At 56.5% G+C, this 112,204-nt stretch carries 120 protein-coding genes (1 of these 120 cut by a window edge); 75 read left to right on the forward strand and 45 right to left on the reverse strand.

What is annotated here, in order from left to right:
• Positions 1-387 precede the first annotated feature (387 nt).
• Genes ACR0AU_RS19150 through ACR0AU_RS19170 form a run of 5 tightly spaced genes read right to left on the reverse strand, consistent with a single transcriptional unit; the run spans position 388 to position 3,270 of the window.
• A complete protein-coding gene (locus ACR0AU_RS19150; protein WP_170734183.1) occupies positions 388-1,443 on the reverse strand; it encodes a TonB family protein in 1,056 nt (351 codons plus the stop codon).
• Positions 1,440-1,817: an ExbD/TolR family protein gene (locus ACR0AU_RS19155; RefSeq protein ID WP_170597127.1), complete on the reverse strand. Its 378-nt coding sequence runs from the start codon at positions 1,815-1,817 to the stop codon at positions 1,440-1,442. Before ACR0AU_RS19155 ends, ACR0AU_RS19150 begins: the two co-directional genes overlap by 4 nt.
• A gap of 4 nt (positions 1,818-1,821) precedes the next feature.
• Positions 1,822-2,148 (reverse strand): biopolymer transporter ExbD, encoded by a 327-nt coding sequence (locus ACR0AU_RS19160; RefSeq protein WP_170613597.1) that lies wholly within the window; start codon positions 2,146-2,148, stop codon positions 1,822-1,824.
• Positions 2,149-2,179: 31 nt separating this feature from the next.
• On the reverse strand, positions 2,180-2,842 hold the full coding sequence (locus ACR0AU_RS19165; protein ID WP_170734182.1) for a MotA/TolQ/ExbB proton channel family protein: 663 nt from the start codon (positions 2,840-2,842) through the stop codon (positions 2,180-2,182).
• Positions 2,839-3,270 (reverse strand): hypothetical protein, encoded by a 432-nt coding sequence (locus tag ACR0AU_RS19170; RefSeq protein WP_170395121.1) that lies wholly within the window; start codon positions 3,268-3,270, stop codon positions 2,839-2,841. The genes ACR0AU_RS19165 and ACR0AU_RS19170 overlap by 4 nt, the downstream gene beginning before the upstream one ends.
• Positions 3,271-3,542: 272 nt before the next feature.
• On the opposite strand from ACR0AU_RS19170, the gene ACR0AU_RS19175 reads away from it, so the two are divergent.
• Complete coding sequence (locus ACR0AU_RS19175) at positions 3,543-4,649, forward strand: saccharopine dehydrogenase NADP-binding domain-containing protein (RefSeq protein WP_170647328.1); 1,107 nt, start codon at positions 3,543-3,545, stop codon at positions 4,647-4,649.
• A 3-nt stretch (positions 4,650-4,652) separates the two neighbouring features.
• On the forward strand, positions 4,653-6,164 hold the full coding sequence (amaB, locus tag ACR0AU_RS19180) for an L-piperidine-6-carboxylate dehydrogenase (RefSeq protein ID WP_480796101.1): 1,512 nt from the start codon (positions 4,653-4,655) through the stop codon (positions 6,162-6,164).
• Positions 6,165-6,202: 38 nt separating this feature from the next.
• On the opposite strand, the gene ACR0AU_RS19185 is transcribed toward amaB, so the two are convergent.
• Positions 6,203-7,780 (reverse strand): DUF5928 domain-containing protein, encoded by a 1,578-nt coding sequence (locus tag ACR0AU_RS19185; protein WP_480796102.1) that lies wholly within the window; start codon positions 7,778-7,780, stop codon positions 6,203-6,205.
• Positions 7,781-7,920: 140 nt separating this feature from the next.
• Here ACR0AU_RS19185 and ACR0AU_RS19190 point away from each other — a divergent pair, with 140 nt between their 5' ends.
• A complete protein-coding gene (locus ACR0AU_RS19190) occupies positions 7,921-8,739 on the forward strand; it encodes a sulfotransferase family protein (protein ID WP_480796103.1) in 819 nt (272 codons plus the stop codon).
• Positions 8,740-8,909: 170 nt separating this feature from the next.
• On the opposite strand, the gene ilvD is transcribed toward ACR0AU_RS19190, so the two are convergent.
• On the reverse strand, positions 8,910-10,742 hold the full coding sequence (gene ilvD, locus ACR0AU_RS19195) for a dihydroxy-acid dehydratase (RefSeq protein WP_170408716.1): 1,833 nt from the start codon (positions 10,740-10,742) through the stop codon (positions 8,910-8,912).
• A 104-nt stretch (positions 10,743-10,846) separates the two neighbouring features.
• Here ilvD and ACR0AU_RS19200 point away from each other — a divergent pair, with 104 nt between their 5' ends.
• The 4 genes from ACR0AU_RS19200 (at position 10,847) to ACR0AU_RS19215 (ending at position 13,820) form a co-directional block, all read left to right on the forward strand.
• Positions 10,847-11,404, forward strand: coding sequence for an XRE family transcriptional regulator (locus tag ACR0AU_RS19200; RefSeq protein ID WP_170395136.1), 558 nt, complete (start codon positions 10,847-10,849; stop codon positions 11,402-11,404).
• Between the two features lie 14 nt (positions 11,405-11,418).
• Positions 11,419-11,688: a CBU_0592 family membrane protein gene (locus ACR0AU_RS19205; protein WP_170395139.1), complete on the forward strand. Its 270-nt coding sequence runs from the start codon at positions 11,419-11,421 to the stop codon at positions 11,686-11,688.
• A gap of 93 nt (positions 11,689-11,781) precedes the next feature.
• Positions 11,782-12,636: a 3-mercaptopyruvate sulfurtransferase gene (sseA, locus tag ACR0AU_RS19210; RefSeq protein ID WP_170734178.1), complete on the forward strand. Its 855-nt coding sequence runs from the start codon at positions 11,782-11,784 to the stop codon at positions 12,634-12,636.
• Positions 12,636-13,820, forward strand: coding sequence for an amino acid aminotransferase (locus ACR0AU_RS19215; protein ID WP_170408714.1), 1,185 nt, complete (start codon positions 12,636-12,638; stop codon positions 13,818-13,820). Before sseA ends, ACR0AU_RS19215 begins: the two co-directional genes overlap by 1 nt.
• Before the next feature lie 70 nt (positions 13,821-13,890).
• Here ACR0AU_RS19215 and ACR0AU_RS19220 read toward each other — a convergent pair whose 3' ends face one another.
• Together ACR0AU_RS19220 and ACR0AU_RS19225 are read right to left on the reverse strand one after the other, a co-directional pair.
• Positions 13,891-15,213 (reverse strand): ammonium transporter, encoded by a 1,323-nt coding sequence (locus ACR0AU_RS19220; RefSeq protein WP_170395150.1) that lies wholly within the window; start codon positions 15,211-15,213, stop codon positions 13,891-13,893.
• 33 nt (positions 15,214-15,246) lie between these two features.
• Complete coding sequence (locus ACR0AU_RS19225) at positions 15,247-15,585, reverse strand: P-II family nitrogen regulator (RefSeq protein ID WP_039541190.1); 339 nt, start codon at positions 15,583-15,585, stop codon at positions 15,247-15,249.
• Positions 15,586-15,842: 257 nt separating this feature from the next.
• Here ACR0AU_RS19225 and ACR0AU_RS19230 point away from each other — a divergent pair, with 257 nt between their 5' ends.
• Entirely contained in the window at positions 15,843-18,029 is a 2,187-nt protein-coding gene (locus ACR0AU_RS19230) for a PBP1A family penicillin-binding protein (RefSeq protein WP_170776368.1), read from the forward strand.
• Positions 18,030-18,087: 58 nt separating this feature from the next.
• Here the strand turns inward: ACR0AU_RS19230 and leuB are convergent, their stop codons facing one another.
• Positions 18,088-19,191, reverse strand: a complete 1,104-nt coding sequence (leuB, locus tag ACR0AU_RS19235; RefSeq protein WP_480796104.1) for a 3-isopropylmalate dehydrogenase — start codon at positions 19,189-19,191, stop codon at positions 18,088-18,090.
• A 91-nt stretch (positions 19,192-19,282) separates the two neighbouring features.
• Between leuB and ACR0AU_RS19240 the strand changes: the two genes are divergently transcribed.
• Positions 19,283-19,810 carry a redoxin domain-containing protein gene (locus ACR0AU_RS19240; protein WP_170515492.1) on the forward strand — a complete coding sequence of 176 codons (528 nt, stop codon included), beginning with the start codon at positions 19,283-19,285 and terminating at the stop codon, positions 19,808-19,810.
• 6 nt (positions 19,811-19,816) lie between these two features.
• Here ACR0AU_RS19240 and ACR0AU_RS19245 read toward each other — a convergent pair whose 3' ends face one another.
• Positions 19,817-20,710, reverse strand: a complete 894-nt coding sequence (locus tag ACR0AU_RS19245; protein ID WP_170395159.1) for a LysR family transcriptional regulator — start codon at positions 20,708-20,710, stop codon at positions 19,817-19,819.
• 83 nt (positions 20,711-20,793) lie between these two features.
• On the opposite strand from ACR0AU_RS19245, the gene ACR0AU_RS19250 reads away from it, so the two are divergent.
• Positions 20,794-21,699, forward strand: coding sequence for a sugar nucleotide-binding protein (locus ACR0AU_RS19250; RefSeq protein WP_170734176.1), 906 nt, complete (start codon positions 20,794-20,796; stop codon positions 21,697-21,699).
• A 7-nt stretch (positions 21,700-21,706) separates the two neighbouring features.
• On the opposite strand, the gene ACR0AU_RS19255 is transcribed toward ACR0AU_RS19250, so the two are convergent.
• The 6 genes from ACR0AU_RS19255 to ACR0AU_RS19280 all read right to left on the reverse strand — a co-directional run bounded on the left by ACR0AU_RS19255 (position 21,707) and on the right by ACR0AU_RS19280 (position 26,671).
• A complete protein-coding gene (locus tag ACR0AU_RS19255) occupies positions 21,707-22,729 on the reverse strand; it encodes an endonuclease/exonuclease/phosphatase family protein (protein WP_170734175.1) in 1,023 nt (340 codons plus the stop codon).
• A complete protein-coding gene (locus ACR0AU_RS19260) occupies positions 22,726-23,556 on the reverse strand; it encodes a hypothetical protein (protein WP_170395166.1) in 831 nt (276 codons plus the stop codon). Before ACR0AU_RS19260 ends, ACR0AU_RS19255 begins: the two co-directional genes overlap by 4 nt.
• Before the next feature lie 331 nt (positions 23,557-23,887).
• Positions 23,888-24,493 (reverse strand): 3-isopropylmalate dehydratase small subunit, encoded by a 606-nt coding sequence (leuD, locus tag ACR0AU_RS19265; protein WP_480796105.1) that lies wholly within the window; start codon positions 24,491-24,493, stop codon positions 23,888-23,890.
• Positions 24,494-24,535: 42 nt separating this feature from the next.
• Positions 24,536-25,090 (reverse strand): DUF308 domain-containing protein, encoded by a 555-nt coding sequence (locus ACR0AU_RS19270; RefSeq protein WP_170734174.1) that lies wholly within the window; start codon positions 25,088-25,090, stop codon positions 24,536-24,538.
• A 38-nt stretch (positions 25,091-25,128) separates the two neighbouring features.
• Positions 25,129-26,532 (reverse strand): 3-isopropylmalate dehydratase large subunit, encoded by a 1,404-nt coding sequence (gene leuC / locus ACR0AU_RS19275; RefSeq protein ID WP_170395174.1) that lies wholly within the window; start codon positions 26,530-26,532, stop codon positions 25,129-25,131.
• Positions 26,533-26,575: 43 nt separating this feature from the next.
• Positions 26,576-26,671 (reverse strand): isopropylmalate isomerase, encoded by a 96-nt coding sequence (locus ACR0AU_RS19280; protein ID WP_260023663.1) that lies wholly within the window; start codon positions 26,669-26,671, stop codon positions 26,576-26,578.
• Positions 26,672-26,794: 123 nt separating this feature from the next.
• On the opposite strand from ACR0AU_RS19280, the gene ACR0AU_RS19285 reads away from it, so the two are divergent.
• The 4 genes from ACR0AU_RS19285 to ACR0AU_RS19300 all read left to right on the forward strand — a co-directional run bounded on the left by ACR0AU_RS19285 (position 26,795) and on the right by ACR0AU_RS19300 (position 29,682).
• Positions 26,795-28,156 carry a mechanosensitive ion channel family protein gene (locus ACR0AU_RS19285; RefSeq protein ID WP_480796106.1) on the forward strand — a complete coding sequence of 454 codons (1,362 nt, stop codon included), beginning with the start codon at positions 26,795-26,797 and terminating at the stop codon, positions 28,154-28,156.
• 164 nt (positions 28,157-28,320) lie between these two features.
• Entirely contained in the window at positions 28,321-28,680 is a 360-nt protein-coding gene (gene rsfS, locus ACR0AU_RS19290) for a ribosome silencing factor (RefSeq protein ID WP_039541351.1), read from the forward strand.
• Between the two features lie 44 nt (positions 28,681-28,724).
• Complete coding sequence (gene rlmH, locus ACR0AU_RS19295) at positions 28,725-29,195, forward strand: 23S rRNA (pseudouridine(1915)-N(3))-methyltransferase RlmH (RefSeq protein WP_480796107.1); 471 nt, start codon at positions 28,725-28,727, stop codon at positions 29,193-29,195.
• 1 nt (position 29,196) lies between these two features.
• On the forward strand, positions 29,197-29,682 hold the full coding sequence (locus ACR0AU_RS19300; RefSeq protein ID WP_170423281.1) for an NAD(P)H-dependent oxidoreductase: 486 nt from the start codon (positions 29,197-29,199) through the stop codon (positions 29,680-29,682).
• Between the two features lie 3 nt (positions 29,683-29,685).
• Here ACR0AU_RS19300 and ACR0AU_RS19305 read toward each other — a convergent pair whose 3' ends face one another.
• On the reverse strand, positions 29,686-30,033 hold the full coding sequence (locus ACR0AU_RS19305; protein WP_170395187.1) for a hypothetical protein: 348 nt from the start codon (positions 30,031-30,033) through the stop codon (positions 29,686-29,688).
• Positions 30,034-30,068: 35 nt separating this feature from the next.
• On the reverse strand, positions 30,069-30,779 hold the full coding sequence (locus ACR0AU_RS19310; RefSeq protein WP_170395190.1) for a DUF599 domain-containing protein: 711 nt from the start codon (positions 30,777-30,779) through the stop codon (positions 30,069-30,071).
• A gap of 80 nt (positions 30,780-30,859) precedes the next feature.
• Between ACR0AU_RS19310 and ACR0AU_RS19315 the strand changes: the two genes are divergently transcribed.
• The 15 genes from ACR0AU_RS19315 (at position 30,860) to ACR0AU_RS19385 (ending at position 45,155) form a co-directional block, all read left to right on the forward strand.
• Positions 30,860-32,299, forward strand: coding sequence for an FAD-linked oxidase C-terminal domain-containing protein (locus tag ACR0AU_RS19315; RefSeq protein ID WP_170423285.1), 1,440 nt, complete (start codon positions 30,860-30,862; stop codon positions 32,297-32,299).
• 50 nt (positions 32,300-32,349) lie between these two features.
• Positions 32,350-33,444 carry an FAD-binding protein gene (locus ACR0AU_RS19320; protein WP_480796108.1) on the forward strand — a complete coding sequence of 365 codons (1,095 nt, stop codon included), beginning with the start codon at positions 32,350-32,352 and terminating at the stop codon, positions 33,442-33,444.
• Positions 33,445-33,447: 3 nt separating this feature from the next.
• Complete coding sequence (gene glcF, locus ACR0AU_RS19325) at positions 33,448-34,761, forward strand: glycolate oxidase subunit GlcF (protein ID WP_480796109.1); 1,314 nt, start codon at positions 33,448-33,450, stop codon at positions 34,759-34,761.
• A gap of 117 nt (positions 34,762-34,878) precedes the next feature.
• Positions 34,879-35,664, forward strand: a complete 786-nt coding sequence (locus ACR0AU_RS19330; protein ID WP_170395202.1) for a trypsin-like serine protease — start codon at positions 34,879-34,881, stop codon at positions 35,662-35,664.
• Positions 35,661-36,479 carry a trypsin-like serine peptidase gene (locus tag ACR0AU_RS19335; protein ID WP_480796110.1) on the forward strand — a complete coding sequence of 273 codons (819 nt, stop codon included), beginning with the start codon at positions 35,661-35,663 and terminating at the stop codon, positions 36,477-36,479. Before ACR0AU_RS19330 ends, ACR0AU_RS19335 begins: the two co-directional genes overlap by 4 nt.
• Positions 36,480-36,601: 122 nt before the next feature.
• On the forward strand, positions 36,602-37,069 hold the full coding sequence (locus ACR0AU_RS19340) for an Hsp20 family protein (RefSeq protein ID WP_170395206.1): 468 nt from the start codon (positions 36,602-36,604) through the stop codon (positions 37,067-37,069).
• Positions 37,070-37,292: 223 nt separating this feature from the next.
• Positions 37,293-37,724, forward strand: a complete 432-nt coding sequence (locus ACR0AU_RS19345; RefSeq protein WP_170395209.1) for a hypothetical protein — start codon at positions 37,293-37,295, stop codon at positions 37,722-37,724.
• A gap of 210 nt (positions 37,725-37,934) precedes the next feature.
• Entirely contained in the window at positions 37,935-39,014 is a 1,080-nt protein-coding gene (locus tag ACR0AU_RS19350; protein WP_170423295.1) for a coiled-coil domain-containing protein, read from the forward strand.
• A gap of 9 nt (positions 39,015-39,023) precedes the next feature.
• Positions 39,024-39,299: a hypothetical protein gene (locus ACR0AU_RS19355; protein WP_170734168.1), complete on the forward strand. Its 276-nt coding sequence runs from the start codon at positions 39,024-39,026 to the stop codon at positions 39,297-39,299.
• Complete coding sequence (locus ACR0AU_RS19360; RefSeq protein ID WP_170734167.1) at positions 39,292-40,410, forward strand: hypothetical protein; 1,119 nt, start codon at positions 39,292-39,294, stop codon at positions 40,408-40,410. The genes ACR0AU_RS19355 and ACR0AU_RS19360 overlap by 8 nt, the downstream gene beginning before the upstream one ends.
• Before the next feature lie 75 nt (positions 40,411-40,485).
• Positions 40,486-42,417 (forward strand): AAA family ATPase, encoded by a 1,932-nt coding sequence (locus tag ACR0AU_RS19365; protein ID WP_480796111.1) that lies wholly within the window; start codon positions 40,486-40,488, stop codon positions 42,415-42,417.
• On the forward strand, positions 42,414-42,746 hold the full coding sequence (locus ACR0AU_RS19370) for a hypothetical protein (protein ID WP_170408696.1): 333 nt from the start codon (positions 42,414-42,416) through the stop codon (positions 42,744-42,746). The genes ACR0AU_RS19365 and ACR0AU_RS19370 overlap by 4 nt, the downstream gene beginning before the upstream one ends.
• A gap of 148 nt (positions 42,747-42,894) precedes the next feature.
• Positions 42,895-44,232: a DUF6638 family protein gene (locus ACR0AU_RS19375; RefSeq protein WP_480796112.1), complete on the forward strand. Its 1,338-nt coding sequence runs from the start codon at positions 42,895-42,897 to the stop codon at positions 44,230-44,232.
• A 1-nt stretch (position 44,233) separates the two neighbouring features.
• A complete protein-coding gene (locus ACR0AU_RS19380; protein WP_170395242.1) occupies positions 44,234-44,500 on the forward strand; it encodes a hypothetical protein in 267 nt (88 codons plus the stop codon).
• 10 nt (positions 44,501-44,510) lie between these two features.
• Positions 44,511-45,155, forward strand: a complete 645-nt coding sequence (locus tag ACR0AU_RS19385; protein WP_170567482.1) for a DUF1523 family protein — start codon at positions 44,511-44,513, stop codon at positions 45,153-45,155.
• 38 nt (positions 45,156-45,193) lie between these two features.
• On the opposite strand, the gene ACR0AU_RS19390 is transcribed toward ACR0AU_RS19385, so the two are convergent.
• The 6 genes from ACR0AU_RS19390 to ACR0AU_RS19415 form a co-directional block, all read right to left on the reverse strand.
• The gene (locus ACR0AU_RS19390; RefSeq protein WP_480796113.1) at positions 45,194-46,288 is read right to left on the reverse strand and encodes a flagellar basal body P-ring protein FlgI; all 1,095 of its coding nucleotides are present in this window, start codon (positions 46,286-46,288) and stop codon (positions 45,194-45,196) included.
• Positions 46,285-47,292 (reverse strand): flagellin, encoded by a 1,008-nt coding sequence (locus tag ACR0AU_RS19395; protein WP_170734162.1) that lies wholly within the window; start codon positions 47,290-47,292, stop codon positions 46,285-46,287. The genes ACR0AU_RS19390 and ACR0AU_RS19395 overlap by 4 nt, the downstream gene beginning before the upstream one ends.
• 2 nt (positions 47,293-47,294) lie before the next feature.
• A complete protein-coding gene (gene flgK, locus ACR0AU_RS19400) occupies positions 47,295-48,746 on the reverse strand; it encodes a flagellar hook-associated protein FlgK (protein ID WP_170734161.1) in 1,452 nt (483 codons plus the stop codon).
• A gap of 33 nt (positions 48,747-48,779) precedes the next feature.
• Complete coding sequence (locus tag ACR0AU_RS19405; RefSeq protein WP_255611994.1) at positions 48,780-50,075, reverse strand: flagellar hook protein FlgE; 1,296 nt, start codon at positions 50,073-50,075, stop codon at positions 48,780-48,782.
• 98 nt (positions 50,076-50,173) lie between these two features.
• On the reverse strand, positions 50,174-51,013 hold the full coding sequence (locus ACR0AU_RS19410) for a flagellar motor protein MotB (RefSeq protein WP_170567488.1): 840 nt from the start codon (positions 51,011-51,013) through the stop codon (positions 50,174-50,176).
• An 83-nt stretch (positions 51,014-51,096) separates the two neighbouring features.
• Positions 51,097-52,422 carry a FliI/YscN family ATPase gene (locus tag ACR0AU_RS19415; RefSeq protein ID WP_480439526.1) on the reverse strand — a complete coding sequence of 442 codons (1,326 nt, stop codon included), beginning with the start codon at positions 52,420-52,422 and terminating at the stop codon, positions 51,097-51,099.
• Between the two features lie 107 nt (positions 52,423-52,529).
• Here ACR0AU_RS19415 and ACR0AU_RS19420 point away from each other — a divergent pair, with 107 nt between their 5' ends.
• The 9 genes from ACR0AU_RS19420 to ACR0AU_RS19460 are packed head-to-tail and all read left to right on the forward strand — an operon-like array spanning position 52,530 to position 57,060.
• Positions 52,530-52,916, forward strand: coding sequence for a FlgB family protein (locus ACR0AU_RS19420; RefSeq protein ID WP_170734159.1), 387 nt, complete (start codon positions 52,530-52,532; stop codon positions 52,914-52,916).
• Between the two features lie 11 nt (positions 52,917-52,927).
• Entirely contained in the window at positions 52,928-53,314 is a 387-nt protein-coding gene (gene flgC / locus ACR0AU_RS19425) for a flagellar basal body rod protein FlgC (RefSeq protein WP_170395265.1), read from the forward strand.
• Between the two features lie 12 nt (positions 53,315-53,326).
• Positions 53,327-53,617, forward strand: a complete 291-nt coding sequence (gene fliE, locus ACR0AU_RS19430) for a flagellar hook-basal body complex protein FliE (protein WP_170734158.1) — start codon at positions 53,327-53,329, stop codon at positions 53,615-53,617.
• Between the two features lie 3 nt (positions 53,618-53,620).
• On the forward strand, positions 53,621-53,893 hold the full coding sequence (locus ACR0AU_RS19435) for a flagellar biosynthetic protein FliQ (protein WP_170395271.1): 273 nt from the start codon (positions 53,621-53,623) through the stop codon (positions 53,891-53,893).
• Positions 53,893-54,603: a flagellar hook-basal body complex protein gene (locus ACR0AU_RS19440; RefSeq protein WP_170734157.1), complete on the forward strand. Its 711-nt coding sequence runs from the start codon at positions 53,893-53,895 to the stop codon at positions 54,601-54,603. The genes ACR0AU_RS19435 and ACR0AU_RS19440 overlap by 1 nt, the downstream gene beginning before the upstream one ends.
• 21 nt (positions 54,604-54,624) lie before the next feature.
• A complete protein-coding gene (flgG, locus tag ACR0AU_RS19445) occupies positions 54,625-55,410 on the forward strand; it encodes a flagellar basal-body rod protein FlgG (protein ID WP_480796114.1) in 786 nt (261 codons plus the stop codon).
• Positions 55,410-55,823, forward strand: coding sequence for a flagellar basal body P-ring formation chaperone FlgA (gene flgA, locus ACR0AU_RS19450; protein WP_170734156.1), 414 nt, complete (start codon positions 55,410-55,412; stop codon positions 55,821-55,823). The genes flgG and flgA overlap by 1 nt, the downstream gene beginning before the upstream one ends.
• On the forward strand, positions 55,823-56,554 hold the full coding sequence (flgH, locus tag ACR0AU_RS19455; protein WP_170395282.1) for a flagellar basal body L-ring protein FlgH: 732 nt from the start codon (positions 55,823-55,825) through the stop codon (positions 56,552-56,554). Before flgA ends, flgH begins: the two co-directional genes overlap by 1 nt.
• Before the next feature lie 11 nt (positions 56,555-56,565).
• Positions 56,566-57,060: a flagellar basal body-associated FliL family protein gene (locus tag ACR0AU_RS19460; protein ID WP_170408681.1), complete on the forward strand. Its 495-nt coding sequence runs from the start codon at positions 56,566-56,568 to the stop codon at positions 57,058-57,060.
• A gap of 11 nt (positions 57,061-57,071) precedes the next feature.
• On the opposite strand, the gene ACR0AU_RS19465 is transcribed toward ACR0AU_RS19460, so the two are convergent.
• The 7 genes from ACR0AU_RS19465 to ACR0AU_RS19495 all read right to left on the reverse strand — a co-directional run bounded on the left by ACR0AU_RS19465 (position 57,072) and on the right by ACR0AU_RS19495 (position 63,958).
• The gene (locus tag ACR0AU_RS19465; RefSeq protein WP_480796115.1) at positions 57,072-57,431 is read right to left on the reverse strand and encodes a hypothetical protein; all 360 of its coding nucleotides are present in this window, start codon (positions 57,429-57,431) and stop codon (positions 57,072-57,074) included.
• A gap of 23 nt (positions 57,432-57,454) precedes the next feature.
• A complete protein-coding gene (gene flhB, locus ACR0AU_RS19470) occupies positions 57,455-58,540 on the reverse strand; it encodes a flagellar type III secretion system protein FlhB (protein ID WP_170734153.1) in 1,086 nt (361 codons plus the stop codon).
• Positions 58,537-59,310: a flagellar biosynthetic protein FliR gene (locus tag ACR0AU_RS19475; protein ID WP_170734152.1), complete on the reverse strand. Its 774-nt coding sequence runs from the start codon at positions 59,308-59,310 to the stop codon at positions 58,537-58,539. The genes flhB and ACR0AU_RS19475 overlap by 4 nt, the downstream gene beginning before the upstream one ends.
• On the reverse strand, positions 59,307-61,394 hold the full coding sequence (gene flhA, locus ACR0AU_RS19480; RefSeq protein ID WP_480796116.1) for a flagellar biosynthesis protein FlhA: 2,088 nt from the start codon (positions 61,392-61,394) through the stop codon (positions 59,307-59,309). Before flhA ends, ACR0AU_RS19475 begins: the two co-directional genes overlap by 4 nt.
• Before the next feature lie 9 nt (positions 61,395-61,403).
• Complete coding sequence (locus tag ACR0AU_RS19485) at positions 61,404-62,081, reverse strand: lytic transglycosylase domain-containing protein (protein ID WP_480571235.1); 678 nt, start codon at positions 62,079-62,081, stop codon at positions 61,404-61,406.
• A 72-nt stretch (positions 62,082-62,153) separates the two neighbouring features.
• Positions 62,154-62,582: an Lrp/AsnC family transcriptional regulator gene (locus ACR0AU_RS19490; RefSeq protein WP_480571238.1), complete on the reverse strand. Its 429-nt coding sequence runs from the start codon at positions 62,580-62,582 to the stop codon at positions 62,154-62,156.
• Positions 62,583-62,638: 56 nt separating this feature from the next.
• On the reverse strand, positions 62,639-63,958 hold the full coding sequence (locus ACR0AU_RS19495) for an MFS transporter (RefSeq protein ID WP_170734149.1): 1,320 nt from the start codon (positions 63,956-63,958) through the stop codon (positions 62,639-62,641).
• 144 nt (positions 63,959-64,102) lie between these two features.
• Here ACR0AU_RS19495 and ACR0AU_RS19500 point away from each other — a divergent pair, with 144 nt between their 5' ends.
• The 7 genes from ACR0AU_RS19500 to ACR0AU_RS19530 all read left to right on the forward strand — a co-directional run bounded on the left by ACR0AU_RS19500 (position 64,103) and on the right by ACR0AU_RS19530 (position 68,882).
• Positions 64,103-64,717, forward strand: coding sequence for a ribonuclease D (locus ACR0AU_RS19500; RefSeq protein ID WP_170734148.1), 615 nt, complete (start codon positions 64,103-64,105; stop codon positions 64,715-64,717).
• Positions 64,714-65,676 carry a KpsF/GutQ family sugar-phosphate isomerase gene (locus tag ACR0AU_RS19505; RefSeq protein WP_170515699.1) on the forward strand — a complete coding sequence of 321 codons (963 nt, stop codon included), beginning with the start codon at positions 64,714-64,716 and terminating at the stop codon, positions 65,674-65,676. The genes ACR0AU_RS19500 and ACR0AU_RS19505 overlap by 4 nt, the downstream gene beginning before the upstream one ends.
• A gap of 4 nt (positions 65,677-65,680) precedes the next feature.
• On the forward strand, positions 65,681-66,289 hold the full coding sequence (locus tag ACR0AU_RS19510) for an LptA/OstA family protein (RefSeq protein ID WP_170734147.1): 609 nt from the start codon (positions 65,681-65,683) through the stop codon (positions 66,287-66,289).
• A gap of 3 nt (positions 66,290-66,292) precedes the next feature.
• Positions 66,293-66,784, forward strand: a complete 492-nt coding sequence (locus tag ACR0AU_RS19515; RefSeq protein ID WP_480796117.1) for an LptA/OstA family protein — start codon at positions 66,293-66,295, stop codon at positions 66,782-66,784.
• Positions 66,784-67,542 carry an LPS export ABC transporter ATP-binding protein gene (lptB, locus tag ACR0AU_RS19520; protein WP_170395315.1) on the forward strand — a complete coding sequence of 253 codons (759 nt, stop codon included), beginning with the start codon at positions 66,784-66,786 and terminating at the stop codon, positions 67,540-67,542. Before ACR0AU_RS19515 ends, lptB begins: the two co-directional genes overlap by 1 nt.
• 252 nt (positions 67,543-67,794) lie before the next feature.
• The gene (gene hpf / locus ACR0AU_RS19525) at positions 67,795-68,358 is read left to right on the forward strand and encodes a ribosome hibernation-promoting factor, HPF/YfiA family (protein ID WP_039541074.1); all 564 of its coding nucleotides are present in this window, start codon (positions 67,795-67,797) and stop codon (positions 68,356-68,358) included.
• 59 nt (positions 68,359-68,417) lie between these two features.
• Positions 68,418-68,882 carry a PTS sugar transporter subunit IIA gene (locus tag ACR0AU_RS19530; RefSeq protein ID WP_170395318.1) on the forward strand — a complete coding sequence of 155 codons (465 nt, stop codon included), beginning with the start codon at positions 68,418-68,420 and terminating at the stop codon, positions 68,880-68,882.
• Between the two features lie 71 nt (positions 68,883-68,953).
• Here ACR0AU_RS19530 and dalA read toward each other — a convergent pair whose 3' ends face one another.
• Positions 68,954-69,469 carry a divisome-associated lipoprotein DalA gene (gene dalA, locus ACR0AU_RS19535; RefSeq protein ID WP_255611997.1) on the reverse strand — a complete coding sequence of 172 codons (516 nt, stop codon included), beginning with the start codon at positions 69,467-69,469 and terminating at the stop codon, positions 68,954-68,956.
• Between the two features lie 169 nt (positions 69,470-69,638).
• On the opposite strand from dalA, the gene ACR0AU_RS19540 reads away from it, so the two are divergent.
• Entirely contained in the window at positions 69,639-70,238 is a 600-nt protein-coding gene (locus ACR0AU_RS19540; protein WP_170395325.1) for a L,D-transpeptidase, read from the forward strand.
• Between the two features lie 139 nt (positions 70,239-70,377).
• Positions 70,378-70,560 (forward strand): hypothetical protein, encoded by a 183-nt coding sequence (locus tag ACR0AU_RS19545; protein ID WP_010442520.1) that lies wholly within the window; start codon positions 70,378-70,380, stop codon positions 70,558-70,560.
• 76 nt (positions 70,561-70,636) lie between these two features.
• Here the strand turns inward: ACR0AU_RS19545 and hemH are convergent, their stop codons facing one another.
• Positions 70,637-71,686, reverse strand: coding sequence for a ferrochelatase (gene hemH / locus ACR0AU_RS19550; RefSeq protein WP_170395328.1), 1,050 nt, complete (start codon positions 71,684-71,686; stop codon positions 70,637-70,639).
• Between the two features lie 55 nt (positions 71,687-71,741).
• Positions 71,742-72,572 (reverse strand): methyltransferase domain-containing protein, encoded by an 831-nt coding sequence (locus ACR0AU_RS19555; RefSeq protein WP_170647258.1) that lies wholly within the window; start codon positions 72,570-72,572, stop codon positions 71,742-71,744.
• On the opposite strand from ACR0AU_RS19555, the gene ACR0AU_RS19560 reads away from it, so the two are divergent.
• Genes ACR0AU_RS19560 through ACR0AU_RS19580 form a run of 5 tightly spaced genes read left to right on the forward strand, consistent with a single transcriptional unit; the run spans position 72,553 to position 75,623 of the window.
• Positions 72,553-73,317 (forward strand): double zinc ribbon domain-containing protein, encoded by a 765-nt coding sequence (locus ACR0AU_RS19560; RefSeq protein WP_480796118.1) that lies wholly within the window; start codon positions 72,553-72,555, stop codon positions 73,315-73,317. The two genes, ACR0AU_RS19555 and ACR0AU_RS19560, sit on opposite strands and share 20 nt — an antisense overlap.
• A 37-nt stretch (positions 73,318-73,354) precedes the next feature.
• Complete coding sequence (gene grxC / locus ACR0AU_RS19565; protein WP_170395334.1) at positions 73,355-73,612, forward strand: glutaredoxin 3; 258 nt, start codon at positions 73,355-73,357, stop codon at positions 73,610-73,612.
• A complete protein-coding gene (locus ACR0AU_RS19570) occupies positions 73,612-74,442 on the forward strand; it encodes a carbon-nitrogen hydrolase family protein (protein ID WP_480796119.1) in 831 nt (276 codons plus the stop codon). The genes grxC and ACR0AU_RS19570 overlap by 1 nt, the downstream gene beginning before the upstream one ends.
• Before the next feature lie 14 nt (positions 74,443-74,456).
• Positions 74,457-74,897, forward strand: coding sequence for a MarR family winged helix-turn-helix transcriptional regulator (locus tag ACR0AU_RS19575; protein ID WP_170395340.1), 441 nt, complete (start codon positions 74,457-74,459; stop codon positions 74,895-74,897).
• A gap of 36 nt (positions 74,898-74,933) precedes the next feature.
• Positions 74,934-75,623, forward strand: coding sequence for a hypothetical protein (locus ACR0AU_RS19580; RefSeq protein ID WP_480796120.1), 690 nt, complete (start codon positions 74,934-74,936; stop codon positions 75,621-75,623).
• Positions 75,624-75,694: 71 nt separating this feature from the next.
• Here the strand turns inward: ACR0AU_RS19580 and ubiG are convergent, their stop codons facing one another.
• On the reverse strand, positions 75,695-76,441 hold the full coding sequence (gene ubiG, locus ACR0AU_RS19585) for a bifunctional 2-polyprenyl-6-hydroxyphenol methylase/3-demethylubiquinol 3-O-methyltransferase UbiG (protein WP_480796121.1): 747 nt from the start codon (positions 76,439-76,441) through the stop codon (positions 75,695-75,697).
• Between the two features lie 48 nt (positions 76,442-76,489).
• Here ubiG and pip point away from each other — a divergent pair, with 48 nt between their 5' ends.
• The 6 genes from pip (at position 76,490) to infB (ending at position 83,769) form a co-directional block, all read left to right on the forward strand.
• The gene (gene pip / locus ACR0AU_RS19590; protein WP_480796122.1) at positions 76,490-77,467 is read left to right on the forward strand and encodes a prolyl aminopeptidase; all 978 of its coding nucleotides are present in this window, start codon (positions 76,490-76,492) and stop codon (positions 77,465-77,467) included.
• Positions 77,464-78,276, forward strand: a complete 813-nt coding sequence (locus tag ACR0AU_RS19595) for an ABC transporter substrate-binding protein (RefSeq protein WP_170734142.1) — start codon at positions 77,464-77,466, stop codon at positions 78,274-78,276. Before pip ends, ACR0AU_RS19595 begins: the two co-directional genes overlap by 4 nt.
• Before the next feature lie 160 nt (positions 78,277-78,436).
• The gene (gene rimP / locus ACR0AU_RS19600; protein ID WP_480763281.1) at positions 78,437-79,027 is read left to right on the forward strand and encodes a ribosome maturation factor RimP; all 591 of its coding nucleotides are present in this window, start codon (positions 78,437-78,439) and stop codon (positions 79,025-79,027) included.
• The gene (gene nusA, locus ACR0AU_RS19605; protein WP_170423355.1) at positions 79,027-80,640 is read left to right on the forward strand and encodes a transcription termination factor NusA; all 1,614 of its coding nucleotides are present in this window, start codon (positions 79,027-79,029) and stop codon (positions 80,638-80,640) included. The genes rimP and nusA overlap by 1 nt, the downstream gene beginning before the upstream one ends.
• Before the next feature lie 22 nt (positions 80,641-80,662).
• On the forward strand, positions 80,663-81,286 hold the full coding sequence (locus ACR0AU_RS19610; RefSeq protein ID WP_170395356.1) for an RNA-binding protein: 624 nt from the start codon (positions 80,663-80,665) through the stop codon (positions 81,284-81,286).
• An 8-nt stretch (positions 81,287-81,294) separates the two neighbouring features.
• Positions 81,295-83,769, forward strand: a complete 2,475-nt coding sequence (gene infB / locus ACR0AU_RS19615; RefSeq protein ID WP_170395359.1) for a translation initiation factor IF-2 — start codon at positions 81,295-81,297, stop codon at positions 83,767-83,769.
• A 59-nt stretch (positions 83,770-83,828) separates the two neighbouring features.
• Here infB and ACR0AU_RS19620 read toward each other — a convergent pair whose 3' ends face one another.
• The 5 genes from ACR0AU_RS19620 to ACR0AU_RS19640 all read right to left on the reverse strand — a co-directional run bounded on the left by ACR0AU_RS19620 (position 83,829) and on the right by ACR0AU_RS19640 (position 88,502).
• Positions 83,829-84,659: an alpha/beta hydrolase gene (locus tag ACR0AU_RS19620; RefSeq protein WP_170423357.1), complete on the reverse strand. Its 831-nt coding sequence runs from the start codon at positions 84,657-84,659 to the stop codon at positions 83,829-83,831.
• 3 nt (positions 84,660-84,662) lie between these two features.
• Positions 84,663-85,538 (reverse strand): tryptophan 2,3-dioxygenase, encoded by an 876-nt coding sequence (locus ACR0AU_RS19625; RefSeq protein ID WP_170515354.1) that lies wholly within the window; start codon positions 85,536-85,538, stop codon positions 84,663-84,665.
• A gap of 63 nt (positions 85,539-85,601) precedes the next feature.
• Positions 85,602-86,630 carry an L-threonine 3-dehydrogenase gene (tdh, locus tag ACR0AU_RS19630; RefSeq protein WP_170818669.1) on the reverse strand — a complete coding sequence of 343 codons (1,029 nt, stop codon included), beginning with the start codon at positions 86,628-86,630 and terminating at the stop codon, positions 85,602-85,604.
• Positions 86,631-86,644: 14 nt separating this feature from the next.
• A complete protein-coding gene (locus ACR0AU_RS19635; RefSeq protein ID WP_170515670.1) occupies positions 86,645-87,829 on the reverse strand; it encodes a glycine C-acetyltransferase in 1,185 nt (394 codons plus the stop codon).
• A gap of 109 nt (positions 87,830-87,938) precedes the next feature.
• Complete coding sequence (locus ACR0AU_RS19640) at positions 87,939-88,502, reverse strand: helix-turn-helix domain-containing protein (RefSeq protein ID WP_170395365.1); 564 nt, start codon at positions 88,500-88,502, stop codon at positions 87,939-87,941.
• Between the two features lie 112 nt (positions 88,503-88,614).
• On the opposite strand from ACR0AU_RS19640, the gene ACR0AU_RS19645 reads away from it, so the two are divergent.
• Positions 88,615-89,790 carry an acetyl-CoA C-acyltransferase family protein gene (locus ACR0AU_RS19645; protein ID WP_480796123.1) on the forward strand — a complete coding sequence of 392 codons (1,176 nt, stop codon included), beginning with the start codon at positions 88,615-88,617 and terminating at the stop codon, positions 89,788-89,790.
• A gap of 95 nt (positions 89,791-89,885) precedes the next feature.
• Here ACR0AU_RS19645 and ubiB read toward each other — a convergent pair whose 3' ends face one another.
• A complete protein-coding gene (gene ubiB, locus ACR0AU_RS19650) occupies positions 89,886-91,415 on the reverse strand; it encodes a 2-polyprenylphenol 6-hydroxylase (RefSeq protein WP_170515664.1) in 1,530 nt (509 codons plus the stop codon).
• Entirely contained in the window at positions 91,416-92,168 is a 753-nt protein-coding gene (gene ubiE, locus ACR0AU_RS19655) for a bifunctional demethylmenaquinone methyltransferase/2-methoxy-6-polyprenyl-1,4-benzoquinol methylase UbiE (RefSeq protein ID WP_480796124.1), read from the reverse strand.
• Positions 92,169-92,254: 86 nt separating this feature from the next.
• On the opposite strand from ubiE, the gene mutM reads away from it, so the two are divergent.
• The 6 genes from mutM (at position 92,255) to recF (ending at position 98,850) form a co-directional block, all read left to right on the forward strand.
• Positions 92,255-93,106, forward strand: a complete 852-nt coding sequence (mutM, locus tag ACR0AU_RS19660; protein WP_170736802.1) for a bifunctional DNA-formamidopyrimidine glycosylase/DNA-(apurinic or apyrimidinic site) lyase — start codon at positions 92,255-92,257, stop codon at positions 93,104-93,106.
• A 66-nt stretch (positions 93,107-93,172) separates the two neighbouring features.
• Positions 93,173-93,949 carry an enoyl-CoA hydratase gene (locus ACR0AU_RS19665; protein WP_170395375.1) on the forward strand — a complete coding sequence of 259 codons (777 nt, stop codon included), beginning with the start codon at positions 93,173-93,175 and terminating at the stop codon, positions 93,947-93,949.
• A gap of 227 nt (positions 93,950-94,176) precedes the next feature.
• The gene (gene rpsT / locus ACR0AU_RS19670) at positions 94,177-94,440 is read left to right on the forward strand and encodes a 30S ribosomal protein S20 (protein WP_010442545.1); all 264 of its coding nucleotides are present in this window, start codon (positions 94,177-94,179) and stop codon (positions 94,438-94,440) included.
• Between the two features lie 543 nt (positions 94,441-94,983).
• Positions 94,984-96,366 (forward strand): chromosomal replication initiator protein DnaA, encoded by a 1,383-nt coding sequence (gene dnaA, locus ACR0AU_RS19675; RefSeq protein WP_170395377.1) that lies wholly within the window; start codon positions 94,984-94,986, stop codon positions 96,364-96,366.
• 225 nt (positions 96,367-96,591) lie between these two features.
• The gene (gene dnaN / locus ACR0AU_RS19680) at positions 96,592-97,713 is read left to right on the forward strand and encodes a DNA polymerase III subunit beta (RefSeq protein WP_480796125.1); all 1,122 of its coding nucleotides are present in this window, start codon (positions 96,592-96,594) and stop codon (positions 97,711-97,713) included.
• A 39-nt stretch (positions 97,714-97,752) separates the two neighbouring features.
• Entirely contained in the window at positions 97,753-98,850 is a 1,098-nt protein-coding gene (gene recF, locus ACR0AU_RS19685; protein WP_170515653.1) for a DNA replication/repair protein RecF, read from the forward strand.
• On the opposite strand, the gene ACR0AU_RS19690 is transcribed toward recF, so the two are convergent.
• Positions 98,847-99,413 carry a carboxymuconolactone decarboxylase family protein gene (locus tag ACR0AU_RS19690; RefSeq protein WP_170423365.1) on the reverse strand — a complete coding sequence of 189 codons (567 nt, stop codon included), beginning with the start codon at positions 99,411-99,413 and terminating at the stop codon, positions 98,847-98,849. The two genes, recF and ACR0AU_RS19690, sit on opposite strands and share 4 nt — an antisense overlap.
• A gap of 99 nt (positions 99,414-99,512) precedes the next feature.
• Here ACR0AU_RS19690 and ACR0AU_RS19695 point away from each other — a divergent pair, with 99 nt between their 5' ends.
• Both ACR0AU_RS19695 and gyrB read left to right on the forward strand, forming a co-directional pair.
• Complete coding sequence (locus ACR0AU_RS19695; RefSeq protein WP_170647231.1) at positions 99,513-100,085, forward strand: TetR/AcrR family transcriptional regulator; 573 nt, start codon at positions 99,513-99,515, stop codon at positions 100,083-100,085.
• A 102-nt stretch (positions 100,086-100,187) separates the two neighbouring features.
• The gene (gene gyrB, locus ACR0AU_RS19700; protein ID WP_480796126.1) at positions 100,188-102,605 is read left to right on the forward strand and encodes a DNA topoisomerase (ATP-hydrolyzing) subunit B; all 2,418 of its coding nucleotides are present in this window, start codon (positions 100,188-100,190) and stop codon (positions 102,603-102,605) included.
• 347 nt (positions 102,606-102,952) lie between these two features.
• Here gyrB and ACR0AU_RS19705 read toward each other — a convergent pair whose 3' ends face one another.
• Positions 102,953-103,783 (reverse strand): hypothetical protein, encoded by an 831-nt coding sequence (locus ACR0AU_RS19705; RefSeq protein ID WP_480796127.1) that lies wholly within the window; start codon positions 103,781-103,783, stop codon positions 102,953-102,955.
• Positions 103,784-103,854: 71 nt separating this feature from the next.
• Between ACR0AU_RS19705 and ACR0AU_RS19710 the strand changes: the two genes are divergently transcribed.
• The 8 genes from ACR0AU_RS19710 to ACR0AU_RS19745 form a co-directional block, all read left to right on the forward strand.
• The gene (locus ACR0AU_RS19710; protein ID WP_480796128.1) at positions 103,855-104,565 is read left to right on the forward strand and encodes a hypothetical protein; all 711 of its coding nucleotides are present in this window, start codon (positions 103,855-103,857) and stop codon (positions 104,563-104,565) included.
• Complete coding sequence (locus tag ACR0AU_RS19715) at positions 104,562-106,514, forward strand: Mu transposase C-terminal domain-containing protein (protein WP_480796129.1); 1,953 nt, start codon at positions 104,562-104,564, stop codon at positions 106,512-106,514. The genes ACR0AU_RS19710 and ACR0AU_RS19715 overlap by 4 nt, the downstream gene beginning before the upstream one ends.
• 47 nt (positions 106,515-106,561) lie before the next feature.
• Entirely contained in the window at positions 106,562-107,485 is a 924-nt protein-coding gene (locus ACR0AU_RS19720; protein WP_480796130.1) for a TniB family NTP-binding protein, read from the forward strand.
• Complete coding sequence (locus ACR0AU_RS19725) at positions 107,485-109,365, forward strand: TniQ family protein (protein ID WP_480796131.1); 1,881 nt, start codon at positions 107,485-107,487, stop codon at positions 109,363-109,365. The genes ACR0AU_RS19720 and ACR0AU_RS19725 overlap by 1 nt, the downstream gene beginning before the upstream one ends.
• A 25-nt stretch (positions 109,366-109,390) precedes the next feature.
• Positions 109,391-109,876, forward strand: coding sequence for a hypothetical protein (locus ACR0AU_RS19730; RefSeq protein WP_170667974.1), 486 nt, complete (start codon positions 109,391-109,393; stop codon positions 109,874-109,876).
• Positions 109,877-110,267: 391 nt separating this feature from the next.
• Positions 110,268-111,281, forward strand: coding sequence for a ParB N-terminal domain-containing protein (locus ACR0AU_RS19735; RefSeq protein ID WP_480796132.1), 1,014 nt, complete (start codon positions 110,268-110,270; stop codon positions 111,279-111,281).
• 28 nt (positions 111,282-111,309) lie between these two features.
• A complete protein-coding gene (locus ACR0AU_RS19740; RefSeq protein ID WP_480796133.1) occupies positions 111,310-111,696 on the forward strand; it encodes a hypothetical protein in 387 nt (128 codons plus the stop codon).
• Between the two features lie 2 nt (positions 111,697-111,698).
• Positions 111,699-112,204, forward strand: partial view of a DEAD/DEAH box helicase gene (locus ACR0AU_RS19745; protein WP_480796134.1) — the start only. Its footprint extends 970 nt past the window's final position; 506 of the gene's 1,476 nt are visible here — the first part of the coding sequence; the start codon lies at positions 111,699-111,701; the stop codon falls past the right edge of the window.

Raw genomic sequence — 112,204 nt, forward strand, 5'->3', positions numbered from 1 at the left:
TTAGAAAATCCCAGAGCAGCCCGTGCAGACTAAAAACAGCCCACCGGACTGTTCGATTAACGATCAAAATTCGTCAGGCTCATAACCTAAAACTCAGATGGTTCAAATCCTACTCTCGAAAACAAAAACACTGTGCAAAAACAAATGTTTACGCGCCGTCTCAGGGCGGTGTTCTTATTTGCGCCAACACTTCTGGAAGCACTGTGGAAGCAACGAGAGGAAACTTCTTTTCGTAACTAGCCACTCACCCCCTCAGCTCTTTTTTGCCAACTTCTGTGCTTCGCCCACGGTGACCTTGCCGTGACGACCGATGGAAATCCTCTCCTTAGAGCGTGTTGAAGCATTCAGGGAACGAACAACTGGTTCGGCGAACTGCTGTCTTTGGTATCAACTATTTTGGTAATAAAACGATAGCCTGCGGCTTGACCCGCTTGGTGGACGGGGAAATGGAGCGGCGCGGATGACTTGATCTCTGGCGGCGCGTTCGATTTCAGGTGAGCCAGAGCTATCGACGATATCAACCCAAGCCAGTGATCCATCAGGATTAATTTCGAAGAATACCTGCGCAAACCCGCGGACAGGGACATAGACGACGGGCGTTTGATTGAGGTGGACCAGGACTTGTCCGGCATAGTTAGTGGTATCGGAGTTTCCAACGCCGCGACCCGAGGTTTGATTTCGGCCACTGCTGGCTCGGAACGGGTCAGCCCCTTCCTTTTGATAAAGGCTAAGCGGCGACTCCAATGTCTGCGTAGGGTTGCGCAAGTTATCGAAGTTACTGAACCCATCAAGTGATTTTGGCGTATCCGTTGCGGGCCTTCTGTCCGGGAGGCGGGGGCGTTTGGAAACAGATACGGCCTGATCGGAAGGCGCGGCTTGTTCTTCTGGTGGCTCGTTTGTTGGCTCATCGACCGAACTTGGGATTTCTGGTTCGACTGCAGTACTCTCGAGTGGAGGGACCGGCGCTGTTGAGCCGTCTGTGGGCGGTAACGCTGCCAAGCGCTCGGGTTTCGGGTCGACCGCTGACGTTACGGAGGTATCTGCGTCTGTGGCTGGTTCCGGATTGGACGGGGCGACCGGTTCGGTCGGCACCTCTTCCTGTAGCTCTGATCGTGGGGCGACGGGCGCTCCGACATCTGGTGAAGATACCTGCTGAGGATTGGGGGAAGCGACGAGTGTTTCGCTGATCGGGATGTCGGCAGTATTGGGCTTAATAGTGTCTTCAACCGGGGGGTCGGGTGTTTCAGCAGATTCCGGCTGCACCGGGTCCGTCGTGTTGTCGTTGAATTCCTCGAATGTGTTGCCAAGCTCGATCAAACTGACCGATTCCTCATTGGCCCGCAGTTCTGGCAGACTGGAACCGTAGAAACTGATCCCAAAGATATGCAGGACAAGCGAAAGCACACCCGCCAACGCAGCGATGGCTGCTGACTTCCGGATCATTTTAAAGCCTGCTGGGTCACGAGGTACACAGATGGCGCCCCATGCCGTCGAAGGGCACCGGTTACCTCCATCAATCGTTGGCCTGAAACATTGCGGTCGGGGACAATCCTGACGGGTCCGTCATCATGGCTGGCCATAAAAGCCTCAGGGTCGGTTTGCACCCCACGAAAACTGAGGATGCCATCAGCGTTCAAGACAAGCGCATCGGGCGGGTCGCGGCCTTCGAGTTCCGATGTGTCGACAAGCTGAAGCTCGGGATCAAGCGGTGGTGCCAGGGTGCCTGCAATCAGAAAGAAGATCAGCATCAGAAAGACGACGTTGATCAGAGGGATGGTCGAGTCTCGTTTGCGGCTTGGGCGACCAAAGCGGATCATCGGTCTACTCCAACACCGTGACGGTCAAGCCATCGCGGCCACGCAGCCTGGTCAGCAAATCAACAAGCCTTTGGGCGGACGTATCGGCATCAAGGCTTACCAGAGCCTGACCGGTTCCGATCAGCGCGGACAGCTCATCCAGCGTCAGCGTTTCGCCATTCAAAGTCACGCGCTCTGCACCGATCTGAATGAAAATCCTCTCCACCGGCTCAGCCGAGGCTAATGCTCCTGAGGTTGCGCTGCTGATTTCGATTTCCGCGAACTTTGAGAAAGTTGAAGACAACATGAAAAACAGCAACAGCAAGAAGATGACATCGATGAGCGGGGTCATCGACATCGGGCGTCTTACAAAGGGCGCCGTGTTACGCATGTTCAGCGTTCAGAATCTCGGTCCTGCCTGAGACGGGCTGGTTCGAGTTGTTCGGGACCAGAACCGTGCGCAGTGCTTTGTCCGCAAACACCCGTTCCCGGGCAGTTCGGCTTTCAAACCAAGACAAGACCATTGAAGTCGGCATTGCCACCGCAAGGCCAACGGCTGTTGTTACCAGAGCAACCCAGATGCCACCTGCCAACAATGAGGGATCGACAGAAGACCCGGCAGACTGAAGGCTTTGGAATGCATTGATCATTCCCAAAACTGTTCCGAACAATCCAAGCAGGGGTGCAAGCTGGGCGACCGTATCCAAAAGCCGAAATCCGCGCTCCAACCCGGCCAGTGCCAATCCAGCTTCGGCATCCAGTCGAGCGTCCAGATCAGGAGTGTCCGGCGCGTCCATGGCGGCTTCGACAAGCGGTGCAAGATAGCTGCTGCTCTGAGCGAGGCGCGCGCGTGCAGTGGCTCGATCTCCAGCATCCCAGGCCTGCAGCGCTTGTGACAGAACCTTGTGCCGCCCTACGCCACAGGCTGCGAACTGCCAAAGCTTGTAAAGAGTAACTGCTACGGTCAGGACCGACATGACAATAAGGATAGCCACAACGGGCCCGCCAAGGGTCAGGATCTCTCGAAGAGAAGAGAGAATATTCATCCAAGCAACTCCACTTCAATCCGGCTGCTGAGCGTTAGGGTCGATTGACAGATGTCGCTCTGGGAGCCTTTTACCACGCATGAACTCGCGCCATTGATCAATGCGCGCCCAACAGTCGTGCAAGACATCTCTGGCAGATCGAACTGACGGACACGTGGGCGATCCAAAGGTAAGTCGCGAAAATCAAAAAGCGAGAGGGTAACGACACTGCCTTCGGTGTCAAATATCACCGTCTCGAATACGGCTTCATCGATAGTGGTTCCGGATTGGTTGGTCACCAGAAAGGTCAATCTGCAGGCACTACCAACGTCTTCCAAGGCATTGAGCTCTAACGAAATCTCAGCGGCAGGTGCCTCAGCGGATTGGGCCAGAGCTGCAAAAGGAAGCAGGCATGCGAAACAGGTAAGCAGGACACGGAGAGATCTCATTGAAGGCACCTATATGCTTGGGCGAACCGCGATTGCCCGCGTTGTATAGCCGACAATGGTCCTCTCATACCTGATAGTACAATCAGTTCAAAGGAGCGCTGAAACGATTGTGAATTCGACCATGTTCGAAGTCATATTCGAGTAAACCATTTAGCAAAGTGACGTATAATATGGCAAAATGACGGAAAATTACCTCATTTCGTCAAGATACGATCTGCAATCCGAACAAGTCGCCCTTCATAATCAAAAGAAACACAGAATGGAGGCGCGTTTTGAGCTGGAATATTTGCGTAGTCGGGGCGGGGAAGATCGGTCAGATGATCGCGACTTTGCTGAAAACCTCGGCACATTACACGGTGACTGTTGCCGATCACGATCTTGCGGCCCTGTCAGCATTCAAGAAGCGGGGCATTTCTACGCGGCAGATTGATGCCAGCGATAGCGCGGGCTTGGAGAAAGGCCTTAAAGGGTTTGATGCGGTGATCTCTGCCGCGCCGTTCTTTCTGACACCGGCGATTGCGAGCGCAGCCAAAACTGTTGGGGCGCATTACTTTGACCTGACCGAAGATGTCGCCGCCACCAACGCGGTGCGCGAGCTGGCGCAGAACAGCGAGACGGCATTTATGCCGCAATGCGGGTTGGCCCCCGGGTTTGTCGGGATTGCGGGCGCTGCGCTGGCGGCCGAGTTCGATGAAATCGACAGCCTGCATATGCGGGTCGGGGCGTTACCGCTCTATCCGACCAACGCGTTGAAATATAACCTGACTTGGTCAACTGATGGGCTAATCAACGAATACTGCAATCCATGTGATGCCATTGTGAATGGCGAGAGGGTCAAGACCGCCCCCCTCGAAGATTATGAGCTGATCGGCCATGACGGAGTCGAGTACGAGTGCTTCAATACATCGGGCGGGCTGGGCACCTTGCCCGAGACGCTAGACGGTAAGGCGAAGGCGGTATCCTATCGCTCGATCCGCTATCCGGGCCATCGGGATATCTTGCGCTTGTTGCTCAGTGACCTGGGACTAGAGCGTCGCCGCGATCTGCTGAAAGAGATTTTTGAAACGGCCTTGCCGCGTACGGATCAAGACGTCGTGTTGGTCTATTGCACTGCAAAGGGCATCTTTGACGGCACGTTGCGTGAGAAATCCCTGATCAACAAATCCTTTGCGCGCACCATCGATGGACAAGTCTGGAGTGCGATCCAAGTAACCACTGCGGCAGGCGTATTGGGTGTCGTCGATCTGATGCGGACAGGGGTTCTGCCCTCGAAAGGCTTTGTTCGGCAAGAGCAGGTAAAGCTTGCCGATTTCCTGAACACCGAATTTGGCCGGCTTTATCGCGCCGGTGACGTTACCGAACAAAACAAGGCGGCCTGAGATATGAAAGACATTGTAATGACTGCTGAAACCACGTTTGCGAATTTGGACCTGACTGCAGCGGAGCTTAGCGGCGGGTCGCTGCGGGTGACCTCTCCGATAGATGGCAGCCTGTTGGCCGAGATTCACGAAACTCCGGTTTCCGAGATGGGGGCCATCTTTGCCCGCTCGAAAGCGGCGTTCAAGGAATGGCGCGTTGTGCCGGCTCCGCGCCGGGGTGAGTTGATCCGCCTGCTGGGCGAAGAGCTACGGGCCGCCAAGGACGACCTTGGCGCGCTTGTCAGTTGGGAGGCAGGCAAGATCACCTCGGAAGGTCTGGGCGAAGTGCAGGAGATGATCGACATCTGCGATTTTGCTGTTGGTCTGTCGCGGCAGCTTTATGGTCTGACCATTGCTTCGGAACGCCCGGGTCACCGGATGATGGAAACGTGGCATCCGGCGGGACCGGTCGGAGTGATCTCGGCCTTTAATTTCCCCGTGGCGGTATGGTCGTGGAATGCTGCGCTGGCGCTGGTTTGCGGCGATCCGGTGATCTGGAAACCGTCCGAGAAAACGCCTCTGACCGCGTTGGCTTGCCAGAAAATCTTTGAGCGAGCGTTGGCCCGGTTTGGTGACGCCCCCGAGGGGCTTTTGCAGACCCTGATCGGTGGTGCCGATCTGGGTGAGGCGCTGGTTGCCAGCGAGGATGTGCCGATCATTTCAGCCACCGGCTCGACCCGGATGGGCCGGGCGGTGGCGCCGATTGTGGCGCAGCGCTTTGGCAAGTGTATTCTGGAACTCGGCGGCAATAACGCGATGATCGTTGGGCCGTCGGCTGATCTGGAAATGGCGGTGCGCGCGATCGTATTTTCGGCTGTCGGGACAGCAGGGCAGCGCTGTACGACACTGCGGCGGTTGATTGTACACAACTCGATCCGCGAGGAACTGGTTGGGCGTCTGAAGAAAGCCTATGCAGGTCTACCCATCGGTAATCCGTTGACCGAGGGTACGTTGATTGGGCCGTTGGTGGATGAAGTTTCGGGCAATGCGATGACCGCAGCGCTTGAATCAGCAAAGGCCGAGGGTGGTGCCGTGTTCGGAGGTCAGCGCGTGACCGAAGGTGTGCCGGGCGGTGTTTATATGCAACCGGCCATCGTTGAGATGCCGGGCCAGACCGCAACTGTGAAGGCCGAGACCTTTGCTCCGATCCTTTACGTCATGGGCTATGACGATTTTGCCGAGGCGATCGAGATTCAGAACGACGTGCCACAGGGCTTGTCGTCCTGCGTTTTTACACTGAACATGCGCGAAGCCGAGCAATTCCTGACAGCGGCCGGGTCGGATTGCGGGATTGCCAATGTGAACATCGGCCCGTCCGGGGCCGAGATCGGTGGCGCATTTGGTGGCGAGAAGGAAACCGGAGGCGGGCGCGAAAGCGGATCAGACGCCTGGAAAGCCTACATGCGCCGTCAGACCAACACGGTAAACTATTCAGCCGAGTTGCCATTGGCGCAGGGTGTCAAATTCGACATCTGAACGCGAATGTCCGGCGGCACCTGATCTTGCCGCCGGATTCAATCAGCGAAGAGGTAATCCAGTTGCATGATCGCTTTGGCCTGATCGGCACTGATCCCCAGAAATTCCGCAATAATCACCTCATTCTCCGAACGTTCCGCCGCCTCACGCAAATGGAACAGCCCATCATTCTGGGTACTGCGGATCAATTCGGATTCGTAAGCCAGCGCATTGCGAAGGGTCGGTAGCAGGCGTGCAAGAGAATCCTGTGAGCTGTTCTGGCCCGCAAGACCGACACGATGGGCATGGCCCGTCAGATATTCATCTGAATAGGCACATTCGATTTCCAGAACACGTGTTTGGGCCTGATCTGCACAGAAATCCTGAATGACGTCCAGATTGGCCGGATCTACGCAGAGTACCAGCCTGTCGCTTTGGAAATAATCGAATAACATACGTGCAACGGCCCGCCGATGGCGCGACCGCTTAATCAGGGTCGTCTCGATTCCACCCAAATCGGGCAATGGCGTATCCTGCTCATCATAGATGTATTCGATGCAGGGAATGGGGGTTTCGGATGCGATCTGGTCAACAAGCCGTTTGGCGACATGCCACTTCTTGCAAACAATCAAAAACGCCTGACGCTCGGGGCCTAACGTATTGCCGACCTCCCAAAAGCGCTGAGCGAAACGTCGTCCGACACGACCGCGACCGGCAAGGAAGTGATACAGATTGCGCCCTTCGTCCGAGATGTGGAACGTGACCCCTTCGCTGGCATAAAGCCGACCCAACCGTTCCTTCAACTCATGGGCCTCGGGGCTGATCTTGCGAGCGAACAGGTAGTTCTGCCCCAACAGCATGTCATAGTGATCATTGTAGAAGGTGACAGGCATGCCATAGTCGGAAAACATCAAAAATGTCAGTGTACGGTTTTCGATTTCCTGCTTCGGGACGAGGTGGCGAACAAGCGTCTGAAAGAACGTCTCGTCCGGAATCCAGGTGGTCGAGAAAAACCGGACCACATCGCGGCGTTGGCGCAGGAAGTCCAGAATCATCTCGACTGTGCGACGGCGCAGGCACCACCACTGGCTGCCGATCTTGACCTGCAGGTCTGCGGGTATGCCGCGGGTCAGACCGAAACGCTTTTGCATTTCGTATGCGGCATAGAACAGGCGCGGCTGATTGCGTTCGTTGAAATAGTGACGATAGATCAGCCGGTCTTCTTTCATTCCGGTCTTAATCCAATTGCTTTCGAAGAAGTCATGGCTTTCGATGAAATCCATGTCGCGTTCATCAAGAAAGCTGTGCACATACTCGGCGGTTTTAATTGCCATGCAATCGCCGGACAGCATGTAAAAATGGGTGACCCTTGGGAACTGATCCACCGCCGCCTGTAATGCATGGAGCGTGGCCTGAACCAGTGACCATTCGCCCCATCCGCATTTGATCCGCTTCGTTGCAAATGTGACATTGCGGTTATCTTTCAGGGCGTCGCGTATCTGCGCATAATCCGTATCGTTGGCGCGGGCGTCAAAATGGATCGCCATACAATCGCCGGCAGCCGTCAGCTGACTGGCCTGCGCAATGATTGCGTCAGGGTCTTTGTGACACAGCAAGATATAGGCAATCTTTGCCATTTGCGTTTCGTAATTCCCCGTTTCTGCCCATTTGCAACCGTGATACTGAGGATGAGCGATTGAATAAACAGAATATTTTTGGTTCTTTGGGTCAAAATGCCGGAGTATCAATGCGATAACTGGCTAAGGAGGCGCAGTAGATGGGTTTTCCCGGAACATGGATGACCGAAAGTCAAAGCATGGTCTACCGTGTTGTGCCGAAATGCGCCTGCTCGACGATCGGGCAAATCATGTATTTCTCGGATCATGGCCGCTTCTTTGATGGTGACATTCACGATGCCAAGGACGGAATGCACAAGTGGGCCTTTGGTGCCAGTCAGGATCCGATTGCCAGAAATGTTCGATCGCACCAGTCCTATACGTTTACCTGCGTGCGTAATCCCTACACACGCATTCTCAGTTCCTTTTTTGACAAGATCTGCGGCATCCAGCGCAACGGCAAACGCTATCGCGGCAATCTGGTGCCAACGCTGATTTACAACTATGGAATCGAAGTCGGGGGTGACGACGGCAAGGGCGAGTTTGACCAAATTGCCAGTTTCCGCCGGTTCCTTTTATTCGCACGCGACACGATTCGTTGGCGGCGTCCGATGGACCCCGACATTCACTGGTCGGCCATGTCTGGCCATGTCTCGACGCTGATCGCTAATGGCGGGCGATATGATCGTATTTTTTGGACCGAGAAGTTCAACGATGGGATGCAGGGTGTGTTGGACAATCTTGAAACCTCGCATCCTGTGTCTCTGTCCGAGATCCCGCGCTTTAACGAATCCGAAGGCCATGGGCCAAAACGCGTGCATCCGGTCGAGGATTACTTTGACGATTTGTCGATGCATCTGGTCTACGAGATCTACAAACAGGATTTTGAACTGTTCAAGTATGATTTCGAAAATCCCGCCAACAAAACGCCGACGGGTGAGATCGATCTAGATGAGATTCACGCCAAGCTGGGTGATTAAGACGCTCGAAGAGTGAGGCTCCCGCCCATCGTCAATGTCTCTTGTGAGACATCTCCTCTGGTTGGGCCCGGCGCCGCGCAAAGCGCCGCGCCGGGCCCAAATTCCGAAAGTGGAATCGGCGTAGCCGATTCCATGTATCGGGTGCAGGAGTGTTCGCTCACCCGCAGTGCTTAGACCTGACGGACGGCACCTTTTGCGGCACTGGTCGTCAATTTGGCATAGGCTTTTAGCGCGGTGGACACTTTACGCTTACGTGGTGCAACGGGCTGCCAGCCCTTCTCGTCCTGCTCTTCGCGCCGCGCGGCCAGGTCTTCGTCGGAGACCGCCAGATGGATGCTGCGGTTGGGGATGTCGATCTCGATTTTGTCGCCGGTTTTCACCAGCCCGATCTCGCCTCCTTCGGCGGCTTCGGGTGAGACGTGTCCAATCGACAGGCCGGACGTGCCGCCCGAGAAACGACCGTCAGTCAGCAGCGCGCAGGCTTTGCCCAGCCCCTTGGATTTCAGATACGAAGTCGGATACAGCATTTCCTGCATTCCCGGCCCACCACGCGGGCCTTCGTAGCGGATCACCACCACGTCACCTTCCTTGACCTTGCCGGTCAGGATGTCATTGACAGCCTGGTCCTGGCTTTCGCAGACATAAGCTGAGCCTGTGAATTTCAGGATGTTCTCATCCACACCCGCAGTTTTCACGATACAGCCGTCGCGCGCGATATTGCCGAACAATACTGCCAGACCGCCATCCTGGCTGAATGCGTGCTCTTTCGAGCGGATCACGCCGCCTTCGCGGTCAGTGTCCAGCTCCTTGTAGCGGTTCGACTGGCTGAAGGCTTGTGTAGTACGCACGCCGCCGGGCGCCGCTTTGAATAGGTCCTGAGCCTTCGGGTTGTTGGCGACTTTGATGTCCCAGTTGGCAATTGCTTCGCCCATGGTGCCCGAATGCACTGTATGGCAATCCTCATGCAGCAAGCCTGCGCGGCTGAGTTCACCAAGGATCGAGAAGATGCCACCAGCGCGGTGGACGTCTTCCATGTGCACGTTTTCGATGTTGGGCGCGACTTTGCACAAACAGGGCACTTGGCGGCTCAGGCGGTCCATGTCGGACATGGTGAAATGCACTTCACCTTCGTGCGCGATGGCCAGCAAATGAAGCACCGTATTGGTCGATCCACCCATTGCGATATCCAAGCTCATGGCATTTTCGAACGCGTCGAACGTGGCGATTTCACGCGGCAAAAAGCCTTTCTCGTCCAGATCATAGTGGCGCTTGGTGATCTCGACGATGCGGCGACCAGCTTCCAAGAACAACTCTTTACGGTCGGCATGTGTGGCCAGGGTCGAGCCATTGCCCGGCAGCGCCAGACCCAGTGCTTCGGCCAGACAATTCATCGAGTTCGCGGTGAACATGCCCGAGCATGAACCACAGGTTGGACAGGCGTTTTCTTCAATGTGTTGCACCTGCTCATCGGTAAATCGATCATCCGCTGCGGCAACCATCGCGTCGACAAGGTCGATCTTCTTGGCGTCCAGATCGGCGATGTCGATCTTGCCCGCCTCCATAGGTCCACCCGAGACAAAGATCGCAGGGATGTTCAGACGCATGGCCGCCATCAACATGCCGGGCGTGATCTTGTCGCAGTTCGAGATACAGACCATAGCGTCCGCGCAGTGGGCGTTAACCATGTATTCAACAGAATCCGCAATCACCTCACGCGAGGGCAGCGAATACAGCATCCCGTCATGGCCCATGGCGATGCCATCATCGACCGCGATGGTGTTGAACTCTTTGGCGACACCGCCAGCGGCTTCAACCTCACGCGCAACCATCTGTCCCAGGTCCTTCAGGTGGACGTGACCGGGTACAAACTGGGTGAATGAGTTGACGATGGCGATGATCGGTTTGCCGAAATCGTCGTCTCCCATACCGGTGGCGCGCCACAGGCCGCGGGCACCGGCCATGTTACGGCCATGGGTGGAGGTTCTGGATCGGTACATTGGCATGATGCTGTATCCCTATTGCCCAAACTGCGATATTGGGTGTGTACGTTATAGCGCACGTATCATATGTACGTTATAACGCACAAGACAAATCGCAGGGCGCGGCTATGGAATCGGACGAACTAACGCTGAAACTAAGGGATGTGCGGGCGGCATCCGGGCTGAGCCTGTCAAAAGTCGCGGAACTCACCGGGGTCAGCAAAGCTATGCTGGGCCAGATCGAGCGTGGCGAATCAAGCCCGACCATCGCGACCCTGTGGAAGATCGCGAAGGGTTTCCAGCTCCCGCTGAGTGCATTGATTGGTACTGCTGCAATGCGTGACACGACAGATGCTGATGTGTTCAGTACCGTGAGATTTCCGGGAAGTATCGAAGTCAAGATTGTCTTTCCTTTTGATCCCGCATTGGGGGCCGAAACATTTCATGTTGAGTTGTCACCCAATCAAAGCCACGAATCTCCGGCCCATGCAGCAGGCGTAACCGAAGAGGTTTTTGTTCTGAGCGGAGCTTTGGACGTGCTGCGAAATGGAAATTGGGTTCCGCTGCAATCCGGTCAAGGGTTGCGATTTTCTGCGGATGTGCCGCATGGATACCGCGCTGGTGATCAGGGAGCTGCTTTTCTAAATATGCACCACTATTCGCAACCAGCGGAAGTTTCAGAATAGGAAAGCCCCATACAATGACTGCACTACTGGACAGTTTGACCGTCGTCGATGCCATCGGCTCATTCGGGGCTTTGATCGTTGTTGCGGCATATTTTGCGACCCAGATGCGAGTGATGAACTCGGAGGATCTGGCCTTTCCGCTGGTGAATCTTATCGGTTCGGTGCTGATCGTGTTCTCACTGCTGCAGAACTTCAATCTTGCGTCCATGCTGATCGAAGGCTTCTGGATCATCATCAGCGTTATTGGGATCATCCAGTATTATCGCCTGCGTCGTTTGCGATAAATCCAGTGTGGTCGGGACGCTAGCGCTATCCAGCCTTGAACCTGCATCCTGCCAAGTATAGGGAAAACCCAAGCTCGCTTAGGGGAGGCATAGATGCAGGACGATCCAAAAACCCTCGTTTCTACCGAATGGCTTGCCGCACATCTCAAGGATCCGGATCTAAGGATTCTGGATGGGTCGTGGTACCTGCCGCAGCAAGCGCGAGACGCCAAGGCAGAGTATGACGCTGCCCACATCCCTGGTGCGCGGTTCTTTGATATTGATGAGATATCCGACCATCGTTCCGACTTGCCGCATATGGCACCTCCGGTCGAGAAGTTCATGTCGCGCCTGCGCGCGATGGGCGTTGGCGATGGCCATCAGGTCGTGGTCTATGACGGTGCGGGGCTGATGTCGGCGGCGCGGGTCTGGTGGTTGTTCCGTCTGATGGGGCAGGACAATATTGCCGTTCTGGATGGTGGACTGCCCAAATGGCAGTCTGAAGGGCGCGAGATCGAAGACCTGCCCCCCATTATTCGCGACCGTCATATGACGGTGCGGGTTCAAAACCACCTTGTCCGCGATGTGACGCAAGTTTCATCAGCCGCGAAGCTTGCGGATCACGAGATCATCGATGCCCGCTCGGCGGCCCGTTTCGTCGGGACCGAAGCTGAACCGCGCGAGGGGTTGCGCTCGGGTCATATCCCAGGCTCGCGCAACGTGCCTTTTGGAATGCTGTTGAACAAGAATGGCACGATGAAGTCGCCCGATGACTGCCGCGCGGTTTTCGAAGATGCCGGCGTCGACTTATCGAAACCCGCGATCACATCCTGTGGCTCTGGTGTGACTGCCGCAATTCTCAGCCTTGCCTTGGAACGCATGGGCAAGAAAGACCACTCGCTATATGACGGCTCCTGGGCTGAATGGGGTGCCTTCCCAACCCTGCCCGTCGCAACCGGAGAGAACTGATGTTCGAGAACCTTAAACCGCAGCCAGCAGACAAGATTCTGGCGTTGATGCAGATGTACCGCGACGACCCACGTGATCAGAAGATCGATCTGGGCGTTGGCGTCTACAAGAACGCCGAGGGGGTCACTCCGGTGATGCGCGCGGTGAAAGCAGCTGAAAAGCGTATTCTCGAAGAGCAGGAGAGCAAGGCTTATACCGGTCTGGCTGGTGATCCAGCCTTTGCGGACGCGATGATCGACTTGATCCTCGGAAATTCTGTCCCGCGTGGCAACATTGCAGCCGTAGCCACCCCCGGTGGTACCGGAGCCTGTCGTCAGGCGTTTGAGATGATCCGTATGGCCAACCCCACCGCGCGTGTTTTCGTGTCGAACCCCACTTGGCCAAACCATTTGTCGATCCTGAACTATCTAGGGATCGAGATAGTCCAATACCGTTATTTCGACGGAGAATCGCGTGGCGTCGATTTCGACGGTATGATCGAGGACCTGAAAACTGCCAATGCAGGCGACGTGGTTCTTCTGCACGGCTGTTGCCACAACCCAACGGGTGCCAACTTAAATATGGTGCAATGGCAAGAGGTCGTGAACCTGATCAACGCACGTGGCCTCGTCGCAATGATCGACATTGCCTATCAGGGCTTTGGCGACGGTCTGGAAGAAGATGCGCAGGCAACCCGTCTGGTCGCATCGTCAGTGAAGCGCTGCCTGATCGCGGCGTCTTGTTCGAAGAACTTCGGCGTCTACCGCGAACGCACCGGCCTGCTGATGGCGATCAGTGACGATCCGGCACAGACTGCACTGAACCAGTCTACGCTGGCATTTTTGAACCGCCAGAACTACTCATTCCCGCCTGATCACGGCGCGCGGGTGGTGACGACGATCCTGAATGACGATGCTCTGCGGGCAGATTGGGCGACCGAATTGGAAGATGTCCGCCTTTCCATGCTGGGCCTGCGTCAGCAACTGGCTGATGAGCTGCAGAGCCTTAGTGGATCGGATCGATTTGGATTTATCGCCCAGCATCGCGGCATGTTCTCGCGACTGGGGGCCGCGCCAGAACTGGTTGAAAAGCTGCGTGCCGATCACGGCATTTACATGGTCGGTGACAGCCGTCTGAACATCGCTGGTTTGAACGCCAATACTGTGCCCATTTTGGCGCAGGCGATTGTAGATGTCGGCGTCTGAGCGATATCTTTGAATGAAGGAAAACCCGGGCGCGAACGCCCGGGTTTTTTTGTTTTTACTTGGTTGGCTATTAGCCCTTGGAGAATTCCGGATACGCTTCCATACCCAGTTCAGCCATGTCGAGGCCGTTGATCTCGTCCTCTTCGCTAACACGGATACCTACGGTGGCCTTCAGGATCGACCAAAGGATAAGAGCAGCACCAAAGGTGAAGACACCATAAGCAATGATCCCGGTCAGCTGAGTGATCAGGCTGGCTTCGCCATAGAAGATCACGGCGATGGTGCCCCAGATGCCAGCGAACAGGTGGACCGGGATGGCGCCGACTACGTCGTCGATCTTGAACTTGTCCAGCATCGGAACCGCGAAGACCACAATGATGCCGCCCACAGCACCGATCCACAGAGCGCCGAACAGGGTTGGGGCCAGCGGCTCAGCAGTGATCGACACCAGTCCCGCCAGCGCGCCGTTCAGCACCATGGTCAGGTCGGGCTTTTTGTACAGCAGCTGTGTCATGATAAGGGCGGCAACGGCACCGGATGCAGCGGCCATGTTAGTGTTGGCAAAGATGCGCGATACGTCCGAGACATCTCCTACAGTGCCCATCGCCAGCTGCGAACCACCGTTGAAGCCGAACCAACCCAGCCACAGGATAAAGGTACCCAGAGTGGCCAGAGCCAGGTTCGAACCAGGCATCGGGTGCACTTTACCGTCCTTGTACTTACCGATGCGCGGCCCAAGGATGAGAGCACCTGCCAGAGCCGCCCAGCCACCGACCGAGTGCACGATGGTTGAACCAGCGAAGTCCGAGAAGCCTGCTTCGGACAGCCAACCACCACCCCACTGCCACGAGCCCGAGATCGGGTACATGATGCCGGTTAGGACAACAACGAAGGCAAGGAAGGGCCACAATTTGATCCGTTCAGCCACCGCACCGGACACGATCGAGGCGGTCGCTGCGACAAAGACCAGTTGGAAGAAAAAATCCGAACCGATTGAGGCGTAGTCAAGCGCCGCAGCATCTGCACCGACACCCACTGGGTCAAGCACGGTGGTCGAGAAGAACGGGCCCAGCCAGCCAGAAATGGTCCAACCATCACCGGGGTACATCAGGTTGAAGCCGATCAGCCAGTACATGATCGCGGCGATTGAAAACAGCGCGATGTTTTTGGTCATCTGCATCGCGACGTTCTTTGAGCGCACCAGCCCGCCTTCGAGCATGGCAAAGCCTGCAGCCATGAAGAACACCAGGAAACCGCCCATCAGGAACAGCAGCGTGGTGAAGATATATTGGGTGTGTTGCGCGGGCTCTCCGGTAGCGGCCTCTTGCGCAAGACCCATCTGCGGCAGTGCGACGATCGCAGCGGCAGGGATGAGAGATTTCATCAGGTTCATTGTTAGTCCTCGAGTGATTGTGAGTAAGCGCGCTTAAAGCGCCTCTTCGTTGGTTTCCCCGGTCCGCACGCGCAGGGCTTGCTCGACATCGAGGACGAAAATCTTGCCGTCACCGATCTTGCCGGTCTTGGCGGTTGTGGTGATGGTTTCGACGATCTGGTCGGCCATGGTGGCGGGCACCACGATCTCAAGCTTGATCTTGGGAACGAAATTCACGGCGTATTCGGCACCGCGATAAATCTCGGTGTGACCCGATTGCGAGCCAAACCCTTTGATCTCAGTCACCATCATGCCGCGCACGCCTGCATTGGTCAGTGCTTCGCGCACCTCCTCAAGCTTGAACGGTTTGATTGTCGCAATGATCAGTTTCACGTCTTTCCCCTCTACTACTCCGGGCGGCCCGGCATTTTGCACCTGCAGAAAAATGCGCGACAGAGGTTCAGATGGAACGTTTTCGGAGGGTAAATGAGGGTAAAAAATCAGCAATTATGCACAATTTTTGCACAAAACACGCTATTTGGTGAAAATATAGGCAAACTTGTGAGGGGAAATACGGGTATTTCACACCTCTACATGGCCGTTCCGGCGGGGTATGGTGCCCCAAAAGCATAACCGGGCAGAGTTTGAGCATGACTGAGTCCAACCGTCGCAAATCGCGCCTTGTCGCGGATAAAAGGTACCCGACCAAAGGCCGAAAGCCTGCGGCGACCAAGCGGGCTGCAAAACCCGCTGGTAAGAAGTCGACGGCCCGAAAAGCCGCTCCGCGCAAAACGGCGCGGAAGAAAACGCGGCGCAGTTCTGGTGGGAAGGGCGGTGGCATTTTCCGCCGGCTGTTCCGCTGGTTCTGGCGCATAATTTGGGGGATCAGTTGGAGGGTCGGCGCAGTGGCGGGGTTGCTGTTGGCGCTGGCGGTGGGTGTTGTTTACACCTCATTGCCGGATGTCGATGCCCTGCTTGATGGGCGGGCACGTGGTTCGGTGACCTTGCTGGATCGCGACGGCAAGGTCTTTGCCTGGCGCGGCGATCAGTTTGGCGGCGTGATTACGGCGGATACAGTTTCGCCGCATCTCAAGAACGCCGTGATTGCAACCGAGGATAAACGGTTCTACCGCCATTTCGGCGTCAGCCCGCGCGGTGTCGCCAGCGCGGTACGCATCAACCTGAGCGAAGGACGTGGACCGCTGTCTGGTCACGGTGGTTCAACGATCACCCAGCAAACCGCGAAACTTCTATGCCTGGGTGTGCCTTATGAGCCCAGCGAATGGGAGTCTGAGGCTGCATATGAAGCCGATTGCCGTCAGGGTTCGCTATGGCGCAAGGCGAAAGAGGCAGTTTATGCCATTGCGATGGAGGTCAAATACTCCAAGGATGAAATTCTGACGATCTATCTGAACCGCGCCTTCCTCGGTGCGGGAGCCCGCGGCTTCGAGGCCGCCAGCCAGCGGTATTTCGGTATTTCGGCAGCCGAAGTGTCTCCGGCCGAGGCGGCAATGCTGGCAGGTCTATTGGTGGCCCCGACACGCTATGCGCCAACGAACAACCTACAACGTTCACAAGATCGGGCACGTTTGGTGGTTGGGCTAATGGAGACTCAGGGCTATCTGAGCAGCGCGCAGGCCAGCGAGGCCCGCAGCCGTCCGGCGCAGTTATCCGAGGCCGCTGCCGCGCGTGCTGGTGGTTACTTTGCCGATTGGGTCATGGCCAGCGGGCCTGAGTTTTTCACACGTAACACAACCGAGGACGTGGTGATCCGAACCACACTGGATCAGCGCATTCAAACGTCGGCAGAAGAGGCGCTGAAATTCATCTTCCAGGAGAAGGTGCGCGAAGGGTCTAAAGCGCAGGCCGCCATTGTCGTGATGTCGGCGGATGGCGCGGTTCGAGGTATGGTCGGTGGGCGCAAGACCCGTGTTTCGGGGGCGTTCAACCGGGCTACGCAGGCTCTGCGTCAAACGGGTTCGTCGTTCAAACCGTTTGTCTATGCGACGGCCTTGGAGTTGGGATATTCACCGCTGGACACGGTGATGGATGAACCAACGTGCTGGAACATCGCAGGTTCAGGTCAGTGGTGCCCGAAGAACTACACCAATAAGTTCTATGGCCGGGTGACATTAGCAGATGCGTTGAAGAACTCGTTGAATATTCCCGCAGTCAAAGTGGCGGATATCTCGGGGCTGGACAACGTGCGCACGGTTGCCAGTGGTTTCGGCCTTTCAAGTGATCTGGCCGAGGGACTCGCGCTGGCGCTCGGCGCATCGGAAAGCACGCTGATAGAGATGACGGGCGCTTACGCTGGTATCCTGAACGGCGGTTCAGCGGTGGAACCCTATGGCCTGACCGAGTTGAAGCTGCTTGGTGAGACCGATCCAGTTATGATCACGACAACCGGTATCGGTGAACGCGTCATCAACGACAAGGCCGCCAAACAACTGACCTGGATGATGGAGCGTGTGGTCTCTGAAGGTACGGGTGGGCGCGCGAAGCTGCCGGGCTGGCAGGTGGCGGGCAAGACCGGCACGACCCAGGCCGCGCGGGATGCCTGGTTTATCGGATTTACCGCGGACTACGTTACGGGCGTTTGGATGGGGTATGATGACAATACGCCGTTGTCAGGTGTCACGGGTGGAGGCTTGCCGGCGGAGATATGGAAAGAGACCATGCTGCGCGTGACAGAAGGGATGACGCCCACGCCGTTGCCCATGTTGGCGCCGGACCCACCGGTTAGAACCGCGCAGCCGCAGCAACAGCGCCGTAAGAATCAAACCGGTTTGGACCGTGCGATCAACAACCTGCTAAACAACATCTTCGGAAACTGACGAACAAAAAAAGGCGGTGCGCTGGGCACCGCCTTTGCTAGTCTGAATGATCGTAAGATCAGACGCTTTCGTCTAGCGCTGCCAGAATTGCATCACCCATTTCGCTGGTCGAAACCGGCTCAACCCCTTCTTCGGCCAGCAGGTCAGCTGTGCGAACGCCGTCGGCCAGAACCTTCTCGATCGCCGCTTCCAGACGATCCGCTTCGTCGCCCTGATCAAAGCTGTAGCGCAGTGCCATGGCGAAGCTGAGGATACACGCAATTGGGTTGGCCTTGCCTTGACCTGTAATGTCCGGGGCCGAGCCATGAACGGGTTCATACATGGCCTTAGGGCGGCCATTCGCCATCGGTGCGCCCAGCGAGGCAGACGGCAGCATGCCCAAAGACCCGGTCAGCATCGCTGCGCAATCGGAAAGTACATCTCCAAACAGGTTGTCGGTGACGATCACGTCAAACTGTTTGGGCGCGCGCACAAGCTGCATCGCGCCGTTGTCTGCATACATGTGTGACAGCTCGACCTCGGGGTATTCCTGACCGACACGTGTCACGACCTCGCGCCACAGGATGCCCGATTCCATCACATTCGCTTTTTCCATCGAGCACAGTTTCTTGTTCCGGCGCATCGCCAGCTCAAACGCGGAACGTGCTGCGCGTTCGATCTCGGATTCGGTGTAGCGCTGGGTGTTGATGCCAACGCGCTCATTGCCTTCTTCAAAGATGCCGCGCGGCTCACCGAAGTAGACACCCGATGTCAGCTCGCGCACAATCATGATGTCGAGGCCAGCGACTACATCCTTCTTTAGCGAAGAGAAATCCGCCAGCGCGTCGAAGCACTGAGCTGGGCGCAGGTTGGAATACAGGTCCATTTCCTTGCGCAAACGCAGCAGTCCGCGTTCGGGTTTCAGGCTGAAATCCAGATCGTCATACTTAGGGCCGCCAACAGCCCCCAGCAGAACAGCGTCGACCTTTTGTGCCTTGGCCATGGTCTCATCCGACAGGGGCTTCCCGTGCGCATCATAGGCAGCGCCGCCGACCAGATCCTCGCTCACGTCAAATTGAAGACCGCGATTGGCGCCGAACCAATCGATGATTTTGCGCACTTCGGCCATAACTTCCGGGCCAATTCCGTCTCCGGGCAGGATGAGGAGCGAGGGGTTGGACATCGACAGTCTCCTTGCGTTTTGTCGCACAGGCCCTAGCGTTTGCGGCGCATCGGGTCAATGAGACGAACCCATCAAATCACGAGGAAACCACATGCTGACACCCGGAAATCCGGCCCCATCGCTAAAAATCGAAACAGTAAGCCATGGCACCTTTGATCTTGAGCGCGACACTGGCGAAAACGGAACGCTGGTGATTCAGTATCGCGGTCTGCATTGCCCGATCTGCGTTCGCCAAATGGGTGAGGTCGAGGCTGCGCTGGATGAATTCGCCGAGCTGGGGATTGAGGTGATCATGATCACCACGGATACCGACGAACGTGCGGCCGAGACGGTTGAGAAGGCCGGAGTGTCGAAGCTGCGCGTAGGATACGGCCTGTCCATGGCCGACGCGCGGGATGTCTGGGGCCTGAACATCTCGGTGGCTCGTGAAGGTAGTGCCGAGCCAGCGTTGTTCGCTGAGCCGGGACATTTCTATATCAAACCTGATCAGACCCTCTATTACGTCTGGCAGCAGACAACGCCTTTTGCGCGACCGCCGATGTCGGACATCGTCGGCGGTTTGAAATTCACCTTGGCCAATAACTATCCTGCGCGCGGCACCTATACCGGCGCGCTGTAGGCGGTTTTAAAGCCGGGCCTTCAACCCGTCGGCCAGCAAATCCCAGACTCTGCGAATGCGCGGGGTCTGTCGCATCGCCTGAGGGGCAGCCAGCCAGACCGGCAGCACCGGTATCTCGACATCAATATCTAGCACTTCGACCAGAGGATCGGACTGCGCGATGCTGAGTTGGCTGAAGCCCACCCCACACCCTGCGCGGATCAATTCCCAATAGGCAGTCTGGTTGTCGCATCGCGTGGCAAAGCTGTCCCGGCTGGCAGGCCAGCCCTTGTTCCGCATAGCGGTGATAATGTCTTCATTGGTGTCAAATCCCACAAGGTCGTGCTGCATCAGCTCTGTCGGCGTTGTTGGTCGCCCCGCACGATCCAGATAGCTTTGGGCGGCGCAGAAACACAGCGGAACCTCACCGATATGCTTTGCCACGATGTCGACCTGTTCGGGCCGATACATGCGAACGGCAATATCGGCCTCGCGGAACAGCAAGTTTTCGCTGGCATCCGAGGCGACCAGATCAAGCTGAATGGCCGGTTCTGCCTCACGGATTGCGGCAAGTATCGGCGGCAACAGGTGATGCGATACAAATACCGAAGCGGTGATCCTGACCGACCCTTCCAGCTGTTGCGCCTGACCCGCTGCCGTCAGCCCCAGGGCATTGACTGCGCTGTACATCTGCTGCGCCATTGGCAGCACTTGCTGCCCCACCTCGCTGAGCGTCAGTCCACGCGCGTGACGATCAAACAGCGAGACCCCCAATTCTTCTTCCAGCGCATGCACCTGACGTCCAAGCGTCGGCTGGCTGCGACCCAGTTGCTTTGCGGCTGCGGATAGTGAGCCGGTTTCGGCAACCGCCAGAAAGCTTTGAACTAAGGACCAGTCGGATAGTTGGAGTGTTTTAGCCATTCAAAAACGAATACATAATCTGCGATTTTTCGCAATTTCCAAAACATCGTGAATGAATAGATTGATCCGGAACGGAGGGATCAATGCCACAAACGGTACTCATTCTCGGGGCCACCGGTCGATTTGGACGCAACGCTGCAAGAGCCTTTTCGGATGCGGGATGGATTGTGCAAAAGTTTGATCGACGCAGGGAGGAATTGCGCACGGCGGTACATGGAGTAGACGTCATCGTGAACGCCTGGAACCCGCTTTACCCCGACTGGGCGGAGCAGGTGCCAGAGTTGCATCGTCAGGTAATCGCCGCTGCATCAGAGCGTGACTTGACGGTCATTGTCCCGGGGAACGTTTATGTTTTCGGTGCGGATACGCCCGGCCCCTGGTCGACCAGGACACCGCATCTTGCGCGAAATCCGTTGGGACGCATTCGGATCGAGATGGAAGAGGCTTATCGTGCCTCGTCGGTTCGGACCATCATGTTGCGGGCAGGTGATTTCATAGACACCACGGCCTCTGGCAATTGGTTCGATCAGATTCTCATCAAACACTTGCGGCGCGGGCGCTTTGTGTATCCCGGCAATCCGGATATCGAGCATGCTTGGGCCTATCTGCCCGATTTAACTCGCGCTGCTGTGGAGTTGGCAGAAATGCGCAGCCTGCTACCGCGTTTCTGCGATGTCCCCTATGCTGGATACACCTTGACCGGCAATGAAATGGCATTGGCGCTTTCGCAGGTTGCGGGGCGTGAACTCACCCTTAAACAGATGGCATGGTGGCCTTTGCATCTGGCCCGCCCGTTCTGGCGTATGGCGCCTCATTTGCTTGAGATGAGGTATCTATGGAATACTTCTCACCGGCTGGACGCACGCCTCTTTGATGCTCTGCTCCCGGAATTTGCGCAGACCGACCTAAATGACGCGTTGAGGAACGCCGTGTCTGAACCTGTGCAATATGAATCCCGCCAGCGATTCGGCACAGTCATACGGTCATGATCGAAGCCTATTCGTCGAATAGATCGACCCAGACAAGCCGGTGACGGCTTGCGGCGACGGCCGCGTCACGGGATGTGGGTTCCGGCCAGTAAATGCCCGCATCGTGCACACGCCAATCCGCCGAAGGTAGGACATAATCAACTCTCATCTCGCCAACGCCCTTCCACAAAACTGTTGAAGTTGACCCCGCAGGGTCAACAGGCATCGGATCCTGCAGATGCGGATTGGCCAGAAGATCACGGATTGCCGATTTGCGACCCTCGCCTTTGTAAGGATCCTGGTTCGCATCACCTGCGATGACAAAACGGCCTGTAGGTTTCTCACCCAGATCACCGTTCAGCAAAAGCGACCAGAGCCGAATTTCATCCCGGTTGCGCAGTCCGTTCCGATCTTCAGGTCCATCAAAGACAGGCGGGCTGGCGTGAAACGTCATCAGGTTTAGGCGACCACTCGGGGTGTCGACCGGAACGACCCAATGCGATGTAGAAGACAGCCGCTGAACAGCCTGCGCTTGTGGTGATGGGAAGGGCTCTCCATCCTCGGCTGGCAGCTGGGCATCCGGCAAGTCGCGCCACCGCATCTGGGTGAATGACCGCACTTGATCAGTAGCGATAGGATAGCGGGACAGCACTGCCAGCCCATTCTGGCCGGTGAACCGCCCCCAGCCTTGTGCATCGCCCGGGCCGCCCGTCTCGCCGTCCCCATCCAGATCCAACGCGGTTTCGATCCCGGAATTGGGTTGCTCGGCATAACTGTATCGATAATCCAAGCCGTTGCTTTTCAGCGCCTCGACCAGCGCAGCAAGGGCAAGCCCGTCTAAATCCCAATCGATGCCTTGCAGCGCGACGATATCGGGACGGGTTGTCATCAGCACCTCGATCACCGCAGCGACCTGAGGGTCGTTCCGCCGAATATCACGCAGCAACAGGCCGGGACCTTCGCGACTGAGTTCTGTATTGAAACTTGCGATGCGCAATGTCTCTGCCTGTGCCGTAAACGGCAACAGCAACAGAACCAGCAGTCGGATCATGCGATCTGAGTTGACTCGGAAGTTGAGTATGCGCGGCGCTTCTCAACGATCAGGCCGGCAATGCGCAGTGTCGCCATACCTCGCATGATCATGCTGGCAGGCAGGAATGCCCATGCGCAAAGCGTCCAGATCAATGTCTGCGGATTGCTGAGCGCGATCGGCGTGATGAAAGCAGCCATCAGTTTGATCAGGGCGGGAATCAGGAAAGGCAGCAAAGCCCCAATTGCGATGTTGAGCCGCCCGTCACGCTGCAGACGGGTGACCACATCACCACCCTTGGTTGGGTCAAACAGCGGTAGATTGGTCCAGACGTTGAACGCGCCGTTGCCTGTTGGCCATCCCCGAAGCTTTACTGCATAGGCAAAGCTGGCGATGGTAACCAAGGCCGCGACATAAGCGACGCTGGCGGAGATACGCACCAAATCTACGAGGGGCTGGCTGGCATCGGCGGGCAGCATCAGAACCACAAGACGAACGGGGGAGTAGGGGAAATCCACCACATTCGCGACCATCAGGCCAACTGAATAAAACAGGCCAGTAAGTTCCGAGGGGGCATAGGCGTTCTTGCAGATCAGCGTCAGGAAGGTAACCATCGACATCAAACCGACAAAGCGCAGCCTGTTCACAGGTGGTGCGTCACGAAATTCGATAAAGCTTGGAAAGGCCGAGTTGTATTCCGAGAAAGTCAGGATAAACGCAAGGATCGCCAGAAAGACGACAATCTCAGTCCCATTCGACGTCGATGTAGGCAGGTACAACGCAGGGGTAAGCACCATAAGTGCTACCAATAATCCACGTATCGCCGCCCCCGTTGTGCGTGCAATCACAATCCGAACCCTTTTTCAAACCGGCGTAGTCGATTCTGTGCCGACTTATCGTCCAACTTGTGCTCACCGCTCGTTCGTTGGCGGCTACCTCATGGGAGCCAACTTTGCCGATAAGCGGTATTTCGCTCAAGCCAATGAGCAAATAACACGCAATTTCGGGCAAAATGATGGCGCAACTGGTGCGGGATTGCATCAATTTCGACGCAAATCCGACGTGTATCTCAAATTGATACCTACATGTTGTGGTGCACTGGGTTTTTGCCCCAAGAATGCGAACAGGGCCGCGCTTGCGACCCTGTTAGGTTGAGTATCAACAGATTCGTCCCCAGAATCATACCCAGGGGCGGGCCTGACTCACATGATCTTCGAACTTATCGATGTGATGGTCTTTTTCCATCGTCAGGCCAATATCGTCCAGACCGTTCAGCAGGCAGTGCTTGCGGTGTGGGTCAATGTCGAACTCGATGACCATGCCATCCGAAGTGGTAATCTGCTGATCTTCCAGATGCACGGTCATGCGGGCGTTTTCACCCTTGTGCGCGTCATCCATAAGAATCGCGTGATGCTCTTCTTCGACTACGATGGGCAGGATGCCGTTCTTGAAGCAGTTGTTGAAAAAGATGTCGGCGAAGCTGGTCGAGATCACCACCTTGATGCCGAAATCCTTGATCGCCCACGGCGCATGTTCCCGCGACGAGCCGCAACCGAAATTGTCGCCAGCCACCAGAATCTCGGTGTTGCGATAAGCGGGTTTGTTCAGAACGAAATCTTCGTTCTCGCCGCCATGATCGTGATAGCGCATCTCATCAAACAGCACGACACCCAGGCCAGAGCGTTTGATGGTTTTCAGGTGCACTTTGGGAATGATCATATCGGTGTCGATATTGATCAGTGGCATTGGGGCGGCCACCCCGTGGACTTTTTCGAACTTTTCCATTTCTACACTCCTGCGGGGTAGGGCCGCGCCCGTGCTCCGCGTTTAAGCTTCTTTCGCTTCTGTTGTTTCGTCCTTGGGTGCGTTCTTGATGAAGAACGCCATGAAGACCAATCCGAACCCGTTGAACAGCATCTCAATGCCCAGGAAGATCCCCAGTATGCTCAGCAGAGCAGCCGGTTCCTTGCCCACATAGGTCCAGATGATGCCGGCGAGGATGATCGACAAGATGCCCGAGATCATCGTGGGCCAGAAAAACTGCGTTCCTTTCATCTGGAACGACAGAATGACCCGCGCGATGCCGCCTGCCATGAACAGGATCAGCATCACGGTCGCCAGAGTCAGCGTGCCCTGCAGCGGATGATCCAGAAAGGACCAGCCCAGAAACAGCATGACCGCACCCATGATGAGTGACAGGATCTTGTTGCCAGTGCCTTCAACCGTGAAGCCACCAACGATCTGCATTCCGCCCGCAATCAATAGCAACACACCGGTTACTACTGTTACGGCAACGGACGCCACGACCGGTGCGCCCAATACGAACACCCCGAATGCTATGGACAAAAGTCCAAGCAGTAGCCATTTGACCCAATCACTCATGTTAGTCTCTCCATCAAATATCTAGATATGAGAGACTCTTACATCAATTCACGGACGTCTGTCAGCCGTCCTGTGATTGCCGCAGCGGCAGCCATTGCAGGGCTCAGCAGATGGGTACGCCCACCGCGACCCTGACGGCCTTCGAAGTTGCGGTTCGAAGTCGCGGCACAGCGCTCGCCCGGTTGCAGCTGGTCGGGGTTCATCGCCAGACACATTGAACAGCCCGCAAGACGCCACTCGAAACCGGCATCTTTGAAGATCTCGGCCAAACCTTCTTCTTCGGCCTGTGCACGCACCAAGCCCGAGCCTGGTACGACCATGGCGCGCATGCCGTCCTTGATCTTCTTGCCTTTCAGGATTTCCGCCGCAGCGCGCAGGTCTTCGATCCGACCGTTGGTGCAAGAGCCGATGAAAACAGTGTCGATTTCAACATCGCTCAGCTTTTGACCGGCTTCCAAGCCCATATACTCGATCGAACGGCGGGCCGCGTCGACTTTACCGCCTTCGAAATCTTCGGGATGCGGTACGGATGCGGTGATCGGCAGCACATCTTCGGGACTGGTGCCCCAAGTGACGACCGGCGCGATATCTTCACCACGCAGCGTGATGACTTTATCGAAATGCGCATCTTCGTCGGTGTAAAGCGTCTTCCACCAGTCCATCGCGGCTTCCCACTGCGCGCCTTTGGGGGCATGCGGGCGGCCTTTGACATATTCAAAGGTGGTCTCATCCGGCGCGATCAGGCCAGCGCGGGCACCGCCTTCGATGGCCATGTTACAGACGGTCATGCGCCCTTCCATCGAAAGATCGCGGATCGCTTCGCCGCAATACTCGATGACATAACCTGTGCCGCCAGCAGTACCGGTCTCGCCGATCACAGCCAGAGTGATATCTTTGGCGGTCACACCTGGCTGCAGTTTGCCGGTGATTTCGACCTTCATGTTCTTGGACTTCTTCTGGATCAGAGTCTGGGTGGCCAGAACGTGTTCAACCTCGGATGTGCCGATGCCGTGCGCCAGAGCGCCGAATGCACCATGAGTCGCCGTGTGGCTGTCGCCGCAAACAACGGTCATGCCGGGCAGGGTCCAGCCCTGTTCGGGGCCGACGATATGCACAATGCCCTGACGGACGTCGTGCACAGGGTAATAGTGAATGCCGAAATCTTTGGCGTTCTTGTCCAGTGCCTCGACCTGAATGCGTGATTCCGGGTTTTCGATACCATTCACACGGTCCGGCGTGGTCGGAACGTTGTGATCCGGCACGGCGATGGTTTTTTCTGGCGCGCGCACCTTGCGGCCCGCCATGCGCAGGCCTTCGAATGCCTGTGGGCTGGTCACTTCGTGCACCAGATGGCGGTCGATATACAGCAGGCAGGTGCCATCATCGGCCTCGTGGGCGACATGGGCATCCCAGATCTTGTCATAGAGTGTTTTGGGGGACATCGGTCCTCTCCCGTATGTAATGAGAAATAGCTGGCGAGTTGGCTTAGGCCGCCGATAGGCGGGCCAAGACCGTGCGGGCAGCCCCAAAGAACCGTTCACGCAGACGCGCGCGATCTTCCAGATTCTGTTCTTGGGCCACATTGAGTCTCATACGCACCAGATATAACGGGCATTCGTGTCAATCAAGGTTCAATCCCAACCGTCTCACTGCGGGCTTGCATCATCCAGCATCGCTGTCCAAGCTGACCTGCAGGAGAGGTGAATGAACCAGGATTTACTACCGGAGACGCTCTCGGAGCTTTACGCCAACATGACGGCGGCGTTTTCCTCGCAAATTGAAGGTCTGGCCGAGTTGATCGTCACCCCGGGATGGCGGCAGTATCAACTCATCATCATCTTGTTTCTCTGGGCAATTTCATTCTTGCTGAAACTGCTGACGCAGGGCCGATGGGAAACCTGGGCGAGGGCCCGGGTGGGATGGCCGAAATGGCGCTTGCGGATATTGATACAACTGATGCGCCGTCTGACGTTGGTCTATTTTGTGTTGCTGTCTGGTGGGCTTTATCTGGTGATGCAACAGGTCACATGGCCGTCGCGGAGCTACATACTTGGTGTCTTCGCAACGCTGGCTGTTGCATGGCTGGCCATCGCGTTGGTTTCGCGATTGGTGAGAAACCGAACGCTGCGACAAATATTTAAATGGTCTATGTGGGTCTATGCCACGTTGATTGCGTTGAACCTGACGGATGATGTAGCCGGTTTCCTTGATGGCGTCGCCATTTCTATCGGTGATCTTCATATCTCGGCGCTGGGCATCATCAAGGCTGTACTGCTGATTGGCGTCCTGCTGACTTTGGCGCGTGTCGGCACACGCGCGGCTGAGCGCGGCCTTACGAACAATCAAGACATAACACCATCGATGCAGGTTCTTCTGGCCAAGGGTATTCAGGTGCTGCTCTACGGGGCGGTGTTCATGGCGGCGATCCGCACCCTCGGGTTTGATCTGACTGGCATAGCGTTGCTGTCCGGGGCCATTGGCGTCGGGATCGGGTTTGGCCTACAAAAAGTGGTTTCGAACCTGATCTCAGGCATTATCATCCTGATGGACCGGTCGATCAAACCGGGCGACGTGATTTCACTCGGGGACACATTTGGTTGGATTAACGCGCTGGGCGCGCGCTATGTCTCGGTGGTTACGCGGGATGGTCGGGAATATCTGATTCCAAACGAAGATCTGATTACCAATCAGGTTGTAAACTGGTCGCATTCCGACCGTTTCGTGCGGTTGGATCTTGATTTCGGCACCAGCTACGACGACGACCCGCACAAAGTCCGCGCGACAGCGATCCGTGCCGTCAAGACGGTTGGTCGAGTGCTGAGTGGAGGCAAACATGAACCTGTCTGCCATATCACTGGTTTCGGTGACAGCAGCGTGGACTATGTGTTGCGCTTCTGGATCAGTGATCCGAACAAGGGTCTGACAAACATTCGGGGCAATGTTTTCCTGGCGCTGTGGGATGCGTTCAAGGTCGAAGACATCTCGCTTCCGTTCCCGCAGCGTGAAATCCGCGTATTGGGCGGCCCGGAGGCCGACGCCGAGGTGCAACATCTCGCCAAAGAGTGACTGGATGTGGGGCGCAGCGTCGGCCCTTTCATTGAAATGTTGCAATCCCCTTGTTACCCTATTAGTACCCCGGCGCCGGGGTTTGGCGGCGCGCAGCAAAGGAGGACTATGTCCTGTCTCTACATACACAGGCGGGTTTGCCCGCCGATGATGGGGCCGGTGTAATGGCCCACTCTCAGTCAATCAGCGACAAGCTGCTTGAACGTATCCTTTCCTCACTTTCCGATGACAAGGCCGAAGACGTCGTGCAGATCAACCTGCAAGGTAAGTCTTCTGTTGCGGATCACATGGTGATTGCCTCTGGTCGGTCGACCCGTCAGGTCTCGGCCATGGCGGAAAAGCTGACGGATCGCATCAAGCAGGAATTCGGTTTCACCTCGAAGGTCGAAGGCAAGGATGCCGGCGACTGGGTGCTGATCGATACGGGCGACGTGGTCGTCCATATCTTCCGCCCCGAAGTGCGTGAATTCTATCAGCTGGAAAAGATGTGGCTGCCTCAGGGCGGCAGCGCCTCGGCGAATTGAGGCGCCATCCCGGCCTGTATTGAGGGGCCGGAGGCGAGAGAGACATGCGTATCAGCATCGTTGCGGTCGGGCGATTGCGCGCCGGACCGGAGAAATCCCTGCTTGACGACTATCTGACCCGATTTGACCGGACCGGCCGCGCGCTGGGGCTTGGGCCTGCGCGCGTGATCGAGGTTGAAGACAAGAAAAACGCTGGCATGGGGGCCGAGGCCACCCTGCTGCGCAAGGCGCTGCCCAAAGGTGTGATGATCTGTACCCTAGATGAGCGCGGACGGGTGTTGTCCTCGCCTGATTTTGCAAAAAAGCTGGGTGGATGGCGCGACGCGGGCCGACAGGATCTGGCGCTGATCATCGGCGGAGCGGACGGAATAGACCCTAATCTGCGGGCGGAGGCTGATTTTTCCCTATCCTTTGGGTCAATGGTCTGGCCCCATATGTTGGTCCGTGTGATGCTGGCCGAGCAACTTTACCGGGCCGCGACCATCCTTTCAGGCGGCCCTTATCACCGGGTCTGACATGGCGCAGCTATTGATCGTCTACCACTCGCGCACCGGCGGCACCCGGCAAATGGCTGAAGCCGCAGCCGAAGCAGCGCGGGATGAAGCGAACACCATCCTGAAAACCGCCGATCAGGCCGGGCCAAACGACCTGCTGGCCGCCGATGGCTATATCTTCTGCGCACCCGAGAACCTGGCTGCGATTTCGGGTCTGATGAAAGAGTTTTTCGACCGCTGTTATTATCCTGTGCTGGGGAGGATCGAAGGTCGACCCTATGCGCAGATGGTCTGCGCCGGATCAGATGGTGAGAATGCCGCGCGACAGATGGCACGGATCGCAACGGGGTGGCGGTTGAAAGAGGTGCAACCGCCCCTAATCATCTGCACTCATGCGCAAACACCCAAGGCGATCTTGGCCGAAAAGATCATTCCCGAAGAACAACTTGAAAACTGTCGTGAGGTTGGAGCGGCCTTGGCCGCAGGTCTCAGCCTCGGGGTGTTCTGAGGGTCAGTTCAGATCGACCACGGTCGTGTCTTCGCTCCAACCACCGACATTGTCGCGCGCCTGAATTTGCACCTGCGTGGTCCCGTCCGGAATCACCACCCCGCCAAGTGACCGTGTAAAGGGCTGCTCATCGACATGAGGGTGATGCAGCACACGCATCCCCAGCTCGTTCCCCTGCATATCCAGAACACGCCAGCCGTCGGCATAGTCATCCCATCCGGTGTCGGAGTGGCGGATCGTGACGTCGAAGCGCCAGGTGTCCCCATTTGATTGGGCCGAAACCTGTTCGACCGTCGGAGGGTCGGCGAATGCGGGGCTGGCCAGTAAGGCGCTGAGAATCAGATATCGCATGGGGCCAAACTATGCGCTCGCGCATGGCATTGCGATCACGACTCTGTGTTTGGTGGCGCAGTCATGATTACGGTGCGCGAATGCGAGGCGAATTCGCGACGATAGAGCACACCGAATGTGACGATTGAGCTTAGGATCAGGGCTACCGGTCCAAGTATCCATGCGATTGAAGCCAACGCAAAATATGTCGCCCGCAACGCGCGATTGAAACTACGAGCCGCCGTGATGCAGATATCAGCGGATTGTGTGGCGCGTGGATAGGCCTGTGGATCATCGGGGTCATTTGGAACAGCGGCCATCAGGATTGCGCAATACCCAAACAGGCGATGCGACCAGACAAATTTCAGAAAAGCGTTCGACAGAAAAAGCAGAATAATCAGTATCTTGATTTCCCAAACCATGGCAGGCGCACGGCCGATGGCAAGATCTTCAGCAACCCCAGCAAGGCGTTCGGTATTGCCAAGCAATGCCAAACCGCCGCCTATTGCAATCATGATTGTCGAAGCGAAGAACGTGCTGCCCTGGCGCATGGCCGAGATCACTTGTGCATCGAACACACGCGGCTGGCGCGTCACCATTTCACGCATCCAGACCTTGCGGAAATCATCCATCATCAATGAAACCGACGGTTTCTGAGAGGACGGATTTTCGATCCTCCACCCAATCCCTAGCCATGTCGCGAACAACAGCAAAACGGCTGCATAGTCCAGCGAGGAAAACAGTAATGTGCGGTCGATCCAGGTCATGCCGCGACACTATTGTTGGATTCGGTAACTTGCCAGCCGATAAAATTGGTAATATAATTTTACCAAATGGAGGATCAGCGATGGAAATGCCCAAGCCAAATCCGGATGTCTTAGCACGCAAGCAGGCATTGGTTGCGCGACTACAGCAAGTGCTGCCGAAGGATGCTGTTATCCATGAAGAGGCCGAGACCAGGGCTTATGAATGTGATGCGCTGACCGCCTATAAATGCCCGCCAATGCTGGCTGTACTGCCTTCGACCACGCAGCAGGTTTCCGATGTCTTGCGCATTTGCCATGAACTGGGTGTGCCGGTTGTACCGCGCGGCGCGGGCACGTCATTGGCCGGTGGCGCCCTGCCGACGGCAGATTGTGTGATTCTAGGCGTTGCACGGATGAACGAAGTTCTGGAAATCGATTACGACAACAGGTTTATCAAGGTGCAATCCGGCCGAACCAACCTGAGTGTAACCGGTGCCGTTGAAGAAGAGGATTTCTTTTACGCCCCCGATCCCTCATCTCAGCTTGCCTGCGCCATTGCCGGGAATATCGCGATGAATTCGGGCGGGGCGCATTGCCTGAAATACGGGGTGACGACCAACAATCTGATGGGTGTGACTATGGTCATGATGGATGGCAGCGTGGTCGAAATTGGAGGTGCCTATCTGGACGCTGGCGGGTTGGACCTGTTGGGTGTTATCTGCGGATCCGAAGGGCAATTGGGTGTCGTAACTGAAGCAACGTTGCGCATCCTGCGCAAACCTGAGGGCGCGCGTCCCGTTCTGATGGGCTTTGACGATAATGAAGTAGCCGGTCAATGCGTCTCTGACATAATCAAATCGGGCATATTGCCTGTCGCGATCGAGTTCATGGACCGCCTTTGTATTCGAGCCTGCGAGAATTTCGCCCAAGCGGGTTATCCTGATTGCGAGGCGTTGCTGATCGTCGAAGTTGAAGGATCAGAGGCAGAGATCGATAGTCAGTTGTCGAAGATTATCGAGATCGCCAAGCGGCATAATCCGGTTGAGCTGCGAGAAAGCCAATCGGCTGATGAAAGCGCCCGTATTTGGCTGGGGCGGAAATCGGCCTTTGGCGCGATGGGGCAAATCAACGATTATATGTGTTTGGATGGGACGATCCCGGTCTCATCGCTACCCTTCGTCCTGCGCCGGATCGGGGAGCTGAGCAAAGATTATGGCCTGCCAGTCGGCAATGTGTTCCATGCCGGTGACGGCAACATGCACCCCTTGATCCTGTTTGACGCCAACAAACCCGGCGATCTTGAGAAATGTGAAGCGTTCGGGGCGGACATCCTGAAGCTTTGCGTTGATGCGGGGGGCTGCCTGACTGGTGAGCATGGGGTCGGCATCGAAAAGCGTGATCTGATGACACACCAATATGAACCACAGGATCTTGAGGCGCAGATGGCGGTGAAAGATGTGTTTGACCCGAATTGGCTGTTGAACCCAGCCAAGGTGTTTCCGCTAAAGGCGTCTGCCACGCGCAGGATGGCTGCGGAATAGATGAGCCTTCCCCATCAATACCCAGAGTATTTGCGAAAAGATGAAGTGCCATGACACCTGAAACCGAGGCTGAACTTGCGGACATCGTTGCCGGCCTGGATGGCCCAGTGCGTATTGCCGGAGGCGGCACGCGCGGCCTTGATGGGCCCGAGCCTGTGCTGAACCTGTCGGGACTGCACGGAATTACACAGTATGAGCCGGGCGCATTGACTCTGGTCGCGCTTGCCGGGACTCCAGTGAGTGAGATCGAAGCGGCTTTGGAGGCCGAGGGCCAGCAACTGGCGTTCGAGCCGATGGATCATCGCGGTTTGCTGGGCACCACGGGGGAACCGACAATCGGCGGTGTTGTCGCGGCCAACATCTCGGGGCCGCGTCGAATTCAGGCTGGCGCGTGCCGGGATTTCCTGTTGGGCGTACGTTATGTCGACGGGTTGGGGCAGGTGATCAAGAATGGCGGGCGGGTGATGAAGAATGTCACCGGTTACGATCTGGTCAAGCTCATGGCGGGTTCCTGGGGCACGCTAGGGGTGCTGTCCGAGGTCTCACTGAAAGTGCTGCCTAGACCTGAGATCGAGACCACTCTGGCAGTCGGGGCCGCTGATGTAGGAACCGCAGTTGATCTCATGTCCACTGCCCTGAAATCCCCCTTCGAGGTGAGCAGCGCAGCCTATGATCCACTGGGTGGGCAGGCGCTGTTGCGGATCGAAGGATTTGCCGACTCGGTTGCCTATCGGGTAGGTCGATTGCGCGAAATCCTTGGGGGCGAATGCACCGAGTTAGAGAATTCGAGGAACCGCTGGGTCGATCTGCGTGATCTACGTGCGTTTAAGGATCTGCAAGGTGATGTCTGGCGCTTATCGGTGAAACCCGGCGATGCAGCCAGCCTTGCAGAACGGATAGACGCGGATCGAACCCTATTTGACTGGGGCGGGGGCTTGATCTGGGTATTGGTGCCAAAGGGCACCGATCTGCGTGCACGACTGGGTCACTTTGAAGGACATGCAACGCTGGTACGTGCAGAGGCTGACACCATTGTTGAATTTGGGCGGTTCCAACCGGAGAGCACGCAGATTCAGTCTCTAACAAAGGCAATTCGGAAGAGATTTGACCCTCGGAACGTGTTCAATCCGGGTCTGATGGGGTAGGCGATGCAGACGAAATTTACCGAAAAGCAGTTGCAAGACCCAGCGATTCAGCGATCCAATGAGATACTACGAAATTGTGTTCACTGTGGTTTCTGTACAGCAACCTGCCCGACTTATCAGGTGCTAGGCGATGAGTTGGATAGCCCTCGCGGGCGCATCTATCTAATCAAGGACATGTTGGAGAATGAGCGTGTTCCGGACGAAAAGACTGTCAAGCATATCGATCGCTGCCTATCTTGCCTCGCCTGCATGACCACGTGCCCCTCGGGCGTGCATTACATGCACCTCGTGGACCACGCACGGGAATATATCGAAGACAACTACAAGCGCCCGTTCTCGGATCGGGCTCTGCGCTGGATATTGGCCAGAATCCTGCCTTATCCGTCACGCTTTCGCTGGGCTCTAATCGGGGCAAAGCTGGGTCGTCCGTTCCGGTTTCTGATGCCGGATGCCCGGCTGAAGGCGATGCTGGACATGGCGCCGAGATATATTCCACCGGTTAGTCGCAATGATGACCCTCAGAGCTTTGCAGCAAAAGGCGCTAAGAAGAAACGCGTCGCCCTGATGACGGGCTGTGCGCAAAAAGCGCTCAACACCGACATCAACGACGCGACGATTCGCCTGCTGACCCGATTGGGCTGCGAGGTCGTTGTCGCCGAAGGTGCCAGCTGTTGTGGCGCATTGACCCATCACATGGGTAAAAACGGTGAAAGCCATGCGTCTGCTGCAGCCAATATCCGGGCCTGGACACGCGAAATGGATGGTGATGGTCTGGATGCGATCGTGATCAACACCTCGGGGTGTGGGACCACGGTTAAAGATTATGGGCACATGTTCCGCAGTGATCCGCTGGCGGTGGATGCGGGGCGTGTATCCGCCATGGCGATGGATATCAGTGAGCTTTTGGTGCAGCTAGAGATGCCGGACAGCGACAAGAAAGAACTGGTTGTTGCCTACCACGCGGCGTGTTCATTGCAACATGGGCAAAAGGTTACCTCTTATCCCAAGAACCTGCTGAAATCTGCTGGATTCACAGTGTTAGAGCCTAAAGATAGTCATTTGTGCTGTGGCAGTGCAGGAACCTACAACCTGATGCAGCCTGAGATTTCGGGTCAGTTGAAACAACGAAAAGTGCGCACGCTTGAGGCTAGGAATCCTGATGTTATCGCGGCAGGTAACATCGGATGCATGATGCAAATCGGCTCTGGGACTAACACGCCCGTTGTCCACACAGTCGAGTTGCTGGACTGGGCCACCGGAGGGCCGGAACCGCGCGCATTGCGCGACGGCATGGCTGGGGTACCCCAACTGCGCTGATCGATTGCTGCACTCGCGCATCAGGTCCGGTTGAAATTCATCCAAGGGTCAATTGCCCTATTTTCGCCGCACCAACGGCATACGAATCTTGGTCGGACCTCATGACCGGAGACCCGCGTGCGCAACTGGATCACGGCTATTGTCTTCAGCTTGCTGCCCTTGGCAGGACAGGCGCAGGATACTGGGCTTAGGAGCCTGGAAACCACCGATGCTGGGCGCGAGTGGATGGCAGTTGGTCGGCTGGATATCGACGGCACCGGGTTTTGTACCGGATCGCTGATATCTCCGACTCTGGTACTGACGGCTGCGCATTGTCTGTACGACAAAACCACGAAACAGCGAATTAATCCGGCCCGGATCGAGTTTCTGGCCGGTTGGCGCCTCGGTTCCGCCTCGGCTTATCGCCCGGCGCGTCGAACAGTGGTTCACCCCGACTATGTGTATGAAGGCAATGTTTCTGCAACGCGGGTGCGTCATGATATTGCGCTGATCGAGCTGTGGCAGCCGATCCGCAACACCTCGGTTATTCCTTTCGAAACCGGACGTCGTCCTGCCCGCGGTCAAGAGGTGGGGGTTGTCTCGTACGCGCATGACCGCGCCGAAGCGCCAGCACTGCAGGAAGTCTGTTCCGTCATTGGGAGACAGGCTGGAATTCTGGTTATGTCCTGCAACGTGGATTTCGGGGCATCCGGCGCGCCGATCTTTTCGTTTGACGGCGAGCGGCCACGCATTGTGTCGGTCGTTGCAGCGAAGGCCGAATTGCAGGGTCAACGCGTTGCGCTGGGCACCGCCTTGGATGAATCGCTGGAATTGTTGCGGGCCGAGCTTTCGCAGGGGCGGGGTATGAACGCCACATTGGACAACAACACCAAAAACCTCGGAGCAAAGTTCATTAAGCCATGATGCGTGTTTTTCTAAGTATCACCTTGCTTGTTTCTATTCTCGTAACTGCCGCGCAGGCCCAGACCAGCGGCAAGCGCCGACTGACGGATCGCGATGATCTGTATGGGTGGGAGGCGGTCGGACGTCTGGATATCGGCGAACAGGGCTTTTGCACCGGTACTTTGATCGCAAAGGACATCGTGCTGACAGCGGCGCATTGCGCTGTGAGCAAGGCCACCGGAAAACCCTATGCCCCCGGTGAATTGACCTTTCGCGCCGGTTTGAGCGACGGTCAGGCGCTTGCGGATCGCAAGGTCATCCAGATTGCGACCCATCCCGATTTTGTTGCCAATGCGCCGGTATCGGCGTCACGTGTTCGAATTGATGTGGCTCTAATGCGGCTGGAAGAGCCGATTCCCTATTCGATTGCTGATCCGTTCGCCCTGCACAGCGGCCGCGTCAGCGACAGCGAAATCAGCGTCGCCTCGTATGGTCGCGGTCGGGCCGAGGCGATCACGCGCCAACGCTCTTGCCGCATCCTGCAACGCGGGCAGGGGCTGATCAGCTTTGATTGCGATATTACATTCGGTTCGTCGGGCTCCGCTATTTTAGCAAAAAAAGGCCCGCGTTGGCAGATCCTGTCGGTTGTTTCGGCGGGCGCATCGGATGGTCAACGCAAGATCGGCTACGGGATGGAGCTGTCGGGGATTGTCTCGGAACTCAAGGCGATATTGCGTCGTGACGCGCCCCGACCCACGGCAACAATCCGCAGATTGCAGCCGGGTTCAGCCAAGTCCAATTCGGGTGCTAAATTCCTCAGCGCGGGCGGGTCTTGAACCCAGTCCTTTTACTTCCCATCTGAGTTTTACCGGATCGCCAAAGCTGGGGTCCGGCATAAATCACCGCCCGTCCATTTCGGAGGGCAATTTCGTGAATCGCTCAAAGATGAGGATACGACATGCGTACATTTGACTTCGCACCACTTCACCGCGCAACCATCGGTTTCGACCAGATTGCAGACATGATGGACCGGGTTTTGACCAATGACGTGGCTCAGCCCAGCTATCCCCCTTATAACATCGAAAAGACCGATGCTGATACCTACCGCATTTCGGTCGCTGTTGCCGGGTTTTCCGAGGCCGATCTGTCGGTTGAGGTAAAGGAAAATTCTCTGGTGGTTTCCGGCAAGAAAGCTTCGGACGAAAAAGAGCGCAGCTACCTGCACCGTGGCATCGCCACCCGCGCGTTCGAGCGCCGCTTTGCTCTGGCCGACCACGTTCGTGTCACCGGCGCGAGCCATGAAAACGGCATGCTGAACATCGATCTGAAGCGCGAAGTGCCAGAAGCGCTGAAACCGCGCCGGATCGAAATTTCGTCTGGCAAGGCCATTGAAAAGGACGTGGTTGACGCCAAAGCCGTGAACTGAGGCTGTTGATCACTTAGCGACAGTCCCGCCTCTCTGGATTGTCGCACCACACGCCCCGCGTTCCTCCAGGCGCGGGGCGAAGTTGTATCCATCGCAACAAGGACTTGGTGGGCAACACGTTTTCACGAAAATCTGGCAATAGTTTAGGTCGTCAGGCTAGTCTCTTCTGGAACACTTCAATGAACTGAATTTTGTTCACTGCCTACAGAGGGAGACGAAATAGATGCGAATGAAATCCGTTTTTGCCGCTATAGTCTGTGCCGTTGTTGCATCGACCACACTGACCGCGACATCAACCCGTGCCAACGATACAGGAGCGCTTATCGCTGGGGTCGCGTTGGGTGTGCTGGGAGCGTCGATCGCCAAACACCATCACAAGCACGGATCAAAATACCAGAAGCACCCGCACGTTTCGCCCGAGGAGAATGCGATCGGGCTTTGTATGCATCGGACCCACACCGCCATGAGCAATCAAGGCTACTATGCCGTCGATTTTGAGCGGACGCTTTCCTATACGACAAATTCTGATGGCATCGATCTGATTGATCTGGAGGTCGCGCGCTCGAAGGACAGCAATGATGCGCGGAGCCACATAAAAGCCCATTGCGCTATTCAAGATGATGCTGTGGTTAATTTCCGCTACTCAAACTACTGAGCTTGCCCTTCGGCAACTTCAACTTAAGAAATCCAAGAGCTTCTATTTTCCCTTCTGAAAACCAGTAGGCAATGTGTCTCGGCCTTGTCTCTGCGTCTATCTTTTTAGCGTCGAGTTTGTCACAGTCTTGGTGATTTGGAGACCCAAGGGGATGTAAATTGCCATAACATTCCCTATGTCATTGGATGATAAGAAGAATAGGGATAGCAGATGTCGAACCAGCAATTCGAAGCATTGATTCAAGAGACGCAACAGAAAGTCCGCGAAAGCCAGTCGCAGATTGAAGGCTTGACCTCACGGATCGAAGCGGCGCGTGCCAAGATCGGAACCGCAGAGGCAGATATCGACATTGAAAATGCCACTTTGGAAGATGTGCACGCCCATACCGAGGTGATGAACGCCAACATCGCTGAGTTGATCATGGGGCTCGACGACGTGACCAACGCGTTTTCCAAGGATTTCGACGAAATGCGTTCGAAAACCGGGTGGGAGTCGTTCGTCGGCATCTTCGCCAAGGCCAAATCCGAGTCCATGCGGCAGGAACGCATGCGCACCGCCAATATTGATGACAAGCTGCAGGACCTGATCGCCAAGTCCGATGTGATCGTAAAATTGCTGGAAGGGCAGTTGTCGGTACTGGAGGAACAGCGCGTCAAGGTCGAAGACAACCTGACTGTCACGCTGGATGACCGTGAGGCGACGGTGGCCGAGTTGGAAGCACTGCGCGCCGAGATTCAGGGTATGGACCCAACAATCATCACGCTGGAAAACAAGATCAGCGTCGAACAGGATGCTGCCGCCCGCACCCAGTTAGAGACTGAATTGGCCGAATTGAACAAGCAATACAACGCCAAGGTTCAGGAAGAGCAGGTCAAGCTGGCCAAGTCTCAGACGCTGGAACGCTATATCGAAAAGGGCAAAACCTGGGTCGACTCACTGCAAAACCAGGCGGCGACGCAGATGGTGCTGATCAACAAGCTGCAGACAGACACGCAACAGCGCGTGGTGCTGTATGACGCCCTGACCAAATCGCTGAAAACAGCACAGCAGCAGGACGTGGCCCACCGCATCAACGAGATCGGTGTGCAGACGGACCAAGAGGCGCAGACCGCCATGGCCGCCATCGGCACCGCGACCAATCAGAAAATGGCCGACATGCTTGAGGCGCATGAGGACCACATGGTCTTTGCCCGCGACGTGCTGGAGAAAAAGGCCAAGGCGGATGAACGCTTTGCCCGCCGGTTCGCCTCGATTGTCGAGAAGCATGACAAGAATCTGTATGGCGGGTGAGGCGCTTCAGTGACGTTCCGTTCCAAAGGCAAGCCAAAAGGAATACGCGACAGGTTCAGAATAGGGATTCTCTTTGTTGTCTTTGGCGGGTTCCTAACTTTGCTTCTTCTGACAGCTGATTGGATGCCAGACCATTTGGTGATTAAACTTGTGCTGATAGCGGGTTTTCTTTTGGTGACATTCTGCCTCTGCGTTCTGTTCGCCAACGGTCTCATCAAGCTTGAACAGCTTGATGAGAAGTTGTTCGGTCGCCGACAAAGAAAAGAGCGCGTGGATAATGACTGACCCCACCCAAGACCATGTCGGTCTGACCGACACCTTTGCCTCGCGCCGCTATTTCCGCAAATTCGAGGTGATCACAGTCCACCTCCTACGCGTAGCCGCGACGATGGAAGTCGAGGGCGTGATCAGCAAGCAAGAGGTGCGGATCGTGTCGCGCTATCTCTCAGGGCTGCTCTACACCTTCCGCGCGCTCAGCATGAAATACCTGCTGGTCGGGCGTGATACGGGGCGGTTTTTTGGCAGCCTTGCGATGGACAAGCGCGATAGCGGGTTTCCGGTGGCGGCAGAGTTGCTGACCATGGCCAATGACGCGCAGCAGGCGCAGGTGCATCTGGCGAATATGCCGTCCGAAGATGACCTGAAAACAGACATGGTCCGCACGATCATTGGTGACCGGGAAATCCCCACCAAGTTGCAATTTGCGCTGTCCCAAAGGCTCTATTACCAGGAATTGCTGAAAGGTCAGCTGTTCTGGGCCCGCAACGATCCCGAGTGCCACTGGATCGGGAATGAGGGCGAACGGCGGAAGTTCATGATCCACTGGGCGGTCTATGACAGCCAGATCAACCTGCCAGTGATCTACCTGATGCAACTGGAGGACAGCGGCAAAACCGCCCTTCCCAAAGACCAACGCCGCTGGCCCGAAGTGCAGGCGCATCTGATGGCGCAGTCTCTGGGCGGGTTGAAACTGGTGACCATAGCCAAAGGGTTCGATCAGGATTTCGACGACCTGCACCCCAAACACCTGCGCCGCATTCATGTGGGGCCAATGTATTCCTCGGCCTATACCGAACAATCCGGCCCCCTGCGGCAGGTGCTGGAGGATGCGCAATCTCCGCAAGGTCAGGATTGGGCGCTGGCCTGGACCACGGAAGAGCTGGAAAGCGAAGATGTGATCGAAGAGCGGGCCGGATGGTTCTCGACCGTCGAACGCGAGGTTTTTGCCTTGGATCCGTTCGGCGGGCAGGGGGCCGAAACCGGCGCTACCCGTACCCAGCGGTCGATCATCCTGCCCCAGCGTCCGTTTCAGGTGCTGGCCGAACGCAATCCGCCGGGTTTTGCCGATGTGCGCAAGTTCGTGGTCAGCAAGGCCGGACAGGTGTTGAGATATTGAGACCAGAGGCGGGCTGAAGCCCGCCCTACGTGATAAGAGTAGGCCGGGCTTCTGCCCGGCATTGCGAGGAAAAACATGAGTTTGACGTCAGATCAGATGGAATTGCGCGAAGACGACATTCGTAAGCACTATCCGGCAGCGACCGCTTTGCTGAGCGGTTTCGAGCACGCTCCGCGTATTGCCAAAGCGGTTGAAACGACTGTCGAACGATCCCCTGGTGTCTCTACCGGGCGGCGGTTTCGGTCGACGACGCCGGGTCTGGTGACACGCCGTACTGCCCGCAGGGACGGGGTGCATCTAGTCGAACGGATCGAAGCGTCAGATGACGGGGATACTCTGGTCTCGCCGCCACAGGCGACTTTGCAACAGGCGATACGACGTGCCATCGCAATCGCTCTGGCCGTGGCCGAGGCTTATGCGGAACAGACTCCGCTGGCGGATCTGAAGCGCGCGAATTTGGCCGGAGATCTACCTGCCGCCCGCAAGACCGAATTCTCGGAACTGCTGACTGCCGAGGCTCTGATCACCTCGCACACCTTCGGCAATGCGCTGGCGTACTTGATCTCCTCGCATCTGGGAGAGACCACTGTCGATATCGGTGAGATCGAAGAGGTCCTGACCGACAACGGCCAACTCGCCTTGCACGGCGCGCTGTGGGAGTTGGACCAGACCCTTGCCAAACACGCCCCCGATGATGCCCACCTGATCGCGGCTACCAGCGCTTATGCCGAGCAACTGTTGGAAAAGGTCGCTCTACGCGCCCAGTCCGCAGGCCATCTGGCACCGTTCCAGAGTGCCGCTTGGCATATCGAGGCAGATGATCTGACCATCCGGGGCTTCGAACCGGCATCAAAGGCCAAATCCACCACCCTGACCATGACGTTCAAGAAACCGAACGAGGTGGTCGGCAACCATATCGCCAAATATCAGGCGATGAAGCTGGCCAAGATGGTGATGGCCTATGATTTCGACCGCCGTCTGAACCCGTTTGCTGAGCTTGGCGGGTTCATCTTTACCTTCATGGGTGATGGCAAACCGGGCACCGGCAAGACCACGCTGATCCAGATGATGGCCGGGCTGATCAACGACTATTGCCAGAACGCGGGCTATCCGTTCCGCTACCAGAACCTGAGCACCGATAATATCGACAGCTATCAGGGCAAATCCGGCCAGAATGCCAAGGCCTTTATCAACACGATCATCGACCCCTCGGTCATCGGTTTCGGCACGATCGACGATATCGACCAGCTTGCGGGCAAACGCGGCGATCGGCAGTCGTCAGCCGGGCAACTGGAAATCACCGCCGTTCTGATGGAGAGTTTTGCCGGGGCCAACACCGTCGTGCGCGGTAATTGCACCTTTGGCATGTTCTCGAACTACCCCGAGAATGTGGACGACGCCCTGCGCCAGCGGGCGGGCGCGCGGTTCCTGGTGGATGGGCCGCAAACGCGCGAGGATTACATTGACATCCTACACCTGCTGATGGGCCGTAACCACGACATCCCGCTGGGTGAACACGAAGCCTATGCCGCGCAGGAGATCAAAAAGGCCGTCGCCGCCAGTTTTGAAAGCCACTCCCGTCCACATGAGGATGCCCTGCTGCAGGTCTATGACCGGGTGTCTGGCGAGATCGGCCAGATGGACACGATTGCCAAGCTGGGCACCTACCTCAAGGCGATCCAGCAGGCGGATGAGCGGTTCACCGGCCGTGCGATCAAGAACATCACCGACGCGGTCAAGGTCCGCGCGATGGATTTCGAACTGCCCGACGAGTGGATGGAAAACCCCGACCTGTTCCTGTTCCGCGACTACGACACCAAGAAGGCGATGATCGACGACCTGCGCCAGCCGATCACGGTGGAAATGGTAATCCAGGAGATCAACCGCTACGCCGACAGCGAATTCCGCTATGCCGACAAGAGTGACGAGGTCGCCATCGAAAACGCCGTGCGTGAGATGGGTCGGATGGAAGAGGCCAAGCGGCGGTATCTGGAGGGGAAGGGGTGAATTATTTGATCGCTATAGGTCTGCCTCTTCTACTGAGCACTGTGGTTGCTATTCCAATAGGGTTCCGAGCCTATCGAACATCTCGTGCGGCTAAAGAAAGCGGAAAGAAATGTTTTCTTCCTTTCTTCGTATATGGCGCGGTTTGCGCTGTTCTGGCAATTCTTACCAGCTACACTTTGATGGATTTTTTTGTCGACCGATTTGCCGTGGACGTTGGCAACGCAAATCCCGCAGATGTAATGGTCTATTTTCAGCTACAGTTCTGGTTGATTGCAGTACCCCTTGGTTTCGCGATCATTTTTGCATTTGCAAAAGGACTGCGAGCATGAGTTTCGAATTCTTGGAGCACAGGTTTCTGTTTGAGAGTGATATCGCGGCGCAGCCGCGACGCGCCCGACCCGGCCCCCAGGGCGGGCGCGTTCCGCACCCACCCTCAGGCCGGGCGCATCGCTACCGTTGCGCGGGAAGGCAATTGTTATGATCCGCCTCATCGAAAATGGCCTGATGTTCGGCAACCTCGTCCACATCTCCAGCCCGGCCTTAGTCGAGCGATATAACCGCGCACTGCAGCATCTGGCGGGCAAGACCACGGCGCTGACGGATTTCCATGTCGATATCTCGGGCTATTCGCCAGAGGTGGGGATGGAGCTGGAGGACGAGCTTTATCTCAACCCCAACGGGGTCAACCGGCAGTTCATCCTGCTGACGACCGAGCAGAAACGCGCGCCCCTTCTGAACGTCAAGTTCTCGACCTCGCGCGATATCCTGCGTGAGTTCATCGAGATGAACGAGGCGCAGCTGTTTGCTCTAACCGCCACCGATGCGGTGGCCGGAGAGCTGGTGAACTCGGTCATCAAACTCACCACCCCGCGCGACCTGTTGAACCTAAGCAAGATCGAGATCGAGGCCGACACCGTGGGCGGCACCCTGCGCAAAGCCCAGCAGCTAGCGGGCATGGTCGAACGCTTCAAAACCGAAGAGGATGCATGGTTCGACGATGTGCTGATCGCAAAGATGATCGAAACGGCCAAGGAAACCGGCGACGTCACCCGCAACCCCGTCCGCCTGCGCCACACCGCATTCGAGCAGCGTAATTTCTGGACGGCACACTTTGGCGGGCTCTACCTGTTCCCGGATATGGATCACCCGGCGGCGATTTGCATAGGCGAAAAGCCCGACGATATGCCGATCAAATACATTTTTGACCCGTCGCAGCGGAACCAGATTGCCAAGTTTCTCGACTACAACGATCTGGTTGAACCTATCGTTAAGGCGCGCGGCGTGGATGCTGCCGCGATCCTGCAACAGAAAATGGACTTTCTGACCATTGCTGCGGCTGCTGACGCAGATGTTGATCTGAGCGGGCTGGATCGCAGCGATATGCGACGACTGGCCCGCAATCACGCCGATCGCCTACCCGAGGCGTACCACGGCCTCGCACAACTGTTGCGCTGGGCGACGGATGGTGGGCGCTGGCCACGCATCACCTCGGATCATCCCGCCTATTTCTACACATTGCGCGCAGCCGATACGCCGAACCGCGATCTGGTGAATATGCTGTTGACCGAATTGGCTCCGCTGGATCCGCGGCAGATGTTCATCTGCCACAAGGAATTGTTTTATAGTACTTACAGGACCTGGCCCGAGACCAAAAAAGCCTATGTTGCCGACTTCCTTGCCCGCGAGTATCAGGTGGACAAGGCTGGTGCGCGGGCGGCTCTATTTGGTCATGAACCGGATATGACCGGCAATGACCGGGTCAGCGAAACAGTGATCGCACGGGTCGGCCCTTGGGGCGCGGTCAGGAGAGATTAAGATGTTCGGAGCGATGCGCCTGTTTCTGATCCTGCTGGTGATCCAGACGATTGCCTATTTCGCGCTGTCCTTTTACTCGCGAGGAGTTAGGCGGCGAAAGTTGGAGACGTGGTGGGACGAAAAGGGCAAAACCGGTAACAAAGAAGCGTTTGTTGCGCGTGGTTTGCACGTCTACGACAACTCATTCCGGCGCAAACTGATTTTGGGTGTCTATATTGTACCTTGGGTGGCGATTGGCGCGCTGATCTACATCGTGAATTACATGTGAGGGTTAAGGCATGGCCTATGTGAAATGGGCGTTCATTATCATCTTCTGGGGCACGATCGCCGTGATCTTGCAGTATTCCCTACCGCAGCACGATGTGGTGCGGATCGTCAACACCTATGAGGAACGTCAGGACCTGACGGACTGGACGCGGATCTTCTGGTCCGAGCCTGAAGATCAATCCACCAGCCTGTCAAACCGCGATGTACAGTTCATTCAGGCCGTACGCGCCAACGGGAAGCCGATTGTCTATCGCAACGAAGACACTGGTTGGGGCTGGCCGCCTTATTTCAAGTTCGACACTGCGAACCTTTACACCGAGGCCAACGATGCCAAGTCGACCAAAGATAACCCCGATTGGGTGGTCGTAACGCACTACGGCTGGCGGAATGAATTCATGTCGATTTTTCCCAACGCAATTTTCATCCGGCATGTCGAGGGGCCGGATGTCCGCATCATCCCCTGGTTCAATATTATCTTCCTGACTGTGCTTGCTGCGCTGGTTTGGGCCATTTGGGTTCGCTGGCGGCGGTTTCGGCAAAAGAAGATCGATCCTGTTTTGGAGAACATGGAAGATGGTCTTTACGCCGCTGGTGATGCAATAGATGAAAAGCGCAAGGGCTTTCGCCGCTGGCTGGACAGTTGGAAATCAAAGTAAAGTGGTACGCCAAAAGGCGTGCGCCGTGGTCTGACTGCTCATCTCACGATGAACTCAGCATGAAGCGCCCCGGCAGCCTTGATGGTTTTCAGGATGTCGATCATATCGCGTGGCGACACGCCCAAGGCGTTCAACCCGGCGACCACTTCGGACAAGGTGGTTGCCTCGGGGATTTCTGCAAGCCCCGTTCCTTCTTCCTCTCCGATCCCAGCGTAGGTGCGCGGAACAACGACTGTTTCGCCTCGCGCAAACGGATTTGGCTGAACAGCAATCGGGGCTTCCTCGACTGTGAGGGTCAAGTTGCCCTGCGATACCGCGACGCGTGAAATCCTGACGTCCCGACCCATGACAATTGTGCCCGATCTTTGATCCACCACGACGCGGGCTTTGCTTTCGGGTTCGACCAGAATGTTTTCAATACGTCCAATGGCATGCGCGGTTGATACGGCCCGCGTCGCCTCAATGCTCAACTCCACAGTGCCGGAATCGCGCATGAGTGCGACGGCGCGGTTGAATTCTCTGTTGATGGCGGCCTCAATGCGGCTTGCGGTCGTGAAATCCGGTTCTCTCAGCGCCAGCCTCAGTTGAGTCAAATCAGCAAGCTGAAAATCGATCTCGCGCTCCACACGCGCGCCCGAGGGTATGACGCCCGATGTCGGCACCCCGCTTACAACCGACGCTGCTTCGCCTTCAACCGCAGCGCCTCCGGCTAGCACTGTCCCTTGCGCCACGGCATAAATCTGACCATCTGCTGCATTCAGGGGTGTCATGATCAATGTCCCCCCAAGAAGTCCTTTGGAATCTCCGATGGCAGAGACGGTGACGTCAATCTGACCGCCGACGCGCGCGAAGGGTGGTAGGGTGGCGGTGACCAATACGGCGGCGACGTTTTTGGGGCGAAAATCCTCGCCATTCACGTTTACACCCAGCCGTTCGAGAATGTTGGACATAATCTCTTCGGTGAACGGAGAATTGCGCAAGCCGTCGCCGGTGCCATTCAGGCCAACCACAAGGCCGTAGCCAACCAGATCATTGCCGCGGACACCGTCGAAATCCACCAGATCTTTCAGGCGTATGGCCCCCGCATTGGCAATGCAGGGTAAGGTTATCAAAAGGAATACGAGTATCTTCATCTCAGGAAATTCACCAGTGACAGGTTGGCGTTGCGAACGGTCACGGAATACAGACTCTCCAGTTGGAACTGCACGGTTTGCAACTGTGCCGCAGTCTCATAGGGATCTGCAGCGATCAACGCATTGCGCGCATGCTCAGCGCTGGTCTTTGCGGCGGCGTTGCGCGTTGCGGCTTGCTCCACACGCGCCTCAGCCGCGCCGACCTGGGCGCGCAAATTGACCGTCGCATCCTGTGTATTGGCCAACTCAACACCAAGCTGCGTGAACAATGCGGTTCGTAGATCAGGTGTCCATCCAAGCGCATCATCTGTGGCCAGAGCCGCAACCGCAACATCGCGCAAAGCGTCCTTGAGCGCGGGGTCTGTCGCAGTGATCGGAAGAGTGATCCGCTCGTTCTCGGAAATCTGCATCGGAGCCAAGGTGTCTGTGCCACCTTGATACATCACCGCATCAAATCCGGCGGGGTCGTTGAACCAATCCTCAGCGGCCTGTTGGATATCTGTTAGGGAGGACAGCCCTGTCAATTCGGCCTGCAGCGCTGTCAATAATGTTTCAGCGGAGGGCAGAGGTGAGACGTCAGTCGACGTTCCGGAATACAGGCTGCGCCCTCCCGCCCGCGTATTCAGGGCTGAGATCATTGTGTCGAGCTCATTTCGTGCCTGAACCGATGCTTGTTCATGTGTCACGGTCTGGTTCGCCGTACCGAATGATAGCAGCGACGCTGACATCTCGGCGACCGAGCCGCTTAGCGTTGTCAGGCTCAATTGCATTGCGTCCGTGAATAGCCGCGCCTCGGCGGTGGCGATGGAAAGCGCGTCCAACCGTTCCAGGCTGCGATCTAGATCCAGTAGGTGCGAGTAATCACCACCCAGACGACCCGAGATATCCTGCACCTTGCCGGTGGACATCTCATACGACAGTGTTTCGATTTGTGATTTGATCTCGGCGCTGCGAGTTCTGAGGGTAAGGCCGCGGGCCAGATCCCCGATCGAATTCAGTGTCATGTTCATAACCTCAACAGGGTATCCATCAGTTCATCCACGACGGCGACGATGCGTGCGTTTGCGGCATAGGCCTGCTCGATCTGCATCAAGCGCTGCAGTTCCGCGTCACTGTCAACACCTTGCTCCGCGACGACTTTTTGCATTTCCAGCTGCGCGTTTGCTGCAAAACTGCTGCGCTGGTCAGCTGTGTGTGCGTTTGCCCCGGCTTTGGAAAGCAACGCCTCGGCGATCTCCGCCGCGCGCATCGTGCCTGTCCCAAACTCTACGCTGGGGGCCGGGCGCGAGTCGGTCAGAACGGCCCCAAAAGCTTGCAACTGGCTGGCATCACCCGGCGCACCGGGGGTCAATGCCCCCAGACCCGCACGTAATCTCCAGCTGTCACCCCCTGCATCCGGGTCGACCACAACATTTAGTGAGATGCGCGACGCAAGACCGGTTTCAGAAACCGGATCAAAGCGGCTGCCGTTATCCGTGAAGACGCCCGGATCGGTCGCGGCAGCGGTCGGGTCCAACCCGGTGGTTTCAAAGCGCTCGATCAGGTCGCGGGCGACGGCGTCCAGATCGGCTTGCGCTTCGACGGTCAGTTCGTCGCGGACCGAGAACTGGGCCATCAATGCGCCGCCTCGGATTTGGGCGAACTCTCCGCTCACGCGAACGGGTCGGCCGTTGATCTCGAGCCCGGACAACAACCCGTTACCAACGGTCATATGCGGCATGGTATCGCCTGTGGTCGAGAACGAAAACTCGGCCGCAGTTCCTTCCAGCAGGATCAACCCGCCATCGGAATAGAGGGAAATCTGATCATTATCGCGCGCGATCGCGTTGACAGGCACCAACTCGTTGACTTGATCGACCAGAATCTGACGATGATCCAACAGCGCGCCAATATCACCACCCGAATTGCGGACAGCGGGGATACGAGCATTCAGTTTCTCGATGTCTTTCAGAGTCTGATTCAGCGTATCGACCTGTTTGCCTATCGTGCGATCCGCATCGGATCGCATTTGCCGCACCCCTTCGGACGCTGTATTGAGCGCTGTGCTCAATGTACCGCCTGCACGGGCAGCCTGATCCAGCCGTTGGGCTGAGCCGGGCAGGCTTGCAGCTGTAATCAGACTGCTTTCGAATTGGGCCAGTCTGGCCGAGATCGAAGTGGCATCGTCGGCTGCCCCCAACAGTTTCTCGTAACCTGAATGAAATTGCGCCACGGTTTTGGCTGCCATCAGGTCTGCATCGGTCGCACGGCGGTTTGCGATCTGTACCGGATCCTGGTGCCGGGTGATACCAACGACACGAACGCCATTACCGGAAACTGTGCTGGTCGCCAGTTCAAGCGATCTGCGGGCATATCCCGGGGTCAACGCGTTGGCAATGTTTCCTGAAACCACCGCCGCACCACGGCTGGCTGCGCTCAGCCCGCCCAGAGCGTTGTTCAGTGCTGTCGACATATTCATCGGACGCATCCCTTTCGTTGATCAATCATCATATCAGCGTTTGATATTGGTGGTTTCCTGCAGCATCTCATCCACAGTCTGAATGACCTTGGCGCTTGAGGAGTAGGCCCGCTGGGTCTGGATCATTGAGGTCAACTCGGTGGCGACATCGGTGGTCGATTCCTCGCGTGCAAAAGAAACAAGATCTCCTGTCGGACCTTCACCCGCGTTCCATAAGAAAAAGGTGCCGCTGTCGCGCGAGGGGGCATAGGTCTGACTGTCCAACGCCGTCAGACCGTTTGGATTCGGCACATCGGCCAGTGGAATCTGGAACATCCGGCGGCTGACCCCAGTATCATAGAAAGCATAGACATAGCCGTTCTCATCAACCTGTACGCTTGTCATCGTGCCAACGGCCGAACCATCGCGTGTGATCGAAACCGGAGCAAAGGTATCGGAAAGCTGTGTAATGCCGTCCGCATCGCCGATCTGGCCGATGTTGATCTCCATCGGTCCGCCGGCGACGTTGACGACAACGCTGCCGTTTGCCGGGTCATAGGCACCGCCGGTCACGGCGGTGACGCTGGCTAGTGTACCACCGGCTGTACGGCTATCGGTGAAGGTCAGGGTATATTCTCCGATGACAGCGCCGCCCGAGGCCGAATCGCGCAAGGTCATGGTCCATTCATTGCTGCTGCCGGTTGCAGGAACGGTGGGGACCAATTCGATATCGACGCTTTCAGACTTGCCCAAATTGTCAAAATATTCGACCGACAAGGGCTGCGTGTCACCCGGAGCACCGGCGTCGGTCGCTGTTGCAGGCAGGTTCATCCGCAGGTTCATGGATGTTGTGGGGGCGCCCGAAAGTTGATTAACGCTTAGCTGAATGGGTTCCAGAGCGGCGGGCGTATCCCTCGGGACGCTGGGGATCGAGCCATCTGGATTGGCACGCCAGCCAAGAAGTACAAGGCCGGATTGTGTGACAAGATACCCCTCCTCATTGGTGCGGAATGAGCCTGTCGTGGTCAGCAGCATCTCATTTGAACCTGACGCGATCTGCGAACTGGGACGGACAGGCAGCATGCCTCTGCCGCGCACGGCCAGATCGGTTGAATTGTTGGTGGTTACCAGCGATCCGCGCTGATCTATCAGGCGTTGGCTGGTGGTTCTGACCCCGCCTGCCGAATAGCTGCCGCCCTGACCAGATGTGACCATGGAGTGAAAGTCGGTCTCGACCCTTTTATAGCCAAATGTCGATGAATTGGCGATGTTGTCAGAGATCGTGGCCAGCCTGTTGGCGTTGGCCTTCAACGCTGCCACACCGGCATTCAGCGAAGAGGATATGGTCATCGGTACGCCCTTTTGTTGCGTCATTCGTTGATGCAACACGTACCGCACTGGCCCTTAACAGCCGGCTAACAGCTAAAATGCTGTCTATCCTTTACCCCCTAAGGGTTGCGTAAAAAGATGATCTCAATCCGATTATTGCGTACCGCCATGGGGTTTTTATCCGAAAGCTCTCGGTCCGCGTGCCCAGTCACGCGGTCCAACCGCTGTGGCTGGATGCCTTTGTTCTGCAGCAGTTGGCGGGTGCTTTGCGCCCGCGCGGTCGACAGATCCCAGACCGGGTTATTCGCCAACACGACGGGCGCAGACCGCACATGCCCTTCAACCGCGATTGCGTTTGTCACCAGATCAGAAGACCGCGCTACCAAAAGTGTCAGCGCGCGCATCATTTGGGTTGGCGTGTCTGTCCCCGATTCGAACAACGGTTGATCCTCAGTGGCGAACAGCTCGACCACCAGCCCTTCGTCGGTGACGCGGGTCACGATGTGCTTGCGCATCTTATCGGACACCAGGCTTTCCCCAGCGCGCCCCAGCAACTGCGCCTCGAGCGACGAGAAATCTTCGAACGCACCCTTACCGCCGCCTTTCGCATCCACGCCGGTTGATCCGCGCGCCTGTTTCGCCTCGGTGGGGTTCCGATTGCTGGCACCTGATCCATCCATAACCATGGTTTTTTCCGAAAACATGTTGTCACCGCCGAAGGCACCATCGCCACCGCCCGAGACCGGATTGACCGGTATCGTGGGCGAAAAATAATCCGCCAGACCCTTGCGTTGCGTCTCGGTCGTTGCATTCAGCAGCCACATCAACATGAAGAACGCCATCATGGCAGTGACAAAGTCCGCATACGCGACCTTCCACGCACCACCGTGGTGAGCATCGCCACCCGATACACGTTTCTTCTTGATGATGATTGGCGCCGCATTGGATTGCGCACCCATCTCCACCACCTTCTATTCACCCGCCTACTGGCCTAGCAGGGCAGGTGTTAAGGTGGGCTTAACACTTAAAACTGTTCTGAATTCTAAGACTGCGACACCGGGTTTACACCAGCGCGCCTTAAAACCAGAGATAATCGATTAAAGCTGTTTTCGATACCATCGGGATCGGCCTTCGCAAAAAAGCTATCTAGCTCTTCGTGGACCCGGACGGCGCGATCCAACAAAGGATCTGTTCCTTCGGCATAGAGACCGGCTTTGATCATCACCTCAGATTGCTCATAACTGCCGACCAGCTTGCGGGTTTCTGTAATCAACTGGTTCTCATCTGCGGTCGCCGCACCTGGTAGGCTGCGTGATACGGATCGGCTGAGGTCAATCGCTGGGAAGCGCCCGCGTTCGGCGATGTCTCGGCTCAGCACGACATGTCCGTCCAAGACGCCGCGCAGAATGTCCGCAATGGGCTCGTCCATGTCAGAACCCGCGACAAGAACACTGAAGACTGCGGTGATGTCACCTTGATCGGCAGTTCCGGGACCCGCTCGTTCGCACAGGTTTGCAATCAGCGGCGTGACCGATGGCGGGTAGCCACGTAGCGATGGGGCCTCACCCATTGCGGCGGCAATCTCGCGATGCGCTTCGGCAAAACGAGTAACTGAATCGGCCAGAAACAGAACGTTTAACCCTTGATCCCGCAGGTATTCCGCCACCGACATGGCCGACCATGCGCACCGTCTGCGTATCAGGGCCGATTGATCCGAGGTTGCGGCCACGACGACGGATCGTTTCAGACCTTCGGCACCCAGGGCGTTCTCGACAAACTCATTCACTTCGCGCCCGCGTTCGCCCACCAATGCAACGACCACAGCATCCGCCTGGACTGAGCGGGCAAGCGTCGCCAGAAGTGTCGATTTGCCAACGCCTGAACCAGCGAACAGGCCGATTCGCTGACCCTGGACAATGGGCAGCATCGTGTTGAGGATGGCCAACCCGGTTTCCATACGACCGCCCAGCGGCTTGCGCGATACCGCAGTTGGCGGGGCCTGCATAAGGTCACGTTTAAGCGTGCCAGGCAGCAGGGGCTTGCCGTCCAGAGGTTTGCCAAACGGATCGATCACCCGCCCAAGCCAATGCATTCCGGGCGCAAAGGCAGGCATCTGGTCGAGAGAGACCTGATCCCCCAGGCTTACGCCATCGGGTGCGGAGGCTGGCAGCATATGGATCGCGCCTGATTCGACATGCAGGACCTCGCCCGGCAGGTCCGGGCCTTTTTGTCGGCGCAGCGTCAGATGATCCCCGATCCGGGCTTGGGCGGTCAGACCATCGATTTCAACCACGCCGCGCGCAACACCGGTCACACGCCCGATATGGTGTACCGCCGACATCCTATCGAATTCGCATTTCAGACGCATCGGATCGAGATCGGCCATCGCAGGTCCTCCAAATAGATTTGTTGAAAACGGTTTCTAAAGGAATCGGGGTTAAGCCTTGATTGAAATTGATCGAGGGAGAAGCCCCGATGTTCAATGACCTGAACGTCTTTAAGACTGCGTACGCAATGGCAGCCCATGCCGGACAACGGCAAGCGGTTGTTGCGCGCAACATGGCCAACGCGGATACGCCGGGATACAAGCCCCGCGATATTGAAGCATTCCAGACAGCGTTTGAAAACACGAGCCGAGAGGTCGCGATGACCGCGACTCAGACGGGTCATCTGAATGGTGATGTGCGCGCTCAGCCTTGGGCTGAATTCACGGTCGCGGCTTCGAGCGATCCGAATGGCAATGGTGTTTCATTGGAAGAAGAGATGCTGAAAGCTGTCGAGGTCAAGCGACAACATGACCGGGCATTAGCGATCTACAAGTCTTCAATCGGTGTGCTGCGCACGAGCCTGGGCCGGGCATAGGGGAATTCACGATGAGCGATTTTTCCTACTCGCTGGACGCGTCGGCTAGCGCACTGCGTGCACAAGCAGCGCGGTTGCGTCATGTGTCCGAGAACATATCGAACGCCGATACGCCGGGATACCGGCGTAAGACAGTCCCGTTTGAGACAGTCGAACGGGACGGAAAAGAGATGGTTCAGGCGGGGCGCGTCAAACTCGATCGTCGCGACCTGAGCCGAATTTATGATCCTGGCCACCCTATGGCTGATGAGACTGGCCATTACAGAGGATCAAACGTCGATCTGATGATCGAAATAGCAGACGCCCGAGAGGCGCAGCGCAGCTATGAAGCCAACCTCAAGATGTTCGACCAGACCCGGCAGATGTCATCAAGTCTGATGGATCTACTCCGAAAATAAAGGAATACCAGAATGGATGTTCGCTCACTTACCGCCGCACAGAATTATACGGGTGCGCGCCCTGCAACGCAGGCCGACCCCGAACATCAGGGGACAGCGCAAGGGCTGCGATCCTCGTTTCAGGATTTCGTGGCGACGCTGAAACAAAGCGAGCAAGTGACGCAATCCTCGATGGTTGGGCAGGCCGACCCGCACGCTTTGGTTCAGGCGCTGGCGCAGACAGAGTTGGCAGTGGAAACGGCTGTGATCGTTCGGAACAAAGTCGTTGAAGCCTATCAGGAAATCTTGCGGATGCCGGTCTGAACGATGCTGAGCGAAGGTCTGTTCTACGACATCGTGCGCCAGGCGCTTTGGGTTGCAGTCATCACGTCGGTTCCGATCCTGGCGGTGGCGCTGATCTCGGGCCTTACAGTTGGTTTGTTTCAGGCGCTGACCTCGGTTCAGGAGATGACCCTGACCTTCGTGCCTAAGCTGATTGCAATCGTGGTCGTGTTCTGGATGTCGATGGGCTTCATGACCCAGACCCTTGTTACGTTTTTTACCGGGACATTGGTCCCGCTTATTGCCGGAGGTCGCTAATGGACACCGCTTATGTCACCTTGTCCCGCCAATCCGGTCTCATGGATGAGATGCGAATGGTGGCCAACAATATCGCCAATGCCAACACGACCGGGTATCGTCAGCAGGGGCTGGTGTTCTCCGAATTCGTCCGGGATATGCCGGGCAATCCTTCACTATCGCTCAGCCGTGCGCAGGTTCGAAACACTTCTCTGCAACAAGGTGTGCTGACCGAGACAGGCGGGGCCTTCGACTTTGCCATCGAAGGGGACGGGTTCTTTATGATCGAAACGCCCGCTGGGAACCGCCTGACGCGTTCCGGCAGTTTCTCACCCAATGCTGAGGGCGATCTGGTGACGATGGACGGGCACCGGGTTCTGGACAGCAATGGCGCGTCGGTCTTTGTCCCGCCCGACGCCGCAACGATCGATGTTGGCAGCGACGGCACGATGAGCGTCGATGGACAACTTCTGAGCCAGATCGGTGTCTACAACGTCGCCGATCCCGAAAACCTGGTGCGCGAAGGAAGCACACATTTCCGTGCAGGCGGGCAGGTGGACCCGGTGGACGAGCCGGTCGTGCTGCATCGGTTCCTCGAAGGATCGAATGTCAATGCCATTGGTCAGGTGACCCGGATGATTGAAATTCAGCGGGCCTACGAGCTCGGGCAGAGTTTTCTTGAGGCCGAAGACGAACGGGTTCGCGGGGCGCTTAAGGCATTGATGCGCTGATTACCGGAAGGAGAATACGACATGCGAGCATTGAAGATCGCGGCTACGGGCATGACCGCACAGCAGATGCGGGTTGAGACAATTTCAAACAACCTCGCGAATATGAATACAACCGGCTACAACACCCGCCGGGCCGAGTTTGCCGATCTGCACTATCAACAGATGGCGCGCGCCGGGGCGGTCAATGCCTCGGATGGAACGGTCCTTCCGACAGGTATTCAGTTGGGGTTGGGCGTGCGCCCTGCCGCCGTCACCGTACAGCTGGAACAGGGCGGGCTTTCGGCAACGGGCAGTGATCTGGATGTCGCCATCGAAGGGCGGGGTTACCTTGAGGTCACCACGCCGAATGGCCAATCCGCCTTTACCCGAGACGGAAGCCTGAAACGTTCGGCCGAAGGTCTGATCGTAACTTCTGATGGCTTTGCCGTTGCCCCTGAAATTACCATTCCAGACGATGCCAGATCGATCTCGATCAATGCGGCGGGTGAGGTCTATGCCTATTTCGATGATACGGCCGAGGGGCAGTTGCTGGGCGAGTTTACGCTGGCCAGCTTCTCGAACGCCAAGGGTCTTGAGGCCATTGGTAGCAACCTCTTCAAGGAAACCGAAGCCTCGGGTGCACCGGTGGTCGGCACCCCGGGCGAAGATGGGCTGGGCACATTGCGGCAGGGTTATCTTGAGGACAGCTCTGTCGATGCGGTGCGCGAGGTCACGGAACTGATCGAAGCGCAGCGTGGCTATGAAATGAACGCCAAAGTTATTTCCGCCGTCGACCAGATGATGGGCGCGACCACGCAGGTCCGGTGATGCGCCTGTTAACCCTCATACTATGCATGATGCCGATGCCAAGCTTGGCCGAGATCGTTGTGCCGACCCGCACGATCCGCGCCAAAGAGGTCATTGTCTCATCCGACCTCGAAATCAAAACCACTGAGGTCAATGGGGCGGTTCGTAGGCCAGAGGATCTTATCGGTCAGGAGGCACGTGTTGCGCTTTATCCAGGTCGGCCAATCCGCCCTGCCGATGTCGGTCCGCCTGCGATCGTGGACCGAAACGATCTGGTGACGCTGGTGTTCGATCACATCGCGCTATCGATCACTGCCGAAGGCCGCGCGTTGGGCCGGGGCGCAGCAGGCGAGCGTATCCGTGTCATGAATCTGGCGTCTCGCACAACAGTAACGGGCGTAATCCGTCCCGATGGACAAATTGAGGTTAAATGATGCCGAGCCTTTCGAAACCCCTGCTATTTGTCGTTCTGAGTGTTGCGGCGTGTGGACGATTGGACCACCTTGGCAAGCCGCCCAGCCTGACACCAAACACGGAATCGCCCGAACATGTTGCCATGCTGTGGCCCGGGCTTCCGCTGCACAGCCAGCCGCAGCGAACGGTCGACCAGTCCTCTTTGTGGAGCGGTGGGCAGCATTCTTTGCTTGGGGATCAGCGCGCGATGAAAAAAGGGGACATTCTAACGGTCGTGATCGAGCTGGATGAAAAGGCCGAAATTTCCAACGATACCAATCGATCGCGCGCGGGGTCGGAAAGCCTTGCAGTGCCGGAACTCTTCGGCTTGCCGCAGCGTGCAGGTGAACGACTACCTGAAGGGGCCTCACTTGATGATGCCGTTTCAATTGACTCGGCTTCGGTCAGCAAAGGGAAGGGATCGGTCAAACGCAAAGAAAAATTGACCTTGCGCGTGGCGGCAACGGTCGTCGACGTGTTGCCAAACGGTGTGCTTTCGATTTCTGGATCGCAAGAACTGCGGGTGAATTTCGAACTTCGGGAACTGCTGGTCTCGGGTTATGTCCGCCCCGAAGATATCTCGCGCCAGAATGAAATCACCTATGACAAGATCGCGTCAGCGCGGGTGTCTTATGGTGGCCGCGGGCAGATCACGGATGTGCAGCAACCACGCTATGGACAACAGATACTTGATACCTTGCTACCTTTCTGAGGGCCGCGCTTATGGGAAAACTACTACCGATCGTTTTTCTGGTTTTCGGCCTGGCTGCCGGTGCGGGCGCCCGGATCCTATTGTCCCCTTCCGGGGAAGCTGAAGATCTTGCGGAGGCTGGGCAAAAACCCAATGAAGACAAGAAAAACAAAACTAAACCCGGCAAAGATGATCAATCAGAAACACATGAGTATCTGAAACTCACCAAACAGTTCGTGGTCCCCGTGGTTTCCGAGGACGAGATATCGGCGCTCGTCACCATGTCCCTCAGCCTTGAGGTGAGGCCGGGGATTGCCGAAGCGTTTTATGAGATCGAGCCAAAATTAAGGGACCGGTTTCTGCAAGTTCTGTTTGATCACGCCAATATCGGCGGGTTTGACGGCGCATTCACGCGGTCAGACAACCTGACGGCATTGCGCAATGCGTTGCTGGAGGTTGCGAGAAAGGATCTGGGCGAAGATGTCTCGCAAGTTCTGATCATGAGTGTCAGCCGACAGGATACCTGAACGGGTTGGGGTTATGAATCCTGAGCCTTAGATTGTCGCACGCGTCGCTTGTGTTCCTGCAGGCGGCGCGACAGATCGGCAACGGCCAGTTTGCGCCCAAATGCCCCACGCAATTCTTCCATTGCCGCAAGCTTTTGTGATCGCAGGCGCGCCAACTCGGTGTTCAGGTTGCACCGTGTCAAAGATTCCCAGCCGTGCCACAACAGGTCTGTGCCGGTGACCTGATAGCCATCCGACTGTGAACTCGTCGATTTTACTTCGGCTAATTGAGAATCCAGACGCGTCAATTGCTGAAGCAACTGGGCTTCGCGCTGCAACAAAGGGTGCAATTTTTGGTGTTCCCGTTGATAAACAGCTTCGACGACGGTCAAAAGGTTGTCTATGCGATCTTGCGTCATCCGACCTGGCCCTTCGCTCGTTTGCGCATGGCTTCGGCAAACCGAATAGCTGCTGCAACGGGTCGGTAGTATTCTTCGGTAATTTCCTGTCCGATCCCGACGGTCGCGTGCAATGCGCGTGCTGTTGGTGGATCGGAATGAATAGGAATGCCTGCGTCTCCGGCCGTGGCCCTGATTGTTGCCGCGATTTCATCTACCCCTTTGGCGACGCAAACCGGAGCGCTGCCACTTGCTCGCGACCATTTCAGCGCCACCGCATAATGCGTCGGGTTGACGATCACCACATCGGCCTTGGGCACATCCGCCATCATCTGATTGGTTGCTATGTCCTGCGCGCGTTGGCGACGCTGCTGTTTGACGTGCGGATCACCCTCGGAATCCTTGGTTTCATCCTGAATTTCTTTGCGTGACATTCTGTTTTTGCGAAGGTGTTCGGCATGTTGCCACAAATAGTCGATCATGCCGATCGCCAGCGCGATCATTATGACGATAAACAGAAATTGGCTGAGTAAGTTCATCATCAACAGAATTGAGGATCTCGGGGCGGCTGCACTGGCTGTCAGAATCTTGGGCAGGTGGGTGTGCAAAAATAGGGTCAGGCATGTTCCATAGATCAACAATTTAACAAAGCTCTTGGCGAATTCGAACAACCCGCCCCGGCCAAACTTGTTCTTTGCGTTTGAGACGATCGAGATGCGTGAACCGCGTGGTTTCAGCTTTTCCGGCGCGAAGATCAGTGCGCGCTGGGCGATCAGGCTGAGCAACACCGCGACTGCCGGAACGATAAACAACGCGGCGATTGGTGCCAGAGTTGATCTCAGAATCCCAGCGACGGTGGATGTCGCGGGTCCGACGGTCAGCAAGCTTGCGAATTGATCTGATTGGTCGATCAAGACCACGAACAGAGTCCCCAGATGCTCTGCCGTGAATTGCCCCGTGAGCAAAAGTGCGACGAGCAGTCCCATGTATGCAGCCACCACCGACAGATCATTGGACTTCGCCACCTCGCCTTTTTTGCGGGCTTTTTCCAGCTTTTGCGGGGTCGCCTCAAATGACTTATCACTGTCGTCTGATGCGCTCATCGCAGCCCTCCCAGAGGATTTTGGAGAAACGCGAACAAAGCGTCAGACCAGGTTGCCAGGATCAATGGTGCCCCGGCGAAAAGCAGGAAAAGGCCTGCGAAAGTGATTGCTGGGGCACCGACAAAAGCGACTATGAGCTGCGGCATGGCGCGGTTAATTACGCCCAGTGCGAGGTTGTAGATCAGCGATGCGATGACAAAGGGCATAGCCAGCGCAAAGGCCAGTCCAAAGCTGTGGGCGACTTGCGCAACGCCCCATTGCGACAGATCAGGCGCAGTTGGAAGCGCGCCCATCGGAAACAGCATATAGCTGTGGATCATGAACTGCGCTGCACGGATATGAAGGCCAAGCAATACCGCCAGCGCCAAGCCGGCCAGCGTCAGCAGATACCCCATCGCCGGGACAGGTTCTGCGGCCGCTCCGCCCAGGATCTGAGACAAGGATGTCGCTTGCGCCGCGATTGAACCTGCAGTTTGTAGTGCAAGGACAAAAAGGCGCAACCCGATGCCGAGCATAAGACCGATCAAGACTTCGATGGTGATTAATCCAATCATTTTGTGAAAGCCCGGCATAACACCCGATGCGGGTATGGCGGGAATGACAATCATTGTGAAAGCAACTGCCACGCCCAGTTTGACCCGCACAGGGACGCTGCGTTCACCAAAGGCCGGTAGCAGCGAAACCAATGCGGACACACGAAGAAATACGGCGAACAGATGCCACAGGTTTTGCCCCAGATGTGGCAAAAGCTCTAACGGGACTGAGATCACGCGGGCACCGTTCCGACCAAGGCGGGGCGCGCCTCAAGCCCGATCTCTTCAAAAGACAGGACGGGGTTGGCGACGCCGCGCGCGTGCATAATGGTACTGAGCAATCTGCGTCGTCGGGTCGTGGTTACGACCGCCGGGAACAACCCGTGATCTGCTGATTTTGCGACGCTATCGACAACTCCATCGGCCAGCTTATTGAACAGGTTGGGCGGTAGTGCCACGTCGATACCTGCGTTCGCGGCGTCGATCTGGTAGGTGGCAAATGTGTCCTCCCATTCCGGCGCGAGTTGGATCAGAGGGATCGAGCCGTCCTCGCGCTTCATGTCGGCAACCAGTTGAAAGCCCAGCCGCTGGCGGACCAGTTCGCAGATCCCTTCGGGCTGGGTGGTGGTCAATCGTGCTTCGGCCACGCTTTCAAGGATCAGCGCCATGTTTCGGATCGAGACCCGTTCGTCTAGCAACAGCCGCAGAACAGCATGCAGTGTGTCGATCGGCACCTTGTCTGGGATCAATTCGTCCAGCATTTTGCGGTTGGCTTCAGCTCGGGTCGGATCGCTGAGCCGCGTCATCTCGGACAGCAGGCGGCGAAGGGATTTCAGGGTCATAAGACGCGAGAAATTCTGTTTGATGATCTCTAGCAGATGGGTCGCCAGAATTTCAGGAGGGGTGACGATGGTGGCCCCATTCAGTGCGGCGACCTCCTGGTCCTTGGGCAATATCCAGCGCGCCGGGGCACCGTAGACGGGTTCGGTCACATCGGTGCCATCAGGTAGAAAGTCGTGCCCGTCCTGTACCAGTGCGAGCACGAGTTCAGAATTCAGAACACCACGCGCCTGTTCGACCCCTTGTACTTTGATCACATAAGTTCCGGTCGGAAGATCGGCGCGGTCAGTCAATCGAATTTCGGGCAGGATAAGCCCAAAGCTTGAGGCGACATAGGTCCGCATGTTGGCGATCCGCGCGTCAAGGCCGGTACCGGGGTTCAGCACCATGCTGACCAGATCAGGGGCGAATTCCAAGTGAACGTCGTCGAGGTCCAGGATATCACCGATAGCCTGCGAGACCGGAGTATCAGACTCGGCCTCGGGGGTCTGAGCCTCTGCCTCGCTGGCGTGGCGTTTTCTGAGACCTGAATAAGCCGCATAGCCCAGCACCCCCGCCCCAAGAATGAACGGTAAGAACGGCAAACCGGGCACCAGGGCGAACAGCACCATCAGAACCGCTACGGTGCTCAACGCCGCCGGGTGGCGTCCAAGTTGCGAGAAGAGCGCATTGTCGGTTGCACCCTGCGTACCGCCACGCGCCAACAGCAAGGCGGACGCAATCGAGATGATCACTGCTGGTATCTGCGATACCAACCCGTCCCCAACGGTCAGGATTGCATAGGTTTCGAAGGCGGACGATACCGGCATCCCATGCACGATGACCCCCATGACCAATCCCATCACAAGGTTGAGAAGTGTGATCAGCAACCCGGCAATCGCATCGCCTTTGACGAATTTCGACGCGCCGTCGAGCGAACCGAAAAAGGTGGTCTCCTGCTGCTCGCTCTCGCGTCGTTCTTTGGCTTGCTGGTGATCGATGGCTCCAGCCGACATGTCACTGTCGATGGCCAACTGTTTGCCTGGCATCCCGTCCAGCGCGAACCGGGCACCCACTTCGGCCATGCGGGCCGCACCCTTTGTGATGACCATGAAGTTCACGATCAGCAGAACGCCAAACACCACAAGGCCCAGAAAGATGCTGCCGCCCATGACAAACTGGGCGAAACCTTCGATCACGTCACCAGCGGCGTTGGTGCCGGTGTGCCCCTGACCGATGATCAGCTTGGTTGAGGACACGTTCAGCGACAAGCGCAACATCAGTGAGGCCAGCAAGATCGTCGGGAAGGATGAGAAATCCAGTGGCCGTTCGATGAACAGCGTCAATGTGAAGATCAGTATCGCCAGCGCAAAGGATGCCGCCAGCCCCACGTCCAGGACCCAGGCTGGCATGGGCAGGATCATCATCACGATGACCGCCATCAGCGCCAGCGCCAGCAATATGGTCGGAGAGAACAAGGTGCGGGGATCGATTCGGGGCACTATCTGCTCCTAATTGAAAGCGATAAAGGCGGTGGCTGTAGCGGTTTCGGGAACCAGTGACCCCAGCGCGTTCTGGCCGACCGGATGAGCGTTCAGCGGGATGAGCGGACTGGCAGATGCTGTGAATGGATCGCGTTCGTGGGCTGTGCCCGAGCCATCCAGCTGCGCCAGGACGGTCTGAAAACGATCAGAATATGAGGCCGCAAGGTGCTGCGTGCGCGAGTGGTAGGCCCCGGCAGCGGCAGGCCATGATCCAAGTTCCGCATAAAGCTGGGCCAGAAACCGTGCTGCATAGGTTGCGTTTTCATCCGGATCGAACATCGCGTCGATCGAGCGAAAAGCCTTACCATGCCAACGATAATTGATCTGAAAGCAACCGACATCAAAGCTGCGTACACCGGATTTGAAGATGTCGAACACGTAAGACTTTGCCTCAACCTCGGAGGCAAACCAATATCCCTGTCCTTCACGATTGACGGTCCATGGCCAGGGTTCCAGTAATCCGTTCTGCGTGCGGCCTGTTTCTACGCGGGCAATTGCCTTGAGAACATCGAGCGGGACGCCTTCGGCCTGCGCAGCCCGCCGGGCCGCTTGATCACACAGCGCCGATGTTGGCGATGCGTATCCGGCCTGCGCCAGAAGGGCCTGCGCCAAGAGCGCGGAAACTAGTAGGTTTTGAGTTGGCATTCTGCCGGTCCGGAATTCTAATCAGTCCGGGCCAAGCTATCCAATCATCTGTTTACAGAGAGTTAGCGCGCCTTAGTTTCGATCAATCTTTCGGCCAAAAACCACACTGGTGTTGGTACGCAATACGCCGGGGATGCGCGCAAGTTCGTCGACCAGAATATCAAGATCATCGATCCGTGGCGCTTCGGCGGAAAGCAGCAGGTCAAATTCGCCATTGATTGACAAACACAGTTTGACCTCGGGATAAGCTTCAAGCCGCTTGATGATCCGTGTGGTTTCTTTCTGCTGCACTTCAAGCAGAACGATGATCTGAACGCGTGGCGTATCTTCGGTTTCGCGCAGGACGACCGAGTAACCTGCGATGACGCCCCGCTCTTCCATTCGATTGATGCGTTCATGCACCGTTGTTCGGGCGACGCCAAGCTTAGAGGCGATGAGGGTCGTCGAATCGCGTGCATTGTGTTGCAAAGCGGCGATGATGCGTCGGTCAAGCTGGTCCATTGCGGCTCCGGGTTCAGGCAACTTCGCCTCGGTTTAGGGTAGTTTGGTGTTCGGGCTCAAGGCTGGTGCGGATAACGGGGATGCAGTTCATCAATGATGATCGGATGCGCATGAGGTTTTGGCCCAGACAGGTGGGGGTGATCCTGTGGAAGGTCAGGATGGTTATGGACCACCGCATTGTCTTCGCGCCGTGGCCAGGCAATGAGCACAAATACCAGACCCAGAATCGCGGCAGTTACCATTCCGGCCATGGCCACAGTTACGCCAAAGCGGGTCATCAGCCACCCGGCCAAGGGATAAAGCACCAGCCAGCAAGCATGAGACAGAGTGAACTGTGCGGCAAACACGGCGGGTCGATCTTCGGGGTGGGCTGATCGGGTCAGTAGGCGGCCCGAAGGCGTCAGCATGCTGGAATACCCAAAACCAATCAATAGCCATGTCGTTGTCAGCAAACCTAATGTCATCGGCAGAGTGACAGATAGCAGCGCTGCCATCGCCATGGTGCCCGTCGCCAATGATGCACCACCCAGCATGACGCGACGCTCTGGAATGTGATCCAGAAGGCGTGGCAGTGCAAATGCCGCGAGCATCGAACCGCCACCGAACCCGGCCAGTGCGATGGCAACGGCGCTTTCAGAAAGACCAAGATCGCCGCGCACGATCACGACCGTGTTGACGATGACCATCGAACTGAGCGCGGCCGCGCTCCAACTCAGCGCCAGCAGCCCCCGCAGGCGCGGGGTTTTAAGGTAAATTCGAATGCCGCGCGTGGTGCGGTCATAGATGCCACGCGGCTGGGATGGTTTGGGTGAGGGCAAAGTTGCAGACACCACAAGCAAGGCTGAGGCGACAAAACCGACACAGGTGCCCAGAAACAGGCTGTCGAAACTGACGAACAGCAGCAAGGTGGCGGCCAGCATCGGGCTCAGCAGGCTTTCCAGATCGTAAGCCAGCCGCGACAGGGACAGGGCTTTGGTATAGTCCTGTTCGTTGGTCAGCACATCCGGGATGGTGGCCTGAAACGCGGGTGTAAATCCGGCTGAGGCGGATTGCAGCACAAAGATCAGCACGTAGACCTGCCAGATTTCGGACACGAAAGGCAGGCAGAGCGCAACCACAGCGCGCACCAGATCCAGTGCGACCAGCATCCGGCGACGATCCAGCCGCTCGGCAAAGGCAGCAGCAAGCGGGGCAACGGTGACATAGGCGATCATTTTGATCGTAAGAGCGGTACCAAGGACCATCCCGGCGGCCTCTCCGGCCAGATCAAAGGCTAACAGCCCCAAGGCAACCGTCGCCAGCCCGGTTCCGGTCAGCGCCACGATCTGCGCGGCCAGCAGATGTCTGTAAGTGCGGTTTCTCAGGATGCTGAGCATTGTCGGAATTTCTCAATCGCGGTGTCGCCGATCCATAGTTCAAGTGTTGGCCACAAGGTCAAGGGGACGCTTTTCCAAGGACGGCGTTGAGTTTGCGGGCCAAACCGCCTATCTCGGGGCCGAAAGCGCACAAAGGACAATTCCGTGGCGAACCATCTGTATAAAAATGACCTGCCGGACGGGTTGGATTTGGGCCCCATCGTGGCCATCGACTGTGAAACTATGGGGCTGAATCCGCATCGAGATCGCCTGTGCGTGATCCAGATGTCAGGAGGGGATGGCAACAGCCATATCGTTCAGGTCGAGAATGGGCAGACGCAGGCACCGAACCTTTGCGCGATGCTGGAGAACCCGAATGTTTTGAAGCTGTTCCACTTTGGTCGCTTTGACATCGCTGCGATGTATCACACCTTTGGGGCGCTGGCCGCACCGGTTTATTGCACTAAGATCGCCAGCCGCTTGGTGCGCACATATACCGACCGGCATGGTCTGAAGAACCTGTGTCAGGAACTGATCGGCGTCGATATCTCGAAACAACAACAGATGAGCGATTGGGGTGCGGACACACTGACCGATGCTCAGTTGGAATATGCTGCGTCAGATGTTCTGTACCTGCATCAGCTGCGCGAGGCTCTGGACGGGCGGCTGGCCCGCGAAGGTCGAGCCGAAATGGCACAGGCCTGCTTTGACTTCCTGCCGATGCGTGCGAAGCTTGACCTCGCAGGCTGGCCCGAAACCGATATTTTTGCGCATTCATGACTGATACCGAAGCATTCCTCAGAACCGCCCGGCAGGTTGTCACCGACGAAGCCCGTGCGCTGGATGTCCTGGCCGATGGCTTGGACGAGCACTTCGCCGAGGCCGTACAGCTGATCCTGCAAGCCACTGGCCGCATCATCATCAGTGGTATTGGAAAGTCGGGACACATTGGCCACAAGATTGCAGCCACTTTGGCCAGCACCGGAACACCGGCGTATTTCGTCCATCCTGCCGAGGCCAGCCATGGTGATCTTGGCATGGTGTCGAAAGGCGATGTGGTTCTTGCCATCTCGAATTCTGGCGAAGCACCGGAACTGGCCAACCTTCTGGCCTTCACCCGTCGCTTCGGAATTCCGCTGATCGGTTTGTCCAGCAAGCCCGAAAGCACGTTGATGAAACAGGCGGATGTGCATCTGCTGATCCCGTCACTGGGAGAGGCCTGTGGTTTTGGGATGGTGCCTTCAATCTCGACGACGCTGACACTGGCGATGGGCGACGCGCTGGCGATTGCGCTGATGAAGTACCGGGATTTCAAACCCGAAGATTTCCGCGCTTACCACCCCGGTGGAAAGTTGGGGGCGCAACTGTCTACTGTGCGTGATCTGATGCATGAAGATTTGCCCTTGGTGACCGCTGGCACCCCGATGAGCGAGGCGCTGCTGGTCATGAGTCAGAAGAGCTTTGGTGTTGTGGGAGTCACTGATCAGGCAGGTCGTTTGCTGGGTATTGTGACCGATGGCGACCTGCGCAGGAACATGGACGGGCTATTGAGCAAAAACACCGAAGAGGTGATGACCGAAAATCCAATGACCATTGCGCCAAGTGCCATGGCGGAGGAGGCAGTTGCAATCATGAACGATCGCAAGATCACGTCACTCTTTGTGGTTGATCCTGACACAAATGGCCCAGCCTTGGGTCTGCTGCACATACATGACTGTCTGCGTGTAGGATTGGGTTAGGAAGATGGCTGAAGTTGATCGCCATTCCCGATGGGTGCAGTTCCTGAAGGTGCTGCTACCGCTTGTGGCGATTTTGTTGCTGTCTTCTGTCTTTCTTCTTTCTCGCAGCGTCGACACCAATGTCTCGGTGCCGTTCAGTGATCAGGATATTGATGACCGGCTGACAGATCAGGTGGTCACGCGGCCCGACTATAAAGGTGTCACCAGCAAGGGCGAGGAAATCCGAGTCGAAGCCCGAAGGGCCAGTCAGGGTGGCGATGGCGACACGCCGACGGCAGCCGAAGTGCAGGGTCGCTTTGGACTAAGCAATGGGGGCGAGATCACACTCGAGTCCAACACAGGCATCATCAGGCCAGACAAGGGTACTGCAACGTTTGCAGGGGATGTGGTCATCACCACCAGAGACGGCATCCAGGTCACCACCGACCTGTTGAATACGTCGCTGGATGAAATACGTGGTGATAGCCCTGGACAGATTGACGGAACCGGTCCGATTGGCGACTTTACTGCCGGAAGAATGGTGTTTGGGACCGAAAAAAAGGACGGTCCGGTTCATATTCTTTTTACAGGCGGCGTGAAGTTGATATATGAGCCGCAAAAAGCAGAAAGATAACTTGTGTTCGATTTACGTGTCGCCTTTTTGTGTCTAGCCGTGGCTGTCGGAGCCACACCTGTTTTTGCACAAGAGGCTCAGGTGGCGTTCGGCTCGGTCAATGCCGACCCGACGCTGCCGGTCGAAGTGACGTCCGAGACATTGAACGTGAATCAGGAAGATGGATCGGCCGAGTTTATCGGCAACGTCATTGTCATCCAGGGCGAGATGCGCCTGACGGCAGACCGGGTTCTTGTCATCTATAACGAAGAACGCTCAGCCATCGAACGGATGGAGGCCACCGAAAACGTGGTTCTGGTCAGTCCGCCCGACGCAGCCGAGGGCGATTGGGCAGAATACACCATCGATTCCGGCGTGATTGAGATGAAGGGCAACGTGTTGCTGACGCAGGGCCCAAGTATCATCAGCGGCGACGAGATGATTGCAAATCTGACCACGGGAACCGCGACGATGTCAGGGCGCGTCAAAACCATTCTGCAACAAGGTGGCAACTGATGAACCGGCCCGAACTCTCCATCGCTGAAGGTTCTTCCGGTCTGAAGATCGAAAAGCTACGAAAGTCTTATCGCAAGAAGACCGTCATTCGCGATGTGTCCATGGAATTGAACCGCTCCGAGGTCGTAGCGTTGCTAGGCCCGAACGGATCGGGCAAGACCACCACTTTTTATTCTGTCGCGGGTCTGGTTTTCCCCGAAGCGGGCACGGTCACGATTGATGGGCAGAGCGTCACGACCCTGCCGATGTATCGTCGTGCCCGGATGGGGATCGGATATCTGCCGCAGGAGATGTCGATTTTCCGCGGGATGAGCGTTGAAGACAACATCGCTTCGGTTCTAGATATCACGGTTAAACATGCCCATCGCCGCAAGGAGCGGCTGGAAGAGCTGCTATCGGACTTTTCCATCGAACACCTGCGCCGAGCGCCTGCATTGGCATTGTCCGGCGGGGAACGCCGCCGGGTCGAAATTGCGCGCTGTCTGGCCGCCGATCCGAAATATCTTCTGTTGGACGAACCATTTGCGGGTGTCGATCCGATCAGTGTCGGTGATATCCGGCATCTAGTGGCCGATCTGAAAAAGCGTGGCATCGGAGTACTGATCACGGATCATAACGTCCGGGAAACGCTGGAGATTGTGGATCGGGCCTATATCCTGCATGATGGCCAGGTTTTGATGTCAGGCACGCCCGACGAAGTTGTCGAAAACGAAAATGTTCGCCGGGTCTATCTGGGTGAAAACTTCCGTATTTCATAAGGTTGTGCGGAGATGCGCCTGACGCATGACGGAAATCACGTATATACACACCTGTTTTGATTGACTCTTCCCTCACCTCTTGGCTCAATTGGCATATGGCATTTCTTCGGTTCCAAACTGGATCTCGATCTCCCTTCGTTGAAGGGCCGGGCCAACGGCAACCGCAGAACATGCCGATACCCCCCACCCGATAAAAACAAGTCAGTCGCGTTACGCGACGTCAGAATGGGTGTGAATTGTGAAGGAGATCACATGCGTTACCAAATCAGCGGAAAACAGATCGACATCGGTGCGGCCCTGCAGACCCATGTGCAGACCGAACTGGGCGAGGTCGTGGGCAAATATGCCCAGCGGCCTACAGACGCCAACGTCGTCTTTTCCCGTTCGGCGCATGAATATGTATGCGAAACCACCGTGCATCTGTCGACCGGCCTGACCGCACAGGCCAAGGCGCACGCGACCGAGATTTACGCGGCATTCGAAGGCTGCTGCGACAAGATGGAGACACAACTGCGACGCTATAAGCGCCGCCTGAAAGACCACCATAAGGATCGGTCCGAGCCGGTTGAACTCTTTGGCGCGTCCTCTTATATCCTCGCCTCTGACGAATCGGAGACGGCAGACGAACCCGAATCGCTGCAGCCTATGATCGTGGCTGAGATGGAAACCAAGATCCCATCGCTCAGTGTTGGTGAAGCCGTCATGCAGATGGAACTCGCTGGTGCTCCGGTACTGGTGTTCCGAAATGAGAACAAGGACGGATTGAATGTCGTTTATCGCCGCGAGGACGGCAATATCGGTTGGATCGATCCGTAACAGGCAAGACAAATCGGCCTGCCCCCGAATAGCCGGGGGCACGGCTTAGGAGCAAAATGATGGAGCTTTCGAGCATTCTAAAGCCAGAAGCGGTGCGTGTACTGTCCGCTGCTTCCAGCAAGAAGCGTTTGTTTCAGGAAATTGGCGATGTGGGCGCCGCGACGCTTGGGCTGGATGCTCAGACGATCGTAGACAGCCTGCTTGAGAGGGAGAGCCTTGGCCCAACTGGTGTTGGACATGGTGTTGCACTTCCGCACGCACGGCTTTCCGAACTGGAATCGGTTTCGGGCGTGTTTGTCATGCTGGAAAAGCCCATCGACTTCGGGTCGGTCGACCGTCAGCCGGTTGATTTGGCGTTTTCCCTGTTTGCGCCAGAAGAGGCGGGGGTTGAACACCTTAAGGCGCTGGCGTTGGTCTCGCGCACGCTGCGCGAGCAATCGGTCTGCGCCAAGCTGCGGGCCAACCCTGACCCGGTAAAGCTATATGCCATTCTGACTGAAGCGCAATCGATGCAAGCTGCCTGATTGGCCCACTTATCAACAAAAAAAGCCCCCGATTTGTCGGGGGCATTTTTTTGTTTCTTTAGCTGGCGTGATCAGCCGCCGGATCCCATTTCCAGCGTCCACCAGATCTTGCCACCGCCTTCTTGGTGCCAGGCGAATCCCATCTGGGTGGCGCGCGGGTCCATGATCACAGCACGAGGACCGGGTTCCTGCATCCATGCGGCCAGCGTTTCGGTCTCGGTCTCAAAGGTTTCCGAGATCGCTTCACCCAGGAATGTACCGAAGTAACCGGCGCGCGCCGCGCGATCCAACGGAGACGAACCGTCCGAACCGAAATGCCAGGGCCGATTCTGTCGCGCCATGTCTTTCGCATGAGTGGCGGCAGCTGCATTCAGTTGCGAGTTCAATTGGACCTGTTGCAAGCCAGATGCCTGCCGCAAGGCATTCACCGAATCCAGCATTCTAAACTGCAGCTTTTCAGGGTTGCCGCGAATTTTGTACACGGATGGCAGCGGCCTGCCATCGGCGCCAATAGCGGATGTGCCCGAATCGGTACATGCCGCAAGTGCGACAAAACAAATCGCTAGTAGAGAAAGAATACGTGTCATGATCGGCCTAAATATTGTGTCGAGAAGGGAAATAGCCTGCTTGACCGCCCGGAGCAAACCTACAATGCCCCAACCTTGCGTGATTCTGCCGGTTTGATTTGCGACTGAAGCATTCTGGCCATAAAATGCCTTATATTTTGCATTTGCTGTTAGCAGAGGACCGATCTCCATGGTCAAGAAACATATTCTTACATCGACGCGCCGGGGATTCCTGGCCGGTGCAACCGCCAGCTTGGCCTCGCCTGCGTTGGCTCAGTATATTCCGGGCGACCCGCTACGCCCCGCCCCGGAACCGGAAGCTCCGGTACGCCGCAATGTGTCGGGATTCCGTGCGCTGGACTGGCAGCCCTATTTTTCGAACACAAGAAACGGCGCCATTCTGGTGGATACCGTATCCAGAGCGCTGCATTATTGGTCAGATGATCAATCCGTATACAAACTGTACCCCTCTTCGGTGCCTCTGACCGAGGAATTGACCCGTCGCGGACGCACCAGTGTCATTCGCAAGGTGGAAGGCCCAAGCTGGTCACCGACGCCATCGATGAAGAAGCGCAACCCTGAATGGCCGGACTATATTCCGCCGGGTCCCGATAACCCGCTGGGAACACACGCTTTATATCTGAGCTGGAAGTATTATCGCATCCATGGCACCCACGATACGCGTAAAATTGGACGCCGGTCGTCGAACGGGTGCATTGGCTTGTTCAACGATGACATCGCCGAACTGTTTTCTATGGCCAAGGTCGGCACGCAAGTGTTGCTAATTTGACGACATTTTCGCGCACGAACCCGCTTGCGGGACAAGTTGCAATTGCAATCCGCCTGCATTGCTGATTAGAAAAACTCACGAGGTAAGTCTTAGATGCGTGGTTTCGCTATTGGGAATCGCGCAAATTCTGGAGGTTAATATGAAGAAACTCGTTCTCGCTGCTGCTCTGACCGCTGCTGCTTCGACCGCATATGCTGGCAACCTGGAAGAGCCGGTTGTTGAAGCACCTGTTGTTGTCGAAGAGACCCAAGGTTCGTCGCAGGGCATCATCCTGCCGCTGATCCTGCTGGTTGTTGTTGCCGCAGCTGTTGCAGCAAGCTAAGTCGACGAGACTTTATGCACTTAAAAGGCGGTGGTGCAAACCACCGCCTTTTTTCGTGTCTGGTGAAAGCGCGCGATTAGTCTAACCAACCACGCAGATTGTCTTCGATCACTTTAATCAGCGCGGCGATATGCGAATCATCGTCGTTAAGGCAAGGGATATAGGTAAACGATTCACCACCTGCCTCTTCGAAGCTCTCTTTGATCTCTTCGTTGATCTCTTCCAGCGTCTCAATGCAATCGGCAGAGAAGGCAGGTGCGATGACGGCGATGTTCTTCTTACCCTGACGCGCCAGATCAGCCACGTGATCAACGGTGTAGGGCTTCAGCCATTCTTCCGGTCCAAAGCGCGATTGAAAGGTCGAGATCAGCTGATCATCCGTCCATCCCAGACGCTCTTTCAGTAGCCTTGATGTTTTCACGCATTGGCAGTGGTAGGGGTCCCCTTGCTGCAAATAACGCTGGGGCATCCCGTGATACGAGCAGACCAAGACATCCGGTTTTGTCTCCATATCTGCATAGGCGCGCTCGACAGAGCTCGCCAACGCATCGATATAGGCAGGTTCGTCGAAATAGGCCGGAACAGTTCGGCTGGCAGGCTGCCATGACTCTTTCATCAACGCGCGGAAGAACTGATCATTTGCTGTGGCAGTCGTGGCACCGGCGTATTGCGGGTAGAGCGGGAAGAACAGGATGCGATCACAGCCTTCTTCTACCATCTCCCGGACCTTCGACGGAGTTGAAGGATTGCCGTAGCGCATGCAAAAATCCAGCATCACCCGATCGCCATACCGCTGCTGCATCGCTGCGCGCAGCTTGGCAGTCTGATCTTTGGTGATCGTCATCAACGGGCTTTCGCCCTTATCGTGATTCCAGATTGACTTGTACGCCTCACCCGAACTGAAAGGCCGCTTGGTCAGAATGATGCTTTGCAGAATCGGCTGCCACTTCCACGCCGGGTAGTCGATCACGCGCTTGTCCGACAGGAACTCGTTCAGATACCGCCGCATAGGCCAATAACTGTAGTCATCTGGAGTTCCCAGATTAGCCAGCAGGATGCCGACGCGGCCCATCTTGACCTTGGGATGGTCTGCAGGGGCATGGGTTGGACGAGTGGCATCAAACATTGAAAGCTTCCTGATTTGTGGTGTCTGGCCTGAGATATAGGGAAAAGGCCGGTCGTCAATCGGGCAGTTTGCCCTCATCCGTACCTAGCGCATCAGCCAGCCGCATCTTGGCGGATCCCGGACGCAAAGGTTTGGGTTGGCTGTCATCGGGGGCCCAGCCCGTCAGACAGATCAATTCAAATGTTGCCGCCAGGCGGCCCTGTGGCGATGCGTAATGCCCGGCGTAGATGTCCTGCGCTTTGTCAAAAACAGCGCGTCGGGTCGGGTGTTTCAGGCGATCCGCCAAAGCGTTGGTTTCCCCCATCGCACGCAGATCACGCATCAGATGCAACAGATCGCGATATTCTGCGGACAGCGTCGCCTTGTCGGCGACCGGCAAAGCCAGCCCGGCCCGTTGTAGCAGCCCCCCCAGATCACGAAGCTCGGCCATGGGGGCGATGCGGGGGCTGAGACCGCCGGTCTCCTCTATCTCGGCCTGACCCAGAGCGGCGCGCAATTCCTGAAGGGTGTCACCCCCCAAACATACCGCCAGTAGCAATCCATCGGGTTTCATGGCGCGATGGCATTGGATCAGTTGGCCGACCGGGTCGTTTGCCCAATGCAGCGCCATCGCATGTATCACGAGATCATGCGCACCTGGCGTCAAGTCGAGAACATCTTCATCCCCAATCACCCGAGCCTCGGGCCACAACCCCTCCCAGATATGGGGGAAGGGGGTCACGACGGCGGGCGCCTTAAAGGTTTTGTTAACCATGGACAGACGATCCTGCACTTCGTCAACGGCGGCACGGTGCAGGAAAAGCGCCTCGTCCCGCACGCGGCCGCGGTGAAGCGCAAGGACGGCGCGGTCAAACAGAGAGGGTGTAGTGTCGGACGGAAGCTTCATAAGCCGCAAGTATCGCATTCGTCAGGGGATTCAAACCGCTGTCGAGATGATCTACCCACCGCGTTGCCTGTCCTGCGGAGCACTGACCGAATCCGATTTCGGCCTCTGCGGCGCATGCTGGCGCGACACGCCGTTCATCGGTGGCACCGTCTGCGAAAGCTGCGGCATGCCACTTCCCGGCGCGCAGGACGGACACCGGATTGAATGTGATGACTGCCTCAGGGCACCGTGCGCGTGGCAGCATGGTCGGGCAGCGTTGCTGTATCAGGGGGGCGCGAAGGCACTTATACTTGCCTTTAAGCACGGGGATCGGCCTGAGCTGGCCCGCCCTGCCGCCCGCTGGATGGCCCAAGCCGGGCAAGAGCTGTTGCACCCGAACATGCTGATCGCACCGGTTCCGCTGCACTGGACCCGGCTGATCAAGCGTCGCTACAATCAATCGGCGCTGCTGGCGGGGCATCTGGGCCGGGAAGCGGAGTTGAGTGTCTGCCCCGATCTTCTGGTACGCACGGTACGCACCCCTGTTCTGGATGGAAAAACTGCTGTTGAGCGATCCCTTGCGTTGTCCAACTCCATATCCCTGCACCGAAAACGTGCTCCCATGATCAGAGGCCGGGATATTCTTCTGGTCGATGATGTTATGACCTCGGGTGCGACGTTGGACGCCTGCGCGCGTGTCTGTCGCGCGTCAGGGGCAAATCATATTTTCGTGTTGGTACTGGCGCGCGTTGCCAAGGATGCCTAATTCGCCCAAGAATGTGCGAAACCCAAAGGGACGGAATATGAAGCCGGTAGAAATCTACACCTCGCCGCTGTGCGGCTTTTGTCATGCGGCCAAGCGGTTGTTGAAACAGAAAGGCGTCGAATTCAAGGAAATCGACGTGCTGATGCATCCGAAACGCAAACCTGAAATGATCCAGCGCGCGGCAGGAAAACGCACTGTGCCGCAGATTTTTGTGGGCACCACCCATGTTGGTGGGTGCGACGATCTTTACGAGCTTGAACGTCAGGGCAAGCTGGACCGCCTGCTGGCGGCTTGATGAAAACCGCTTTGCTGCAGATCACCGCGTCGGATGATCCGGCTGAGAATCTCGAGATGGTGCGTGCCATGATGGCCCACGCGGCAGCGCAGGGTGCGCAGTTCATTCTGACGCCCGAGGTCACGAATTGCGTCTCCACCAGCACCACACGCCAGCACGAGGTTCTGCAGCACGAAGAAGACGACATTACTTTGGCGGGTCTGTGCGAACAGGCCGCCAAATTGGGTGTCTGGCTGCTGATCGGGTCACTTGCGATCAAAACGCATGACGCGGACGGGCGCTTTGCCAACCGTAGCTTCATGGTCAACCCGCAGGGGCAGATCGTGGCGCGGTACGACAAGATTCACATGTTCGACGTGCAGGTCACGGAATCCGAGACCTTCCGCGAATCGAAGAACTATCGCCCCGGTCAGAAAGCGGTGATTGCCGACACCGATTTCGGTAAAGTCGGCCTGACCATCTGCTATGATATTCGATTTCCCTACCTGTATGCCGCTTTGGCGCAGGCGGGCGCGCGGATTCTCACCGTCCCGGCGGCGTTTTCGCCGGTCACCGGTGCGGCCCATTGGGAAGCACTGCTGCGCGCGCGGGCCATTGAGACCAGCTGCTGGGTGCTGGCTCCGGCACAAACGGGTGAGCACCCTAAAACTCGCGGCAAGACGCGATATACACACGGCCACAGTATGGTTGTCGCCCCGTGGGGAGAGGTGCTGATCGACGCAGGCACCGATCCGGGCATTCACTTTTTTGATTTGGATGATAGGTCTGTTACAGAGGCGCGAAGACGCGTGCCTTCACTAACACATGTCCGCCCCTTTGACGGACCCTGATCCAGAACCGGACCATGACTGACGAAAAAAATGCCCTGGCGGTCACGCTGTTCAGCGAGATCCTGACCGCCGATCAGCTATTGCGCAACCGGCTGAGCCGGGTGCTGCCCAAAGGCATGGAGATCTCGCATTTCTCGGTGCTGAACCATCTGGTGTTTGTCGGCGACGAGCGCACCCCGGCGCAACTGGCCAACACGTTCCATGTGACGCGCGGGGCGATGACCAACACTTTGGCCAAGCTAGAATGGGCCGGTTATATCCACATCCGCCCCGACTGGGACGACGCCCGCCGCAAGATGGTCGCCATCAGCCCCGCAGGCCGACGCGCACGCGATCAGGCGATTTCCTCGATTGCCCCGCTGATCAACCGCGTGGTCGGAGAGCTGGGGCTGGAGCGGGTGCGCAGCACGCTGCCCGTGCTACGGGATTTGCGGTTGCAGTTGGAGGGGGAGTAGGGGCTTTACGCCAACTGCGCCAAAGGATCGTAAAAGATGACGGATGAAATTTGGGTTTCAGACATTACCGTCGGGATGGACCTGCAGAGGCCATTCCGGGCGCTTGTCCCCGATGATTTTCCTGAAGAACCAAGTGAACGCTTCAAGGCCTTCAGGTGGCAACCCGGATCAGGTTATCATGCGAATCTGTATCGTTGGCAGCGCCACGGGGAGCCGCTGGAGCAGCAGGATATCTTGCCGGATTTCTTTCAAGAGGTTGCTCCTGAAGATCATGATTTTGAGCCTCACTACGGGAAGTATTCTCCTGTAATCACTTTGTTTGGAATTCTGGCGATCCGATCAGATGTGGCTGATATCCTCAAAAATCTCGAATTAGGGCAAGGGGGGCTTTATCCCGTCAACCTGTTCGAAAGAGACAAGATCACACCGATTGAGCAGGACTACTCGATCCTGTGGATCGCAAACAAATCCGGCACGCTGAACATTGCTGAGTCAAAAAGTCTTCGACGAGCCCGACCCGACCGGGATGACCTTTTTCGACTTCCTGAATGGAAGGATGCCAAGCCCGGGGACGTTGTCTGCAATGCAGATGCGGCGTCCGGGATCGACATTTGGCGCGACCCGGGCGTACCACATCGCGTTTTTCTAAATGGGCGTCTCAAACACTCGTTGGACGAAGCTGGTTTTGCCTCAGCGTTTTACCTTCACCGTTTAGCCACAAAATAATCAAGCGTAGGATGGGTTTTAACCCACTGCTTAAGATCGAAAACGCTTGCAAGATGGGTTGAAAACCCATCCTACCTAGGCTTCACACTCGCCGTCACGTAATTCACGCTCAGATCCCGGTCCGAGATCGACCAGCTCCACAGGATCGGGTTGAAGACGAACCCCTTGCGGTCCACCGGTTCCAGCCCGGCCTGGCGCAGCAGGTCGAACAGCTCATCCGGGGTGATGAACTTGTTCCACTCGTGCGTGCCGCGCGGCAGCCAACGCATGACGACCTCGGCCCCGAAAATCGCCATGGCATAGGATTTTGGGTTGCGGTTGATGGTCGAGCAGATCAGCAAGCCGCCGGGTTTCAGGAGTTGTTGCGATGCGGTCAGGAAACCCAACGGATCAGCCACATGCTCGACCACCTCCATGTTCAGCACAACGTCGAACTGTTCACCTGCGGCGGCCATATCCTCGGCGGTGGTGTGGCGATAGTCGATCTGCAGGCCCGATTGCTCGGCATGGATGCGGGCGACGGGCAGGTTGCCCTCGGCGGCGTCAGCGCCCACGACCTCGGCCCCAAGGCGAGCCATGGGTTCGCTCAGCAGCCCGCCGCCGCAGCCGATATCCAGCAGGCGCAGGCCCTCAAACGGGCACGGGGCCTTCAGATCGCGGTCAAATTCACCGGCAATCTGCTGCGTGATATAATCCAGACGGCACGGATTCAGCATGTGCAATGGTTTGAATTTCCCATGCGGGTCCCACCATTCTGCGGCCATCGCCTCGAATTTTGCGATCTCTGACGGGTCAACCGTGTTCGGATGCGCTTGCATTCCTGTCTCCGTATGCTCTTTTACGCTTAAGGACTATATAGGGCCATAATGGACAAGTACCCGGACCAAAAGCGCGCAGTTCAATATCTTTACCCGCCGATCGATCCGTTCGATCAGCGCGTGGTCGATATGGGCGATGGGCACCGTATTTATGTGGAACAATGCGGTAATCCCAATGGGATACCAGTGGTGATCCTGCATGGCGGGCCGGGCGGCGGCTGCAGCCCGGCGATGCGACGGTATTTCAACCCGGATGTGTATCGGGTGATTCTCTTTGATCAACGCGGCTGTGGCCGGTCGCGGCCCACCGCGTCGGTCGAAAACAACACGACCTGGCATCTGGTGGCGGATATCGAGCGTCTGCGCAAATTGTTCGACATCGAAGATTGGATCGTCTTTGGCGGCAGTTGGGGTGCGACGCTGGCGTTGATCTATGCCCAGACCCATCCGGATCGGGTTAATCGACTGGTATTGCGCGGGGTGTTTCTGGCCACACAAGCCGAACTGGATTGGTTTTATGGCGGCGGCGCGGGAAAGTTCTGGCCCGAACAATGGGCCAAGTTCACCTCTCTCTTGCCTGAACAAGAGGTGGATGACGCGATCGCGGCCTACAACAAGCGCTTGTTTTCAGGCGACCGCGCGACCGAGATCCTGTATGCTCGCGCCTGGTCGCATTGGGAAAACGCATTGGCCTCGATCCACACCAACGGGTCGGTCGGGGAAAGCCCCGGCGAATACGCGCGAACTTTTGCGCGGCTTGAGAATCACTATTTCACGAACAAGGCGTTTCTTGAGTATGACGGGCAAATTCTGGATCAGATGGACCGGATTGCCCATATTCCCGGTCATATCGTTCAGGGACGCTATGACATGATCTGCCCACCGCAGGCTGCATGGAACCTGTCCGAGCGCTGGCCCAATGTCGAACTGAAGATGGTGCGGCAGGCCGGTCACGCCCTGTCAGAACCGGGCATCAGCGCGGAACTGGTTCGGATCATGGATCGCGTGTCGGAGGAAACGGTATGACTCGCATCGACCGTCGCGCATTATTTGCCTCGGGCGCCGCCGCCGCTTTGCTGGCGGCGACAGGAGCGTCTCTGGCCGATACGCCGAAACAGGGTGGCACCTTGCGGCTGGCGGTGCCACGCGACAACAGTCTGGAACAGGTGGCTCGGGGCGCAGTCTTTGACAGCCTGACCGAGATCGCGCCCGATGGTACCCTGCGCGGAGAGCTGGCTACAAATTGGCAGACCGATGCTGATGCGCGGGTCTGGAACTTTGATCTGCGCGATGATGCTGTGTTCCACGATGGCACCAAGCTGGACGTGAACGATGTTCTAGCTGTTCTGGAAGATATTGGTCAGGCCGAGGCCATTGCACCTGATCGTGTGCAGTTGCAATTGGCTGAGGGCAACCCGGGACTACCATTCTTGCTGGCTGGGTCACGGTTTGTCATTGCGCGAGGGGGCGTGACGCCACTGGCTCTGGCCAACGGCACAGGATGCTACCGGGTTGAGCGGGCCGAGGATGAACGTCATTTCCGCGCACGCAGGGTGTCCAATCACTACAAAAGCGGAACGGCAGGATGGGTCGATACGCTTGAGATTATCGTGATCCCGGACGCCGGGGTGCGGGCCGAAGCATTGCGCGATGGATATGTAGATATCGCAGCGCTCCCGGCTGGTGAGGAGCTAACCGCGCAACGCGGGCTGCGATTTCATCCGTCTGAGGCCGAGATGGCGTTGGCAATGGCCTCTCATGTCGGTATGCCGCGCCAGATCAGCCGGGCTGCGCTGGATGATGGGCGCATCGCCGAACGGTGGTGGCTGGCGTAAATTTGATCACGATTTGCGCCGGGGGTTGCAGACTCAGGAACTCCTGCGTATATGCAGTTGCAACAGCGGCGCGTCGGACTTCTGGTCCGGGGCTCCACCGGAAAATTCGACGGGCCGCGCGCCCGTTTTTTTGTGCCCGATAACAGGGTAGAGAACCTGAATGACAAACGACCTGATAGCCAAAGCTGCCATCGACCGGCGACTGGCCGAGATCATCACCCCTGTGATCGAGGATCTGGGGTATGAGCTTGTCCGCATTCGGCTGATGAGCGGCAAGACCACCACGATGCAGATAATGGCAGACAAGCCCGATGGCGGAATCGAAGTGGATGACTGCGCCGAGATTTCCAATGCGGTCAGCGCCACGCTGGATGTCGAAGACCCCATTTTGGACGCCTACACGCTTGAAGTTTCCAGCCCTGGAATTGACCGTCCTCTGACCCGTCTCAAAGATTTTGAGACGTTCGAAGGGTATGAGGCCAAGATCGAAACCGCAGAACTGATCGACGGTCGCCGCCGCTTCAAGGGCGAATTGGCCGGGATCGAAGGGGCTGAGGTTCTGATCAACATCCCCGAGGGAGACGAGACCATTACCATCGGTCTGCAATTTGACTGGCTGAGCGACGCCAAGCTGGTTCTGACCGATGACCTGATCAAGGAAATGCTGCGCCAGCGCAAAGACGCTGGTGCCCTGAACGAAAACGCTTTCGACGAGATTGAGACCGAAGGGTCCGAAGAGGAGACGAACTGATGGCAATCACCTCAGCCAACCAGCTGGAGCTGCTGCAGACCGCCGAGGCCGTGGCCCGCGAAAAGATGATCGACCCCGGTCTGGTTGTCGAAGCGATGGAAGAATCGCTCGCCCGTGCCGCCAAGAGCCGTTACGGCGCCGAGATGGACATCCGCGTCAGCATCGACCGCAAGACCGGCAAGGCGACCTTTACCCGTGTCCGCACCGTGGTCGAGGATGAAGAGCTTGAGAACTATCAGGCCGAGATGACCGTCGAGCAGGCCAAGCAGTACATGGAGGCGCCAGAGGTTGGTGACGTCTTCGTTGAAGAAGTCCCGCCCGTGGAAATGGGCCGTATCGCTGCTCAGTCCGCCAAGCAGGTCATCTTGCAAAAGGTTCGCGAAGCCGAGCGTGATCGTCAGTACGAAGAATTCAAGGATCGTGCCGGCACCATCATCAACGGTGCGGTCAAGCGTGAAGAGTTCGGCAATGTGATCGTCGATCTGGGCGGTGCCGAGGCTGTTCTGCGCCGCAATGACAAGATCGGTCGCGAAAGCTATCGCCCGAACGACCGTGTGCGTGCCTACATCAAGGAAGTCCGCCGCGAGGTTCGTGGCCACCAGATATTCCTGTCGCGCACTGCGCCGGAATTCATGGCTGAGCTGTTCAAGATGGAAGTACCGGAAATCTATGACGGCATCATCGAGGTCAAGGCCGTTGCTCGTGATCCCGGCTCGCGCGCCAAGATTGCCGTGATTTCTTATGACGGCTCGATTGACCCAGTCGGTGCCTGCGTCGGTATGCGCGGTAGCCGCGTGCAGGCCGTTGTGAACGAGCTGCAGGGCGAAAAGATCGACATCATTCCGTGGAACGAAGATCAGCCGACTTTCCTTGTGAACGCTCTGCAGCCCGCCGAAGTTTCAAAGGTGGTTCTGGACGAAGAAGCCGGCAAGATCGAAGTTGTGGTTCCCGAGGAGCAACTGAGCCTCGCCATTGGCCGTCGTGGTCAGAACGTGCGTCTGGCCAGCCAGCTGACCAATCTGGACATCGACATCATGACCGAAGCCGAAGAATCGGCGCGCCGTCAGAAAGAATTCGAGGCCCGTACCCAGTTGTTCATGGAAACGCTGGATCTGGACGAATTCTTCGCTCAGCTGCTGGTTTCTGAAGGCTTCACCAACCTCGAAGAAGTGGCATATGTTGAAATCGACGAACTGCTGGTCATCGACGGTGTGGATGAAGGTACCGCGCAAGAACTTCAGACACGTGCACGCGAATTCCTGGAAGCTCAGGCCAAGGCGGCGCTGGATGCAGCCCGTGCGCTGGGTGCCGAGGACAGTCTTATTGAATTCGAGGGCCTGACACCCCAGATGGTAGAGGCGCTGGCCAAGGATGATGTGAAGACCCTGGAAGACTTCGCAACCTGCGCCGACTGGGAACTGGCCGGTGGCTGGACCACGGTCGATGGCGAACGCATCAAGGATGATGGTGTACTGGAGCCCTTCGGCGTGACGCTGGAAGAGGCGCAGGATCTGGTCATGACCGCGCGCATCATGCTGGGTTGGGTCGATCCGGCCGAGCTGGAGCAGGCCGAAGAAGACGGTGAAGCAACCGATGAGGAGGTCGAGGCCTGATCTCAGGCCTCGGGTGGCTGACATGGGTCGCGGTGGCGTCCATAAGGATCGGTCGGAAGGCCCTGAACGCAAGTGCATCGCCACGGGCGAGGTTCAGCCTAAATATGGCTTGATCCGCTTTGTAACGGGGCCCGACGGTCAGGTTTTTCCCGATGTTGCGGCAAAACTGCCGGGGCGTGGGGTTTACGTGGCGGCGGATCGCGCGGCGCTGGACAAGGCGGTGAACAAGAAACTGTTCTCGCGCGGGTTTAAGGCACAGGTGAGTGCCGCCAAGGACCTGACCGATGAGGTCGAGAAACAGGTGGCGCGTCGTGTGATCGAACTGATCAGTCTGGCGCGCAAATCCGGAGATGCGGTCGCCGGGTATGAAAAGGTCAAGTCGTGGCTGGACCGGGAAGAGGCCCAGGTGCTGATTCAGGCCTCAGACGGATCGGGGCGCGGCAAGTCGAAACTCAGCACGCCGCACTTCGGGAAATACATCGGCTGGCTGACCGCAGACGAGCTTGGGGCGGCATTTGGGCGCCAAACCGTGATTCATGCGGCCTTGGCCTCTGGCGGACTCGCCAAACGTGTTGTAGAGGAAGCGCAGCGCCTGCGTGGCTTGCGCGAAAAGGATGACGGCGGCAAGGGCCGCTCGGAAGGGTAAGAAGCTTTATGAGCGATAGTGACGGCAAAAAGACATTGGGTCTTCGTGGCGGGGCACGCCCCGGAAATGTGAAACAGAGTTTCAGCCACGGACGCACCAAGAATGTCGTGGTGGAGACCAAACGCAAACGCGTGGTCGTTCCCAAGCCGGGCGCGACCAAACCAAGTGGTGGTGCGACACCTTCGGGTGATCCTTCGCGTCGCCCAGCGGGTATTTCCGATGCGGAAATGGCGCGTCGTATGAAGGCGTTGCAAGCCGCCAAGGCACGTGAGGCTGAAGAGGCCGCTGCCCGTGAGGCGCAGGAAAAGGCGCGCGAAGAAGAACGCGCACGCCGCCGGGCCGAACAAGAGGCCAAGGAACGCGAGCAGCGTGAAGCTGAAGAGCGTGCCCGTGCCAAGGCCGAAGAGGAAGAACGCAAGCGTAAAGAGGCCGAGGAAGCAGCCCAGCGTGCTGCCGCAGCCCCGGCACCCGCCGAGCCCAAGGCAGCACGCAGCCCATCCAGCAAGCCTGCACCTGCTGCGGCACCGCGCAAGCAGGATCGCGAGCGTGAGCAGCGTGGCCGTGGCAAGGGCCGTGACGACAACCGCCGCTCGGGCAAGCTGACACTTGGTCAGGCCACTGGCGGCGAAGGCAATCGCCAACGCTCAATGGCCGCGATGAAGCGCAAGCAGGAGCGTGCGCGCCAGAAGGCCATGGGCGGCACGGTCGAGCGGGAAAAGGTGATCCGCGACGTTCAGCTGCCCGAGGCGATCATGGTCTCGGAATTGGCCAACCGTATGGCCGAGCGTGTCGCTGACGTTGTCAAATCGCTGATGCAGATGGGCATGATGGTCACGCAGAACCAGACCATCGACGCTGACACCGCTGAACTGATCATCGAAGAATTTGGCCACAAGGTCACGCGTGTCTCTGATTCGGATGTTGAAGACGTCATCAAAGAGGTCGAAGACAGCGATGACGATCTGCAGCCCCGTCCGCCGGTCATCACCATCATGGGTCACGTTGACCACGGCAAAACCTCGTTGCTGGATGCGATCCGCGACGCGCGTGTTGTTGCCGGCGAAGCTGGTGGCATCACCCAGCATATCGGCGCCTATCAGGTGAAAACCGATGGTGGCACCACGCTGACCTTCCTGGATACACCGGGACACGCGGCCTTTACCTCGATGCGCTCGCGCGGGGCTCAGGTCACGGATATCGTGGTTCTTGTTGTTGCCGCCGACGACGCGGTGATGCCGCAGACGATCGAGGCGATCAACCACGCCAAAGCGGCCGAAGTGCCAATGATCGTGGCGATCAACAAGATCGACAAGCCCGACGCGAACCCCGACAAAGTCCGCACTGACTTGCTGCAGCACGAAGTGATCGTCGAGAAGATGTCGGGTGAGGTTCAGGACGTTGAGGTCTCGGCCATGACTGGTCAGGGTCTGGACGAATTGCTGGAAGCCATTGCGCTGCAGGCCGAGATTCTGGAACTGAAAGCCAACCCAGATCGCGCCGCCCAAGGTGCCGTGATCGAGGCGCAGCTGGATGTGGGCCGTGGTCCCGTCGCCACCGTTCTGGTTCAGAACGGCACGCTGCGTCAGGGCGATATCTTCGTTGTGGGTGAGCAGTACGGTAAGGTCCGTGCGCTGATCAACGACAAGGGCGACCGTGTCAAAGAAGCTGGCCCCTCAGTTCCGGTCGAGGTTCTGGGTCTCAACGGTACGCCCGAAGCAGGTGACGTTCTGAACGTGACCGAGACCGAAGCGCAGGCCCGTGAGATCGCTGCTTATCGTGAGCAAGCCGCCAAGGACAAACGCGCCGCTGCTGGTGCCGCGACCACCCTTGAACAGCTGATGCAGAAGGCGAAGGAAGACGAAAACGTCACCGAGCTGCCTATTCTGATGAAAGCGGATGTGCAGGGCTCTGCCGAAGCCATCGTTCAGGCGATGGAGAAGATCGGCAACGACGAAGTGCGCGTACGCGTTCTTCACTCGGGTGTTGGTGCGATCACCGAGACGGATGTCGGCCTGGCCGAAGCCTCTGGTGCACCGATCTTTGGCTTCAACGTGCGTGCGAACGCATCGGCGCGGAACACCGCCAACCAGAAAGGCGTCGAGATTCGCTACTATTCGGTGATCTACGATCTGGTGGATGACGTGAAAGCGGCCGCATCTGGCCTGCTGAGCGCCGAGATTCGCGAAAAATTCATCGGTTACGCCGAGATCAAAGAGGTCTTCAAGGTCACCGGCGTCGGCAAGGTTGCTGGCTGCCTGGTCACCGAAGGTGTTGCCCGCCGCTCGGCGGGTGTCCGCCTGCTGCGCGACAACGTGGTGATCCACGAAGGCACGCTGAAGACCCTCAAGCGTTTCAAGGATGAAGTGGCCGAAGTTCAATCGGGTCAGGAATGCGGTATGGCGTTCGAGAACTACGACGATATCCGCGCAGGCGACGTGATCGAAATCTTCGAGCGCGAAGAGGTCACGCGCACGCTGGACTGATCCGGATCTAGAAAGAAACTTGAAACAGCGGCCCCACGAGGCCGCTGTTTTCATTTAGGTTAGTCCGTGCGCGACGACAGAAACGTGCCCGACGGCATGATGATGTCAAAATGATGCTTGCCCTTCTGCAGATCGAAACTGACCGAATGTCCGGCCTTGCGCAGTAGTTCAGCATAGTCACGGCTTTGGCGGATAAACTCGGGCGTATCCCGCTCGGCGACTGTCACCCTGTAACGGGGTCCTGGCGCGGGCAGGTTGAGGCAGGGTGAGAAATCGTGAATCTCGACCTTGGTCAGTTGCAGCGGATCATTCACCGAGGTCAGGCTGATCGGAACAAGGTCATAGATCCCGCTAATCAGGATCACATTGCGCACCCGCAGGCCAGCCTGCGCAAATGCCTTTGAAGACGTCGCCATGACCATCGCGACCAGATGGGCGCCTGCACTATGGCCTGAAAGTGTGATGTTTGATGGATCAAAACCCAGTGTTTCGGCCTGTGACGCGAGCCACAACAAGGCTGTACGGCATTCTTCGACCATCTGCCCCAATCTGGCATCGGGGGCGAGCGTATAATTCAGTGTGGCAAAGGCTTGCCCGTTCTCATGCAATACCGGTGCCATAGGGGCCGACTCACGCTGGCTAAGCGCCTGCCAATAGCCACCATGAATAAAGACATGCAAAGGCGCGTTGGCGCCAGGTGCGGGGAAGAAATCCAGAACTTGCGTCGGGCTGTCGCCATAGGAACGGTTTTCCTGCATCCTAATTTCAGACCGTGCCTGTGCGCTGAGGGCAGAATAGCTGGCTAGATATGGCGTCAGATCACCGCCAATCATTGAGCTAGGGGAATACTCCTGCTCAAGCTCTTCTTGGGTGAATCCGCGATACAGCATGGCCTATTCCCCAGTATACATCAGTTCGGTTCGCACGTCGTAGAGGTCGTGGAAGAACCGCAACTCCAGCGCCTTGCGCAGGAAGGCCACGCCGCTAGATCCACCCGTTCCGGGCTGCATTCCGATCACGCGCTCAACCGCGGTTGCATGATCGAATCGCCACCTCTGGAACAGAGATTCCACATCCATCAGTTTTTCGGCCAGCGCGTAAAGATCCCAGTATTGTTCCGTGTTGCGGAACACTTCGACCCAGATTTTGACGATACGCGGATCGCCGGAATAGGGCTTTGCGTAATCCCGCTCGATCAGCTCATGCGGCACGTCAAACCCTTGCCGGGCCAGCATCCGCAGCACTTCGTCATAGAGCGAGGGTTTGGTAAGAGCCGCGTTCAGCATCTCCATCACTTCTGGGTCATGCGCATGCACTTTCAGGGTCGCGGGATCTTTGTTGCCCAGAATGAACTCGATTTGGCGATAGCCATAGCTTTGAAAGCCTGACGAACTGCCTAATGCGTCCCGAAACGTCATGTAGTCCGCGGGAGTCATAGTCAGTAGCGTCTCCCACGCGGCGATCAACTGCCGTTGGATCGCCTTGATCCGGTCGAGGTTCTTCATCGCGGGACCGAAATCGTCCTGCTGCAAGAACCGGCGGACTTCGACAAGTTGATGGTGCATCAGTTTCAGCCACAGTTCGCTGACCTGATGAATGATGATGAACAACATCTCATCAGGTTGGGCCGGGTCCTGAAAGGTCTTTTGCAGGTTCAGCAGAGTCTTAAGTTGCAGAAAATCCCCATAGCTTTTGCGGTGAGTTTCTGTGAAATCGGTGACCAGAGACTCTTCGATTCCCCGTTCTGTATACCTGTCTTTGTCGCCCATGTGCTCCTCCAGACGCGCGGGTTTATCCCTGTTTAGGGACAAAACCCGCACGGTTCCAGAGCGTTAGGTCCAGTCCAGAACCACCTTGCCTGATTGACCGGATTTCATGGCCTTGAATCCCTGGGCAAAGTCATCGACCGCGAACTGGTGGGTGATTACGCGGCTGACATCCAGCCCGTTCTGCAACATGGCGATCATCTTGTACCAGGTTTCGAACATCTCGCGCCCATAGACACCCTTGATGGTGATAGCTTTGAACACGATGCGCGACCAGTCCACCGGAGATTTTCCGGGCGGAATCCCCAACAGTGCGATCTTGCCGCCCATAACCAGCGCTTCGACCATCTGGTCCAGCGCGGCTTGCGAGCCCGACATTTCAAGCCCGACATCAAAGCCCTGAGTCATGCCCAGTTCCGCGATGACATCCTGCAGATCCTCTTTGGACACATCAACTGTGCGTACCGTTGGTACCACGTGTTCGGCCAGTTTCAGGCGGTCGGGGTTGATATCGGTGATCACTACATGCCGGGCACCGGCATGACGGGCAACGGCGGCGGCCATGATGCCGATAGGGCCTGCGCCAGTAATCAATACGTCCTCGCCCAGCAGATCGAAGCTGAGTGCAGTGTGCACGGCATTGCCCAGCGGGTCGAGGATCGCCCCGATCTCATCCGGTACGTCGTCAGGCAGGGGCACCACGTTAAAGGCAGGCAGTTTCAGGTATTGCGCAAAGGCACCCTGTTCATTCACACCGATACCGCGCGTGCCGGGATCAAGGTGGAACTTGCCCGCACGGCTCTGGCGGCTGTCAGGGGTGATCAGATGCCCCTCGCCTGAACAGCGCTGGCCGACCGTCATCCCTGTCACGTTGCGACCCAATTCAACAATTTCACCCGCGAACTCGTGGCCGGTGATCATCGGGATCGGCACGGTGGCCGCAGCCCATTCATCCCAGTTCCAGATATGAATATCCGTGCCGCAAATCCCGGTCTTGTTGATGCGGATCAGAACCTCGTCGGGGCCGATCTCGGGTACTGGGGCCTGCACCATCCACAGACCTTCCTCGGGCTTGGATTTCTCAAGGGCTTTCATCGTGTTGGCCCGCATCAGATTATCCCCAATTCTTTGCCGACCCTGCCAAATGCCGCGAGCGCCCGGTCTAATTCGTCGCGTGTTAGAGCCGCATTCATCTGCGTTCTGATTCGGGCCTGACCACGCGGCACGACAGGGAAGAAAAAGCCCGAAACATAGACGCCTTCGTCAAACAATCGCGATGCCATATCCTGCGCCAGGGTCGCTTCACCCAGCATGACCGGGATGATCGGGTGTTCGCCCGGAAGTAGGTCGAAGCCCAGATTCTCTAACCCGGCGCGCCAGTACTTGGCATTGCCGAACAATTGGGCGCGCAGCATGTCACCTTCTTCAACCAGACGGATTGCCTCAAGCCCTGCGGCAACGATGGACGGCGGCAGCGAGTTTGAGAACAGATAGGGCCGCGCCCGCTGCCGCAGCAGGTCGATCACTGGCTGCGGCCCGGCGATATAACCGCCGATTGCCCCCCCAAGTGCCTTGCCCAAAGTTCCCGTCAGAATATCCACGTCGACGCCGAAGTGGTCCGGCGTGCCCGCTCCGTTTGGCCCCATAAAGCCGGTGGCGTGGCAGTCATCGACCATCACGATGGCGTCGTATTTGTTGGCCAGCTCGCGAATCTTCGGCAGATTGGCCAGATAGCCATCCATTGAGAACACGCCATCGGTTGCGATCATGATATGCCGCGCCCCGTCCTCGCGCGCTTGTTTCAGCCACGCTTCGAGGTCATTCATGTCGTTGTTCATGTAGCGATAGCGTTTTGCCTTACACAGCCGTACCCCGTCGATGATCGAGGCATGATTTAGACTGTCAGAGATAATGGCGTCTTCGGGCCCTAACAAAGGCTCAAACAACCCGCCATTGGCGTCGAAGCAGGCAGCGAACAGAATTGAATCGTCCTTGTTCAGGAACTTTGCCAGCTTCTGCTCAAGTTCACGATGAATGTCCTGCGTACCGCAGATGAACCGGACCGAGGCCATGCCGAACCCCTTGGGCTCCATTGCGCCTTTGGCGGCGTTGATCAGCGCAGGGTGATCGGCCAAACCCAGATAGTTGTTGGCGCACAAGTTGATCACCTGCTTGTCGCCCACCGTAATCTCACCGCCCTGAGGCGAGGTGATCATCCGTTCGCGCTTGTACAGACCCTCTGCCTCAATCTGCGCGAGTGTATCCGAAATATGGGACAGGAATGCATCAGCCATGGCGACCTCCGTTAATCTGAGTCGCACGTCTAACATAGCGGATGAAATTCCCAAATAGGAGAATTACAGTATTTGGGAAAAATATCCGTGAAGGCGGAATCTTGCCCGTTCAGGCGTTTTTTACGATCAGGAAAACGCGGGCCGGGTTTTCAGCGCTTATCGAATGCGTAATATCGGCGGCATACCGGGCGGTATCCCCTTGTTTCAGATCGCTGGATGCCGTTCCCGAAGTGACACGGACGGCGCCTTCCAGCACAGTCAGTTGCTCTCGTGCGCCGCGCGCATGAGGCTGGCTGTTCAGGCTCCCATTGGCCTGAAACTGAATATCATAGACCTCGTGTCCTCCGGCCTCTTCGGGGGGAGAGAGGATGCGAATCCGGCATTTCTCGCCCATATTGTCGATACTGGGCACTTCCGCTTGACGCAGCACTTCGATCTGGTCGGTCGTTTTGGCGTCTTCCAACAGTCCGGCGAAATCCACCTGCAGAGCGCGTGTCAGGTTCCACAGAGTCGAAATTGTGGGGCTGCTTTCGCCACGCTCGATCTGGCTGACCATGGAACGCGAGACGCCGCTGAGGTTGGCGACCGCCTCAAGCGACAGGCCTTTGGCGCGGCGCGCCTCTTTCAATCGGGCGGGCAGGCGCGTCAGAATATCGTCTGTGTTTTCCGTCATGACGGAATCCATGGGTGTTGCGCAACGTAATGTCAATTCCGGCGTGACAGTGAGTCTAATATGAAGATCATGCTGCAGGTGCATAATGGGCGCGAGACTTGGAGGAGAAAACATGACGGACATAGTAATACTGGACGGTGCGCGCACAGCCATCGGGACCTTTGGCGGTGCGTTGGCCTCGACCGCTCCGATCGATCTGGCGACCGTGGCGACCGAGGCGGCAATGGAGCGTTCGGGCGTTGAAGGCGCGCAGATTGATCATGTTGTCTTTGGTCATGTGATCAACACCGAACCGCGCGACATGTATCTGTCGCGAGTCGCCGCAATGCAGGCAGGTATTCCGAACGGGACTCCGGCGATGAACGTGAACCGGCTGTGCGGTTCGGGGGCGCAGGCAGTAGTGTCGGCGGTGCAGGCGCTGATGCTAGGCGATGCCGAGTTTGCCGTGGCGGGCGGTGCCGAAAGCATGTCGCGCAGCCCTTATGTCGTACCGCAGGCCCGTTGGGGGGCGAAGATGGGCGATGTCAAATCGCTCGACATGATGCTGGGCGCGCTGAACTGCCCATTCGGCACCGGGCATATGGGGGTGACCGCCGAGAATGTGGCGGATGAACACCAGATCAGCCGCGAACAGATGGACGCGTTTGCGCTGACCAGCCAGACCCGTGCGGCTGCGGCGATTGAGGCCGGGTATTTCGACAGCCAAATCGCGCCGGTGCAGGTCAAGGTCAAGCGCGACAAGGTCGACTTCAAGGTCGATGAACATCCCAAGGCCACCACTGCCGAGGCGCTGGCCGGATTGCGCCCGGTATTCCAGAAAGATGGGCGGGTGACGGCAGGCAACGCCTCGGGCATCAATGACGGCGCGGCGGCGATGGTATTGGCGACAGTGGATGCTGCAGAAAAGGCGGGCTTGAAACCCAAAGCGCGCGTGATTGGCTATGCCCATGCCGGCGTGCGACCCGAGGTGATGGGTATCGGCCCGGTTCCAGCTGTGCAGAACCTGTTCGCAAAAACGGGTTTGTCTGCGGATGATTTCGACGTGATCGAAAGCAACGAGGCGTTTGCGGCGCAAGCTCTGGCCGTCAATCAGGAATTGGGTCTGGACGCTGCAAAGGTGAATCCGAACGGTGGGGCTATTGCACTGGGCCATCCGGTGGGCGCCACAGGGGCGATTATCACGCTTAAGGTGTTGTATGAGTTGGAGCGTATTGGTGGATCGAAAGGTCTGATCACCATGTGCATCGGGGGCGGTCAAGGCATTGCCCTCGCCGTCGAGCGGCTCTGAGTTGGACCGGGGCAAGGGGGGCTGTCTGCCCCCCATCGCGCCGGGGCGCGATTCCCCCCGAAGGTATTTTAGCCAGATGAAGCGGTCGGGTTGGTTTAGCTGAGTGCGAAGATCACCAGCGTCGCGGCTATGCCTGCGGCCGCGCCGATCGCTGCTGGCAGAAGGTTTGCGATGAAACCCGGGGTCTTTGGGTCGTCTTTTTGGGTCTGGGCAATCAGGGCATTTTCCACCAGACCGGGCAAGCGGGGGCCGAAACGGGCAAGCACCAGGGCGGTTTTACCAAAATCGCGCAGGGCGGCGCGGGGGCCGATGGATTGTTTGATGTAATCCTCGACCACCGGTCGGGCGACCTCCCAGATGTTCATGTGATCATCAAGCGAGCGGGCGACGCCTTCGACCACCACCATGGTGCGTTGCAGCAGGATCAGCTCGGTGCGGGTTTCCATGCCGAAGCGTTCAGTGACTTCGAACAGGTAGCTTAGCAGCCGACCCATCGAGATATGGGTGGCGTCCATGCCGAAGATCGGCTCACCTACCGCGCGCAAGGCGCGGGCGAATTCGTCGACGTCCTGATTGGCAGGCACATAGCCTGCTTCGAAATGGACTTCAGCCACGCGTTTATAGTCGCGGCGGATGAAACCAAAGAGAATCTCGGCATAGACCCGGCGAGTGTATTCATCGATATGGCCCATGATGCCGTAGTCATAGGCGATAATGTCCCCGTTCGCAGCGACCTTGAGGTTGCCTTGGTGCATGTCGGCGTGAAAATAGCCGTCGCGTAGCGCGTGCAACAGGAACAGGCGGAGCACGCGCTCAGCCAGATCGCGGCGATTATGTCCGGCAGCGTCCAGCGCGTTGTTATCTCCCAAGGGAATGCCATCAGCCCAGCTGAGCGTCATGACGCGGCGGGCGGATAGCGACCAGACCACCGGAGGCAACCAGAATCCGGCATCATCCTTGGTATTGGCAGCGTATTCCGAGGCGGCGGCACTTTCCAGACGCAGGTCCAACTCGCCGCGTACTACGCCGTCGAAATGCTCGATCACTTCCATCGGGCGTAGTCGGCGCGCTCCGGGGGCGCAAAGTTGTACCATACGCGCGGCGAAATAGAACGCGTCTACATCCTTGCGGAAGGCGCGCTCGATACCCGGTCTCAGGACTTTGACAGCAACGTCTTCGCCTGTGCTGGTCAGCTTGGCCTTGTGAACCTGAGCAATCGAGGCAGCGGCGATGGGTTCACTGAACTCACTGAATATCTCTGACGTCGGTTGGCCTAACTCTTTCTCGACCTCTGCCATTGCTTCAGCTTTGGAAAAGGGCGGCAGCTTGTCTTGCAGAACACGCAGTTGCTCGGCCAGTTCATTTCCCACCACGTCGGGGCGGGTCGAAAGCACCTGCCCGAATTTGATGTAAGCCGGACCCAATGCGGTCAGGGCACGGGTGGCGGGCGGCATCTCGGGGTCGCCCTTGTAGCCCAGCCATTGGAACGGTTTGCCAAGGGTATGCGCCAGAATACGTACGGCACGCGGTGCCTCGAATGCATCCAGCACGACGTTCATGGCACCGGTACGTTCAAGCGTTGCGCCTGTGCGGATCAGGCGGATGATGTTGTGAGGGCCGCGCATCTAGATCTTCCAGCCAGAATGCAATGCGGCAATGCCCATGCTCAGGTTGCGGTATTTGGCGTTTTCGAACCCGGCGGAGCGGACCATGTTCAGGAATGTCTCCTGGTCTGGGAACTTGCGGATCGATTCCACAAGGTACTGATAGCTGTCGTAGTCGTTGGCGATCAGCTTGCCCATACGCGGGATGACATTGAAACTGTAGAGGTCGTAAAGCTTCTGCAGCCCGTCATTGGGTAACTGGCTGAACTCAAGCACCATCAGACGACCACCGGGCTTCAGAACGCGATAGGCTTCGTTAAGCGCCTCTTGCGGGCGGGTGACGTTCCGGATGCCGAAGGAGATGGTGTAGACGTCGAAGGTGTTATCCTCAAAGGGCAGCGCCATCGCGTCGCCCACCACCCAACTCAGGCTGTCGGACATCTGGTCGGCCTCGGCGCGCTGGCGGCCTTCGACCAGCATCGGCTCGGTCAGGTCCAGCACGGTAGCATGGCCGTGGCCTGCGCGCTTCAGAAAGCGGAACGAGATATCGCCGGTGCCGCCCGCCACATCCAGAAGCCGCTGACCGGCGCGCGGGGCAAGCCAGTCCATCATCGCGTCTTTCCAGACCCGGTGGATGCCCATCGACATCACGTCGTTCATCACGTCGTATTTCGAGGCGACCGAATTGAAAACGCCCTGTACGCGGCCGGCTTTTTCAGCCTCGCGCACGGTTTCGAACCCGAAATGGGTGGTCTTGTCGTTGGTGTCGGACATTTGCCTTGCCGTTTGTCGAATTTCGCCTCTGTTATAGGGCGATAAGAGGCGGGCACAATGCGGCCCTTTGGAATAGGAGCCCTGTAATGCCCGAATTGCCCGAGGTCGAGACAGTAAGACGCGGCCTGAGCCCCGCAATGGAGGGCACAGTGATCGAAAGGGCGGATGTGAATCGGCCTGATTTACGCTGGCCTTTCCCGGCTCGCATGGCCGAGCGGCTGACGGGCCAACGGGTGGATCGGCTGCGGCGACGGTCGAAGTACATTCTGGCGGATCTCAGCAGTGCCGAGACGTTGTTGATCCATCTGGGCATGTCGGGGCGGATGACAGTCTCTGGCGATCCGCTCGGACAGTATGCGCATGAGCATCCGATGGCGCAGAAGCATGATCACGTGGTGTTTCATATGGCTAATGGCGCACGCATCACCTTCAACGATCCGCGCCGGTTCGGGGCAATGGATCTGCTGCCGACGGCAACGGCAGAGCAGCACAAGCTGCTATCGGTTCTGGGACCTGAACCGTTGGGTAATGATTTTCACGAACAGCACCTGATAGACGCCTTCAAAGGCAAGAACAGTCCGGTCAAATCGGCGTTGTTGGATCAGGGAATCGTTGCCGGTTTGGGTAATATTTACGTCTGCGAAGCGCTTTATCGCGGCAAGGTGTCGCCACGTCGCAAAGCGGGACAGATTTCTGCGCCACGCGTTGCGGCCCTTGTGCCGATCATCAGAAAAGTGTTGCAGGACGCGATTGAAGCGGGTGGGTCATCGCTGCGTGATTTCCGCCAAGCCGATGGAGAACTTGGATATTTTCAACACAGCTTCGACGTCTACGGTCGCGAAGGAGAGCCTTGTCGAACCGAGGGTTGTGGCGCTGAAATCAAGAGAATCACCCAGTCCGGTCGCTCATCCTTCTATTGCGCGCAATGCCAAAGATAACTTGATCCAGCGAAATCGCGTGATAAGGAATCGTACCTGAACGGAACAACCGGAAGCTTACACCTCATGGCTTTTGAGACGATCATCGTCGAAATCGAAGACCACGTCGCCCTTATCAAGCTCAACCGCCCCGATGCGATGAACGCGCTGAACACACAGTTGCTGGGTGAGCTGTGCGAGGCGCTGGAAGATGCGGATAGCAATGACAAGGTGCGCTGCATCGTCATCACCGGCTCGGACAAGGCCTTTGCCGCCGGTGCGGACATCAAGGAAATGTCCGAGATGAGCTTTGTCGATGTGTTCGACGTTAATCTGTTTGCGGACGCCAATGATAGGGTTTCCGCGATCCGTAAACCTATCATCGCTGCCGTTGCCGGTTACGCGCTGGGCGGCGGGTGTGAACTGGCGATGCTGTGCGATTTCATCATCGCTGCCGACACCGCCAAGTTCGGCCAGCCCGAGATCAATCTGGGAGTCATCGCGGGGCTTGGTGGCAGTCAGCGTCTGACCCGCTTCGTAGGAAAGTCCAAATCGATGGACATGAACCTGACAGGCCGCTTCATGGACGCTGAAGAGGCCGAGCGCGCCGGATTGGTCAGTCGTGTCGTGCCCGCCAAAAAGCTGATCGAAGAGGCAACCGGTGCGGCGCAGAAGATTGCAGAGAAATCGCAGATCACGGCCATCGCGGCCAAAGAGGCTGTGAACCGCAGCTATGAGCTGCCGCTGAGCGAAGGCATGCTGTTTGAGCGTCGGGTGTTCCATTCGATGTTTGCGACAGAGGATCAGAAAGAAGGCATGGCCGCGTTTCTGGAAAAACGTGCGGCTCAGTTCCGCGACAAGTGATCATAATCGTCGCTTAGTGATATTAGGCGGGCAGACCCCGCCTTTTTCCCTCATCACATACTGGAAGAATCAGCTTGGCAAACCTGCCAAACTTGGTTAGAGACCGCCGTCATACATGCGCGTGCGGCCCGCTTGGCCCGACTCACACTCGTGATTTCTGATCCGGTGCGGATATGTCCGTGGCGCGCAACCCAAGATAACCGTACCGAACAAAAGGTCAGAGACACATGGCAAATTCGCCCCAGGCAAAGAAACGCGCCCGTCAGAACGAAAAGCGCTTCGCCGTCAACAAAGCGCGTCGTTCGCGCATCCGTACCCACCTGCGCAAAGTTGAAGAAGCGATCGCATCCGGCGACAAGGACGCGGCTACCGCAGCCCTGCGCGCCGCTCAGCCCGAGTTGATGCGTGGCGTCACCAAAGGCGTCTTCCACAAGAACACCGCAGCCCGCAAAATGTCGCGCCTGTCGGCGCGCGTCAAAGCGCTGGGCTGATTCTTTGGGAAAACGCGTCAAGCGTTGATTTGCGAAAAAGGCGTCGCTGATTGCGACGCCTTTTTCATTGTTGCCGGAAAGCCGCGTCTTCACGAAGCCGAGAGATTCTTTCGCCCAGAACCCCGAGTCAATATCAGAGTTTCGTTGCCCGGACCCTTGGGCTCTTGCTACGACTTAATCAGCGATTCACTCGCTTGGGGGGACAGGCTGTTCCAAAGATCTGACCGACGGGCATCGGAAAGATCTAGGAACGAATGTTCGAAAGCTGGCTTCGGTCAGTTGGACGATCTGCTCTGGGTCTCGGGTTAGCCGAAGATCCTGGCCCTGTCGATAAATTGGAATATCATGCGCATCCCGGATTCCGGGTGTGCCCCCATTTTGGGGCCGTGCTGTATTGGACTGCGATGATATTCGAGCGTACCCGCCAGACCATCAGGTTTGGCGAAACGTTCCCTTGTGTGTGAGCGCCATAAAGGCCCGTAATTCGGGACACATTAAAAAAGGCCTTAAGGCCAATAATGAATGGGATGCGTGAGGCGCCGAATGACACAAGAGAAATGGGGACAACTGCGTAGCAAATTGATGAAGGCGGTTGGGAAGAACAATTTTACCACCTGGATTGAACCCTTGGAGTTTCAGGAGTTGCAGGATGGTGTAGCGGTGTTCTCGGTGCCGACCAACTTCATGGGCAACTATGTCAGTCAGAATTTTGCGGACCTTATTCTCTATGAGCTGAACACATCGGGCGAAAAGGTTCAGCGCTTGGCATTTCGCACAGCGGCCAATTCGTCAGCCCGTCCCACATTGGTGGAAGAGTCCAAGCCATCTCCCGCGCCAGAAACCCGGCCCGCTGTTACAGATACAGCCAATGATGCACTTGAAGCACTACAGGCTGCGCCACTGGATGCACGGTTTACCTTTGATAGCTTTGTTGTTGGCAAACCCAACGAACTTGCACATGCCGCAGCTCGCCGCGTATCCGAGGGCGGCCCGGTAACTTTCAATCCGCTCGTTCTCTACGGCGGTGTTGGACTGGGTAAAACCCACCTGATGCACGCGATTGCGTGGGAGTTGAAAACCAAGCACCCCGAGTTGAATGTGCTTTATCTGTCAGCAGAACAGTTCATGTATCGCTTTGTGCAGGCTTTGCGTGAACGCCGCATGATGGATTTCAAGCACTTGTTCCGTTCGGTCGATGTGCTGATGGTCGATGACGTGCAGTTCATCGCTGGCAAGGATTCGACGCAGGAAGAGTTTTTCCACACGTTCAACGCGCTGGTGGATCAGAACAAGCAGATCATCATCTCGGCCGACCGCGCGCCGGGCGAGATCAAGGACCTTGAAGACCGCGTAAAGTCACGCCTGCAATGTGGCCTTGTCGTCGATCTTCATCCCACAGACTACGAATTGCGTCTGGGAATCCTGCAGAACAAAGTGCAGCAGTACAGCAGCACTTATCCCGATCTGACCATTGCTGATGGTGTATTGGAGTTTCTTGCACACCGCATCTCGACCAATGTGCGCGTGCTGGAAGGGGCGCTGACCCGCCTCTTTGCCTTTGCCTCGCTGGTCGGGCGCGAGATCGATATGGAGCTGACGCAGGATTGTCTGGCCGATGTACTGCGCGCCTCCGAGCGCAAGATCACCGTCGAAGAGATCCAGCGAAAGGTCTCGGATTATTACAACATCCGCCTCAGCGATATCATCGGCCCTAAACGCCTGCGGTCCTATGCGCGTCCGCGTCAGGTGGCGATGTATCTGTGCAAGCAACTGACCAGTCGGTCGCTGCCTGAGATTGGCCGTCGATTTGGTGGGCGCGACCACACCACGGTCATGCATGGCGTGAAGCGCATCGAAGAGCTGAAGTTGACCGATGGCCAGATTGCCGAAGATGTTGAGATGCTGCGCCGGGCCTTGGAAGCCTAAACCGCACTGAATACTTGAAAAACACCCCGGGCTATTGCGTTCGGGGTGTTTTCTTGTGCGCTATTGTCCACGGTTGAGAATGATCTGGTGTGTTTCACGCGCGCTGCTCTTGACCACCGAGGCAATCCGACCCAGAAATCCGTAAAAAATCCTTGTGCCTCAGGGCTGAGACGCTAACGTGCCAGTCCCGCCTATTTCGGCACGCAAGTCAAAGGAACAGAGGGTATGAAGATCAGCATCGAACGCGGCACCCTTCTCAAGGCCGTTTCGCAGGCCCAGTCAGTTGTCGAACGTCGCAACACGATTCCCATACTTGCCAACGTGCTGATCGAGGCCGAAGGCGATCAGGCGCTGTTTCGTGCCACCGATCTGGACATCGAAGTGGTCGACAAGGCCCCCGCGCAGGTCGAGAAAGCGGGCGCCACGACTGTTGCGGCCACAACGCTACATGAGATCGTACGCAAGCTGCCTGATGGGGCGCTGGTGACCCTGACCGCAGATAATGCAGCTGGGCGGTTGACCGTGGAAGCGGGGCGCTCGAATTTTTCTCTGGCGACGCTGCCGAAAGAAGATTTCCCGGTTATGGCGTCTTCAGAATACCAATCGAACTTTACGGCGTCGGCGGCATTGTTGCGCCGGCTGTTCGATAAATCGAAGTTTGCCATTTCCACGGAAGAGACGAGATATTATTTGAACGGTGTTTACATGCACGTTGCAGATGGTTCCGAGGGCGGCAAGGTACTGCGTTGCGTGGCGACTGATGGTCACCGCTTGGCGCGGATCGATGCGGATCTGCCGGATGGTGCAGCGGATATGCCGGGCGTGATCGTGCCCCGCAAAACCGTGGGCGAACTGCGCAAGCTGCTGGATGATGACGAGATGGACATCGCCGTCTCGGTCAGTGAAACCAAGGTGCGGTTTGCAACACCTGACATCACGCTCACCTCGAAAGTGATCGACGGAACTTTCCCGGATTACACACGCGTCATCCCGCAAGGCAACACGCGCAAGTTAGAAGTGGACGCGGCTGAATTCGCGCAGGCCGTGGATCGTGTGGCGACAGTTTCGTCCGAGCGGTCGCGGGCCGTCAAACTGCAGTTGGATGCGGATAAGCTGGTTCTGTCAGTGAATGCACCCGACAGTGGTGCGGCTGAGGAAGAGCTGGCAGTTGCTTACGGGGATGAGCGCCTGGAGATCGGGTTCAACGCCAAATACCTGCTCGAAATCGCGTCTCAGGTGGATCGTGAAAATGCGGTGTTTATGTTCAACTCGGCGGGTGATCCGACACTGATGCGCGAAGGCAACGACCAAAGCGCAGTATACGTCGTAATGCCGATGCGCGTCTGATTGCCTCGACTGGGTGATCTCTAACGAAAGAGAGGGGTCATGGGATTGGCCCTGACCGAGCTTACGGTCTCGCATTTTCGGTCTCATAAGCTGGCGCGCCTGTCGTTGGACGGGCGGCCAGTCGCGATCCATGGGCCAAACGGTGCCGGTAAGACCAACATCCTGGAAGCGGTTTCTCTGTTTTCACCCGGGCGCGGGATGCGGCGGGCAAGCGCCGCTGAGATGACACGGCGCCCCGAGGCGCTGGGGTGGAAGCTGATTGGGCTATTGAATGCGCAAGGACAGAATTTCGAGATTGAAACCTGGTCCGAAGGTGGTGCGGCGCGGCAAGTGCGGATTGATGAGAAAACATCAAGCCAGATTGAATTGGGAAAACTGGCGCGGGTAGTTTGGTTAATCCCATCGATGGACCGTCTCTGGATCGAAGGGGCTGAAGGGCGGCGGCGGTTCCTCGACCGGATCGCGCTGAGTTTTGATCCGGCACATGCCGAGGCATCTCTGACCTATGAAAAAGCGATGCGCGAGCGGAACCGGTTGCTGAAAGAACAAGTTCGCGATGCCCATTGGTACGCGGCGCTGGAAGGGCAGATGGCCGAGATGGGGCATCGCATCCACGCCGCGCGATTGAGTGCGTTGGAGTATCTGCGCTCAGCACAGGATAAAGCTGAGACGGCCTTTCCGTCAGCGGATCTTGAATTGGTTCAAACCGAAGGTGCAATGCCTGAGACGGCGGAAGACTTGCGAGAAGCTTTGGATGAAAGCCGGTTTCGCGATCTGGCCGCCGGGCGGACTTTGGTCGGCCCGCATCGATCAGACCTGTATGGTGTATATTCCGCCAAGGGCGTTCCTGCCAAAGATTGCTCGACCGGTGAGCAGAAAGCACTGCTGGTATCGCTGATCCTATCAAACGCGCGAGCGTTGGCGGAGATGGTTGGAGCACCTCCTATTGTATTGCTGGATGAGGTGGCCGCGCATCTGGATGCGGGTCGGCGCGCTGCGTTGTATGATGAGATTTGTGCGCTGGGCGCACAGGCCTGGATGACGGGCACCGGGCCTGAGCTATTTGCGGAATTGGGGGATCGAGCCCAAACGCTGGTCGTTACCGAAGGCGACGAGGGCTCGGTCGTCAGCGTTTAGGCAGGCTCGCCGACTTTGCGTTCCCAAAGGAAGCCGCGCATCACTTCGTCGACCGGGGTTTTGGCCATGTGGTTGACGTAGTTCGACATGGTTTTTTGTGCCAGACCCAGTACGACATCCAGGACCGCACGGTGGGAATAGCCAGCGTCAAAGAAGGCCTGCAGCTGTTCTTCAGTCGGGTTTCCACGGGTTTCCATCACTTGCAGGGTAAAGGTGCGTAGCGCTTCCAGCTTGGCCGTGGGCAGCGGAGTTTCGTTGCGCAGCGCCTCGGTGATCTCGTCAGAGACTTTCATCATCTTTGCGATGCCGGTATGCGCAGGCACGCAGTAATGGCATTCGTTTTCGACATTGATGGTTTGCCAGACAACGGTTTTTTCGTCGTTGTTGAAATCGGTCTGCAGAAACAGGCCGTGCAGAACCTGATAGCCTTCCAGATGCTGGGGGCTTTCGGCCATTACTTTATGAAGACCGGGCAGGCGGCCGAATGCAGCCTGAGATTTCTCAAGCAGCGGCTTGGACCCTTCCGGGGCGGTTTCTAGGTCGTGAGACGGGAAATTGGCCATGTCAAAACTCCTGTTTCTGGCGCGATGAGTCGTATTTAGGGTTTCTTGAGCGATCACTCAAGTATATATTTGAGCGAACGTTCAAGAATTGGTGAAACGATGCCCCGCAAACCCTCATATGACCGAGACGCGCTTATCGCGCAGGCGCGAGATATTTTCTGGCGTCACGGCTGGGCGGGGACGTCGCTTAAGGATCTCGAGCGAGAGCTGAAGCTGAAACCGGGCAGCTTCTACGCGGCGTTCGGGTCGAAAGATGCGCTCTACGCCCTGGCGTTAGAGCGGTATACTCAGGAAGGGGTTGCCAATATGAAGGCTTTGGCGCAGGAATTGGGCCCGCTTGGTGCTCTTAAGGTGCAACCTCGTCGTGTGATCGAGGCGTCGGAGCTGCCAACAAAAGCCTGTATGTTGGCGAAGACTTATGCGGAATTGCAAGCCAAAGACCATGATTTGGCTGATCAGGCGCAGAGCCATATGGCTGACATGAAAGCTTGTTTTGCGAACCTCTTTCGCCGCGCGCAGAAGGCCGGAGAAATCGCGCCAAGTCATGACCCGGATCGCTTGGCGGCGCGCTATCAATCCGACCTTCTGGGGTTGCGATTGTCAGCCGAACGGGACGATGTGAACGCGGCAGAAATCGCCGAGGATATTGCAGCAGACCTTGATCGGCTTTGATCCGCAAATTAAGCGGATCAGAACCACAAAATATGGGGGGAGCACGTGACAATCCCCACCAGAAAACGTATAAGTTACCAAAATAATATAGGTACTAACGGCATGTCCGAAGACGCACAGGCACCCCAAGAATACGGCGCTGATTCCATCAAAGTTCTCAAAGGCTTAGAGGCAGTTCGCAAACGTCCCGGTATGTATATCGGGGATACGGATGATGGTTCGGGTCTGCACCATATGGTGTACGAGGTTGTCGACAACGGAATTGACGAGGCACTGGCCGGTCATGCCGACCATGTGACTGTAAAAATTCACGCGGATTCCAGCGTTTCGGTCAGCGACAATGGACGTGGAATCCCGGTGGATATCCACCCCGAGGAAGGCGTTTCAGCGGCTGAAGTCATCATGACCCAACTGCACGCTGGCGGTAAGTTTGACAGCAACTCGTACAAGGTGTCAGGTGGTCTGCATGGTGTGGGCGTCTCGGTGGTGAATGCGCTATCCGATTGGCTGGAACTGCGCATTTGGCGGGCCGGCAAGGAACATGTGGCGCGTTTTGAGGGCGGTGAGACGGCGGAACATCTGAAAGTCGTCGGCGAGTGCGGCGATCGCACAGGAACCGAGGTACGATTTCTGGCCTCGACCAACACGTTTTCGAATCTCGAATACTCGTTTGAGACGCTGGAAAAGCGCTTGCGCGAGCTGGCTTTCCTGAACTCAGGCGTGCGGATCATCCTGATCGACGAGCGCCCTGCTGAGCGGCTGGAAACCGAACTGTTCTACGAGGGCGGCGTCAAAGAGTTTGTCAAATATCTCGACCGGTCCAAGACCCCGGCGATGCCCGAACCGATTTATATCAAGGGCGAGCGTGACGATATCGGCGTGGAAATCGCGATGTGGTGGAACGACAGTTATCATGAGACCGTGCTGCCCTTCACCAATAACATCCCGCAGCGCGATGGCGGCACCCATGTGGCTGGCTTCCGTGGTGCACTGACCCGGACGATCAACAACTATGCTCAGTCCAGCGGGATCGCGAAGAAGGAAAAGGTCAGCTTTACCGGTGACGATGCACGCGAAGGCCTGACCTGCGTGCTATCGGTGAAAGTGCCCGACCCGAAATTCTCGTCCCAGACCAAGGACAAGCTGGTCAGCTCTGAGGTGCGCCCGGCGGTCGAAGGTCTGATGAACGAGAAGCTGGCTGAATGGTTCGAAGAGAACCCGAATGAGGCTAAGGGGATTGTCGGTAAGATCATCGAGGCGGCTTTAGCGCGCGAGGCCGCCCGTAAAGCTCGCGAATTGACCCGCCGCAAGACTGCGATGGATGTGAACTATCTGGCTGGTAAGCTCAAGGATTGCTCTGAAAAAGATCCGTCCAAGACCGAAGTTTTCCTGGTCGAGGGGGACTCGGCTGGTGGTTCTGCCCAGACCGGTCGGGATCGGCTGACACAAGCTGTTCTGCCTTTGCGTGGCAAAATCTTGAACGTGGAACGGGCGCGGTTTGACCGGATGTTGTCGAGCCAAGAGATCGGTAACCTCGTGATGGCGTTGGGCACCGGCATTGGCCGCGACGAATTCAACATCGAAAAACTGCGTTACCACAAAATCGTCATTATGACGGACGCAGATGTTGACGGCGCGCACATTCGAACTCTGCTGTTGACCTTCTTCTACCGGCAAATGCCAGAGTTGATCGAGGGCGGGTATCTCTACATCGCTCAACCACCGCTATACAAGGTTTCTAGAGGTAAATCAGAGGTTTACCTGAAGGACCAGGCTGCGCTGGATGATTATTTGATCAATCAGGGCGTCGAAGGCGCAGTACTTAAATTAGGCTCGGGCGAGGAAATCATCGGCCAGGACCTGACCCGCATAGTGGATGAAGCGCGCCAGCTGAAGCGAGTGCTGGACGCCTTCCCAACGCATTATCCGCGCCATATTCTGGAGCAGGCTGCTGTAGCCGGTGCCTTCGTGCCCGGCGCTGTTGATGCCGATTTGCAGGGCGTGGCCGACAAGGTCGCGGCGCGCCTTGACTTGATTGCACTGGAATACGAACGCGGCTGGCAAGGCCGCATCACACAGGATCACGGCATCCGCCTCGCGCGCATCCTGCGCGGTGTGGAAGAAGTGCGCACACTGGACGGCCCCATGTTGCGCTCGGGTGAGGCCCGTAAAACCGGCAGTTTCACCCAAAGCCTGCAAGAGGTCTACAACACCCCCGCAACGTTGGTGCGTCGCGATCGGGGTCAAGTCATACACGGCCCGCTCGACCTGCTGCGCGCGATTCTGGAGGAAGGCGAAAAGGGCTTGTCGCTGCAACGCTACAAAGGTTTGGGAGAGATGAACCCCGATCAACTTTGGGAAACAACGCTGGACCCGGACGCGCGGACCCTGTTGCAAGTACGCGTGGATGATATAGTCGAGGCCGATGATCTGTTCACCAAACTCATGGGTGATGTGGTAGAGCCGCGCCGTGAATTCATTCAAAAGAATGCTCTGAGCGTGGAGAATTTGGATTTTTGAGCGGGTGTAGGGACGCGCACAAACCTTCACGCACCCCATAAGTTTGCACGATTTGCCCATAAGTTTGCACTGTTTCACGATAATAGTGCAGAGGAGAGCAAGTAAATCGCCTTATGCGGGTGTCGAAGGATAGGTTTCAGTTGCTCAAGGATTGAACACCTGATCGCGATACCAGATCAGGTTCTCCTTGTGCCCAGCAGTTTGACCAGAGACCTGCTTGGAATGTCCAGAAAACGAGCTCATTGCCGGTGCGGACAATTTACTCGAAAACCTAGGTGTCCCGTCGTCCTTGAAAGTCACCAGACCCTTGAAAATGCTGTATCCCATGATGCTGACAGCAAATAGCTTTATTCGGATACCCTAAGGTCTGTAGCTCGTTCAGCTCTCTTTTCGGGCAGTGTCGCAAAGCGAATACCCTTTAAGGAGAGCTTGTCGCGCAGGTCGTTCATCCTATGCAAGTCATATGCGCTTCCTTCGGGCACAATCATGAGAATTTCGGGCACAAGTTTTTGAATTAACGCCAATTGCCCCAGTATACCGATAATATCGCGGCGGTTGACTTGACTACGATATGACTTTGTTTCGATTGCAAACCGGCGTCCGTCTGCACAGTCCACGACAAGATCGGGTTTGACCGGTTCGATGACTTTGCCCGAGAGAATGGTGACATGACTGGTGTTGAACAACTTCGCCCCAAAGCGTTCGAAGTAGTCGGTCACGATGGTTTCGAACTGCTGAGCTCTTTCCGGTGCAGAAATCGCAGCGCTGGTGACTGAATTAGGCGCTTGCTTTCTCTTTTTTCGTAGTTCGTCATACTTTTTCTTGAGCGCAACCTGACCGGAATGGCCCGCAAAGACTTCGGCGGCCGATTTTTTGGCTTCCGAAGGGTCCAATTCATTCATTTTCATCAGGAACATCACCAGGGTCATGCCGAGCCATGGAGGTCTCGCGGCAAAGATATCCGGGTAATTTTGCTTTAACCAAGCGCTTACATTCACAGTTTTTTTTAAGCTATCCGATTGTTTTCCTTTAATATTAGCTACACGTTGGAGAACTTCACTCGAAGTTCCGAGCCCGTAGAGATCTGGTTGACTCATTGCCTCTGAAAGAGCTTCGCCAAGCTCGATCCAGTTTTCTCTTTTTGCCACGCCTTCAAGGCTGCCGGATTTTTCCGCCATTTTTTTCCTTGTATTCTGTATCCGAATATCCTATTCGGGTAATCCCATCAAGGATAGTACAAGATCTACCAGTGAAAAAAGACCCCAAGTCACACCCAACATCCCGCATCGTAAGAAAAGCGGGGCAAAAAAAGAGAGCAAATTACGTCAGTGCTCCGAAATGTGCTGGATACATCCAATTGGAGAGCACATTGGAGGCCACGACTGCTTTTGCGTTGGCGTTGGATCCGCGTGTAGCCAGTTTCCGGCCCCAACCTTGCACATATGATCTTCTATCGGGAAGGTCTTATGCGAAAAAAGAGAATCTTATCGATGAGTTTGTCGGAAAGCGCTATCGTCCCAAGCCTTACACTCCCGACTTCCTCGTCAGAATGCGGGATGGTCGAACAGCTTTCGTTGAAACCAAAGCTGAAAGGTGGGTCAACGAGGACCTCCATCGGGATTTTTTGCCAAAGTTTTTCAAATCTGTTGGCCATCATTGGACACTGATTACAGACGAAACGCTTACGGAAATCGTGGCTCACAACGTCCGCACGCTAAAGGCGGTTATTGACAGGCCACCAACGAAGAAAACTCTAGAGGTACTTTCTGAAGTGCCAAACGAAAGTGTCCGTCTTGGTCAGCTGATCTCCGAGTTTGATCTTGGTTCGGACGAACTCCTTTGCGCTATCCTTTCCGGGTTTCTTGCAGTGGATCTTTTTAGTCGACGTCTTGGGCCGGCTTCGTTTGCGTCTTTGAACCCAACTCCCAAAACAAATCATCTGGAGATCATCGAGCTGTGACCCACGTTCAGCGACAGTATATTGGCTGGCATGTTCTGATCGAAGAACAGACCTTCACCGTAGTAGAAATTGGAGTGCGCGACGGTTCAGTCTCCCTGACTGACAAGGACGGTGTTTATTCGCACATCAGCTTTGAGAGATTCAGAGAACTCATTCATTCCGAGATGGCGTTCGATCCGAACGCAGATGCCAGGTCACTGCGCCGAATGCTCAACGCTTCTGAGCAGAAAGAACTAAGCTTCAAAAAACGTGTTATCACAGCGATCAGAGTGCATCGAGGAGGTGGTCTCACTTGGCAGGCAGCCTACAATCGACTTGTACTAGACTTCTTGGATGACAAATACACGTCTTTCCGAGCTAATGGTTTTCCCTCACTAAGGACTGTTCAATCCTGGGATAAGCTGGACCGTTCAAAAGGCGATGCAGGGCTTCGACCCAAACACACGAACAAAGGCAACCGAGCGCCCAGATACGACTTCTTGTTTGAAGAAGTCACTTACGATCTGCTCGAAGAACGGTTTCTGACTTCGGATCGCATGACGGTTACGTCTCTCGCAAGGCTTGCCAAAGCAAAGTATCAGAAAAAATGTGAAGAACTGGATCTCAAGCCCGGACCATGCGGTAGCAAATGTGTAAACGCAATTATTCAGCTATTGCCACATGCAGATGTTGTGAAACTTAGGCTCGGCAGTGCGGAAGCAAGAAAACAATACTTGCTCGCGATGAATCTCCAGAAAGTTGAAGTTCCGTTCGCACGTCTCGAGGCGGACTCCACCACTTTGGACATGTGGTGCGTAGATGATGACGGAGATCCAGTAGGACGTCCAACAGTGTGTGCGGTCATCGATTGCGCAACGGGCCTGATTCTGGGCCTTCAAGTGTCTTGGGGCGCTCCATCATCCAGTCTGACCGCGAGAACCATGAAGGAGGTTTTCGTACCCAAAACGGATGCGTTCTTTGATCGCTACAAAATCCAAAACAGGTTTCAGGCCGTCGGTACGCCACAATTGACGGTATCAGACCAAGGCTCAGAAAACTCTGGCGATATTATTGGGTCAGTCCTGTCGGCCTCGGCACAAGACTGGTTGAAGTGCGTTCCAGGCCAGCCAGATAAGAAGCCATTCATTGAGAGGTTTTTCCGAGAACTAAGTCGATTTATTACCCAGTTTCAGGGAGCCTCCCAAACTTCAGAAATTGGCGCGAAAAAACGCACAAAAATCGCGGAAGCAGAAGCTGTCTATACCATTCGCGAAGTCGAAGAAATGCTTCAAAGGTGGCGTTATGACATTTACGCTCAAAAGCAAAGACGGCGAGTGCAAAACATCCTACGGACCAATGAGTCTCCCATTGCCGCATGGAACAGACTGAGTGGACGCCACTTACTTCCCCCCGCGCCATCTGCGGTCCAAGTCAGAGAAATGTTTATGGTTGAAGAGGCAGTTCGTGTCGCCGAACGAGATGGCATCATGTTCAAGAACATTCGGTACGCCTCGTGCGAGCTGAAGAACTATCTTGAGCGCGTTGGAGTAAGAAACAAGGTTCAGATCCGGTACGACCCAAATGACATTCGAGAAATCGCTGTCTGGGACGAACTGGCTCACGAACACTTTTTTGTCCCTACAAAGAGAGAAAACTGCCCCGCGTTGTCATTTGCCCAGTTGGATGCCGCACGAAAAGCGTTGCGCACGCCTGATGTGGAGGAAATCGAAACGCAGGCAATTCTAGCCGAACTTCAAATTTATGAAGACTTCAAAGACAAGGCTGACAAACTTACGTCGAAGAAGCGCCGTGCAAAGCAGATCGCAGCGACCCGCAACAAAGAGCTAATTGAACGTTCGGATCGCCTACCCGGTCAAGATCCCACCAACTCAGCCAAACGCAAACGGATCAAGCCGACAGTTAGCTTGCCCGGGAACATGCCGAAGAAATCAACCCGGAGGCACAGTTGAGTCACCAGAACTACAGTCACGTCCTGAAACAAGCCGTCTATCACGCCTTGTATCAACAAACGCGCAGTGAACTGATTGAAGCCATTAGCCTTGCACAGCGGCTCGGTGGGTCAATCGTGCCCTTCCTCGGTCCAACAAGATGCGGAAAAAGTCGGATGCTCGAGGATCTGCGGGATACTATCGGTAAGCCAACAGCTGAATACCAAGGATGGGTTTATGACAGCGATTTTGTCATCGGTTCCATCCCCAACAAGCCGAATGATAAAATGCTCGTTCGATCCATGCTGGCTTCGCTGGAACTGAGCGGTAAGAGAGGGTCGTCTGCGTCAGAGATCGAGGCACAGCTATACAAGGAAATTACGAGCAAGGGCATTCGTGTCATTGCGATGGACGAGTGCAATCACTGCGCCGAACGTGGTGAACGGCTGTCAAAGCGGGGCGTTACCGACCATTTCAAACGCCTCGTGGACAACACAGGTGTGACGCTGGTCCTCTGCGGGTTGCCCAAGTTTCAGAGAATTCTGGATGAGAACGAACAGTGCCGTGATCGGGCAATGAAATCCACTTACATGTTGCCCTATTCCTGGTCCGTTGAAGAGGAAAAGACCAACTTCGCTGGCGCTATCGCAACGCCACTCAACAGCTTGCAAGAAGCCGGCCTAGAGTTTGACTTTGACCCTCATGACATTGTGGTGCGCCTTTACGGAGTGTCTGGCGGCCGCGTTGGGATCGTCATGCGCGTCTTGCACGGGGCAATCGCCTACATCGAGAATGACGTGTTGAGCTACGCCAGCCTCGCCAAAGCAGCGAACTCCGTTCTTCAAGCCCAACACCGTCCAGATTTTTTCTTTGAATCTGATGATATCGAAGAACTGGATTTGGTCCGTTCGTTCGTAAACGTCATGAAGGAAGCCGACCTTGAGCTTGCACCTTCCACGACGGAAGAATTTTCAGTGTTGGAACACTATTGATGCTGGCCAGAACAACAAATCCAAAACCTGGTGAAAGCCTGCTCGGCTTCCTTCGCAGATTGTCTGCTTTCAACGCGTTCATCGACACGGGGGATTTCTTCTCGGAACTTGGTATCAGGTACGGACGCCCTCTGATCGAGAGCATTAATGACCTGGAGCGCAAATGTGGATTACCTGCGGGCGAGCTCGCGGCAATCGCACCAGAAGCCAAGCCAAAAGACGCATGCCGCGAGTGGCAATATGACCGGCGCTGGTCTGACCCAGTGTGCCCAATGTGTATCGCAGACGGTAAGGTTTATCACCAAAGCTGGCGTCACACGTTGGTAACTGCGTGCCCTGAGCACAAGTGCAGATTGGAAGATACTTGCCCGCGATGCTCAGAGCCTCTTACGCCCGTAAATGGAGGGCACGGAAAATGTTCTTGCGGAACGGATTTGTCGAGTCTTCCGGTTCAGACAGCGCCGCGACATGAGGTTCTAATCTCGCAGTTGATTTCGGGCATTCCATCAAGCGAAGTCTCAGGTCTTCCGACGCAGTTGGTGTCCAGTCCCCCAGCAGATATCGGCCGTTTTGTTCACTTTCTAGCCTCGTCCTTCTCCGCAAATCGAACGGGCAAGGCTCTTAAGACCAAAATGCCGAAAACAGTAGAGGATGCTGTTGTGCTGCTTGAGCCGGTTGCTTCGCTTTTGGAAAATTGGCCAAACGGTTTTGAAGATCACGTTCGCGAACGTCTGTTGAAAGCTGATCCGGCATTGAACTCCGCGCCTGCAAGATTGGGCAATTGGTATCAGCGGTTCATGCAATTCAAAGATCCTGCATATGAACCATTTCACAAGGCTTTGGGTGGAGTTGTTTCAAAAGAGTTCAGCGGAACCTTTCTCGGTTCATTGCAAGTCGATGAATCAAGAGAATGGGTGTCTGCCAAGGAAGCTGCTCAAGAGATTGGGGTTACGTCGCAGAGGCTGGTTGAGGCGGTTCAAAAGAAACAGATTGCTGGCAAACAAAGCCGGAGCGGATATGGGCACACTCATACTGTTATTCCTCAGCTAGAAGTTCATAACATCCTCGCTGATCGAGAAAGATACTGCGACGGCACTACAATTCGAAACCTACTTGGAGTTTCACGGAAGCAGTTTGAGCTTTTGCGTGAAGCCGCCGTGGTCAGCGAAATTGCTTTAGAAGATCGTCCCCCGCTGATTGACGGTGGCTTTGACAGAATTGCCCTTGCAGACCGGCTGGCTCGTATCAGTGCCTCTGCGGTCCAACGGGATGGTGAGACGATCAGTTTTGCGGATCTAAATCTGCGCAGAACAACGGATCGTTCGGTGCTCATCCAAATTTTTCAGCGCATCTTTGATTGTGAAATCGTGCCAGTAAGCGCGAATAGCGAAGTCTCGTTAGGTAAGTTCCGGTATCTGAAAAGCGACGTGGAAAGAGAACTGAGTAAAGGGCGTTTCTCAAAAGACTGGACAGCTCAGGATGTTGCTAGGATCGCTGGTTGGAAACCTCAATCAGTCGTGCACTGGTGCAAGCTGGGCCTGCTCGAAGCTCGCGAAGTTTCGCATGGTCCGAACAAGGGTTATTTGATCTCGCCGGAACAACTGGCGCGGTTCCAATCTACTTTCGTACCTGTCGCAGTACTTGCTGGGTCACGCCGCACAACATCGCGCCGCTTGCTCGGCCTTCTCGCAAAAAGCCAGATCGAGACTTATGGCGCACAAAAGGAAGCCCAAACAAGCAGAGGCCATCTAGTACGCCTGTCAGACCTCATGACTTTAGCCAATTCCGGAGGACTTCCATCTCTGGATGCCGAAAGCTGTACGGCAAGTCTGAGAAGCCATGAGGCGAAGATGGCTCGTAGCCGAGTCCACCCCAACTAACCTCCCTATCAAAAAGGAACATCTGATGAGTAAACATCTTAGACATAACGAACTCTTCACTGGAGATACGCGCAACCAAGGGTGCCAAGACCGTTTTTCCTTCACGCTTTTTAATAAATCGGAGCGTGTAGTCCTCGATGTCTTTGCCGCAAATTACTCAGGAGAGGTTATCGCGTCGATTTCTCCGTCTTCGAGCTTTCGCTCTGCTAGTTCTTTCCTGGAGAACTGTGTTCTTCCAGTTTACGAGTGTAAGAACATCAGGCTTCAGGCAATTCATACTGACCTGGGTAAGGAATTCGCGGCGAAGGAATATAGGGACTTGTTGAACCGCGAGAAGATTACTCAAGTACATATTCTTTGGAACGGGGGCAATGAGTGCGAAGGTTTTGCTAACGCGTTCCATTCGGAATTCTGCAAAATGGGTACGATCAATTCCTTTTATCGCTCCGCGATGGATCTCAAAGGAGACTTTGCTAATTGGCTCAACTTGTACAATCGTCAGCTTCGGTAGGCCCATTTACTGAAATAGGCTTTTAGTCCTCGCATTGGTATTTCCAAGTAAGGTTGTGCGTTCATTTCCAGTGGACGCCTAAATAGGAGCCTCAACTGCTGCGGTTCTTGATGTCTTGCTCATTCTGTTGACCAGTTGAAGGTTTCTGCAATGCGGCGCGAAACGCCTAACAGTCGGTCATAATCGCGCAACCTATAGGAGATCCTTCGGCTTCTTCGATTAAGGTCGAGTTGATCAAAGGTTCATTGCTATCCATCACCTTGGCGAAAAAAATTAGGCTCCAATGCCTTGCATGTAGTCCCCGCACCCGTGCTAACTACTGTATAAAGGGCTAACGACCTCACAGTTGAAGAGTCAGCACGATCAAATTGGAAGCAAGAAGGGACTACTTATGGCTGTTCCCACGAGCCACACACTTCTGCCAGTAGATGAGCTGGTTTTGGATGTAGATAATCCACGTATCCAACGAATCATGGAGATGTGGACCGGCGAGATCACCGCCGAGATCATTCATCTCGCCTTGGGCAGTGGCCGCGATACGCAAGACTCGGGTGATACGGGAACAACATTTTATAGCCTGAAGGAGTCCATACGCACCAGCGGCACGATCATTCATCCTATCCATGTGAATAAAACGAATGATGGCCAACTGGTGGTCGTGGAAGGTAATACACGCGTCGCGATCTACAAAGAGTTGCGAGACAATGACGTAGAAGGAAATTGGGATAAAATCCCGGCCATCGTGTATGAAGGCCTGTCTCAGGAAGGAATCGATTCGATCCGGCTTCAGAGTCATCAGGTTGGCCCCAGAGCGTGGGACCCATATTCAAAAGCTAAATATCTACACAAATTGCACAAACATCAGGATATGCCTTTTGCGCGTCTGGTAGATTTATGTGGTGGCCGAAAAAACGAAGTGCGTGATTACATCGCCGCCTATGAAGACATGGAAGAACATTACCGGCCAATACTGGATGATGATGCGGATTTCGACGCTACACGGTTTTCCTCGTTTGCCGAATTGCAAAAATCTAAAGTTAAAGAGGCGATAACCTTGGCCGGGCACAGCCTGGAGGATTTTTCAGGTTGGGTAAGAGACCGGAAGATTCATCCGCAACATACCGTGCGAAAGCTGCCATTGATCTTAGGTAGTCCCGAAGCCAAGAAGATTTTCTTGCACGAAGGCGCAGAAGCCGCGATCCGTTATTTGGACCGTACAAGCGAAACGGACGACCCGATTGAGGGGTCGCTGCCTGAGCTTTGCAAGGCGGTGCTGTCAAAGCTTCGCGCTGTAACCTGGCCTGACATCCAGAAACATCGTTCCAACAAGGAAAGCGCAGAGACACAAGCCATCCTCGACCTCAATGACGAACTGGCCGACTTTGTCAAAGAGATATCGAACTAGGATGGTTTCGCTAACGCATGAGAAGTTGGTGGAGATGATCCTGAAGTGGCTGGAACATAAAGAGCTTGGTAGCGATACTCAAATATTCTGCGATGGCGTGGGAGTGCTAGGCTTAGCCAAACCGAAGAAGATTGGCGGATATGTTCCGGACGTCTTTTGCTCCATGCCAAGTACAGGGCACATGATTATTGGTGATGCGAAAACACCAAACGATCTAGAGACACGGCACACCAAAAACCAGCTTGAAGCCTATGCAGACTACCTTGCAATACACAGCGAGAGCGGTGAGCTTGTTATCGCCACGAGATTCGCCTGGGCGCCTTGCGCTCGATCTATTTTGAACAACCTCAATTCAGTGAGAACCAAGGGTAAGCCAGAGGTTCAGGTTCTGTGCGAATTCGGGATTTGGGGGTAGCGATGGCACAGTTGGTTTTCAGAACAACTCATAGCTTTACGCCGACGCATAAGCCGTTCCCTTACCAGGAGCAGGCATTCGATGCGATCAAGGACATGGAATATTGTGCAATCCTGCACGAGCAAGGCCTCGGCAAGACCAAAATCGCCCTGGATCTTCTGCTGTATTGGCTATCCGAAAACACTGTGGATTCTGTAATTCTGGTTGTCAAAAAAGGCCTGATTGCCAACTGGCAGAAGGAAATTGATGCGCACACATCTCTAAAGCCTAAGCTGATCACACAGAACAAGGCAGAGAACTTTCACGCTTTCAACGCACCGCACCGGCTGTATCTGACGCATTTTGAGGCGATTAAAGGAGAACAATCCCGCATGGCACTGTTCTGCAAGACTCGGCGGGTCGGCGTTGTTATCGATGAAGTGCAAAAGATAAAAAACCCGGGGTCTGCACTGACGAAATCCTTTCTGGCGCTATCGGACGGGTTTGAGCGCCGTGCCATCATGACCGG

The organism is Ruegeria sp. CG1 (assembly GCF_056537265.1).

Bases quoted from the DNA above. Each gene is read 5' to 3' on its own strand.
- ACR0AU_RS19340 (WP_170395206.1), top strand. From the start codon at position 36,602: ATGCGTACATTTGACTTCGCACCACTTCACCGCGCAACCATCGGTTTC.
- mutM (WP_170736802.1), top strand. From the start codon at position 92,255: ATGCCCGAATTGCCCGAGGTCGAGACAGTAAGACGCGGCCTGAGCCCC.
- ACR0AU_RS19530 (WP_170395318.1), top strand. From the start codon at position 68,418: ATGGAGCTTTCGAGCATTCTAAAGCCAGAAGCGGTGCGTGTACTGTCC.
- ACR0AU_RS19540 (WP_170395325.1), top strand. From the start codon at position 69,639: ATGGTCAAGAAACATATTCTTACATCGACGCGCCGGGGATTCCTGGCC.
- ACR0AU_RS19705 (WP_480796127.1), bottom strand. From the start codon at position 103,783: ATGGCGGAAAAATCCGGCAGCCTTGAAGGCGTGGCAAAAAGAGAAAAC.
- ACR0AU_RS19350 (WP_170423295.1), top strand. From the start codon at position 37,935: ATGTCGAACCAGCAATTCGAAGCATTGATTCAAGAGACGCAACAGAAA.
- gyrB (WP_480796126.1), top strand. From the start codon at position 100,188: ATGTCCGAAGACGCACAGGCACCCCAAGAATACGGCGCTGATTCCATC.
- ACR0AU_RS19495 (WP_170734149.1), bottom strand. From the start codon at position 63,958: ATGCTCAGCATCCTGAGAAACCGCACTTACAGACATCTGCTGGCCGCG.
- ACR0AU_RS19490 (WP_480571238.1), bottom strand. From the start codon at position 62,582: ATGGACCAGCTTGACCGACGCATCATCGCCGCTTTGCAACACAATGCA.
- ACR0AU_RS19665 (WP_170395375.1), top strand. From the start codon at position 93,173: ATGGCTTTTGAGACGATCATCGTCGAAATCGAAGACCACGTCGCCCTT.
- ACR0AU_RS19640 (WP_170395365.1), bottom strand. From the start codon at position 88,502: ATGACGGAAAACACAGACGATATTCTGACGCGCCTGCCCGCCCGATTG.
- ACR0AU_RS19320 (WP_480796108.1), top strand. From the start codon at position 32,350: ATGACACCTGAAACCGAGGCTGAACTTGCGGACATCGTTGCCGGCCTG.
- ACR0AU_RS19485 (WP_480571235.1), bottom strand. From the start codon at position 62,081: ATGCCAACTCAAAACCTACTAGTTTCCGCGCTCTTGGCGCAGGCCCTT.
- ACR0AU_RS19220 (WP_170395150.1), bottom strand. From the start codon at position 15,213: ATGAACCTGATGAAATCTCTCATCCCTGCCGCTGCGATCGTCGCACTG.
- infB (WP_170395359.1), top strand. From the start codon at position 81,295: ATGAGCGATAGTGACGGCAAAAAGACATTGGGTCTTCGTGGCGGGGCA.
- ACR0AU_RS19240 (WP_170515492.1), top strand. From the start codon at position 19,283: ATGCTGACACCCGGAAATCCGGCCCCATCGCTAAAAATCGAAACAGTA.
- ACR0AU_RS19420 (WP_170734159.1), top strand. From the start codon at position 52,530: ATGTTCAATGACCTGAACGTCTTTAAGACTGCGTACGCAATGGCAGCC.
- ACR0AU_RS19310 (WP_170395190.1), bottom strand. From the start codon at position 30,779: ATGACCTGGATCGACCGCACATTACTGTTTTCCTCGCTGGACTATGCA.
- ACR0AU_RS19595 (WP_170734142.1), top strand. From the start codon at position 77,464: ATGACTCGCATCGACCGTCGCGCATTATTTGCCTCGGGCGCCGCCGCC.
- ACR0AU_RS19460 (WP_170408681.1), top strand. From the start codon at position 56,566: ATGGGAAAACTACTACCGATCGTTTTTCTGGTTTTCGGCCTGGCTGCC.
- ACR0AU_RS19735 (WP_480796132.1), top strand. From the start codon at position 110,268: ATGGCTGTTCCCACGAGCCACACACTTCTGCCAGTAGATGAGCTGGTT.
- ACR0AU_RS19335 (WP_480796110.1), top strand. From the start codon at position 35,661: ATGATGCGTGTTTTTCTAAGTATCACCTTGCTTGTTTCTATTCTCGTA.
- ubiB (WP_170515664.1), bottom strand. From the start codon at position 91,415: ATGCGCGGCCCTCACAACATCATCCGCCTGATCCGCACAGGCGCAACG.
- flhB (WP_170734153.1), bottom strand. From the start codon at position 58,540: ATGAGCGCATCAGACGACAGTGATAAGTCATTTGAGGCGACCCCGCAA.
- recF (WP_170515653.1), top strand. From the start codon at position 97,753: ATGGGATTGGCCCTGACCGAGCTTACGGTCTCGCATTTTCGGTCTCAT.
- ACR0AU_RS19385 (WP_170567482.1), top strand. From the start codon at position 44,511: ATGGCCTATGTGAAATGGGCGTTCATTATCATCTTCTGGGGCACGATC.
- ACR0AU_RS19300 (WP_170423281.1), top strand. From the start codon at position 29,197: ATGGCGCAGCTATTGATCGTCTACCACTCGCGCACCGGCGGCACCCGG.
- ACR0AU_RS19245 (WP_170395159.1), bottom strand. From the start codon at position 20,710: ATGGCTAAAACACTCCAACTATCCGACTGGTCCTTAGTTCAAAGCTTT.
- ACR0AU_RS19405 (WP_255611994.1), bottom strand. From the start codon at position 50,075: ATGACCATATCCTCTTCGCTGAATGCCGGTGTGGCAGCGTTGAAGGCC.
- ACR0AU_RS19285 (WP_480796106.1), top strand. From the start codon at position 26,795: ATGAACCAGGATTTACTACCGGAGACGCTCTCGGAGCTTTACGCCAAC.
- dalA (WP_255611997.1), bottom strand. From the start codon at position 69,469: ATGACACGTATTCTTTCTCTACTAGCGATTTGTTTTGTCGCACTTGCG.
- ACR0AU_RS19270 (WP_170734174.1), bottom strand. From the start codon at position 25,090: ATGAGTGATTGGGTCAAATGGCTACTGCTTGGACTTTTGTCCATAGCA.
- ACR0AU_RS19345 (WP_170395209.1), top strand. From the start codon at position 37,293: ATGCGAATGAAATCCGTTTTTGCCGCTATAGTCTGTGCCGTTGTTGCA.
- ACR0AU_RS19570 (WP_480796119.1), top strand. From the start codon at position 73,612: ATGAAAACCGCTTTGCTGCAGATCACCGCGTCGGATGATCCGGCTGAG.
- ACR0AU_RS19185 (WP_480796102.1), bottom strand. From the start codon at position 7,780: ATGGCAAAGATTGCCTATATCTTGCTGTGTCACAAAGACCCTGACGCA.
- dnaN (WP_480796125.1), top strand. From the start codon at position 96,592: ATGAAGATCAGCATCGAACGCGGCACCCTTCTCAAGGCCGTTTCGCAG.
- hemH (WP_170395328.1), bottom strand. From the start codon at position 71,686: ATGTTTGATGCCACTCGTCCAACCCATGCCCCTGCAGACCATCCCAAG.
- lptB (WP_170395315.1), top strand. From the start codon at position 66,784: ATGAACCGGCCCGAACTCTCCATCGCTGAAGGTTCTTCCGGTCTGAAG.
- ilvD (WP_170408716.1), bottom strand. From the start codon at position 10,742: ATGCCAATGTACCGATCCAGAACCTCCACCCATGGCCGTAACATGGCC.
- ACR0AU_RS19365 (WP_480796111.1), top strand. From the start codon at position 40,486: ATGAGTTTGACGTCAGATCAGATGGAATTGCGCGAAGACGACATTCGT.
- ACR0AU_RS19155 (WP_170597127.1), bottom strand. From the start codon at position 1,817: ATGATCCGCTTTGGTCGCCCAAGCCGCAAACGAGACTCGACCATCCCT.
- rlmH (WP_480796107.1), top strand. From the start codon at position 28,725: ATGCGTATCAGCATCGTTGCGGTCGGGCGATTGCGCGCCGGACCGGAG.
- ACR0AU_RS19315 (WP_170423285.1), top strand. From the start codon at position 30,860: ATGGAAATGCCCAAGCCAAATCCGGATGTCTTAGCACGCAAGCAGGCA.
- ACR0AU_RS19440 (WP_170734157.1), top strand. From the start codon at position 53,893: ATGGACACCGCTTATGTCACCTTGTCCCGCCAATCCGGTCTCATGGAT.
- pip (WP_480796122.1), top strand. From the start codon at position 76,490: ATGGACAAGTACCCGGACCAAAAGCGCGCAGTTCAATATCTTTACCCG.
- ACR0AU_RS19360 (WP_170734167.1), top strand. From the start codon at position 39,292: ATGACTGACCCCACCCAAGACCATGTCGGTCTGACCGACACCTTTGCC.
- ACR0AU_RS19160 (WP_170613597.1), bottom strand. From the start codon at position 2,148: ATGACCCCGCTCATCGATGTCATCTTCTTGCTGTTGCTGTTTTTCATG.
- rimP (WP_480763281.1), top strand. From the start codon at position 78,437: ATGACAAACGACCTGATAGCCAAAGCTGCCATCGACCGGCGACTGGCC.
- ACR0AU_RS19380 (WP_170395242.1), top strand. From the start codon at position 44,234: ATGTTCGGAGCGATGCGCCTGTTTCTGATCCTGCTGGTGATCCAGACG.
- nusA (WP_170423355.1), top strand. From the start codon at position 79,027: ATGGCAATCACCTCAGCCAACCAGCTGGAGCTGCTGCAGACCGCCGAG.
- ACR0AU_RS19190 (WP_480796103.1), top strand. From the start codon at position 7,921: ATGGGTTTTCCCGGAACATGGATGACCGAAAGTCAAAGCATGGTCTAC.
- rsfS (WP_039541351.1), top strand. From the start codon at position 28,321: ATGGCCCACTCTCAGTCAATCAGCGACAAGCTGCTTGAACGTATCCTT.
- glcF (WP_480796109.1), top strand. From the start codon at position 33,448: ATGCAGACGAAATTTACCGAAAAGCAGTTGCAAGACCCAGCGATTCAG.
- dnaA (WP_170395377.1), top strand. From the start codon at position 94,984: ATGACACAAGAGAAATGGGGACAACTGCGTAGCAAATTGATGAAGGCG.
- flgA (WP_170734156.1), top strand. From the start codon at position 55,410: ATGCGCCTGTTAACCCTCATACTATGCATGATGCCGATGCCAAGCTTG.
- ubiE (WP_480796124.1), bottom strand. From the start codon at position 92,168: ATGTCCGACACCAACGACAAGACCACCCATTTCGGGTTCGAAACCGTG.
- ACR0AU_RS19215 (WP_170408714.1), top strand. From the start codon at position 12,636: ATGTTCGAGAACCTTAAACCGCAGCCAGCAGACAAGATTCTGGCGTTG.
- ACR0AU_RS19505 (WP_170515699.1), top strand. From the start codon at position 64,714: ATGACTGATACCGAAGCATTCCTCAGAACCGCCCGGCAGGTTGTCACC.
- rpsT (WP_010442545.1), top strand. From the start codon at position 94,177: ATGGCAAATTCGCCCCAGGCAAAGAAACGCGCCCGTCAGAACGAAAAG.
- fliE (WP_170734158.1), top strand. From the start codon at position 53,327: ATGGATGTTCGCTCACTTACCGCCGCACAGAATTATACGGGTGCGCGC.
- ACR0AU_RS19690 (WP_170423365.1), bottom strand. From the start codon at position 99,413: ATGGCCAATTTCCCGTCTCACGACCTAGAAACCGCCCCGGAAGGGTCC.
- ACR0AU_RS19555 (WP_170647258.1), bottom strand. From the start codon at position 72,572: ATGAAGCTTCCGTCCGACACTACACCCTCTCTGTTTGACCGCGCCGTC.
- ACR0AU_RS19415 (WP_480439526.1), bottom strand. From the start codon at position 52,422: ATGCGTCTGAAATGCGAATTCGATAGGATGTCGGCGGTACACCATATC.
- grxC (WP_170395334.1), top strand. From the start codon at position 73,355: ATGAAGCCGGTAGAAATCTACACCTCGCCGCTGTGCGGCTTTTGTCAT.
- ACR0AU_RS19725 (WP_480796131.1), top strand. From the start codon at position 107,485: ATGCTGGCCAGAACAACAAATCCAAAACCTGGTGAAAGCCTGCTCGGC.
- ACR0AU_RS19205 (WP_170395139.1), top strand. From the start codon at position 11,419: ATGACTGCACTACTGGACAGTTTGACCGTCGTCGATGCCATCGGCTCA.
- amaB (WP_480796101.1), top strand. From the start codon at position 4,653: ATGAAAGACATTGTAATGACTGCTGAAACCACGTTTGCGAATTTGGAC.
- ACR0AU_RS19305 (WP_170395187.1), bottom strand. From the start codon at position 30,033: ATGCGATATCTGATTCTCAGCGCCTTACTGGCCAGCCCCGCATTCGCC.
- flgC (WP_170395265.1), top strand. From the start codon at position 52,928: ATGAGCGATTTTTCCTACTCGCTGGACGCGTCGGCTAGCGCACTGCGT.
- ACR0AU_RS19250 (WP_170734176.1), top strand. From the start codon at position 20,794: ATGCCACAAACGGTACTCATTCTCGGGGCCACCGGTCGATTTGGACGC.
- ACR0AU_RS19255 (WP_170734175.1), bottom strand. From the start codon at position 22,729: ATGATCCGACTGCTGGTTCTGTTGCTGTTGCCGTTTACGGCACAGGCA.
- ACR0AU_RS19510 (WP_170734147.1), top strand. From the start codon at position 65,681: ATGGCTGAAGTTGATCGCCATTCCCGATGGGTGCAGTTCCTGAAGGTG.
- ACR0AU_RS19645 (WP_480796123.1), top strand. From the start codon at position 88,615: ATGACGGACATAGTAATACTGGACGGTGCGCGCACAGCCATCGGGACC.
- flgH (WP_170395282.1), top strand. From the start codon at position 55,823: ATGCCGAGCCTTTCGAAACCCCTGCTATTTGTCGTTCTGAGTGTTGCG.
- tdh (WP_170818669.1), bottom strand. From the start codon at position 86,630: ATGAAAGCCCTTGAGAAATCCAAGCCCGAGGAAGGTCTGTGGATGGTG.
- hpf (WP_039541074.1), top strand. From the start codon at position 67,795: ATGCGTTACCAAATCAGCGGAAAACAGATCGACATCGGTGCGGCCCTG.
- sseA (WP_170734178.1), top strand. From the start codon at position 11,782: ATGCAGGACGATCCAAAAACCCTCGTTTCTACCGAATGGCTTGCCGCA.
- leuC (WP_170395174.1), bottom strand. From the start codon at position 26,532: ATGTCCCCCAAAACACTCTATGACAAGATCTGGGATGCCCATGTCGCC.
- ACR0AU_RS19230 (WP_170776368.1), top strand. From the start codon at position 15,843: ATGACTGAGTCCAACCGTCGCAAATCGCGCCTTGTCGCGGATAAAAGG.
- ACR0AU_RS19200 (WP_170395136.1), top strand. From the start codon at position 10,847: ATGGAATCGGACGAACTAACGCTGAAACTAAGGGATGTGCGGGCGGCA.
- ACR0AU_RS19730 (WP_170667974.1), top strand. From the start codon at position 109,391: ATGAGTAAACATCTTAGACATAACGAACTCTTCACTGGAGATACGCGC.
- ACR0AU_RS19635 (WP_170515670.1), bottom strand. From the start codon at position 87,829: ATGGCTGATGCATTCCTGTCCCATATTTCGGATACACTCGCGCAGATT.
- ACR0AU_RS19610 (WP_170395356.1), top strand. From the start codon at position 80,663: ATGGGTCGCGGTGGCGTCCATAAGGATCGGTCGGAAGGCCCTGAACGC.
- ACR0AU_RS19165 (WP_170734182.1), bottom strand. From the start codon at position 2,842: ATGAATATTCTCTCTTCTCTTCGAGAGATCCTGACCCTTGGCGGGCCC.
- flgG (WP_480796114.1), top strand. From the start codon at position 54,625: ATGCGAGCATTGAAGATCGCGGCTACGGGCATGACCGCACAGCAGATG.
- leuD (WP_480796105.1), bottom strand. From the start codon at position 24,493: ATGGAAAAGTTCGAAAAAGTCCACGGGGTGGCCGCCCCAATGCCACTG.
- ACR0AU_RS19150 (WP_170734183.1), bottom strand. From the start codon at position 1,443: ATGATCCGGAAGTCAGCAGCCATCGCTGCGTTGGCGGGTGTGCTTTCG.
- ACR0AU_RS19620 (WP_170423357.1), bottom strand. From the start codon at position 84,659: ATGCTGTATCGCGGATTCACCCAAGAAGAGCTTGAGCAGGAGTATTCC.
- ACR0AU_RS19580 (WP_480796120.1), top strand. From the start codon at position 74,934: ATGACGGATGAAATTTGGGTTTCAGACATTACCGTCGGGATGGACCTG.
- ACR0AU_RS19695 (WP_170647231.1), top strand. From the start codon at position 99,513: ATGCCCCGCAAACCCTCATATGACCGAGACGCGCTTATCGCGCAGGCG.
- ACR0AU_RS19170 (WP_170395121.1), bottom strand. From the start codon at position 3,270: ATGAGATCTCTCCGTGTCCTGCTTACCTGTTTCGCATGCCTGCTTCCT.
- ubiG (WP_480796121.1), bottom strand. From the start codon at position 76,441: ATGCAAGCGCATCCGAACACGGTTGACCCGTCAGAGATCGCAAAATTC.
- ACR0AU_RS19545 (WP_010442520.1), top strand. From the start codon at position 70,378: ATGAAGAAACTCGTTCTCGCTGCTGCTCTGACCGCTGCTGCTTCGACC.
- leuB (WP_480796104.1), bottom strand. From the start codon at position 19,191: ATGTCCAACCCCTCGCTCCTCATCCTGCCCGGAGACGGAATTGGCCCG.
- ACR0AU_RS19435 (WP_170395271.1), top strand. From the start codon at position 53,621: ATGCTGAGCGAAGGTCTGTTCTACGACATCGTGCGCCAGGCGCTTTGG.
- ACR0AU_RS19625 (WP_170515354.1), bottom strand. From the start codon at position 85,538: ATGGGCGACAAAGACAGGTATACAGAACGGGGAATCGAAGAGTCTCTG.
- flgK (WP_170734161.1), bottom strand. From the start codon at position 48,746: ATGAATATGTCGACAGCACTGAACAACGCTCTGGGCGGGCTGAGCGCA.
- ACR0AU_RS19390 (WP_480796113.1), bottom strand. From the start codon at position 46,288: ATGAAGATACTCGTATTCCTTTTGATAACCTTACCCTGCATTGCCAAT.
- ACR0AU_RS19375 (WP_480796112.1), top strand. From the start codon at position 42,895: ATGATCCGCCTCATCGAAAATGGCCTGATGTTCGGCAACCTCGTCCAC.
- ACR0AU_RS19575 (WP_170395340.1), top strand. From the start codon at position 74,457: ATGACTGACGAAAAAAATGCCCTGGCGGTCACGCTGTTCAGCGAGATC.
- ACR0AU_RS19395 (WP_170734162.1), bottom strand. From the start codon at position 47,292: ATGACACTGAATTCGATCGGGGATCTGGCCCGCGGCCTTACCCTCAGA.
- ACR0AU_RS19410 (WP_170567488.1), bottom strand. From the start codon at position 51,013: ATGGGTGCGCAATCCAATGCGGCGCCAATCATCATCAAGAAGAAACGT.